The sequence below is a fragment of the Shewanella colwelliana ATCC 39565 genome, assembly GCF_000518705.1.
In the GTDB taxonomy this organism is placed as follows: Bacteria; Pseudomonadota; Gammaproteobacteria; order Enterobacterales; family Shewanellaceae; genus Shewanella; species Shewanella colwelliana.
This window is the reverse complement of the sequence record NZ_JAEC01000004.1, coordinates 323,924-415,872: the sequence shown is the minus strand read 5'-3', so window position 1 is coordinate 415,872 and position 91,949 is coordinate 323,924. Positions and strand designations below refer to the sequence as shown.

The 91,949-nt window shown below is 45.4% G+C and carries 86 protein-coding genes, 1 rRNA gene and 1 pseudogene (1 of these 88 cut by a window edge); 61 read left to right on the top strand and 27 right to left on the bottom strand.

What is annotated here, in order from left to right; genetic code table 11:
* Positions 1-226 precede the first annotated feature (226 nt).
* Positions 227-342 (top strand): 5S ribosomal RNA (gene rrf / locus L876_RS0101935).
* A gap of 745 nt (positions 343-1,087) precedes the next feature.
* Here the strand turns inward: rrf and L876_RS0101930 are convergent.
* Positions 1,088-1,747: a YccT family protein gene (locus L876_RS0101930; protein WP_037427732.1), complete on the bottom strand. Its 660-nt coding sequence runs from the start codon at positions 1,745-1,747 to the stop codon at positions 1,088-1,090.
* A gap of 178 nt (positions 1,748-1,925) precedes the next feature.
* On the opposite strand from L876_RS0101930, the gene L876_RS0101925 reads away from it, so the two are divergent.
* Positions 1,926-2,291 carry a hypothetical protein gene (locus tag L876_RS0101925; RefSeq protein WP_028762248.1) on the top strand — a complete coding sequence of 122 codons (366 nt, stop codon included), beginning with the start codon at positions 1,926-1,928 and terminating at the stop codon, positions 2,289-2,291.
* A gap of 218 nt (positions 2,292-2,509) precedes the next feature.
* Entirely contained in the window at positions 2,510-3,457 is a 948-nt protein-coding gene (gene corA / locus L876_RS0101920; RefSeq protein ID WP_028762247.1) for a magnesium/cobalt transporter CorA, read from the top strand.
* Positions 3,458-3,506: 49 nt separating this feature from the next.
* On the opposite strand, the gene L876_RS0101915 is transcribed toward corA, so the two are convergent.
* The gene (locus tag L876_RS0101915; RefSeq protein WP_028762246.1) at positions 3,507-4,769 is read right to left on the bottom strand and encodes a cyclic di-GMP phosphodiesterase; all 1,263 of its coding nucleotides are present in this window, start codon (positions 4,767-4,769) and stop codon (positions 3,507-3,509) included.
* A gap of 119 nt (positions 4,770-4,888) precedes the next feature.
* Here L876_RS0101915 and L876_RS0101910 point away from each other — a divergent pair, with 119 nt between their 5' ends.
* Positions 4,889-5,584 (top strand): 2OG-Fe(II) oxygenase, encoded by a 696-nt coding sequence (locus tag L876_RS0101910; protein ID WP_028762245.1) that lies wholly within the window; start codon positions 4,889-4,891, stop codon positions 5,582-5,584.
* 2 nt (positions 5,585-5,586) lie between these two features.
* Here the strand turns inward: L876_RS0101910 and L876_RS0101905 are convergent, their stop codons facing one another.
* Together L876_RS0101905 and L876_RS0101900 are read right to left on the bottom strand one after the other, a co-directional pair.
* The gene (locus L876_RS0101905) at positions 5,587-6,936 is read right to left on the bottom strand and encodes an ATP-binding protein (protein ID WP_028762244.1); all 1,350 of its coding nucleotides are present in this window, start codon (positions 6,934-6,936) and stop codon (positions 5,587-5,589) included.
* The gene (locus L876_RS0101900; protein WP_028762243.1) at positions 6,927-7,601 is read right to left on the bottom strand and encodes a response regulator; all 675 of its coding nucleotides are present in this window, start codon (positions 7,599-7,601) and stop codon (positions 6,927-6,929) included. Before L876_RS0101900 ends, L876_RS0101905 begins: the two co-directional genes overlap by 10 nt.
* A gap of 235 nt (positions 7,602-7,836) precedes the next feature.
* Here L876_RS0101900 and L876_RS0101895 point away from each other — a divergent pair, with 235 nt between their 5' ends.
* From L876_RS0101895 to L876_RS0101885, 3 genes are all read left to right on the top strand, one after another.
* On the top strand, positions 7,837-8,691 hold the full coding sequence (locus tag L876_RS0101895) for a putative selenate ABC transporter substrate-binding protein (RefSeq protein WP_028762242.1): 855 nt from the start codon (positions 7,837-7,839) through the stop codon (positions 8,689-8,691).
* A gap of 65 nt (positions 8,692-8,756) precedes the next feature.
* Positions 8,757-9,374, top strand: coding sequence for an ATP-binding cassette domain-containing protein (locus L876_RS0101890; protein WP_245687025.1), 618 nt, complete (start codon positions 8,757-8,759; stop codon positions 9,372-9,374).
* Between the two features lies 1 nt (position 9,375).
* On the top strand, positions 9,376-10,884 hold the full coding sequence (locus tag L876_RS0101885; protein WP_345939958.1) for a PhnE/PtxC family ABC transporter permease: 1,509 nt from the start codon (positions 9,376-9,378) through the stop codon (positions 10,882-10,884).
* A gap of 47 nt (positions 10,885-10,931) precedes the next feature.
* Here the strand turns inward: L876_RS0101885 and L876_RS0101880 are convergent, their stop codons facing one another.
* Complete coding sequence (locus tag L876_RS0101880) at positions 10,932-11,267, bottom strand: hypothetical protein (RefSeq protein ID WP_028762239.1); 336 nt, start codon at positions 11,265-11,267, stop codon at positions 10,932-10,934.
* A 114-nt stretch (positions 11,268-11,381) separates the two neighbouring features.
* Positions 11,382-12,263, bottom strand: coding sequence for a hypothetical protein (locus L876_RS0101875; protein ID WP_028762238.1), 882 nt, complete (start codon positions 12,261-12,263; stop codon positions 11,382-11,384).
* A gap of 344 nt (positions 12,264-12,607) precedes the next feature.
* On the opposite strand from L876_RS0101875, the gene L876_RS0101870 reads away from it, so the two are divergent.
* Both L876_RS0101870 and L876_RS0101865 read left to right on the top strand, forming a co-directional pair.
* Positions 12,608-14,209 carry a sensor histidine kinase gene (locus tag L876_RS0101870; RefSeq protein ID WP_028762237.1) on the top strand — a complete coding sequence of 534 codons (1,602 nt, stop codon included), beginning with the start codon at positions 12,608-12,610 and terminating at the stop codon, positions 14,207-14,209.
* 54 nt (positions 14,210-14,263) lie between these two features.
* Entirely contained in the window at positions 14,264-15,616 is a 1,353-nt protein-coding gene (locus tag L876_RS0101865; protein ID WP_028762236.1) for a sigma-54-dependent transcriptional regulator, read from the top strand.
* Here L876_RS0101865 and L876_RS0101860 read toward each other — a convergent pair.
* Positions 15,613-16,143 carry a protein disulfide oxidoreductase gene (locus tag L876_RS0101860; RefSeq protein WP_248674438.1) on the bottom strand — a complete coding sequence of 177 codons (531 nt, stop codon included), beginning with the start codon at positions 16,141-16,143 and terminating at the stop codon, positions 15,613-15,615. The genes L876_RS0101865 and L876_RS0101860 overlap by 4 nt on opposite strands.
* 10 nt (positions 16,144-16,153) lie before the next feature.
* Complete coding sequence (locus L876_RS0101855) at positions 16,154-16,747, bottom strand: acyl carrier protein phosphodiesterase (RefSeq protein ID WP_028762234.1); 594 nt, start codon at positions 16,745-16,747, stop codon at positions 16,154-16,156.
* 178 nt (positions 16,748-16,925) lie between these two features.
* Here L876_RS0101855 and L876_RS22655 point away from each other — a divergent pair, with 178 nt between their 5' ends.
* The 9 genes from L876_RS22655 to L876_RS0101810 all read left to right on the top strand — a co-directional run bounded on the left by L876_RS22655 (position 16,926) and on the right by L876_RS0101810 (position 24,935).
* Entirely contained in the window at positions 16,926-17,087 is a 162-nt protein-coding gene (locus L876_RS22655) for a hypothetical protein (protein ID WP_156029356.1), read from the top strand.
* Between the two features lie 71 nt (positions 17,088-17,158).
* Positions 17,159-18,196 carry a tRNA preQ1(34) S-adenosylmethionine ribosyltransferase-isomerase QueA gene (gene queA / locus L876_RS0101845; protein WP_028762233.1) on the top strand — a complete coding sequence of 346 codons (1,038 nt, stop codon included), beginning with the start codon at positions 17,159-17,161 and terminating at the stop codon, positions 18,194-18,196.
* 167 nt (positions 18,197-18,363) lie between these two features.
* Complete coding sequence (gene tgt / locus L876_RS0101840) at positions 18,364-19,488, top strand: tRNA guanosine(34) transglycosylase Tgt (protein WP_028762232.1); 1,125 nt, start codon at positions 18,364-18,366, stop codon at positions 19,486-19,488.
* A 26-nt stretch (positions 19,489-19,514) separates the two neighbouring features.
* Positions 19,515-19,847 (top strand): preprotein translocase subunit YajC, encoded by a 333-nt coding sequence (yajC, locus tag L876_RS0101835; RefSeq protein ID WP_028762231.1) that lies wholly within the window; start codon positions 19,515-19,517, stop codon positions 19,845-19,847.
* Between the two features lie 39 nt (positions 19,848-19,886).
* Complete coding sequence (secD, locus tag L876_RS0101830) at positions 19,887-21,737, top strand: protein translocase subunit SecD (RefSeq protein ID WP_028762230.1); 1,851 nt, start codon at positions 19,887-19,889, stop codon at positions 21,735-21,737.
* Positions 21,738-21,750: 13 nt separating this feature from the next.
* The gene (secF, locus tag L876_RS0101825; RefSeq protein WP_028762229.1) at positions 21,751-22,698 is read left to right on the top strand and encodes a protein translocase subunit SecF; all 948 of its coding nucleotides are present in this window, start codon (positions 21,751-21,753) and stop codon (positions 22,696-22,698) included.
* Positions 22,699-22,963: 265 nt separating this feature from the next.
* Positions 22,964-23,281, top strand: coding sequence for a putative signal transducing protein (locus L876_RS0101820; RefSeq protein ID WP_028762228.1), 318 nt, complete (start codon positions 22,964-22,966; stop codon positions 23,279-23,281).
* 115 nt (positions 23,282-23,396) lie between these two features.
* The gene (locus L876_RS0101815) at positions 23,397-24,308 is read left to right on the top strand and encodes a precorrin-2 dehydrogenase/sirohydrochlorin ferrochelatase family protein (protein WP_028762227.1); all 912 of its coding nucleotides are present in this window, start codon (positions 23,397-23,399) and stop codon (positions 24,306-24,308) included.
* A gap of 87 nt (positions 24,309-24,395) precedes the next feature.
* Complete coding sequence (locus L876_RS0101810) at positions 24,396-24,935, top strand: YaeQ family protein (protein WP_028762226.1); 540 nt, start codon at positions 24,396-24,398, stop codon at positions 24,933-24,935.
* Between the two features lie 61 nt (positions 24,936-24,996).
* Here L876_RS0101810 and L876_RS0101805 read toward each other — a convergent pair whose 3' ends face one another.
* From L876_RS0101805 to L876_RS0101795, 3 genes are all read right to left on the bottom strand, one after another.
* Positions 24,997-26,433: a carbon starvation CstA family protein gene (locus L876_RS0101805; RefSeq protein ID WP_028762225.1), complete on the bottom strand. Its 1,437-nt coding sequence runs from the start codon at positions 26,431-26,433 to the stop codon at positions 24,997-24,999.
* 121 nt (positions 26,434-26,554) lie between these two features.
* Positions 26,555-27,265 carry a two-component system response regulator BtsR gene (gene btsR, locus L876_RS0101800; protein WP_028762224.1) on the bottom strand — a complete coding sequence of 237 codons (711 nt, stop codon included), beginning with the start codon at positions 27,263-27,265 and terminating at the stop codon, positions 26,555-26,557.
* The gene (locus L876_RS0101795; RefSeq protein ID WP_028762223.1) at positions 27,262-28,959 is read right to left on the bottom strand and encodes a sensor histidine kinase; all 1,698 of its coding nucleotides are present in this window, start codon (positions 28,957-28,959) and stop codon (positions 27,262-27,264) included. The genes btsR and L876_RS0101795 overlap by 4 nt, the downstream gene beginning before the upstream one ends.
* 160 nt (positions 28,960-29,119) lie before the next feature.
* Between L876_RS0101795 and L876_RS0101790 the strand changes: the two genes are divergently transcribed.
* Entirely contained in the window at positions 29,120-29,362 is a 243-nt protein-coding gene (locus L876_RS0101790; protein ID WP_028762222.1) for a YecH family metal-binding protein, read from the top strand.
* A 25-nt stretch (positions 29,363-29,387) separates the two neighbouring features.
* Here L876_RS0101790 and L876_RS0101785 read toward each other — a convergent pair whose 3' ends face one another.
* The 6 genes from L876_RS0101785 to suhB all read right to left on the bottom strand — a co-directional run bounded on the left by L876_RS0101785 (position 29,388) and on the right by suhB (position 33,570).
* On the bottom strand, positions 29,388-29,732 hold the full coding sequence (locus tag L876_RS0101785) for a hypothetical protein (protein ID WP_028762221.1): 345 nt from the start codon (positions 29,730-29,732) through the stop codon (positions 29,388-29,390).
* Complete coding sequence (locus L876_RS0101780; protein WP_028762220.1) at positions 29,719-30,387, bottom strand: AAA family ATPase; 669 nt, start codon at positions 30,385-30,387, stop codon at positions 29,719-29,721. Before L876_RS0101780 ends, L876_RS0101785 begins: the two co-directional genes overlap by 14 nt.
* A gap of 111 nt (positions 30,388-30,498) precedes the next feature.
* On the bottom strand, positions 30,499-30,801 hold the full coding sequence (locus tag L876_RS0101775) for a PilZ domain-containing protein (RefSeq protein WP_028762219.1): 303 nt from the start codon (positions 30,799-30,801) through the stop codon (positions 30,499-30,501).
* A gap of 128 nt (positions 30,802-30,929) precedes the next feature.
* The gene (locus L876_RS0101770; RefSeq protein ID WP_028762218.1) at positions 30,930-31,334 is read right to left on the bottom strand and encodes a phosphate-starvation-inducible protein PsiE; all 405 of its coding nucleotides are present in this window, start codon (positions 31,332-31,334) and stop codon (positions 30,930-30,932) included.
* Positions 31,335-31,444: 110 nt separating this feature from the next.
* Complete coding sequence (locus L876_RS0101765; protein ID WP_028762217.1) at positions 31,445-32,617, bottom strand: NnrS family protein; 1,173 nt, start codon at positions 32,615-32,617, stop codon at positions 31,445-31,447.
* A 149-nt stretch (positions 32,618-32,766) separates the two neighbouring features.
* Complete coding sequence (gene suhB / locus L876_RS0101760; RefSeq protein WP_028762216.1) at positions 32,767-33,570, bottom strand: inositol-1-monophosphatase; 804 nt, start codon at positions 33,568-33,570, stop codon at positions 32,767-32,769.
* 156 nt (positions 33,571-33,726) lie between these two features.
* Between suhB and trmJ the strand changes: the two genes are divergently transcribed.
* The 21 genes from trmJ to L876_RS0101655 all read left to right on the top strand — a co-directional run bounded on the left by trmJ (position 33,727) and on the right by L876_RS0101655 (position 55,424).
* Positions 33,727-34,491: a tRNA (cytosine(32)/uridine(32)-2'-O)-methyltransferase TrmJ gene (gene trmJ / locus L876_RS0101755; RefSeq protein ID WP_028762215.1), complete on the top strand. Its 765-nt coding sequence runs from the start codon at positions 33,727-33,729 to the stop codon at positions 34,489-34,491.
* A 3-nt stretch (positions 34,492-34,494) separates the two neighbouring features.
* Positions 34,495-35,316 (top strand): serine O-acetyltransferase, encoded by an 822-nt coding sequence (gene cysE, locus L876_RS0101750; RefSeq protein ID WP_028762214.1) that lies wholly within the window; start codon positions 34,495-34,497, stop codon positions 35,314-35,316.
* Between the two features lie 194 nt (positions 35,317-35,510).
* Positions 35,511-35,972 (top strand): Fe-S cluster assembly transcriptional regulator IscR, encoded by a 462-nt coding sequence (gene iscR / locus L876_RS0101745; RefSeq protein ID WP_028762213.1) that lies wholly within the window; start codon positions 35,511-35,513, stop codon positions 35,970-35,972.
* 82 nt (positions 35,973-36,054) lie between these two features.
* Positions 36,055-37,269 (top strand): IscS subfamily cysteine desulfurase, encoded by a 1,215-nt coding sequence (locus L876_RS0101740; protein WP_028762212.1) that lies wholly within the window; start codon positions 36,055-36,057, stop codon positions 37,267-37,269.
* 38 nt (positions 37,270-37,307) lie between these two features.
* Positions 37,308-37,691, top strand: coding sequence for a Fe-S cluster assembly scaffold IscU (iscU, locus tag L876_RS0101735; RefSeq protein WP_028762211.1), 384 nt, complete (start codon positions 37,308-37,310; stop codon positions 37,689-37,691).
* A 14-nt stretch (positions 37,692-37,705) separates the two neighbouring features.
* Positions 37,706-38,029 carry an iron-sulfur cluster assembly protein IscA gene (iscA, locus tag L876_RS0101730; RefSeq protein WP_028762210.1) on the top strand — a complete coding sequence of 108 codons (324 nt, stop codon included), beginning with the start codon at positions 37,706-37,708 and terminating at the stop codon, positions 38,027-38,029.
* 17 nt (positions 38,030-38,046) lie between these two features.
* On the top strand, positions 38,047-38,568 hold the full coding sequence (gene hscB, locus L876_RS0101725; RefSeq protein WP_028762209.1) for a co-chaperone HscB: 522 nt from the start codon (positions 38,047-38,049) through the stop codon (positions 38,566-38,568).
* Between the two features lie 62 nt (positions 38,569-38,630).
* A complete protein-coding gene (hscA, locus tag L876_RS0101720) occupies positions 38,631-40,493 on the top strand; it encodes a Fe-S protein assembly chaperone HscA (protein ID WP_028762208.1) in 1,863 nt (620 codons plus the stop codon).
* 8 nt (positions 40,494-40,501) lie between these two features.
* Positions 40,502-40,837 carry an ISC system 2Fe-2S type ferredoxin gene (fdx, locus tag L876_RS0101715; protein ID WP_028762207.1) on the top strand — a complete coding sequence of 112 codons (336 nt, stop codon included), beginning with the start codon at positions 40,502-40,504 and terminating at the stop codon, positions 40,835-40,837.
* 104 nt (positions 40,838-40,941) lie between these two features.
* Positions 40,942-41,133 (top strand): Fe-S cluster assembly protein IscX, encoded by a 192-nt coding sequence (gene iscX, locus L876_RS0101710; protein ID WP_028762206.1) that lies wholly within the window; start codon positions 40,942-40,944, stop codon positions 41,131-41,133.
* A 178-nt stretch (positions 41,134-41,311) separates the two neighbouring features.
* Complete coding sequence (ndk, locus tag L876_RS0101705) at positions 41,312-41,743, top strand: nucleoside-diphosphate kinase (RefSeq protein ID WP_028762205.1); 432 nt, start codon at positions 41,312-41,314, stop codon at positions 41,741-41,743.
* Between the two features lie 111 nt (positions 41,744-41,854).
* A complete protein-coding gene (locus L876_RS0101700; RefSeq protein ID WP_028762204.1) occupies positions 41,855-42,985 on the top strand; it encodes a 4-phosphoerythronate dehydrogenase in 1,131 nt (376 codons plus the stop codon).
* A gap of 2 nt (positions 42,986-42,987) precedes the next feature.
* On the top strand, positions 42,988-44,004 hold the full coding sequence (locus L876_RS0101695; protein WP_028762203.1) for an aspartate-semialdehyde dehydrogenase: 1,017 nt from the start codon (positions 42,988-42,990) through the stop codon (positions 44,002-44,004).
* A gap of 190 nt (positions 44,005-44,194) precedes the next feature.
* The gene (locus L876_RS0101690) at positions 44,195-47,047 is read left to right on the top strand and encodes a FimV/HubP family polar landmark protein (protein WP_028762202.1); all 2,853 of its coding nucleotides are present in this window, start codon (positions 44,195-44,197) and stop codon (positions 47,045-47,047) included.
* Positions 47,048-47,208: 161 nt separating this feature from the next.
* Entirely contained in the window at positions 47,209-47,994 is a 786-nt protein-coding gene (gene truA, locus L876_RS0101685) for a tRNA pseudouridine(38-40) synthase TruA (RefSeq protein WP_028762201.1), read from the top strand.
* A gap of 104 nt (positions 47,995-48,098) precedes the next feature.
* A complete protein-coding gene (gene folC, locus L876_RS0101680; protein ID WP_028762200.1) occupies positions 48,099-49,349 on the top strand; it encodes a bifunctional tetrahydrofolate synthase/dihydrofolate synthase in 1,251 nt (416 codons plus the stop codon).
* A 32-nt stretch (positions 49,350-49,381) separates the two neighbouring features.
* Positions 49,382-49,960 (top strand): SPOR domain-containing protein, encoded by a 579-nt coding sequence (locus L876_RS0101675; protein WP_028762199.1) that lies wholly within the window; start codon positions 49,382-49,384, stop codon positions 49,958-49,960.
* 263 nt (positions 49,961-50,223) lie between these two features.
* A complete protein-coding gene (locus tag L876_RS0101670) occupies positions 50,224-50,712 on the top strand; it encodes a CvpA family protein (RefSeq protein ID WP_028762198.1) in 489 nt (162 codons plus the stop codon).
* 100 nt (positions 50,713-50,812) lie between these two features.
* The gene (gene purF, locus L876_RS0101665) at positions 50,813-52,327 is read left to right on the top strand and encodes an amidophosphoribosyltransferase (protein ID WP_028762197.1); all 1,515 of its coding nucleotides are present in this window, start codon (positions 50,813-50,815) and stop codon (positions 52,325-52,327) included.
* A 356-nt stretch (positions 52,328-52,683) separates the two neighbouring features.
* Positions 52,684-54,801, top strand: a complete 2,118-nt coding sequence (locus L876_RS0101660) for a methyl-accepting chemotaxis protein (RefSeq protein ID WP_028762196.1) — start codon at positions 52,684-52,686, stop codon at positions 54,799-54,801.
* A 437-nt stretch (positions 54,802-55,238) separates the two neighbouring features.
* Entirely contained in the window at positions 55,239-55,424 is a 186-nt protein-coding gene (locus L876_RS0101655; RefSeq protein WP_028762195.1) for a hypothetical protein, read from the top strand.
* Positions 55,425-55,442: 18 nt separating this feature from the next.
* Here L876_RS0101655 and L876_RS0101650 read toward each other — a convergent pair whose 3' ends face one another.
* Positions 55,443-55,706 (bottom strand): hypothetical protein, encoded by a 264-nt coding sequence (locus tag L876_RS0101650; protein WP_156029355.1) that lies wholly within the window; start codon positions 55,704-55,706, stop codon positions 55,443-55,445.
* Positions 55,707-55,974: 268 nt separating this feature from the next.
* On the opposite strand from L876_RS0101650, the gene L876_RS0101645 reads away from it, so the two are divergent.
* Complete coding sequence (locus L876_RS0101645; protein ID WP_028762193.1) at positions 55,975-57,966, top strand: DNA topoisomerase III; 1,992 nt, start codon at positions 55,975-55,977, stop codon at positions 57,964-57,966.
* A 24-nt stretch (positions 57,967-57,990) separates the two neighbouring features.
* Here the strand turns inward: L876_RS0101645 and L876_RS0101640 are convergent, their stop codons facing one another.
* The 4 genes from L876_RS0101640 to L876_RS0101625 all read right to left on the bottom strand — a co-directional run bounded on the left by L876_RS0101640 (position 57,991) and on the right by L876_RS0101625 (position 60,272).
* Positions 57,991-58,185, bottom strand: coding sequence for a DUF4250 domain-containing protein (locus L876_RS0101640; protein ID WP_028762192.1), 195 nt, complete (start codon positions 58,183-58,185; stop codon positions 57,991-57,993).
* Between the two features lie 88 nt (positions 58,186-58,273).
* Positions 58,274-59,023 carry a ribonuclease H family protein gene (locus L876_RS0101635; RefSeq protein ID WP_028762191.1) on the bottom strand — a complete coding sequence of 250 codons (750 nt, stop codon included), beginning with the start codon at positions 59,021-59,023 and terminating at the stop codon, positions 58,274-58,276.
* Positions 59,024-59,083: 60 nt separating this feature from the next.
* Positions 59,084-59,653 carry a DUF1415 domain-containing protein gene (locus tag L876_RS0101630; protein WP_028762190.1) on the bottom strand — a complete coding sequence of 190 codons (570 nt, stop codon included), beginning with the start codon at positions 59,651-59,653 and terminating at the stop codon, positions 59,084-59,086.
* A gap of 22 nt (positions 59,654-59,675) precedes the next feature.
* Complete coding sequence (locus L876_RS0101625) at positions 59,676-60,272, bottom strand: LysE family translocator (protein ID WP_028762189.1); 597 nt, start codon at positions 60,270-60,272, stop codon at positions 59,676-59,678.
* 348 nt (positions 60,273-60,620) lie between these two features.
* Here L876_RS0101625 and L876_RS0101620 point away from each other — a divergent pair, with 348 nt between their 5' ends.
* Together L876_RS0101620 and L876_RS0101615 are read left to right on the top strand one after the other, a co-directional pair.
* Positions 60,621-63,581, top strand: coding sequence for a M9 family metallopeptidase (locus L876_RS0101620; protein WP_028762188.1), 2,961 nt, complete (start codon positions 60,621-60,623; stop codon positions 63,579-63,581).
* 313 nt (positions 63,582-63,894) lie between these two features.
* Positions 63,895-64,464: a DUF4136 domain-containing protein gene (locus L876_RS0101615; RefSeq protein ID WP_028762187.1), complete on the top strand. Its 570-nt coding sequence runs from the start codon at positions 63,895-63,897 to the stop codon at positions 64,462-64,464.
* 170 nt (positions 64,465-64,634) lie between these two features.
* Here the strand turns inward: L876_RS0101615 and L876_RS0101610 are convergent, their stop codons facing one another.
* Positions 64,635-65,477: a DUF2797 domain-containing protein gene (locus L876_RS0101610; RefSeq protein ID WP_028762186.1), complete on the bottom strand. Its 843-nt coding sequence runs from the start codon at positions 65,475-65,477 to the stop codon at positions 64,635-64,637.
* A gap of 166 nt (positions 65,478-65,643) precedes the next feature.
* Positions 65,644-66,138, bottom strand: coding sequence for a glycine cleavage system transcriptional repressor (locus tag L876_RS0101605; RefSeq protein WP_028762185.1), 495 nt, complete (start codon positions 66,136-66,138; stop codon positions 65,644-65,646).
* A gap of 184 nt (positions 66,139-66,322) precedes the next feature.
* Between L876_RS0101605 and L876_RS0101600 the strand changes: the two genes are divergently transcribed.
* The 6 genes from L876_RS0101600 to L876_RS0101575 all read left to right on the top strand — a co-directional run bounded on the left by L876_RS0101600 (position 66,323) and on the right by L876_RS0101575 (position 74,672).
* Positions 66,323-68,581, top strand: coding sequence for an ABC transporter permease subunit (locus L876_RS0101600; protein ID WP_028762184.1), 2,259 nt, complete (start codon positions 66,323-66,325; stop codon positions 68,579-68,581).
* Positions 68,582-68,641: 60 nt separating this feature from the next.
* Entirely contained in the window at positions 68,642-70,294 is a 1,653-nt protein-coding gene (gene pstA, locus L876_RS0101595; protein ID WP_028762183.1) for a phosphate ABC transporter permease PstA, read from the top strand.
* 72 nt (positions 70,295-70,366) lie between these two features.
* The gene (gene pstB, locus L876_RS0101590) at positions 70,367-71,185 is read left to right on the top strand and encodes a phosphate ABC transporter ATP-binding protein PstB (RefSeq protein WP_028762182.1); all 819 of its coding nucleotides are present in this window, start codon (positions 70,367-70,369) and stop codon (positions 71,183-71,185) included.
* Positions 71,186-71,225: 40 nt separating this feature from the next.
* The gene (gene phoU / locus L876_RS0101585; RefSeq protein WP_028762181.1) at positions 71,226-71,927 is read left to right on the top strand and encodes a phosphate signaling complex protein PhoU; all 702 of its coding nucleotides are present in this window, start codon (positions 71,226-71,228) and stop codon (positions 71,925-71,927) included.
* Positions 71,928-72,215: 288 nt separating this feature from the next.
* Positions 72,216-74,192, top strand: coding sequence for a BCCT family transporter (locus tag L876_RS0101580; protein ID WP_028762180.1), 1,977 nt, complete (start codon positions 72,216-72,218; stop codon positions 74,190-74,192).
* A 114-nt stretch (positions 74,193-74,306) separates the two neighbouring features.
* A complete protein-coding gene (locus L876_RS0101575; RefSeq protein ID WP_028762179.1) occupies positions 74,307-74,672 on the top strand; it encodes a YajD family HNH nuclease in 366 nt (121 codons plus the stop codon).
* A 4-nt stretch (positions 74,673-74,676) separates the two neighbouring features.
* Here the strand turns inward: L876_RS0101575 and L876_RS0101570 are convergent, their stop codons facing one another.
* Positions 74,677-74,913, bottom strand: a complete 237-nt coding sequence (locus tag L876_RS0101570; protein ID WP_028762178.1) for a DUF1289 domain-containing protein — start codon at positions 74,911-74,913, stop codon at positions 74,677-74,679.
* A gap of 183 nt (positions 74,914-75,096) precedes the next feature.
* Between L876_RS0101570 and L876_RS0101565 the strand changes: the two genes are divergently transcribed.
* The 7 genes and pseudogenes from L876_RS0101565 (at position 75,097) to L876_RS20860 (ending at position 83,219) form a co-directional block, all read left to right on the top strand.
* The gene (locus tag L876_RS0101565; protein ID WP_051412837.1) at positions 75,097-76,293 is read left to right on the top strand and encodes a hypothetical protein; all 1,197 of its coding nucleotides are present in this window, start codon (positions 75,097-75,099) and stop codon (positions 76,291-76,293) included.
* Between the two features lie 69 nt (positions 76,294-76,362).
* Positions 76,363-77,625 carry a methyltransferase gene (locus L876_RS0101560; protein ID WP_028762176.1) on the top strand — a complete coding sequence of 421 codons (1,263 nt, stop codon included), beginning with the start codon at positions 76,363-76,365 and terminating at the stop codon, positions 77,623-77,625.
* Positions 77,626-77,852: 227 nt separating this feature from the next.
* A complete protein-coding gene (locus tag L876_RS0101555; RefSeq protein WP_028762175.1) occupies positions 77,853-78,902 on the top strand; it encodes a 3-oxoacyl-ACP synthase III in 1,050 nt (349 codons plus the stop codon).
* A 91-nt stretch (positions 78,903-78,993) separates the two neighbouring features.
* Positions 78,994-79,866 carry an alpha/beta fold hydrolase gene (locus L876_RS0101550; RefSeq protein ID WP_028762174.1) on the top strand — a complete coding sequence of 291 codons (873 nt, stop codon included), beginning with the start codon at positions 78,994-78,996 and terminating at the stop codon, positions 79,864-79,866.
* 23 nt (positions 79,867-79,889) lie between these two features.
* A pseudogene (gene oleC, locus L876_RS20865) lies at positions 79,890-81,586 on the top strand (olefin beta-lactone synthetase).
* Between the two features lie 12 nt (positions 81,587-81,598).
* Positions 81,599-82,720, top strand: a complete 1,122-nt coding sequence (oleD, locus tag L876_RS0101540) for a 2-alkyl-3-oxoalkanoate reductase (RefSeq protein ID WP_028762173.1) — start codon at positions 81,599-81,601, stop codon at positions 82,718-82,720.
* A 52-nt stretch (positions 82,721-82,772) separates the two neighbouring features.
* A complete protein-coding gene (locus L876_RS20860) occupies positions 82,773-83,219 on the top strand; it encodes a hypothetical protein (protein WP_051412836.1) in 447 nt (148 codons plus the stop codon).
* A 16-nt stretch (positions 83,220-83,235) separates the two neighbouring features.
* On the opposite strand, the gene L876_RS0101530 is transcribed toward L876_RS20860, so the two are convergent.
* Entirely contained in the window at positions 83,236-83,652 is a 417-nt protein-coding gene (locus L876_RS0101530; RefSeq protein WP_028762172.1) for a globin domain-containing protein, read from the bottom strand.
* A gap of 254 nt (positions 83,653-83,906) precedes the next feature.
* Here L876_RS0101530 and L876_RS0101525 point away from each other — a divergent pair, with 254 nt between their 5' ends.
* The 3 genes from L876_RS0101525 (at position 83,907) to L876_RS0101515 (ending at position 88,964) form a co-directional block, all read left to right on the top strand.
* Positions 83,907-87,200, top strand: a complete 3,294-nt coding sequence (locus L876_RS0101525) for an nSTAND1 domain-containing NTPase (protein ID WP_028762171.1) — start codon at positions 83,907-83,909, stop codon at positions 87,198-87,200.
* Positions 87,200-87,565 (top strand): DP-EP family protein, encoded by a 366-nt coding sequence (locus L876_RS0101520; RefSeq protein WP_028762170.1) that lies wholly within the window; start codon positions 87,200-87,202, stop codon positions 87,563-87,565. The genes L876_RS0101525 and L876_RS0101520 overlap by 1 nt, the downstream gene beginning before the upstream one ends.
* 313 nt (positions 87,566-87,878) lie before the next feature.
* A complete protein-coding gene (locus tag L876_RS0101515; RefSeq protein WP_248674435.1) occupies positions 87,879-88,964 on the top strand; it encodes a sensor domain-containing diguanylate cyclase in 1,086 nt (361 codons plus the stop codon).
* A gap of 33 nt (positions 88,965-88,997) precedes the next feature.
* Here L876_RS0101515 and bioA read toward each other — a convergent pair whose 3' ends face one another.
* Complete coding sequence (gene bioA, locus L876_RS0101510) at positions 88,998-90,332, bottom strand: adenosylmethionine--8-amino-7-oxononanoate transaminase (RefSeq protein ID WP_028762168.1); 1,335 nt, start codon at positions 90,330-90,332, stop codon at positions 88,998-89,000.
* A 152-nt stretch (positions 90,333-90,484) separates the two neighbouring features.
* On the opposite strand from bioA, the gene bioB reads away from it, so the two are divergent.
* Together bioB and L876_RS0101500 are read left to right on the top strand one after the other, a co-directional pair.
* A complete protein-coding gene (gene bioB, locus L876_RS0101505; protein ID WP_028762167.1) occupies positions 90,485-91,537 on the top strand; it encodes a biotin synthase BioB in 1,053 nt (350 codons plus the stop codon).
* A 28-nt stretch (positions 91,538-91,565) separates the two neighbouring features.
* Positions 91,566-91,949, top strand: partial view of an 8-amino-7-oxononanoate synthase gene (locus L876_RS0101500; protein WP_028762166.1) — the 5' end (the start) only. 768 nt of this gene lie beyond the right edge of the window; only the first 384 of its 1,152 coding nucleotides appear in the window; it begins with the start codon at positions 91,566-91,568; the stop codon falls past the right edge of the window.

Here is a 91,949-nt window from a genome sequence, read left to right as displayed (position 1 = left end):
AAAAGGGTTTCAGTTAATGGTTAACTTTAGCGAAAGAATACAGACACTTGATTTAGTGTGACTCAATTTTAAAACAGCTTTCTAAATTTATAATTTTGGTTAATTACGCAGGTAATTGTTTGGCTGAGAAAGCCGTAACGAGCGAAGCGCGGAGTGTACTTTAGTACATGAGCACTGTAGCGAGGAAACAATGCCATCAGACGGACAATTAACCAGTAAGAATTTGTCTGGAAACCATAGCATTGTGGCCCCACCTGATCCCATCCCGAACTCAGAAGTGAAACGCAATCGCGCCGATGGTAGTGTGGGGTCTCCCCATGTGAGAGTAGGTCATTTCCAGGCGCCAAATACACGAAAAGCCCTAGCACAAACGCTAGGGCTTTTTCGTATATGCGCTTCGCGAAACCACATGCCCCCGACGTCACCCCGCCGCTAAGCGGGCTCTCCAGCTTCGTAACAAGTTACTTGCGCGACTTAGCTCCTGAATGCGTTGCATTCATAGCGGAGCTTCTTCGCCCCCATGTGTTCGCTGCGCGAACTACAAGAGTAGGTCATTTCCAGGCGCCTAATACACGAAAAGCCTTAGCACAAAACGCTAGGGCTTTTTTCGTATATACGCTCACCTAAATTGAACCAGCTAATTTATGTGACTTCCAATATTCGTGTCGGTCGCGTGAAGGATGACTTCATGTGCAGCCCTAAGCTGCTAACGAAGTGTGGCCCTTCAGTTCGGCGACAATGTCACCTTTCGCGACAAAGTATCTGAATGCTCCGCATTCAAGACTGCCCCTATTGACGTTTGGGTGAAGCATCCGTGTTTATCAAGCGCAGCTTGATGCTGGAGCTGGTAAAAATTGTCCTGACTTTGGCATTTTTTAATAATAGATTATTAGTGCAAGCTAGCCCGCGAGGAGGACTGGCGGCTTATTGACTTAAGCAAGTGTGCGCAATGTTGCCTCGATGTCTTCTGCTATGTCGTCTCGTTACAGAGCTTGGCCAGAAATGGGACCCATGCGTTTCAGGCATTCGCCCCTGTGCCTAACTCCCCCGGTTTAGTGACACATTGGTTTTTGTTTAATGTTTATGTCTACTGGTTAATTTTCTCTTTAAATGCTTTTCTTGTCGCCTCGTCTGCTTGGCTGTACCAGAAATCTAGCATTTGGCCTATATTAATTTGATCCGGTTGAGGAGGCTCTGCTGATAGCGGTTTTTCAGTCTTTTCTATATGTGCTTGCTGGTTGTCGAATGTCATGATTTTGGGCTGTTGTTTTAACGGGGGGAGAAGTGCGATAGCTGCAATGCCATTGTTGGTATTGTAAGTCTCTAATTCTCCAGTATAGTCTCGTCCAATCTGTAAGCCCTCTTTAACGAGAATATCAATTTTGTAGTCAACGAGGTCACCACTGGCATTTTTTATGGTGAGCCAAGGTTGTTGATTGAATTTGTCGGCGTCTCTTTGTGAGTTTATTGGTGGCATTTCGATTTGATAACGACTGTCTTTGCCCTCAAAGGTCAGAATGGTGGCTTGAGAGGTGAATCGTACCTGCTGGCCTTGGGATCTGTAGTTAGCGTTATATTTAAACAATAACTGCACAGTACCATTTTCTATCGATAACTCACGTTCATCGGTAGCTTTACCATTAATGGCTAAACTTTCAGTGCTGTTGGGGAGGATAAGCTCGATTTTTGCTAACGCAGGATTGACAAAAAGGACTGTGGTAAGCGCGAGCAATTTTATTAGGTTCATAACATTACCGTTATAGGATCTAGATTAAATTTATTATAGAGTTTTATAACATTCTCGTTGAGGTTTGAACAATGCTCGATAGGGTTAGGTGGTGTTTTTCCGCTAGCTGGGCGCTTTGTAACAGTAATCATTGATTTTTGGAGATATAATTTCATTAATATCTATTGTGGAGAATAGTGTGCTAACAAAAATACTCGTCACTCTATTAGTGATTGCGGGAGCACTTTTTTATATTCGTAAGCCATCGGCTACTCGTGAAAAAGAAACGGCAGCGCAACTGGGTCAACGTATGATTATGCGTTATGTGCTTTTTGGGTTGGTGTCTGTCTCATTGCTTGCAAGTGCCGGTTATTGGTATTGGTCTTGGCAAGATGGCGCTAAGATTGTTGAGGTTACAATTGTCTCCCCAATCGCAGAAAGTAGCGCTGTCTATCAGGTTTATAAACGGGACATTAAAGCAGATGAAATCACTACGGTAGATGGAATTAATATTCGCTTATCCAACCAAGAGCGCGTAATAATTGCCTCGGTGCCAATAAGGTAGTGTATTTATTTGGGGCTGTTGCGAACTTGCTATTGGATTATTGACGCTTAGCCCACAGATGTATAAAAAAGGTCATCATTGCTTATTGCTAAATGATTAATTGATATTTGTAAGGAGTTTCTGTTTTTCAACTGATTGTTATAGGTTAGAATTAGCCGTTTTTTGCCCTGCGCTTTGATGTGTTGTCATTTCATCTCAGTGTTTTTTCAGGAGGTCTTATGATCACTGCTTATGTCTACCAAGATAGTAAGTTGTCTATTGTCGAGTTGGGAATTCAAGATACCGTGCCTATGGGGACGTTATGGCTTGACCTTTTTAAACCTGAAGATGATGAACGAGAGTGGTTGAGGGGGTACTCTTCAGAAGAGTTACCTGAAGAGGAAGATATCAATGAGATTGAGGCTTCTGCACGTTTTTATCAAAATAGAGATGGTTTACATATTAACTCGTTGTTTCCGCAACGTGTTGGACAAGACGTCAAGGGCGTAAACATCTCTTTTAACTTAAGGCAGCAGTTTCTAGTGACCTTAAGAGAGGATGACGTTGGGCTAATTCGTTTGCTAAGAAACTATCTGCGTTTAGGTCGGATTCAAGTATCGACACCTCAAGCACTGTTTTTGGAACTGTTTAATCTTAAAGTGGATTACCTATCTGATTTAATTGAGGATGTGTACTCAGTTCTTGATAATGTTGGTGAACAGGTCTTTGACAATGATGAGCTTGATGATGTGTTTAAGCTGATCACGTTACAGGAAGATTCCAACGGTAAAATCCGATTAAGTTTGCTCGATACCCAACGTTCGCTGCGTTATATGCAACGATACTACCGAGGTAAACTAACTGATGACGATCTGAAAGATCTTCGAGAGATGTTGTCAGATATCGAGTCTTTGATGCCTCATAGTCAGTTTATTTTCGATAAGTTGAACTTCTTGCTTGATGCAGCGATGGGCTTCAGTGGGCTGCAGCAAAATAAGATCATTAAGATATTTTCGGTCGCCGCAGTAATATTCTTACCCCCAACGGTGATAGCGAGTGCCTATGGGATGAACTTTACGAATATGCCTGAGCTGGAGTGGCAGTGGGGTTATCCCATGGCGATATTGATGATGATTGGTAGCGCCGCATCAACCTATCTGTTTTTCAAACGCAAAGGCTGGCTATAGTGTTTTGTCGGGGATTTATCAATTGTTCAGTGAAAGGCTTAGCAGACTGCTAAGCCTTTTGGTTTCCACCAAAGAAGTAACTGACTCGTTCTCGCGGGCTTAGGTATTTAAAGATTTTCTCTGGTAAGGCTGCAGGTGAAATGCAGCGAACAATCGTCAGACCTTCAGTTTCTAAATCAACAATCGGCGCTTGCTCTTTTGGCACCAACGCATCGTAAACTAAGATCCGTGGTAATAAGATTTTATCTAAATTGACGGCCATCACCATGGCAAATTGGCCACTAGAAAGCTCGACGACACTGCCCGGTGGGTAGATGCCAAGCATTTTTATTAGCTTGCCTATTGCCTCATTATTGAGTTTGTCTTTAAAGTTCTTATACAGGTAACCCAACGCTGCATAGGGAGTTCGAGCTTTTTCGGCTCCTTCGGGGTGGCAGAGCTTATCGTAGAGATTTACCGCTGCAACCAGTTGTGCTGGAACACTTATGGCGTCGCCTTTTAGCCCTTTGGGATAACCGCTGCCATCAAGGTATTCATGGTGGTCTCTGACGATGGAGATTGCATCTGTTGGAAAGTTATCGGCTAGTTTCAGTAGATCTACGCCCATTGTAGGGTGCTGCTTAATAAAATTTGCTTCAGGCGGGGTTAAGGGCGTTTTTTTTCGCATTAGCTGCGTAGGGATTTTAAGCTTTCCAGTATCGTGGAATAGCGCTCCAAGACCCACGGCTTCAATACCGTCGCGCTCCCATCCAAGTTCTTTGGCCACTAACATAGACAATACCGCTACGTTTAGTGAGTGGTAATAGATCCCTTCGCTGTCTTTAGCATCCCCCATTAAATGCAGCACCAAATTTTCAGAATTAAGCAGTTGGTCGGTAATGTTATGGATCAGCTCTTTCGCATCGTTTATCGCATTGAGTGGTCGATTACGCAGTTTAGTGATTAGGCTGCGCATCATAGCGATGGAGCGGTCGAACTGCTGTTCAGTTTTCTGAAGATCGCGACGTAATTTTTTAAGATGTTCGATACGTTCGAGCTTGTCTTTATTCATCTCGACAGTTAATGCGGTTAAGTCTGCACCTTTTTGGGTTGGCGTTTCGCTCACTGCGTCTTTGGCTAATGGTGGGGTACTGCTTTTTTCCAGATCAACAAATACGAACTCGATACCTAAGTTTTTAATGAGTTCAATTTGTGCCTCTTGTTTGATGCGAAAAGAGTTAAATAGAAAGGGGTGATCTTTCCATGAAACGGGCAATCTAACAAAGTTACCGATTTGGAGTTGTGTGACCCGAATCTTACAGCTTTTGCTCATGTGAACTTATGTTTACCTATATGTGACGACTATTTTATATGAACTCGGCGGCTTTACAATTACTTAAGCTGTGTGTCAGCATAGATGCATTAAAAAATAGTCAAATTAGAGAGCTATGTATGGATTTTATCGAAGTTTACCCTAATGCTATACCTGATGAATTGTGTGACCGTTTAATCGCAATGTTTAATTCTCATCAAGGTGTTATTGACGGGCAAACAGGCCATGGCGTTGATCGAGAAAAGAAAATCAGCCGTGACATTACGATGGATAATTTTCCGGAGCTTGCGCCGCTTAAAAACGAGCTTCTTAATTATACGCTAAAACAGAGCGCGCGTTATTTTGAGAAATATTCTATGGGTGTGATGGGAGCTGTGGCGGTCACCCTTGCCGATGACGAGGGTCAACCTAAAACACTAACGCCTGATAACTTTGATTCTTTAGGGCGACATCGTGTAGCGCCATTGGTGCAGTATCTTTATCGTAGTGGTTCGATCAATATTCAACAATATGAACAAGGTAAGGGCGGTTATCCTCATTGGCATTCAGAGCAGTTTCCACAACTTGGGCATAATGAAGCTTTGCATCGCGTAGTCTTGTATATGTATTACCTCAATGATGTCGAAGAGGGCGGAGAGACGGAATTTTTTTACCAGCAGCGCAAAGTGAAGCCCCAAAAAGGCACAATGGTAATAGCGCCTGCTGGATTTACGCACAGTCATCGGGGAAACACCCCCATTAGTGGTGATAAATATATCGCCACGTCATGGGTGATGTTTAATCGAGCTGAAAAGCTTTATGCTCCGGTAGGTTGACCTTATATTGGGATGCGGATAATGAATTTAGCGCCTTCAAGCTCGGAGGTTTCTATCAATAATTGTCCGCCATAACTGATAACAATCTCGTTGCAGACGGCCAGGCCGATACCTTGTCCTGCTTTTTGTGTGTCGGCTCGAACGCCCCGCTCTATAATCCGCTGACGAATATTTTGTGCAACGCCAGGGCCATCATCCTCCACAATCAGGACAAATTCACTGTTGTCGTTATAGTAGGCGCTAACGGCGACTTGGCTGATACACATTTTGAAAGCATTTTCCATTAAGTTACCGCATAACTCCATTAGATCGCCTTGATCGCCAGGGAATACATGGGCAGTTGGGATGTCTGCGGAAAAGTTTACCTGTTTATCTCGATAAACTTTAAACAGCATCTGTGACAACTGTTCAATTAGCGGTGCTACAGGAGTTTGCTCTTGTTTAAGTCCTTTTCTACCTAACATGGCTCGCTTAAGTTGATATTTTACCAACTGGTCCATTTGGCTCACTTGATCCATGATTTTCTCGCTGGCACTATGCTTGGTTAAACTCGCGTCATCTGTGATGGCGTGCACGGCCGCTAGACGAGTTTTTAGGCTATGGGCTAGGTCATTCATTGCGTTTTGATATCGCTCTTGCTGCGCACCTGACTGAACTAATAGTTGGTTAAGGGCCTGAGTCACACCTTCTAGTTCTACCGGATAATCTTCAGAAAGTGATTTAGCCTTGCCACTGCTTACTTGTTCTAGTTCATTGCGCATACGCACTAAGGGACGCATTCCCCAATAGGCGGCACTGACAAGCAGTACAAAGGCCAACGCGAGAACTCCAGAGAGTCGCCAGTAGGTTCTGCGGCTGAACTTATTCAGCTCTTGTTCCAGCTTATCGGCATCTTTCATGACGAGTAAGTTGTATTTGTTGTGAGCAATTTCGACGGCTAAAAGGTAGACGAAATAGTTTTTACTATCGGCAAGAGTGAGGTGGTAGGGCGGTGTATCATGTCTAATGTCATTAAAACGTTCACAGGTATCAAACAGACCTCTTTCGACTGCCATTGATGATGTCCACACTTGAGAGAAGGTCTCATTGCAACTGGCAATAATATATCGCTCTGGGGTGTTATTTTCATCCAACCACTCACTGGTATCGGGAATTAGATTGTGTTCTTTTAGTTCTGCTGCGACGCTAGGGATTTCGGCAATGAGCTTAGCGGTTTCCTCGTTGTAGCTATTCTGTGCATATAGCACGTTGACTAGCCAAGCTAATCCAATACCCACTAAGGCGATAATGGATAGCGAGGTGATAAACATCCGCATGAGCAGACGTTTTTTGGGTTTAAAATTTAGCTGCATGGCAAATTGAACTTGTAACCTTGGCCGCGAATGGTGGCGATTGAATTATCTAATCCCCCTTTAGAGAGTTTTTTACGCAGTCTGCTGACCATGACTTCAATGGTGTTTGGGTCACCCTCTTTATCACCGTATATCACATCAAGCAGCCTTTGTTTGGCGACGACTTCGTGACAGTGGCGCATCAGGTACTCTAAAATTAGATACTCGAAAGCAGTGACTTCCATGGGTTCACTGTTCAAAGAAACTTGTTTGGCGGCAAGATCGATCTCTAGTGGCCCACTTGTTATCTGTGGTTTAACAAAGCCAGCGCTGCGCCTAACTAATGCATCAAGACGTGCAACTAACTCCTCTTTTTGAAACGGCTTTACCAAATAGTCATCGGCTCCGGCGTTTAAGCCTTCGACCTTATCTTGCCAATTTACGCGTGCAGTAAGAATGAGAATGGGGGCTTTAAGCTCGGCTTTTCTGAGGTTTTGGATCAGTGTCATACCATCTTGATCTGGCAGACCTAAGTCGACAATGGCAACGTCGATGGGATAGTTAGTGGCTTGATAAAATCCCTCTTTTGCGGTCAGAGCAACTTGGACTTGATTGCCCAATTCCGACAATTGAACTTGTAGGTGATGTGACAGAATGGGATCGTCTTCTACAACTAAAATTCTCATTACAGTTTGCCTTCTAAATGATTTTACTCAGTTTAACCAGTTATAGTATCTGTGCCAACTAAGTGATGCTGCGATAAAGAACTTAGTTTATATCAAGTTAGCTTAATGAGTGCTGACTTATGTTTAAGCCTATTGAATCCCTTCATTATCAACTTGGTTTTCTTAGCCGTTTCGCCTATGAATTTAGTGCACTAAAGGTTAAAATCGCGTTAATTTTAAATATCGGATTTACAAAATGTTATTTAGCCGTATTAGCTTGTTGCTGTTGTCTTTTATACTTGTGCCGACAGTCTGTGCACAAACCTTTACTTTTACTGCCATTCCCGATGAGAATGAAAGCCAATTGCAGACACGGTTTAATAAGGTTGCGCGCTACTTAGAGCAGGAGTTGGGCGTTGACGTTAAGTATGTCCCGGTTAAGTCCTATGCTGCAGCAGTCACAGCATTTCGTAATAATCAAGTGCAGCTGGCTTGGTTTGGCGGTTTATCAGGCGTGCAAGCAAGACGATTGGTGCCAGGCTCTGATGCCATTGCTCAAGGTTATGAAGACCAATTTTTCAAAAGCTTTTTTATCGCCCACCATTCGGTGGAATTGGTGGCGTCGAGTAATTTCCCTAACCTAAATGGCTACACTTTTACCTTCGGCTCTAAAGGCTCAACCTCTGGGCGTTTGATGCCGCAGTTTTTTATTGAACGCAACATCGGAAAACAAGCAAAAGAGATATTCTCTCGTATTGGTTTTTCGGGCGATCATAGCCGCACAATTGCTCAAGTCGAAGCTGGCGCTTATCAAATTGGGGCTGTGAATTATAAGGTGTGGGAAAGTGCCGTTGAAAAAGGGTTAGTTGATACCAGCAAAGTAAGGGTTATCTGGGAAACGCCAGCTTATCCGGACTATCAGTGGACAGTTCGTCATGGTGTTGAACAGACATTTGGCTCAGGATTTGAAGCTAAGTTGAAAGCCGCCTTATTGAATATGAAAGACCCAGAATTACTCGCCAGCTTTCCTCGTCTCTCTTTTGTTGAGGCGGAAAACCAAGATTATGAACCGATTGAATCGGTGGCCATTGCTATTGGCTTACTCGATTAATCGTGCTGAGATTAGAAGCTTTAACACTCAGTTACGGCGATAGGAAGGTCATTAAAGACCTTTCATTGAGCATTGAGCAAGGTGAAAAAGTTGCGATTGTCGGCGCGTCGGGTGTAGGTAAGTCTACGCTACTAGCCCATATCTATACTCAGCTTAACTCTCAGGCTGCTTATTGTGCACAATCTCAAGGATTAGTTGATGCGTTAAGCGTCTTCCATAACGTCTATATGGGTGCGCTTGCCCGTCACCACTTTGGCTACAATCTGCTAAACCTCATTAGGCCACAAACCCATCGCATCAATGAGGTGAGTGAACTTTGCAGCGCATTGCTGCTCGATGTCGCCCTGAATAAAACAGTTAGCGAACTCTCTGGCGGACAGCGGCAGCGGGTTGCGCTTGCGCGGGCATTGTATCAACAACAATCAACTTTTATTGGTGACGAGTCATTTTCATCACTTGATCCTGTGATGGCGCAGCAGTTGATTGCTCAAGTGCTTAGCCGACATCCAACAGTGATTATGGTGCTACATGATTGCCAAATGGCATTGAACTATTTCGACCGTATTGTCGGGTTGCAAGATGGCGAAATTGCACTGGATGCCCCATCACAAATACTTCAGCCTGAACATTTAATCGCATTTTTTGACCGTAAGGTTGGCTCAGTTTCCGATAATGGGGGATAAAGTGCGTTTCTTTGGGCCCTGGCAGCGATTGACTGCACAACTGTGGCTATTGGCGTTAGTCGCCCTGCTGTTTGCCGATATTGAAGTCATCAGTGTCGATCCGTGGGCGGAACTAAGCCGATTGGCACTAGGGGTTATTTCTCCAGACTTCTTCGCCACTGAATTTTTACTTTCAGCCCTCTGGCAAACCGTTAACTTTGCCTTATTGGGTGTGGCTTTTGGCATCGTGCTCGGTGGCCCATTAGCCTTGGTTTATCAACATCCGTTTGTCGCCGCTAGTTGTGCTATGGTTCGAGGAGTTCATGAACTCTTTTGGGCCTTGTTGTTTCTACAAATTTTTGGCTTATCACCGTTAACTGGAATATTAGCGATTGGATTACCCTACGGCGCAACCTTTGCAAGGGTGTTTCATGATATTTTGGCTCAATCGCCGTCCACGACTGAACGGGGGCTGCCCTTTAATACCGACCCCCTCAGCCGTTACGTTTATGGCCGACTGGGTCACGTTTACCCGTTAATGCTGGCTTACATTCGGTATCGATTTGAGTGCGCACTCCGCAGCAGCGCCGTACTTGGCTTTATCGGTATGCCAACCTTGGGCTTTTATCTCGAGACAGCATTTCGCCAAGGGCAGTATAGTGAAGGTGCTGCGCTATTGATGTTGTTCATATTACTCATCGGCACGATTAGCTTATGGGCTAAAAAAAACCTGATTCCAGTGTATCTATTGGCGGCGCTATGGACTATTCCTGATATTGGCATTATAGATGGCGGCTTACTGTGGCGGTTTGTCTTCTATGATCTGCTGCCGCCAGGTATACAAGGGGTTATTTATACTCAAATGGAACTTAGTGATGGGCTGAATCAATTTTATCAATGGTTGGCTTCTATCACTATTAATCAAGCGTTACCCGGGGTGTTCGCCACTGTGATATTAGCGTTGTCGGCACTAGGTTTGAGTCATCTTGTCGCGCTAATTGCCCATCTTGTAGCGAGTCAGCATAGTGGTAGTAAATATCGCGCTGTCGCCGGGCAATTGGGATTACTCGTATTGCGTTCAATTCCCGAATATATTTTAGCTTTTGTATTGATGTTATTGATTGGGCCATCGATGTTGCCGGCCATCATTGCATTGGCCTTGCACAATGGTGCATTGATCGCATTTTTGTTGGTTAAACAAGAGCAGGGGATCACTCCGAGTGCAACCTATAAAAAACGGGCTGATTTTTTTGCCTATGAAATTTTAACTCGGGTATACCCTAATTTGATGGGATTACTGTTTTATCGCTTTGAGGTGATGCTAAGGGAAACGGCAATATTTGGCATTCTAGGTGTAGCAACTATTGGATTTTATATCGACAGTGCCTTTGCTGAAATTCGCTACAGCAATGCCCTTTACCTATTAGCGGTAACGGCTTTGCTTAATGTGGTTATTGATTTTTCGGCGAGAAAATTAGTGGCTCGTCAAGTCGAGGATAGTATCGCCCATGGGCGCTCGTGTATTACTTAAATTGTCATCATAAAACCAGGCCTAACCACCTAGTTTAATTTGAGTCATTAGTTTTGCTGTGCACGGCGCTTTTGTATGCCATGGCAACATATCGATGCGCCGATGGTGAACATTGTCACGGCTGACATGATGAGGCTCAGTCTAAGCCAAGGCGCATCCATGGCAATACGTATCTGCACATAATCATATCCGCTGAGTCCCCAAACAAATACTGCACTAAGAAGCAGAACCATTTGAAGAAAGTGTGCGACAAATCTATGTCTAAAGATGAGCAAAATGGGGGCAACAACAAAGAGTGCACATAGGAGGGTTTGTCCATACCTTAAAAAGTGCGCCCCGAGCAAAGCAAAGGCCAAGAAAATAGTGAGAATGCGCCACCACATAGGGTATCTCCAAATAGATTATTGATCTGGAGAGTACACTTTGCTTAAGGCGCATTCTATCGGCGTGTTCACACTTTTTGTGACTACATCATCAAAGCGTAATATTTCTTCTGCTTATTTTGACGATGGTTTACTTAGTAATGTTTCAATACGAAGCTTATCATCATCACTTAACTCTGCTGATTTAATGAGTTCGATGATCTGTTCTGTACTGTAGGTGTTCGAGTCTTGGTTGACAACGATAAAGTGGTTGCCGCGAGCGTCATTAACGTCGACGTCAATATCCAGACCAAGCGCCCCCATCTCAAGTTCAACAATTTCATTGGCTAATGCAGTGATATCGTCAGTGATGAGCGTGATGTTTTCATCAAAATTATTACCATGGGTCTCGAAGTGGATTTCGATTTCGGCAGCCTTAGCTTCCATATCATGTGCGACTTTTGCCAATAGCATCTCTTTACTGTGCAATCTAGCTAGCTTTTCCTGCGTCTCTTTGCTGTGTGTGTTTTCGAGAATTTCGGCGGCTTTCATCTGTATTTCTGTGCTTTTAGCCGCTAGATCAGCACTTTTAGCTTTCATCTCCTTGGCGACAACGGCTAGCTGAATCTCTTTATGCTGCATCTGCTCACGCAGTTTAGTGAGCTTTTCTTGCATTTCGGCACTGAATGCATTTTTACTCAGGGTCCTTACATCACCATGATTTAGGTCGAGTCGACTAAGCAGTTTGGCTAACCTTTGCTGCTGTGCGGCTGGCAATTGACTCAGATGTTGATTGATGACTTCTGGATCGTTGAGTTCGTCAGGGGTAAACGTAAATTCCTGTTGTTCACCGTCTATCATCACTGTTACTTGGGTGAGCTCATTTTCATCGCGACTGACTTTAGTGACACCTTGGGGTTCATTGAGCTCAATTTGGTGCACCATAATTGGTGCAGCCAATAGTGAATATGAGAGCAGTCCGGTACAGATTAGTGTCGACATAGGCAAAATTTTCATAGCGCTTCCTTTGTTTTCTCATTTCTCCATTTAACTGCGGATCAGTCAAGCGGATGGAATGTGGATGTATATGGATAGAGCGAGAATTGTGCCAATTATTTAAAATACTGTTTTTATTAATCTTTTTTAGTTTTTATTGGGATTACTTCTATTCGCATTTAACCGCAAATGAGGAGTGAATTCCCCATTTAAGGAAATCTATAAAAACTGTGCTAACGTAAGTGGTTGAATCAATGGAATTACAACTTGGTACTAATCTTGTAGTGATATTTCACAGTGACTCGCGGGTTTGATACTCGAGTGAGTAAACCTAGTGAGTGTGTGCAACAGTTTTTGGGGATTGTATGTCGATTAAACGTTATCTATTTCTACTTTTTGGTGCTTTGATTATTTTGCTCGGGCTTATGCAGCTTATGATCTCTCAAGGAATAAAAGAGGAGCTGCAAAGCGAATTAAGTCAGAGCTCTAAGACGTTATCGCAAAACCTAGTTAAAGTGTTGATTGAGAACGTTGGCAATGAACAGGATTTCGTTGTTGAGTTTGAGCACGACACTATACACGATGCTGTGGATGATGTTGAAGAGTTTGGGCATGGTTTTAACAATGAAATTGGCGAAATAACCCAAGCGATCAGCGAACTCAGCCAAGAAGTGATGCTGCTTGAAACACAAGACGGTGACAGTTTGAGTGGGCAGGCACGACAAAAGTTACATCAAGCTTTGCAGGTTAAGGAGAAGGAGCTAAAGGCTCAGCTTAACGAGATGGCACAGAAGGAGCGCGTTTTTGAGCAACAACAACGTGCCAGTATCGTAGAAGCTCGGCGTGAGGCTGCAATGGCTTATCAGCAACGGTTGAATGAGGCGGTGAGTCAAATACAGATTGACAGTAATCGTTGGTTGGAAGATGGCAACATTGCCATCATTGAGGCACCAAGCGCACCAGCGTTAGGCAAACTGTCTTTCAGTGTGATTAAAGACCTTAAGTTACCAAGTACTGGAGCTAATGAGCAGCTTGAGGAGTTCAACGAGTCTATGCTCGCTTTGATTTTAATCACTTCTTTAGTGGCACTGATCCTGACGTACTTGCTTAGTCACTATATCAGTGCGCCGCTGAGTAAACTGGCACAGGGCCATCAAAAACTAGGGAGCGGAGAGTTGGGCTTTCAAGTGGAGGAGAAAGGCGTTAAAGAGCTAAAGGCGATTTTTTCGGGTTTTAATAAGATGAGCCGACAGCTTGAACAGCTGAGTGAAAAAGAGAGCATGATGGCTCAACAACAACAGCTTGCAGAATTGGGAGAGGTGACGCGGGGGATTGCCCACAGCTTACGTAACCCGCTGCATACGGTGGGCTTATTGTCAGAAGCCGCAACCCATGCTCAATCAAGCGAGGAGTTGCAGCGTATGCTTAGTCAAATACAGCAAAAAATTGTAATGATGGACAAAAGCATTCAATCATTACTAACACTCTCAAGTACTCAAGTGGACAGAACACATCAAGTGCCATTGAATGCCATCATTCAAGATATCTTGTTAGAGCTATCAATTAATGGCAGTAAACCTGTGATTTCTTTCGTTATGCCAAATGTTAAACCGGGAGAGAACTTGGTGGTGGCAGGTGCAGAGTCTGAAATCCGCAGTATCGTCCATGCTGTGCTGATTAACGCTGTTGAAGCGACTCCTGATTCAGGCACCATTGATGTCACCTTGACTCAAGAAGATGATCAACATGTGATTGTGGTGAGGGATACGGGCAAGGGGATCCCTGATGAGTTAAAACATAAATTGATGCAACCTCATGTGACTACCAAAACGGAGGGAACCGGGATGGGGATCTATATTGCGGAGCGATTGATCAAGGGCCATTATCGCGGGGATATCCAGTTTGATGATAATCCGAAAGGTGGCACCGTTGTCACGCTAACATTTGCCCGAGATAAACAGGGTTAACCCAGAATAAGAGCAATGCTGGTGGGTGCCATTAGCCAGATAAATGAGGCCTAGATGAGTGAAGCAAAATTGAAAATATTGGTTGTTGAGGATGAGCCCGATCAGCGTAACCTAATTGTCTCGATGTTAGCAGCCAATGATTATCAAGTGACTAGCGCCGAGAGTGTAGAGGCGGCAATAGTTTTAATCAAGCAAGATGAACCCGATCTGGTATTTTCTGACTGGAAATTGGGACAGTTAACCGGCATGGACTTACTCAACTATGTGCGCCGAGAACTGCCTGACATGGGGTTTATTATCGCGACAGCGTACGGCACCATAACCCATGCAGTGGATGCGATGCACGCTGGTGCAGATGACTATTTAGCCAAGCCTTATCAACGTCAAACTTTACTGCTGGCTATCGATAAAGTTGCCAAGTCTATTGCGCTAAAAAAGCAAAATCGTCGTTTAGCGTCTGAGCTGTCCCAGCAACAAGAACTCGTTGGCTTAGTGGGTAAATCAGCCATGATGCAGAAGGTGTATCAACGGGTACAGCGGGTCAGCGCTACTGATGCCACAGTGCTTATCGGTGGTGAAAGTGGCACAGGTAAAGAGTTGGCCGCGAGGGCGTTATACCAGCTCTCCAATCGTAAGCATAAACCTTTTATTGCGATTAATTGCGGTGCGATTCCTGAGTCATTGGCCGAAGCTGAACTGTTTGGTGCAGAGAAAGGAGCATACACTGGCGCCAACAGTTTAAAAATAGGCAAGCTTGAAGCGGCCGATGGTGGCACTGTGTTTCTCGATGAGATCGGAGAATTACCATTACTGCAACAGACTAATTTACTGCGCTTTTTACAGGAAGGCGTTATTTCTCGTTTGGGGCAAAATGGTGAGCTAAAATTAGATGTTCGCGTTATCGCGGCAACCCATAGGGATCTGCAGCTTGAAGTGGCTGAAGGGCGCTTTAGAGAAGATCTCTATTACCGCTTAAATGTGGTGCCTATTCATATGCCTGCTTTACGAGAGCGCCCGGAAGATGTGGGCCAGCTGGTGGAACATTTTTTGAAGATCCACTGCCGCCAATATGGAATGCCTACCGCCAAGTTGTCCAGTCAAACCTTAAAATGCCTGTTGGATCACCCGTGGCCCGGTAATGTGCGTGAGCTAGCCAATCGGATTGAGCGTTTCGTGCTGCTTGGTGATGAGCAAGAGATGGTCAATGAGTTAACGTTAGCGCCGCAAATGTTAGATACCAATGGCTTCATCCTGCCTGAAACCGGTATTGAGTGGGATCTATTTGAGAAAGACTGCTTACAACAAGCGATGACAAAACACGAGGGGAATCGCACTAAAGCGGCTAAGTTTTTAGGCATGAGTTATAAGGCGTTTTTGTATCGACTGGAGAAGTACCAACTGGTTTAAAGATTGGTGGCGAGCCATAAGCGGGCTCGTAGTCCCCAAGTTGTGGTGACACCTGATGTGACATATCTTATTTGCCCTGTTTGGTCGACAACATAGATTGCAGGATAGGCCAATGCCCCCCATTGTATATGCATACCTTCGGTATCATTGATGACGGGGAATTGATAATCATGTTCCGTAAGATATTGATTAATATCATCATTCCCCCCAGAAGCGACTGCGACAGTAATAACGGCATAATCGTCATTGATCGCATTGACCATGGGCGAGGTGATGCGGCATACCGGACACCAAGAACCCCAAAAATAAACCAGCGTGGGCGCATCTTTCGCCATTGACACGACTGTGTTTTGGGTTGTGAGTGCCATGATGTCAGGTGCTTGTTCCCTCGCCATATTACGCTGTTGATAGCTGAGAACGGCAAAGAGGATAAGGCCAAAAATAGCTAGGTCGCGTAACCCTTTTAGCCACGACGATTGAGGCGTTAACGCCTGATGGATCGCTTTGACGCGCTGATATAATTTCACGTTTAGGCGGCTATAGATATTCAGCCGGAGTTTGTCGCGTCCAGATGCGGCTATAGGCCATCAATTGCGGGTAGAAGGTCCGAAATGCGATCTCAATCTCTATATCCATCTTCTCAACTGTCTTTACTGCACCGTTAAAAATCTCTGGTTTAGATACTCGCTTAGCAACCGACTCAATGGTTTGATTGAGTCCGCTGCGTCCCTCATAGGCAAGCAACCAGTTTTGTTGACGCATGTTCGGAATAATATCAATTAGCTGCTTTGGAAGTTCTGCAGTGTTGTCTAGTGCGTCATAGGCTGTTTGGGCAAAATCGGCTAAGGTTTGATTATGATATTCATCCCAATACTTCGCCAATATATGATCGAAAGCCAAATCGATTAAAATGGGTGCCGCACGTTGTAAATTGGCTGGAAAGGCTTGGCGCAGCTCTTTGGTGAGTTCGTGACTATCTGTTAATGCATCAATCTGTCGATGCAGCCAAATACCTTGCTGTAGCCTCTTAGGATGATCAGAGATATTACCTTTGGCGAAATCGCCAGCCAGATTAGCTGCAAGGGAAGTGTTACTGTTATCAGCGAGGTGAAGATGGGCCAAAAAGTTCATTAGATAAAGTTTATTTTCTTTGTTAAACCACTGTTTTCACGTTATCATGACCGCTAGTGCTAAGAAACCTTTATTTCATGACCTCGGTAAGTTAATTGTCGCTCAGAGTGGAAGGGTTCTTAACGGATGTGCACGACAATAACTCTCTTTCATTACAATATCGGTTTAAGGATCATGGATGATGTGGAACTGGTTTTCAAAATTCATAGGCAAGAAACGGCAAACTCAACGTAAGCGGGTTCAGGTAGATATTCCGTTTGAGCAGCACAGTTATCGTAAAGCAGATTTTGACCTTCAGAAAAGCGAACCGCTGTCTGATGAGGATAAAAGCACTAACTAGCCTAATCATCTTGATCTTATCTACGTCAGCCAATAGACTAGCGGCCGATTTATGCTAAGTAGAGATAGACTATGCGTGTAGCTGATTTTTCCTTCGAATTGCCTGATGAGTTGATCGCAAGATACCCAATGCCAGAACGTACAGCATCACGACTGCTGACGTTAGATGGCCCCTCTGGTAGGGTTGCTGATAAACAGTTCACAGATATTCTCGATATGGTCAACCCTGGTGACCTGATGGTATTTAACAATACTCGGGTGATCCCTGCGCGCCTATTTGGGCAAAAGCAAACGGGCGGTAAACTTGAGATCCTTGTTGAGCGTATGCTTGACGATAAACGTATCCTTGCTCATGTTCGCAGCTCAAAATCCCCTAAGCCAAATAGTATCGTCTGCCTTGATGGTGGTTATGAAATGACCATGCTAGCGCGCCATGACACGCTATTTGAGCTGGGTTTAAACAGTGACAAAAGCATTTTAGAAGTCTTAGAGGAAGTGGGTCATATGCCATTGCCTCCCTATATAGATAGACCTGATGATGATGCCGATAAAGAGCGCTATCAAACGGTTTACAATCAAAAGCCTGGTGCGGTAGCTGCGCCCACGGCAGGTTTACATTTCGACGACACACTGCTGAGTGCATTGAAAGAGAAAGGCGTGAATACCGCTTTTGTTACCTTGCATGTGGGGGCGGGCACCTTTCAACCAGTACGTGTTGACAATATCTTAGAGCATAAGATGCATTCGGAGTGGGCTGAAGTGCCGCAAACCGTGGTTGATCAGATAAAGGTGACCAAAGCTGCCGGTAATCGTGTTATTGCTGTTGGTACCACATCCGTACGTTCTCTTGAAAGTGCCGCAAAGGCAAGTGAGGGGGAACTGCAAGCATACAGCAGTGATACAGATATCTTTATTTATCCGGGTTATGAGTTCCAAATTGTTGATGCGATGGTGACCAATTTTCATCTGCCGGAGTCAACACTCATTATGCTTATCAGCGCATTTGCTGGTTTCGATGCGGTAAAAGAAGCTTACCAGCATGCGATTGCTGAAAAATACCGCTTTTTTAGCTATGGCGATGCCATGTTTGTGACTAAAAAACCGAATTAAGCTTTCATTTTGTTTTAAAATACCCACCCACTCTCAAAGGTGGGTATTTTTATTTTTACGTTTAAGGGTTGATACTGACAGGTTTGCCCTTATCTCTATCTGTTAATAGTCGTTGAAGATGTTTCAGCGAGGAATATAGTCAGACTGTTTCTCTGGCGAGGTGATTTATGAAATTTGAATTAGATACTACTGATGGTCGTGCGCGTCGCGGTCGATTAGTGTTTGAACGCGGCACGGTAGAGACACCCGCATTCATGCCGGTTGGTACCTACGGCACGGTGAAAGGTATGACGCCTGAAGAAGTGCGCGCTACGGGTGCGGATATCTTATTAGGTAATACTTTCCACCTTTGGTTACATCCAGGCGAAGAGATCATGCGCAAGCATGGTGACTTGCATGATTTTATGAATTGGCAGCGTCCAATTTTGACTGACTCAGGTGGATTCCAAGTTTTCAGTTTAGGCGATATTCGTAAAATCACCGAAGAGGGCGTCCATTTCCGTTCGCCAATCAATGGCGAAAAAATCTTCCTTGATCCTGAAAAGTCTATGCAAATCCAAGACTCTTTAGGTTCAGACGTGGTGATGATTTTTGACGAATGTACTCCGTATCCGGCAACCGAAGATGAAGCGCGTAAGTCTATGCAGATGTCACTGCGTTGGGCACAACGTTCGCGTGATGAGTTTAACCGATTAGAAAATCCTAACTCGCTTTTTGGCATCATCCAAGGTGGTGTGTATGAAGATCTGCGTGATGAGAGTTTAGAGGGATTGGTTAATATTGGATTCGATGGCTATGCCATCGGTGGTTTGGCAGTGGGTGAGCCTAAAGAAGATATGCACCGCATTTTGGAGCATGTTTGTCCGAAAATCCCAACTGAAAAACCACGTTACTTGATGGGGGTCGGTAAACCAGAGGACTTAGTTGAAGGCGTACGTCGTGGTGTTGACATGTTTGATTGTGTTATGCCAACTCGTAATGCTCGCAACGGTCACCTGTTTACTAGTGAAGGTGTTATCAAGATCCGTAATGCACGTCATCGTGATGATACGTCACCACTCGATACTAAGTGTGATTGTTATACCTGTAAGAACTACTCACGGGCTTACCTTTACCATTTAGATCGTTGCAATGAAATATTAGGTGCGCGTTTAAACACCATCCACAACTTACGTTATTACCAAATGTTGATGGAAGGTTTGCGCGGCGCAATCGAGACAGGTACATTAGACGCCTTTGTTGAGGAGTTCTATACCAGTCAAGGTCGTGAAGTTCCTAAGTTAATCGATTAATTTTTAGCTAATAAGAAGAGAGAACTATGTTCATTTCAAACGCATATGCAGCCGATGCACCTGTTTCTGGCGCTGGTGGAACAATGGAATTGGTATTCATGTTGGTCATCTTTGGCCTGATTTTTTACTTCATGATTTTCCGTCCTCAGTCAAAGCGTGTTAAAGAGCACAAGAACCTAATGAGCTCGCTGAGCAAAGGTGATGAAGTGTTAACTAGCGGCGGTATTCTTGGCAAAATTGCTAAGATCAGCGACGAAAATGATTACGTATTGTTGACCATCAATGAAACGAGCGAAATCACAATTAAGAAGGATTACATTGCGGCTGTTTTGCCTAAAGGGTCTATTAAGTCACTTTAAGTTGTAAATTAAGTCACTTTAAGCCAAGAGGGCGATGGTGTGTTAAATAAATACCCAATGTGGAAGAACCTAATGGTGATGATCATCATCGCTGTGGGTGCCTTCTACGCAATACCAAATTTATTTGGTGAAGACCATGCTGTACAAGTTGTGGCCACTCGTGGTGCTGAAGTCAATGTTTCAACTCAGACGCAAGTCAATGAAATATTGTCGACTAAAGGCATCGCGGTAAAACGCTCAGAACTTGAGGATGGTCAACTGTTAGTGAGAGTGGCCAATGCCGACCAGCAATTGCTAGCGAAAGAAGCGATTGCTGAATCACTTGGCGATAAGTTTATCGTTGCATTGAACTTAGCACCGGCAACGCCACAGTGGTTAGAGTCCTTGGGCGGTAGCCCAATGAAATTGGGTCTCGATCTACGTGGTGGTGTGCATTTCCTTATGGAAGTGGACATGAGCGAAGCAATTCGTAAGATGACCGAAGCTAAGATCGCTGATTTCAGAACCGACCTTCGCAGCGAGAAGATCCGTTATTCGGGTATTCGCCAGTCTGCAAAAGGTATTGAGGTTCAGTTCCGCGACGCAGAAAACTTGGCCAAAGCTGAGCGCTTCCTAAAGACACGCAGTAACGATATGGTCTTTAGCGATATCTCTTCAGGTGACAATTACCTGTTGCTTGCCAACATGAGTGAAGTCTACCTTAAGCAGATTAAGGAAGAGGCTCTACAGCAAAACATCACTACATTGCGTAATCGTGTAAACGAATTGGGTGTTGCTGAGCCTGTGGTACAACGCCAGGGCGCAGAACGTATCATCGTCGAATTACCAGGTGTTCAAGACACGGCACGTGCTAAAGATATTTTAGGCGCGACGGCATCGATTGAATTCCATATGGTTGATGAAAAAGCTGACGCTGCCGCTATAGCGAGTGGTCGTATTGCTGCCAGTTCTCAAATTTATGAGCGTCGTCAAGGCGGTCAAGTTGCCTTACAAAAAGCGGTGATGTTGACCGGTGACCATATTCAAGGCGCACAGCCAAGTTTCGATGAGTATAGTCGTCCACAGGTATCGATTAATCTCGATGCTAAGGGGGGCTCTATCTTCTCAAATGTGACCAAAGACAATATCGGTAAGCCGATGGCGACCTTGTTCATTGAGTATAAAGATAACGGTGCTAAGAATCCTGACGGTAGTGTCAAGATGGACAAAATTGAGGAAGTGATCTCAGTGGCGACCATTCAGGCTCGTCTAGGGCGTAACTTCGTCATTACTGGACTTGATCATTCTGAAGCGCAAAATCTTGCCTTGCTATTACGTGCTGGTGCTTTGATTGCACCTGTTTCTATTGTTGAAGAACGCACAATTGGTCCAAGTTTAGGTGCTGAAAACATTGAAAACGGTGTGCAGGCGATGATCTGGGGTATGGCAGTCGTGCTTATCTTCATGTTGGTCTACTACCGTGGTTTTGGTCTGATAGCTAACCTTGCATTAACAGCCAACCTTGTGATGGTAGTTGGTGTGATGTCGATGATCCCTGGCGCAGTTCTTACCCTACCAGGTATTGCCGGTATGGTACTGACTGTGGGTATGGCTGTTGACGGTAACGTACTAATTTACGAGCGTATTCGTGAAGAGTTGCGGGCAGGCCGAAGCGTGCAACAAGCGATACACGAAGGGTATGGCAATGCATTCTCAACGATTGCGGATGCTAACATCACCACCTTTATGACAGCGTTAATTCTATTTGCTGTGGGTACCGGTGCCGTTAAAGGCTTCGCGGTAACACTGATGATAGGTATTGCCACGTCAATGTTTACTGCCATCGTCGGTACTCGCTCAATCGTGAATGCGATGTGGGGTGGTAAGCGCGTGAAGAAACTGTCTATTTAAGGGGAAGTTGACCATGTTCCAGATTTTATCAATTAAAGGCTCGATCAACTTCTTACGTCATGCAGTGCCGATCAGTATCTTGTCACTTATTTTAGTGCTTGGTTCTTTAGGATCGTTGGCGACAAAAGGAATTAACTGGGGATTAGATTTCACCGGCGGTACAGTCGTTGAAATGGAGTTTTCCAGCGCGGTTGATTTAAACAAGTTACGTAACACCTTAACCTCAGAAGAAACAGATGGTGCAGTGGTGCAGAACTTCGGTTCAAGTCGTGATGTATTGGTTCGCCTACCAGTAAAAGAAGACGTCAAGAGCGACATTCAAGTTGCTCATGTGATGGAAGCCGCATCGGGTATCGACCAAAATGTGACGCAAAAGCGCGTTGAGTTTGTTGGACCGCAAGTCGGTAAAGAACTTGCTGAGCAGGGCGGTTTAGCGGTATTGGTTGCCTTAATCTGTATCCTAATTTACGTATCTTTCCGTTTTGAATGGCGCTTAGCACTTGGTGCTGTCGCGGCATTGGCTCATGACGTGATTATTACGCTTGGGGTATTCTCGCTATTTCAGTTGGAGTTTGATTTGACTGTTTTGGCTGGTGTTCTGACGGTTGTAGGTTACTCGCTTAACGATACCATTGTTGTATTTGACCGTATTCGTGAGAATTTTCTCAAGATGCGTAAAAGCACACCAGTTGAGATTGTTAACAACTCAATTACGCAAACCATGAGCCGTACAATTATCACCACAGGAACCACGCTTGTGGTGGTTGTGGCGCTATTCTTAAAAGGTGGCACCATGATCCATGGCTTCGCAACAGCCTTGCTGATGGGGATTTTTGTGGGTACGTTCTCGTCAATCTATGTAGCAAGTTTCCTTGCAGTTAAACTGGGTATTAATCGTGAACACATGATGCCAGTTGAGATTGAAAAAGAGGGTGCGGATCAAGATGCGTTAATGCCTTAATCATTTGCGTGAGAAAAAAGCCACTCAAAGTGGCTTTTTTTATGCGCTAAAATCCTACGATTGGCCATATTCCTTCTCGACATACGGACTGCTTTGGGGATAGGATGTTTGGCAGTTATGCCATTGCAGAATTTTAAACCGTTTCCTAAGCGGCTTGATAAGTTGTAGCAGTGCTATAATTTTATGGTTCGAAGAATTGGCATTGATACTGATTGTATAACCTTAATAATTTGCCGGAAGAGCAATAGTCGTAGAGGATAACAACATGGAAGAGCGCAGTAGATTGGTCGCAGGTGGCAACCTATTACAGGCACACAGTTGGAAAGGGATGCTTGAAGCCTGCGGTATAGGTGTCGAGCTTAGAGGTGAAGCTTTATTAGGCGGGATTGGTGAATTACCCGTGGATTTGCAAGATGTAGAGCTATGGGTCGCCGAATCCCAATATGAGCTAGCACGAAAACAGCTTGAGTCACTCAACAGCGAAAGCCCTAAATGGCAATGTGTGAAGTGTCATGAAATGAATGAAGGCAATTTTGAGTTGTGTTGGCAGTGCAGCGCAGAGCGCAGTGAGCTGCTTAGTTAGTTTAAATTCGTTGAATTTCCGCAGAGTTAAACCGTTAAAGATTGGCCTACATTTGGTATGTTATGGGTCGATTCGCTTTTGCTAGTTTCCGCAATAATTAAAGAGAAGCCATATCATGCAGTATTTTCCGCTGTTTGTTGACACCCAATCGTTACACGTGTTGATTGTGGGGGCTGGTGAGGTTGCCAGTAGAAAACTCGATCTGTTGGCAAGGACTGAAGCAAACATTAAGGTTATTGCACCAGTAGTATGCGATGAAGTACGCCAATACGCCCAACGCGGTCGCATAACGCTAATTGAGCGTCAAGTGATGGTTGAAGATCTGGATAAGCTTGACCTACTGTATATGGCGACAGCGGACGATGAACTTAACCGCACCATGGCGATTCATGCCAAAGCACACGGAATATGGGTCAATGTGGTTGATGCACCAAGTCTATGCCGCTTTATTACGCCATCAATTGTCGACAGAGGCCGGTTACAGGTTGCGATTAGCACCGCAGGGGCTGCTCCAGTGTTTGCCAGAGAGTTGCGTTCACGCCTAGAAACCTGGCTTGCACCTTCACTCAGTGAGTTATTTGATTTTATTGCTGAGCGTAGAGTCGATGTGCAGCAACGATTACCTATTTTTAGTCAACGTAAGCTATTTTGGGAGCAGTTTTTTAATGCCAATGGCGATCGTTATGACGCAGAGACACAGTTTCATTATGACAATAGCTTTAACAACTTATGCAGTACGGGCGAAATCATACTGATTGATAATGAGACTCCTGTGCAGCTGCTACCTATTGCGGCGATGCCGCTGTTACAACGTTTGGATCTATTGTGTAGTGAGACGCCATTGCCAACATCCTTGTTAGAGCTTGTTAGACGCGATGCCTCTCGCAGTGAAGGATTACCTTTAAGTCAAATCACCGAGCACTATCAGCAGGGCGATCGCCTATTGATTTATGGATCACCAGAACAGGTAAAGCAGCTTGTCGCTCATTTCCCTATGGCTAAACATATCAAAGCAGGTTCCTTGTAGTTGAATTTGTTTCTGCTTAAAACCTGTGAACCTGTTGTGGCTAAATTAGGGTAGACTAGGCGCAACATTTATCAGGTAGTTGAAAACATGGCACCTAAAGCAACCGTTTATAAAGTGCAACTGCAGATAGCCGATATGGATAGAGGCTATTATCAAGATCATGGGCTGACAATCGCCCAACATCCCTCTGAAACCGATTCTCGTATGATGGTTCGTCTATTGGCCTTTGCGATGAATGCTAGTGAATCATTGCAATTTAGTAAGGGATTGTGTGTCGAGGATGAGCCTGAGCTATGGCAGAAGTCGCTAAGTGATGAGATCGAATTATGGATTGAGTTTGGTCAGAGCGACGAGAAATGGGTGCGAAAAGCCTGTGGACGTTCAAAGCAAGTGCAGCTGTTCGCCTATGGCGGACGCAGTGTGCCAATTTGGTGGCAACAAAACCAACAAGCGTTTACCCGTTATAACAATCTCAAAGTGTGGAACATTCCTGAAGACGCAGTTAAGGCGATGGGAGAACTCGTTACCCGCAGTATGATCCTACAATTTAACATCAGCGAAGGTGAGGTGTGGTTGTCGAGTGATTTAGGCAGTGTGCACATTATTCCAGAGCGATTAAAAGAGTGATCGGCATTTAAAGCAAAAGCCAGTCATTTGACTGGCTTTTTTGTTCTATGGGTTAAGAGAATTAAGCCTCTTCAGGCAAAACGTCTTCACCTTTTCCTTTAGTCTTCACGACGACAAGAGCTGTTATGACTAATGTGGCGACAATGCCTGCGACTGTAGAGAGTGTCATTGGTAAACCTGCGCCTAGTTTTTCTGAGCTAAGTAGGAAGCTAATCACAACCGTAGTCATAAACATCGCTGGTATCGTACAGATCCAGTGGAATTTATTGTGACGTAGTAGGTAGGCCGATGCTGTCCACAACATCATTACAGCGGTTGTTTGATTAGCAACACCGAAGTAACGCCAAATCACACCAAAATCAACTTGAGTTAAGATGGCTCCCATGATGAATAGTGGAATAGCGAGCATCAAACGCTTAGGTAGCGCCGTTTGTGGCATTTTGAAGAACTCGGCTAAAATTAGGCGCGCTGAACGGAATGCTGTGTCCCCAGAAGTGATAGGCAGAACAATCACACCTAAGATTGCCATGAATCCACCTACAGCGCCTAGAAGACCAGTAGAAGCTTCATAAACCACGTTAGCAGGGTTACCCGCCATGCCTTCATTAAGCCCTGCTACACCGCCGAAGAATGAAAGTGCGATAGCACACCAGATTAGCGCGATAACACCTTCACCTATCATGGCACCGTAGAAGACAAAGCGACCATTTGATTCGTTTTCTACACAACGCGCCATCAACGGAGATTGGGTTGCATGGAAGCCCGACACGGCGCCACACGCGATGGTGATAAACAATGCAGGCCATAGTGGCATATCATTCGGGTTTAGGTTAGTTAAGAAATCGCCAGCGCTAAATCCAGGTAGTAAGGTGTGCTCGCTTGATACGATAAGTGCAATAGTTAACCCCACAGACATAAACAGCAGTAAGGCGCCAAAGAATGGATACAGGCGGCCAATGATTTTATCGACTGGCACTATGGTGGCGATGAGGTAGTAAGCGAAGATAAAACCAAGGAAGATACTGACATCCCAGCCTGTCAACTTACCTAATAAGCCTGCTGGCGCAGAGATAAATACCACACCGACGAGTAGGAGTAGAATAATGGCAAAAACATTCATGAAATGTTTCGCGCTCTTACCTAAGTATTTACCGGCAAGGTTAGGAACTGATTGGCCGTTGTTACGTACAGAGAGCATACCAGAGAAGTAGTCGTGGACGGCGCCTGCAAAAATACAACCAAATACGATCCATAACATGGCCGCAGGGCCATAAAGAGCACCAAGAATTGGGCCAAAAATAGGACCAACACCCGCGATGTTGAGTAGTTGGATGAGGTAGACTTTGCCTTTAGACATGGGTACAAAGTCTACGCCGTCAGTTTTAGTAAAAGCAGGGGTTTGGCGGGCTTCATTAATGCCAAACACTTTTTCGACAAATTTGCCGTAGATAAAGTAGCCACCTAACAGTAGGCCAATACACATTAAAAACCACATCATAATCTTTACTCCCCAATAAAAGTTAACATGAGTGTAACGAATCAGGATTTTATGAAAACTGACAATTAACTGAGTGGTCGAATATGGGGATTAAGCGGTTATATAGCGTAGTTAACAGTGTTTAGTGAAAACCAAAGAGTTGCTTAAGTGGTTTAAGAAAACGTCTTGATACTGGCACTCGCTTACCTGAATGGGTAAGCACTTCAGCGCCATTTTCCTGGACTAATATTTCGCTAATGGCGTTAGGGGCAACCAGATATTGCTTATGGCAACGCACTAAATGCGTTTTTTCTTCTAAGACTTTTAAGGTTAAATGGGTATGCACTTGCTCGAGACAAGTGGTGACATGAATACCACTAAGATCACTGAATGCAAACTCTACCTCATCAACATTGATCACTTTCAACCGATTGCCGCAATAGCAAGGGACATGCTCTAGCTGCTTGGGTAAAATCAATTCAAGGGAACGTGGCGCAAGATCTTTCTTTACGCGATGAATCGTGGTCTGTAATCGCTTTTCATCAACGGGTTTTAACAGATAGTCAAATGCATAGTTTTCAAATGCTTTAATGGCATATTCATCGTAAGCTGTGACAAATACCACCCTTGGCATGGTGTCTGGATCGAGCATAGCAACCATCTCTAAGCCAGTGATCTTTGGCATCTGTATATCGACAAAAATCAGTTGAGGTTTGAGCTTGGTGATCAATTGCATCGCTTCAATAGCATTACTGCATTGGCCGATAACGGCTAACTCGGTGTGTTGAGCTAACTGATCGCACAGTGCGTCACGGGCAAAAGGTTCGTCGTCAATGATCAGGCAAGTTATCACGATAATGTGTCCGGTTGAGAAGCTGTGATGAGTGGCAGTTTAATAATTATTTTTGTAAAGCGGTCTCTTTCGCACGCGATATCGACCCCGTATTCATTACCAAATAAGTTTTGAATTCGTTTATGGACGATAGACATCCCCAAGCCTGAATTATCATCATCTTGGTTATCAGGGTAGAGGCCCGCATTGTCAGTGACTTCTAATATTAATAAATCTTCTTCTATTGCGCCACTCACGCTGATCTCTCCTGTCTCAAAAAGATGAGAAGTACCATGTTTGACAGCATTTTCTATTAATGGCTGAAGAGTAAATGCAGGTAACTTATATTGGTTTAGTGCTGGCGGAATCTTGATGTCGACATTTAATTTATCGAAAAACCGCGCTTTCTCAATCATTAAGTATGCATCAATATGTTCCAACTCATCGGCTAGAGTGACCAGGCCTGTTGTGCGCTTAAGGTTAATACGTAAGAACTGGGCTAGATGTTGGATCAGTTGCCGAGCCATGATGGGATCTCGACCAATAATCGCCGCGACCGTATTAAGCGCATTAAAGAGAAAGTGTGGATTGACTTGTGCTTGTAACAGTTTTAATTCCGCTTGAGTCAGCAAGTTTTGCTGTTGCTCATATCGACCGAAGAGGATCTGATTTGACATCAACCTCGCAATGCCTTCACCTAGTGTCCGATTGATGTTGAGAAACAGCTTATTCTTTGGTTCATAGAGTTTGATGGTGCCAATAACCTCTGATTCGCACCTTAGTGGAATAACCAGGCTGGAGCCTAGGCGGCAGTGGCTGGAAATGGAGCAGGCGTAACGAGTTTCAACGCCATCAGCAAACATGACACAATTTTGATCAATAGCATCTTGGGTTATTTGTGACGAGATTGGGGTCCCTGGAATATGGTGGTCATCGCCAATGCCGATAAATGCAAGGAGCTTTTCCCTGTCGGTAATGGCTACCGCTCCTACTTGAGTCTCTTCAATTATAATCTGGGCAACCTTAGTGCTACTCTCTTGATCGAATCCTCTGGATAGTATTCCCACGCTGCGCTCGGCAATTTTGAGTGCCTTGGTGGAAAATGCTGATGATAATTTGTCAAACATGGTTTTTTGATCTCGTACCATGCTCATGAACAGTGCAGCCCCTACAGAATTGACAAGCAGCATAGGTAAGGCAATCTGTTTAACTAAATCCAATGAGTCACTGTAAGGCTTGGCCACTGCCAAAATGACCCCCATCTGCATCATTTCTGCTGAAAACGTCACGAGAAACACTAGCATCGGAGTGTAAACCAGTTCACTTTTATCGATTTTTCTTAGGTAGAGACCCACCATTCCAGCTGAAAGACCCTCTAGGGTGGTTGAGATAGCGCATGCGATATCGGTAAACCCGCCCATGCTGTAGCGATGCAATCCGCCCGTTAACCCCACAAGAAAACCTGTGACTGGACCGCCGAGCAGTCCACCAAGCACCGCCCCCATTGCACGGGTGTTGGCGATTGCATCGTTGGTCTGCTCGCCAAAATAGGTTGCCATAACGCAAAAGCCAGAGAAGATAAAATAGATGTATACCTTATGAGGCAGACGCGTTGCCGTTTCTGCAAAGAGTTTAAATAAAGGGGTTTTACTCAACAGATAAACGATAACCAAATACAAACACATCTGTTGAGTCAATAAGAGAATTAACTGCATAGTTACCTTAGGTTGCCGACGGGGTTGGCGAGCTGATAGGTTTGAGCATAGCATTGGCTGTGAATAGTAAACAACAGTTTAGCTTTGCGGAACAGATCAAGGTTTAAGTATTAATAATAGGATATAAAGTTACATATAATTTATATCTTTTAGAGGTTGTATGTCTGATTCAATTCATGGTCATCAAGTGATGGAGTTGATGTTGTCGCTCGGTCGAGCGGTAACTAAGCAAGAGTTAGAAAAGATTATGGCGCAACGTTTTGGTGAGCAAGCAAGGTACCACACTTGCTCTGCAAGTGAGATGGATGCGCAAGCACTGATCCAATTTTTGGAGGCAAAGGGGAAATTTACCGCATCTGAAGAGGGGATTGAAACGGCTGCAGAGCGGATCTGCAACCACTAGCTACCTCCAACGCCGCTAGAGGTGGCTAATCTTGACTGTTTTCGATGATACTGGCTAGCTCATTTTTATCTTTAGTAGCGAAATCGGTGATCATCATGCGGATCAGTCTAGATTTAGCCACATTAGCGGTTTTAGCTAACTCATTTAACTGTTCAATACTTTGCTCGGTAAGTGTGAACGTCGCGTGCCGATAAATCTTGGTCGACTGTTTTTTTAATTCCATCGACTCATTAGTCGGCTTTTTTTTGCGTGTTTTCTTCGCAAGGCTCGGCTGACCAAATGCATAGTTATTGGCATCTTCAATAAACTCTTCCACGGAAAGCTTTTTTCGTGGTTTGGGTTTACGCCGTTTTAAATCAGTTAAGCTCATAGGAATTTTCTGGCGGTATGGCAAATAGTTCGTCGGCTATAGCACGTATTTCAATAGCGGCTTTACCTTCGGGCTCTATTTCAATCACTGAAGAGCCTTGCTCTTCGCTATCGTCGTAAATATTACGGCTGAATGTGACAGCATTTAATACCCTTAATCCAAATGACTCAACCACCTCTTTTGCTTCGAGAATGCGTTTATATTGACTTGGCAGTGAAGGGCATTGGGTCATTACTATGGTGGCGACCATTTTAGGGTTGACCATTTTACAGGTACTAAGCATATCTTCCATATGGGGCAAGGTTTTCAAGTCACGACGTTTTGGCCTAAGTGGGAGCACAACATAGGTCGCTACCGACATGGCTGCACGCATGGCTAAGTTATCTTGACCACCACAATCGACAATGACATAGTCAAATCGCTCATCAAGCCCAAGTAAATCATTGCGTATCTTGCCGTAGAGTTGAATACAGTTAATGGCTGGCAGGCTTGGATCCTCATTACGTGCCTGGATCCAGTCTGAGGTTGTACGCTGAGGGTCACAATCGACCATTAAAACATTGGCATTATGCTTTTGTGTAATATGAACTGCGATGTTCTGAGCTAGACAACTTTTGCCTGCGCCGCCTTTTTCACCACCGACCAGCAGAATCATACCTCTTCCCCCTCAAACGTTGTACTAACAGTAAAGTCTGTAAAGTGTTTTCAGTATAGAACAGAGTTTTAGAAACTGCGCTAACTGGCATCGATTAGTTAGCTGATATCACTAAATAATTTGTAAAGCGATATGGTAACTTTGATCGTGGCATTGGTTACAGCGACAAACTTGACCCCTGATTTGATTTTGTTTGTCACTATCCGGGTTAAAGGTAATTGCGACTAAGTCACCAACATTAAAAGCTTGTTTATACTCAATCAATACCCCGCGGCGAGCGAGATCGATACAGATTCCATCGTCAGTCAGAGGCTCGCCATTACTGTCAGTCCATGAAACCAGCACTCTTTCTGCTTCCATATCTACACGTAACGATTTACGACGTTCATCAAACTCTTCGTGGGTTGCTTCCATCAGATTATTCCTTTCTGTTAATGGACGATGCACATTATGCTTTAAACGTAGCACAGTTTTAATAAGAAATAGTAGTCAAAACTGGGGGGTAAAGTGCGCCCGATGAATATAGAGCGCAGCAGGTGTTATTATCGCTCTTCTTCATTTCTTGGGTAGGGGAGCTTGAGCTGGCCCCAACGAATGACGATTACTGTGCCGGCAAGTATTAACGTTGATACCGATATAGCAAGGATACGCCAATCGTCCATGGCTTTCATATCGAGTATGAGATAACGCGCGAGCGCAACAATAGCGATATACAAAGGCATACGCACCGGCAACTTACCCGACTCGGCGTAATTAGCTACCATAGCTAACACTTCGAGATAGATAAATAGCAGCAGCAAGTCAGCCAGTGTGACTTCACCCATCTTTACAACGTGTACAATCTCTTGTCCAATGGCGATGATGGTCGCAATAGCGATGATAATTAATACAAAATGTTCAACCGCTTTTAAGCTTTTTGACCCATATCGGCTATATAGCTTTCCCATAATAACTCTCGTTAGTGTTTTTATAGATGGTAACAACTATTGCTCGCTACGCTAGCCGATGTTTGTGATTTCATTCACATATTGGCGTTAATTATCCTTGTCGCCTAGCACTAACCGGGTCTGCCGTCGATACGTGGCTTTACCAAAATTGGCATATAGCAGATAAAAAAGCTAGCAAAGGCCAATATCCAACTTAGTATCGCAATCGCTAGCCATAAACTAAATTGTTGGGGGAGGAGCGCGGCCAGCACTCGCGAGGTTGCTGCGATTAAGATGAGTCCAAACCCGAGGACCATAGTTTTTGGCGGCACAAGGTTACGCCCGGTGTGACCTAATGACACCCGCGCCATCATCGCGAGAATCATGCCACCTAGGCCTCCAACCGTCATGGCATGTAAGCCTGCCGAGAAATTTAGTCCGGTAGCCATCAAGAGCAAGCCGACAGGAATAAATAGGTAGCTAAGGTGCAATGACCATAATAGAGGGACACGCAGCGTTGACTGAACTCCCCAGCGAGACCATCTAAATAGCAAGGTAGTACCAGCAATCATTGCCATAATTTGGATAGCGAGGGCATTGCCGATGATGTTGGCAGCAAATAGTAAGATAAGGCTGATAAATGTGAGCTTTTCTAGCCATGCAAGACTCTCTACTCGCTGCCAGGTCGTCGCTCTATCTGTGAAAAAAGGGACTACTCGACCACCAATCAGTGCCACAATTGTCACCATTAAGATCGACGCACCGTGAAACGCTTGGGTGACCAATGCTAGGTCGCGAGTGAGAACGCCGTAATAGCTTAGAGCGTTAGCAATACTGAGTAGTAGAAAAATTGGAATGAAGGCAAAGTTGCGCCACTGCTTTACGACAATGACCTGTTTGCCCAATATCCATGCGACTGATGGAGCAAATAAAAGATCAATCGCGGCAACCAGTTCAAATGGAAACCATTGACGTTGAATAAGCAACACACGCGGGATAAGCCAAAGCAGCACCAAAAGGCCTAAGGCTTTTCCTTTTATGCTTGGTTGTCCTGTCCAGGTTTGTGAGGCCGTTAGAATAAATCCAGCAACGATTGCCATAACAAAGCCATATATCATCTCATGACCATGCCACCAAAGCGGATTGCCATGTGGTGTAAAGCTCATCTGCCCAAGGAAAAAGCTTCCCCAAAGACCCATAGCAACAATGCTGAACAAGGTGCCCAAGAGAAAGAATGGACGAAAGCCTAAACGCAGAAATGGCCAGTTGGGTTGACGGTCTGACGGTTCATCTATATTGAGCATATGTGGACTTTAATAACTGAGTAAAAGTGTCGGGTATTATAAGGTGTAAAAATAATACATGTAAATGGTTGGCTAACGTATTTTTTCAGATATAAAAAAACCGCCACATAAATGTGACGGTTTTTTTACGGTTTCCTGTTGGCGCAATATTAACGCTTAAGTGCTTCGCTCAACAGTGGACGGAAGTTCTTTACTAGTGAAACGGTCGCTTTTGGTGTGCCAGCGATGATATTGCCTGAACTCATATAGCTATGGTTGCCAGTGAAATCGGTGACAGTACCACCTGCTTCACGGACAATAAGCTCACCTGCAGCGATATCCCAAGGCTTAAGGCCGATTTCAAAAAATGCGTCCATACGACCTGCAGCAACATAAGCAAGGTCAAGTGCCGCAGAGCCTGCACGTCTAACGTCAGCACATTGGGCAAACGTCGATGCAAATAGCTTCATGTAGGTTTCAGTATGTTGTTTTGCTTTGAAAGGAAAGCCTGTAGCAACAAGTGCTTCATCTAAATCATTTGCTTTGCTGACACGAATACGGAAATCGTTAAGTTTTGCACCTTTACCGCGCACAGCAGTAAACAATTCGTCACGAATAGGATCGTAAACGACGGCAACTTCAGTTTTGCCTTTGTATTGGACTGCGATAGATACGGAGAAGTGGGGAATGCCTCTAACAAAGTTGTTAGTGCCATCCAAGGGATCAACAATCCACATGTAATCTTTATTATCACCCTGACTTTCACCACCTTCTTCAGCGACGATAGTGTGGTCTGGGTAAGACTTGCGAATTTGATATGTAATGGCAGCTTCAGCTTCTTTATCTACGTTTGTTACGTAGTCATTGATACCTTTATTGCTAACTTCTACACGGTCAAGCTCAGTGTAGGCGCGCAAAATTGTTTGGCCGGCGGCGCGAGCGGCGCGCACAGCAATAGTCTGCATCGGATGCATTACAATCCCCTGGATGTTAAAGAACAGATATAAATAATCGGCGCGTATTATACGATATTTTATGGTTATATCAAATAGAGATTTTTATTTAAGGGATCTTTGTGTGCTGTGATACCATCAAGCACATTGTTCTATAGAAAGAAATTAAGTAATTTCATGCTCAGCAATATTCGTGTAGTGCTTGTAGGCACCTCTCATCCTGGAAATATAGGTTCAACCGCCCGTGCAATGAAGACGATGGGGTTATCGACCCTCTATCTTGCCGAGCCTAAAGTGGCGCCAGACGGCCACTCTGTTGCCTTGGCTGCAGGTGCATCTGATATCTTAAAACATGCTGTTACCGTTAACTCCTTAGCCGATGCTATCGCAGATTGTAGTCTTGTGATAGCGACCAGTGCGCGTAGCCGCACGCTAGATTGGCCAATGCTTGATCCGCGTCAAGCGGGTGAGAAATTGGTTGGCTCAGCCATTAAGGGTCCTGTCGCGATTGTATTTGGCCGAGAAAATAACGGACTGACGAACGAAGAGCTGCAAAAGTGTAATTACCATGTAGCGATTCCTGCTAACCCTGAATATACGTCGCTCAACTTAGCACAAGCCGTGCAGATTATCTGTTACGAAGCGCGCGTAGCTCACCTTAATCAGACGCCAGAGATGGTTGAAGAGGTGGAGTATCCGCTAGCGAAAGAGCAAGAGAACTTTTTTAATCATCTAGAGCAAACCTTGTTGTCAACAAGCTTTATTGTTAAACAACATCCTGGCCAGGTGATGACCAAGCTACGCCGTTTATTTAGTCGCGCACGAATCGAGAGCCAAGAGATGAATATCTTGCGGGGTATCTTGACCTCAGTTGATAAGAAAGTCGCAATAGCTAATAAACCAGCTAACGATGAGCAAGAAGCGCTAACAAAGGAAAAGTAGTTCATGGGCGTAATCTCCAGAATCAAAGATGACATCGAATCCATCTATCACAGAGATCCTGCGGCAAATGGCACGCTAGAGATATTGCTTAATTACCCCGGTATGCAAGCAATATGGATACATAGGGTCAGTCATAAACTCTGGAAGCGCAAATGGTGCTTAACTGCGCGAGTGATATCAACTTTTTCACGCTGGTTAACTGGGGTGGAGATCCACCCTGGAGCAACCATTGGTGATCGCTTTTTTATCGACCATGGAATGGGTGTGGTGATTGGTGAAACTGCTGAGATCGGTAATGATTGTACTCTATATCACGGTGTAACGTTAGGCGGCACCACGTGGCAGGCTGGCAAACGGCATCCGACGTTAGGCAATAATGTTGTGGTGGGGGCTGGCGCTCAAATCTTGGGACCTATCACTATGCATGATGGTGCTCGAGTCGGCTCCAATTCGGTGGTAGTTAAAGAAGTTCCCAAAGACACCACGGTTGTGGGGATCCCTGCTCGCGTAGTGGCGAAACCCAGTGAACAGTCTAAAGAACATGCTCAGCGCCGCACTGAAATGGCAAAGAAGTATGGCTTCGATGCTTATGCGGTATCACCAGATAACCCTGATCCCGTTGCCAATGCTATTGGTCAGATGTTAGATCATATGCACCTAATGGACTCGAAGGTACAAGAGGTTTGCCAAGCAGTCCAAAGCATGGGCGGCAGTGTGTGCACCGAACGTTTACCAGAGCTTGAAGTCGACGAGTTTAGCGATGTAGAACAAGCCGCCGCTGAAAAGCGTCAACATGCAATAGATGAGTTCGATCCCATTATTTAATAAATAGTGAGATTAATTGCGCTTTGACATTGAATCTTGCCAGTGAAACAGGTTAAATACCCCACCAAAGAAACAGGGTATTTACTGTTTCGCAATCACCATTAATACCTGACTAAATTGCTTGGTTTTATACTTGACTAAATTACTCAAGTATGGTCCAATTGGCTTAAGCATTTTTGAGAGCAGTGGTAGCTATGAAACTTACTTCTAAAGGTCGGTATGCAGTAACAGCAATGTTAGATGTTGCAATGCATTCTACATCTGGCCCAGTCCCCTTAGCTGACATCTCCGAGCGTCAGGGAATCTCTCTTTCCTATCTTGAACAACTTTTTGCTAAATTAAGAAAACATGGATTAGTCTCTAGTGTCAGAGGTCCTGGTGGTGGATATCGCCTTGGATATGATGCGGGTGAGATCTCTGTAGGCATGGTTGTTAGAGCCGTTGATGAGTCAGTTGATGCGACGCGCTGTCAAGGTTTAGGTAATTGCCAGAGTGGAACGCGTTGTTTAACGCATTCATTATGGGGCGATTTGAGTAAACAAATTTCAGATTTTTTAAATGGCATTAGTCTAGCGGGATTGATGAATAAACGTGATGTGCAGTTTATTTCAGTTAAGCAAGATAAAATGCAACAGGAACAAAGAGTAACAGCATAAGTTAACTTTGTTATTAAACTAATTTTTAATATTTGTACGTGGTAAGCAGTCAATCCTAGGACTGCTAAGTACGGAGTGTGAGATGAAGCTTCCTATTTATTTAGATTATGCTGCAACAACGCCAGTCGATCCTCGTGTTGCAGAGAAAATGATGCAATGTATGACAATGGACGGGATTTTTGGTAATCCAGCATCGCGTTCGCACCGTTACGGTTGGCAAGCTGAAGAGGCTGTTGACATCGCTCGTAATCAAGTTGCTGAGCTGATTAATGCCGATCCTCGAGAGATTGTGTTCACCTCAGGTGCGACCGAATCAGATAACCTAGCAATTAAAGGTGTTGCCCATTTTTACCATAAAAAGGGTAAGCACATCATCACCAGTAAAACTGAGCACAAGGCAGTACTTGATACGTGCCGTCAACTTGAGCGCGAAGGTTACGAAGTTACCTATCTTGTGCCTGGTGCTAACGGCATTATCCCGCTGGCAGATATTGAAGCGGCAATGCGTGAAGACACTATTTTGTTGAGCTTAATGCATGTTAACAATGAAATTGGTGTGATCCACGATATCGATGCCATCGGCGAGTTATGCCGAGCAAAGAAAGTGATTTTCCATGTTGATGCGGCGCAAAGTGTTGGTAAGTTGCCTGTCGATGTTCAGCAGACAAAAGTCGATTTGATGTCTATCTCTGCTCATAAGATGTACGGCCCTAAGGGGATTGGCGCACTGTATGTTAGTCGTAAGCCACGTATTCGCTTAGAAGCGACAATGCACGGTGGTGGACATGAGCGGGGAATGCGCAGTGGTACCTTAGCAACTCATCAAATTGTGGGTATGGGTGAAGCGGCTGCTATTGCTAAAACCGATATGGAAATCGATAACGCTCGTATTCGTCGTCTACGTGACAGATTATGGGATGGTATCAAGCATATTGAAGAAACCTACATTAATGGTGATGCAGAGCAAAGATATTGCGGTAGCCTTAATGTGAGCTTTAACTTTGTTGAAGGTGAATCCTTGATGATGGCACTAAAAGATCTTGCCGTATCATCAGGTTCTGCATGTACGTCGGCGAGTTTAGAGCCTAGTTATGTACTGCGAGCGTTAGGATTGAATGATGAGATGGCACACAGTTCCATTCGATTCTCGATCGGCCGCTTTACCACAGAAGAAGAAATTGATCATGCGATAGAGACCATTACTAAGTCTATTGGTCACTTAAGGGAGATGTCTCCATTATGGGAGATGTTTAAAGATGGCGTTGACCTTTCTAAGGTTCAATGGGCACATCATTAATCCGGCTAATAAACGAATAGAGCGATTGGAGCAGAATCATGGCTTACAGTGAAAAAGTAATAGATCATTATGAGAACCCGCGTAACGTAGGTTCATTTGACAAGAACGACTCATCAGTTGTGACCGGAATGGTTGGTGCGCCAGCTTGTGGTGACGTGATGAAGCTACAACTAAAAATTGATGCAAATGGTATCATTGAAGATGCAAAGTTCAAGACTTACGGCTGTGGCAGTGCGATTGCATCAAGCTCTTTAGTTACAGAGTGGGTTAAAGGCAAGACCATCGAAGAAGCACAAGCGATTAAGAATACGGATATTGCGGAAGAACTTGCTTTACCGCCTGTTAAAATCCACTGCTCTATTTTGGCAGAAGATGCGATTAAAGCAGCGTTAGAAGACTACAAGTCAAAGCACGACAAGTAATATTCGGAGTTAATATGGCAATAACGATGACTCCAGCGGCTGCCGAGCGAGTAAAAAGCTTTTTGGTTAGCCGCGGGAAGGGTATTGGATTACGTTTAGGGTTAAGAACCTCTGGCTGTTCAGGCATGGCTTACGTGCTAGAATTTGTCGATGATCTGAATGCCGATGATGAAGTCTTTGATATCGAAGATGTGAAAATCATCATTGATGCTAAGAGCTTCGTATATCTTCAGGGAATTGAGTTAGATTTTATTAAAGAAGGTCTTAACGAAGGTTTCCAGTTCAATAACCCTAACGCAAAAGGGGAGTGTGGCTGCGGCGAAAGCTTTACAGTCTAACTACCGAATCTAAATACATGAACTATTTTGAGTTGTTTAGTTTTTTGCCTGAATATGATCTTGATACCGCCTTGTTGGCAGAGCGCTACCGCGATCTGCAGCGGGCGGTGCATCCTGATAAATTTGCCAACGCGAGTGAGCAAGATAAACGCATAGCGGTTCAGCGCGCGGCTCAGGTTAATGATGGATATAACACCTTAAAACATCCCATTCTACGTGCTGAACATATCTTGAGCCTCAAAGGCTTTGATTTGAGTCATGAATCCACAACGGTTAAAGACACCCAGTTTTTAATGCAGCAGATGGAATGGCGAGAATCGCTTGAGGATATCACTGACAGCGATGCTCCTGAGGAGCATATCGAACAGTTACACCACTCTTTTTCAGACTACACGGCTCAAATAAAATCGCAGATGAGTAAACTCATCGACAGCGATAGTGAGCAAGATCTGCTAAACGTTGCGGATATGATACGTAAACTGAAATTTATGGCAAAATTACAAGATGAACTCGCTAGGGCAGAAGACGCTCTTTTTTAGAGGCAATCAATTGTTGACTGGCTCAATCTTGATTGGGCCTTTATTTTTTAAGTTGGATAGATATGGCACTTTTGCAAATTGCTGAACCCGGACAAAGCGCGGCTCCTCATCAACATCGATTAGCGGTGGGTATCGATTTAGGGACCACCAATTCATTAGTGGCTGCTGTACGAAGTGGCGTTGCTGACACCTTACCCAACGAAAATGCAGTCCATGCCATTCCCTCGGTTGTTCGCTACAGCGAGCAGTTGGTGCAGGTAGGTGTGGATGCTGAGCATTTTTCAGCTCAAGATCCGCTTAATACTATCGTTTCGGTCAAGCGATTTATGGGCAGAAGCCTAACCGATATTCAGGCTAAAGAGCAGTCATTACCGTATCATTTCTCTGCCAGTGAAAACGGGTTGCCACTGTTTAACACAGCTGGTGGTCAAGTTAATCCTATCCAGGTCTCGGCAGAAATATTAAAGCCACTTGTAGAACGCGCCGAAAAAACATTAGGTGGGTCACTCGAGGGCGTAGTGATCACGGTTCCTGCTTATTTTGATGACGCACAGCGCCAAGGTACAAAAGATGCTGCTGGCTTGTTGGGCATTAAAGTCTTGCGTTTACTTAACGAGCCGACGGCGGCAGCAATTGCTTATGGTTTAGACTCTGGACAAGAGGGGATTATTGCCATCTACGATTTAGGTGGTGGAACCTTTGATATCTCAATATTACGCTTGAATAAAGGCGTGTTTGAGGTGATGGCCACTGGTGGTGACTCCGCACTTGGTGGAGATGACTTTGATCATGTGTTGGCAGAGTATTTACAAAGCGCTTGGCATTTAAGCGACTTAACGGCTCAAGAACAGCGCGCATTATTGATTGAGTCACGCCGGGTAAAAGAAGCATTAACTGATGACACAGCGGTTACAGCCTCATTGGTGTTAACCAACGGGCAAACGTTTGAGTGCAGTGTCGATAAAGATAAATTCGACGAGATCATCACGCCGTTAGTGAAAAAAACGATGGCGAGTTGCCGCCGAGCGCTACGTGATGCAGGTATAGCCGCCGATGAAGTTCTAGAAACCGTTATGGTGGGTGGTTCTACTCGCGTACCACTTGTACGCGATAGCGTGGCTAAACTCTTTGGTCGTACGCCATTGACGTCGATTGATCCCGATCGTGTTGTTGCGATTGGTGCAGCGATTCAAGCTGATATTTTAGTGGGGAATAAGCCCGAGTCCGATCTGCTGCTTCTTGATGTTATTCCGCTCTCTTTAGGTATTGAAACCATGGGGGGCTTGATAGAAAAGGTGGTTTCACGTAACACCACTATTCCCGTTGCCCGCGCTCAAGAGTTTACGACCTTTAAAGATGGGCAAACCGCGATGGCTTTTCATGTTGTGCAAGGCGAACGAGAGTTGGTCTCCGATTGCCGCTCATTGGCGCGCTTTACATTAAAAGGTATCCCTCCCATGGCAGCTGGTGCTGCGCATATTCGAGTCACTTTTCAGGTTGATGCTGACGGATTATTGAGTGTGACAGCGATGGAGAAGTCATCTGGCGTGCAGGCGACGATTCAAGTTAAACCGTCGTTTGGTTTAACCGATCAAGAGATCGGCACTATGCTAAAAGACTCCATGGCGAATGCCAAAGAAGATATTGAACGACGTATGCTCGCAGAGCAACAGGTTGAAGCCGCACGGGTATTAGAATCATTGTCAGCCGCATTAGGTAAAGACAGTGAGTTACTGTCCCAAAAAGAAGCTGCATTGATTGAACAGGGAATGGCGCATCTTGCTCAAACCGCTGCACAAAATGATGTCAGCGCAATCGAGAAAGCCATAGAGGCGCTTGATGAGGCGAGTCAATCCTTTGCTGCGAAACGTATGGATAACTCTATTAGGTTGGCCTTTAAAGGTCAGTCTGTTGATAATATATAGGTAACGATATGCCACAAATAGTTTTTTTACCCCATGAAGAGTTGTGTCCAGATGGGGCTGTCGTGGAAGCTCAGCAAGGCGAAACGGTATTAGACGTTGCGCTACGAAGTGGTATCCATATTGAACATGCTTGTGAAAAGTCATGTGCTTGTACCACATGCCATGTGATCATCCGTGAAGGGTTTGATGAGCTTGAACCCAGTGATGAGCTAGAAGATGATATGCTTGATAAAGCTTGGGGCTTAGAGCCTGAAAGTCGCTTATCGTGTCAATCTCGTGTACCAGATTGTGACTTAGTGGTCGATATTCCGAAATATACCATCAATATGGTCAGCGAAGGTTAATTCAACCTTGCCGATAAAAAGCCAGTCTTTATGACTGGCTTTTTTGTGTGTTTTACAGCGCTAACAACTATGCTCATGGGTATCAAATTAACCCTGAGGTTGTTATGAAATGGATTGATTCGCTCGATATCGCATTATGTTTGCTAGAAACGTTTCCTGATGTAGATCCCCAGCAGGTTCTTTTTACCGATCTGTTTGATTGGGTCATTGCATTAGAGGGGTTTGACGATGATCCTGAACATTGTAATGAGCGTATTTTAGAGGCAATCCAAAGCCATTGGATTGAAGAGTATTAGGCCAATTTTAGTGATAGGGCTGGCTGTGGGTGATGATTGTTCGTGCAAGATCCCATATCGCCAACAGTGTAATGAGAGGAAAGTCTCATTCATCTTTCTATAAAGGTAGGTTTTTGCCGTTAAATTTCGTATAATCCGCGCGAATTTTTTTAAACCTGTTTATTAAAGGAAGCTAGACATGGCTATCGAACGTACTTTTTCTATCATCAAGCCTGATGCAGTTGCTAAAAACAACATTGGCGCTATCTATAACCGTTTTGAAACAGCTGGCCTTAAAATCATCGCTTCTAAAATGGTTCACTTAAGCCAAGAGCAAGCTGAAGGTTTCTACGCTGAGCATAGCGAGCGTCCTTTCTTCGGTGCACTTGTTGCTTTCATGACTTCAGGTCCTATCATGGTTCAAGTTCTAGAAGGCGAAAACGCTGTTCTAGCTCACCGTGATATTCTTGGTGCAACTAACCCAGCTGAAGCTGCTCCTGGTACTATCCGTGCAGATTTCGCAGAAAGCATCGATGAGAATGCGGCACACGGTTCAGATTCTGTTGCTTCTGCTGAACGTGAAGTTGCTTACTTCTTCAGCACTGAAGAGCTTTGCCCACGTACTCGTTAATTTGAGTATGTTGCATAGCACATCAAAAGGAGCCGTTAGGCTCCTTTTTTGTGTCTATAGATTAAGGTAAAGTCACATCATTGTTTATTTTGTCTAGAGTAAAATCACCCAATGAAAATCGTTGCCGATGAAAACATGCCGTATGTCGATGCCCTGTTTGGGGATCTCGGAGAGATTATTCGCGTCGATGGTCGTAGTCTTCAAGCACAGCAACTGAGTGATATTGATGTGTTGTTGGTGCGGTCAGTCACCAAAGTAAACGCCGGTTTGTTAGCCAGTTGCAAAAACCTTCAGTTTGTTGGGACGGCGACCATTGGTATGGATCATATCGATACCCAGTACCTTGATAGCCGTGAAATTGGTTACGCCAATGCACCTGGTTGCAATGCAACGGCCGTGGGAGAATATGCGTTTATCGCCATGTTAGAGCTAGCTCGGCGTTTTTCTGAGCCATTAAAGGACAAAGTTGTAGGCATTGTTGGCGCAGGAAATACGGGCAGTGCTGTGCAAAAGTGCCTCGAAGCTTATGGTGTCAAAACCTTGTTGCATGACCCTTTTGTTGCGCAATCTGCCGATCCACGAGCCTTTGTTAGCCTTGATAGGTTAGTTGAGCTATGTGATGTGATCTCATTACATGTGCCATTAACAAAAACAGGCACGCATCCTACCTGGTACCTGTTCGACGAAAAGCGCCTGGCTTCATTAAAGTCAGGTACATGGCTGCTTAATTGCTGCCGCGGAGAGGTGATAGATAATCGCGCTTTGATTGCACTAAAGCGTCAGAGAGAGGATATTAAGCTAGTGCTCGACGTGTGGGAAGGTGAACCCCATCCCATGCCAGAACTTGTCCCGCTCACAGAGATCGCCACGCCCCATATTGCTGGTTACAGTTTAGAGGGCAAAGCGAGAGGGACATTTATGCTTTATCAGGCACTAATGGCGCGGTTGGATAAAAGTGGCGATAAGTCAATGGATAGCTTGTTGCCAGCGCTTTGGAGTCATGCCGTTACCTTGAATGAACAACCAGAGGAAAAAGGGTTATTGACCTTGTCACGGTTGGTTTATGATCTGCGTGATGACGATGAATTATTTAGGCAAAGATTCCTAAATAACAATGGGTTTGATCTTATGAGAAAAAATCACAAGCACAGGCGTGAATTTAGCGCCTTAACGCTAGCCAACAATGCGTGTTCTGATGTAGATTGGTTGTCCAATATAGGTTTTTCAGGAGTCGGTCTGTAATTATGTCGCAGGAATATAACGTAGTCGTATTAGGTGCATCGGGTGCCGTGGGTCAAACTATGATTGAGATCCTTGAAGAGCGCAATTTCCCGGTAGCGAATTTGTACCCATTAGCCAGCAGTCGCAGTGCAGGAGATACGGTCACATTCCACGGTAAACAGGTTGAGATCCTTGATGTTGATACGTTTGATTGGTCACAAGCCCAAATCGGCTTTTTCTCTGCAGGTGGTGATGTATCGGCTAAATGGGCACCTATTGCAGCAGAGCACGGCTGTGTGGTGATCGATAATACTTCACACTTTAGGTATGACATTGACGTGCCACTAGTCGTTCCAGAGGTAAACCCTCAGGCGATTGCGGATTTCAGAAACCGCAATATAATCGCTAATCCAAACTGCTCAACTATTCAGATGCTTGTTGCTCTGAAACCAATTTATGATGCCTTTGGTATTTCACGTATCAATGTGGCGACTTATCAGTCGGTATCAGGTTCAGGTAAACAAGCGATTGAAGAACTCGCGAACCAATGTTCTAAGCTACTGCAAGGCTTACCCGTTGAGCCTAAAGCGTATTCTAAGCAGATTGCGTTTAACGTGTTGCCACAAATCGATGTGTTTATGGAGAACGGCTACACTAAAGAAGAGATGAAGATGGTATGGGAAACCCAAAAAATATTTGGCGATGACCAAATTGTGGTTAATCCGACGGCGGTACGTGTACCTGTTTTTTATGGGCATTCAGAGGCTGTACATCTAGAAACGATTCAGCCGGCTGATGCTGAGGATGTGAAGGCGGTGTTACGTGACGCGCCGGGCATTGAACTGTTTGAGTCTGATGAAGAATATCCAACAGCCGTCACCGATTCGGCGGGTAGCGATCCTGTTTATGTGGGACGTGTGCGTAAAGATATCTCTCATGACAATGGCATTAACTTATGGGTTGTCTCTGATAACATTAGAAAAGGTGCAGCGCTTAATAGTGTGCAAATCGCTGAAGTTTTAATTAGAGATTATTATTAACGCCAGTCGCTATAATGTTAATTCGTTGAAAAAGCCTGCTTAATGCAGGCTTTTTTTGTTTTATCAGTTGTTTTTGAATTGTGAATAGTAGCAGGGCACCCATTTCTGGTTTATAGTAATCTCAATAAATACAATTGCCTAAAGCATGCTGTAAAAACACGGCATTACATCGCTTGAAAGGGAAGAAAGGATGAACTTTCGTACATCGCATCTTGTTGGAATTATTGCCAGCGCATTAGTCATTTTAACCTCAACGACGGGCTTATTGTCTGCCGCTGAGCCATTGAAAATCACAGGGCCTGATGGTGAGAGCCGTCAGGTCTTGCGCCAATATGGCCCGACAACTGCCGCGGACACCTTTTGGAGCATAGCTCAAAAAACGCGTCCAGATGCCAGTGTCTCCATTTATCAAGTGATGGCCGCTATTTATGATGCTAACCCTCATGCGTTTTCAAGCGACAACTATAACAGCTTAGAGCGTGGCATGATTTTGTTGATCCCTGCTAAAGAGGTGATGCAAGCAATTCCCAATAGTTTGGCTAAGCAGCAAGCTCAGCAGAGTGACAAAGGTTGGAAGCAAACAGCCAAAAGCCCGGTGGCAAAAGCGGATAATGCCAAGCCTATTCCGGTACCTGAAGCAGTAGTCAATACTCCAGCTTTACCTACGGTCAGTGTTCAAATGCAGCAGCAGGTTGAAGAACTGACGGCCAAGCTTGAAGCGGAACAAGCAAAAAGCTTATCGTTGACCGATGAATTAGCCCGTGCACAAGATAAATTAGACCTTAATAATAATGACGCCAATCAGCTTCAAGGGCGTATTGATGAGTTAACGGCTAAGGTGGCCGAGTTAGAAGAAGCATTACTGATTCAAAAAGAGCAAAAGGCAGTATTGACGTCAGAGTTCGAGGCGTTACGTCAAGAAAAAACCATGGCTCAGGAAGTTGTGGAGCCGCCAAGTGATGATTGGCAAACCATGATGAGCAACCCGCTCTATTTAGCTGTTGCTGCTGCAATCCCGGCATTTTTACTACTAATGGGTATTTGGTTTGCGCTGAGACGTCGAAGTGATAAGCAGGCAAATCAAGCGGGTGAAACAGAGAAGCCGATTGCAGAACCGGCACCTATCAGTGAGGCCAACGAACAGCCTGTTGATGAAGCGTCTGCGATGGCCGTTCACCTTGATACTGAGGATGAATCAGACTCTTTGGATTCATTGATGAGTGTTGATGCCAGTCAATTGGCACCTGAAGCCGACTTAACCGATGACTCTGACCAACTTGATATGGCCCAAGATATGGTCATTGAAGCCGATGAGCCTGCCGAGGATGTTGCTGATGAGGAAGGTCAATCTCTCGATGATCTTTGGGCTGAGGCGATGGGTGAGCAAGAGGAGGATGAGCTTAACGCCAACCAAGAAGATGATTTAGATTCATTATTAGCCGATCTTGATACGCCAGCCGAAGCGGTCGACTCGTCAGCTGAACAAGAAGATGATCTCGACTCGCTATTGGCAGACCTTGATACTCCTGCCGAAAAGCCGAGTACAGCTGCTGAGTCTGAAGATGATTTAGATTCATTATTGGCAGATTTTGACAGCCAGGATACACCTGAAGCCACTGATGACACGGATCTTGATGCGCTGTTGAATGATTTAGACAGGCCCCAAGATAGCAGTGAAGAAACGGCTGTAGAGAGTGAAGCACAAGAGGAAGATTTGGATGCGTTGCTGGCTGAATTTGATCTCCCTAAAATGTCTGAAGCGGCCGCCGATGAGCAAACGGATGAAGATTTAAGTGAGTCGATTGCGGCAGAACTTGATGACCAATCAGAGACATCAGATGAACAGGCTGATCTCGACAGCTTATTGGCTGAGTTTGAAAGTACCGAGATCCCTGCGAGCGACGATAAATCGGCGCTAAGTAGTGATACAGATAATGAAGATCTGAGTGAACAAATTGCCGCTGAATTAGATGCACAACCGAGTGTGTCAGACAGTGATGCCGTCGAGGATCTTGATCAGCTTTTGGCAGAGTTTGAAACGCCAACTGAATCAGAAAGTCACCCGCCTGAAGCAGACAGTGAAGATATTAGCGAGTTAATCGCCGCTGAACTTGATGCTGAAATCGAAGCTGATGTTGTATCGGATGACGATCTGGATAGTTTACTCGCTGATCTGGAACAACCAGCCACTGAACCTGCCACCGAAGCTGATGATACCAGTGAAGTCGTTGAAGCCGACGTAAGTGAAATATCCTCAGATGAAGCTGCTAGCGATGATGAGCTTGATACCTTGTTGGCCGACCTTGACAAGGTTGATACGCCACAGAGCAGCGAAGCCGAGTCTGACGCGCCACTTGAGGCTGATGATGTTGTAGAAGTGGATCTTGCGGGCAGCTCTGATGATGTAGCGTTAGATGCACTATTAGCCGACTTAGAATCTGCAGATGGCGGTGCAGACAAATCCGCGCGTGACTCTGGATTCTTTAACGACTTAAAAGGCAGTAAGCGTGCAGATGAAAATGTGCTTGAGTGGGACAGTGCTGCAATGGGCGATTTGGCACTCGACACGGATACCAAAGCGGTTAGCCATGCGGATGCTGATGACGCAGATGATGAACTATCGCTAAATATAGAAGATGATGACAACCTAACTGTTGATCAAGCTCTGGCCGCGTTAGATGCTCAGGAGCTGAAGAAGCAGCCTGCGCGCGCCGTTAATGAACATGACTTAACTGCCTTTCAACAGGATAATGGCTTTATCGATATCGATAGGTTACTCAACGACGCCGATGAAGATGTGGCTGATGTAGATCAGTATAAAGAGCTCGATGTCGACATGGGAGAACTCGATGACCTAATGGGAAGCGCATCGATGGTGGATGTGGACGACGAGGAGAATTCGGTGAATGCCAAATTAGATCTCGCACGTGCTTACATTGAAATTGATGACGTTGACAGCGCAAAAGCGCTACTAAAAGAGGTCGAACTTGATGGTAATGACCGCCAACAGGAAGAGGCTCAAGGGCTATTGAAGGAGCTTTGAGTCGAGGTTTCTCAAAAAAACGGCGCTAAGGCGCCGTTTTTTATGCGCTAACCGAGGTGGATTTACCTAGAGTTATGCGCCTTTTACTATCCAGTTTGGCGTGTTCGTATGCTAGAATCCCGCGCCTACTACACTACTTTTATGATAAGGGATGGCATTTCATGCGCGTCGCATTAGGTATCGAATATGATGGCAGTCGTTATTTTGGCTGGCAACGTCAAGCTGAAGTTGATTCGGTGCAGCAGCAATTAGAGAAGGCGTTATCAATTGTTGCCAATGAACCTATCGCTATTCAATGTGCTGGCCGCACGGATGCGGGCGTTCACGCGACCGGACAGGTTGTGCATTTTGATACAGACGCCATTCGTAAAGAGAGTGCTTGGACCTTAGGGGTTAATGTTAATCTGCCTGATGATATCGCCGTGCGTTGGGCAAAAGAGGTTGATGACGAGTTCCATGCGCGATTTACCGCAACAGCAAGGCGTTATCGTTACATGATTTACAATCATCAACTTCGCCCAGGCATTCTTCGCTCTGGGGTGAGTCACTACCCAGGTGTGATTGACGAGAACAAGATGCACCAAGCAGCGCAACACCTGCTCGGAGAGCAAGACTTTACCAGTTTTCGTGCGATTCAATGTCAGTCGAATACTCCGTTTCGCTGTGTACATGAGGTCAATGTTACCCGCCAAGGCATGTATATCTGTGTGGATATCAAGGCCAATGCCTTTTTACACCATATGGTACGAAACATTGTCGGTTCATTGTTAGAGATAGGCTATGGCCGTCAAGATATTAGCTGGATTAAGCAGTTATTGGCGCTTAAAGACCGTACGCAAGCAGCGGCAACGGCAAAACCTAATGGTCTGTATCTCGTCGACGTAACCTATCCCGAGCTCCACCAATTACCTAAGCTTGCGCTGGGCCCACTGTTTATGTTGGACTAATTTACCGTTTTCACATTGACAGATAATTAGCGCTTGGTTGTTAGCGGTTTATAACTTTTGGCGACAGTTAATCTTGTCTTATTTGGTCTTTTATAGAGTATTTTATGCATTCACTAAATCATCACTCTAGTCTAGATGCTTGGTTAGCGCATCTAATGTCAATTCACCCCTCTGAAATTGACATGGGACTCACGCGGGTCACTGCTGTCGCAAAAATCTTGGGGTTAACAACATTGACCAACACCAAAATAGTGACGGTAGCGGGAACAAATGGCAAGGGCACCACTTGTGCCATGATAGAACAAGTCATGGCGAAAGCGGGTTGGCGTGTCGGCGTTTATAGCTCGCCCCACCTAATGAAATACAACGAGCGGGTGCGTGTCGAAGGAATCGATGCGAGTGATGAGGCCTTGATTGAGGCCTTTTGTGCCATAGATAAGGCTAGAGGTGATATTTCACTGACATTTTTTGAATACGCGACCTTAGCTGGTTTATATGTTTTTAAGGCCGCAAAGTTAGATTTAGTCCTGTTAGAAGTTGGTTTAGGCGGACGCCTTGATGCCACCAACCTCATCGATGCCGATATCAGCGTCATCACGGCTATCGATATTGACCATCAAGAGTATCTTGGTGATACGCGAGAACTGGTGGGCCGAGAGAAAGCTGGCGTCTTTCGCACATGTCGTCCAGCAATTGTGGGCGACCCAAATATGCCTCAGTCGGTTGTCGACTATGCTAACGAAATTGAAGCAAACCTCAGCGCAGTTGGTTGTGGTTTTACTTATCAGCAGAAAACATCCGATTGGCAATTCTCTGGTCAATCATTATCAATTGATCGCTTACCACTGCCGCAATTGCCCCTGCCCAATGCCGTTACTGCTCTGGCCGTTGTTGAGCAGTTGTTGCCGACGGTTGACCATGACACTGTAAGAGCTAGCCTACAGCAGGCGCGCCTAACCGGCCGTTTTGAAACCTATAGTGAACATCCGTTGATTTTACTTGATGTCGCCCATAACCCTCATGCAGCCGCTTATTTGGCGTCTCGTTTAGCGGCACATAAAGGCCGTCGTATTCTGGCGCTTTGTGGCATGTTAAAAGACAAAGATTGCCAAGCGGTTATCACGACACTTAAAGACTGTGTCGATGCTTGGTATTTCACAGATCTTAACTGTGACCGAAGTGCCAATGCCATTGAACTGGGCAGTTATCTAAGTGGCGACACGCCATCGAACCATTTTGGTTCAATGAATCAGGCATGGCAGGCATTAAATCAAGATATGTTAAGTGACGATGTGGTAATTGTGTTTGGCTCCTTTTACACTGTTGCAGAGTTTAAGAATTTAGATCAAGAGTGAGTGTGAATGTGACCGAAGAAAAACAGAGTCGATTGTCTAGTCAATTCCAAAACCGTCTTGTGGGCGTCATTGTGCTGGTGGCGCTAGGTGTTATCTTTTTGCCTGATATCCTAGATGGCAAGAAGCAGCTTCAAGAGGAGCAGTTTGCCGAAATTCCACTGCGCCCAGAGATAGTGCAAAGTGATGATTTACCGCAACCAATAGAGCTGATTGATTTATCTGAACAAACCGCTCAGTTCGTTGAAGGGGAGCCAACTGAACAAGAAACGGTTGAAACAACGCCTATCGATACAGCAACTGTGTCGGAAAACGCTGAGAAGTCGAGTCCAAGCGAGGCTAAAAAAAACACAGTCAATAATGATGCTAGCCCAGCGTATACATTGCAGTTAGGTAGCTTCAAAAATGCGACCAACGTGAAAGCCTTAGTTAGCCAATTAAGAAAAAAAGGGTTTAGAGCTTATACCATTCCAGTGAAGCCGGTTGATGGTCAATTAACTAAAGTCTTTGTGGGGCCTGATATCTCTAAGACCAAACTGCTTAACTTACAAAAAGAGGTTGATAAGGCCGCAGGGGTGAAGTCGGCTATTGTTGCCTATAACCCAGTGCAGTGAGTCGGTAAACACGCGCGATTGCCTTGGTATTTAAAGCCAACAAATTGTGGGCGTTTCTACACCAAGCCTAGTGATATTGCTAGGCTTTTTTATGTGTCATTTCGCTGCTTTACAGAAAAGTGTTTTTCACTTGTCTGGTAAAATCGTTTCACAAAGATCTGTTTATGTTTTACGGCATTTAAATTGTGTTTTGGGGGTGAGAATGTCTTCAGTCTCTGGTAAGATCGCGCCGTCTTAATGCTAATGCTGGATCACATTATTCAATGGTTTGGATCGATTATGCCATTATCGCTGTCATCGGAGTGTCGACTGTAATTAGTCTACTTCGTGGTTTTGTTAAAGAAGCTATGTCACTTGTGGTATGGTTTGCAGCGTTTTTCGTCGCGAGTCAGTTTTATCAAGACCTCGCCATTTACCTTACCCAGATCCTCGATGAGATGTTAAGGAACGGGGTAGCCATCGCTATTCTCTTTGTTTCGACACTCATTATTGGTGCACTCGTTAATTATCTTATTGGTCAGCTCGTCGCTAAAACAGGCTTGTCTGGTACCGACCGTGTACTTGGACTCTGTTTTGGCGCATTGCGCGGTGCCTTAGTCGTTAGCGCGATACTCTTTTTTATGGATGCTTTTACCGGAGCACCCAATACCGATTGGTGGCGCAGCTCGCAGCTGGTCCCCGAATTTGGAGTGGTTATCCAATGGTTTTTTGACTACGTGGAAAACACCTCTAGCTTTGTACCCAAAATATAAAAATGCTAAAGCATTACTGAAATAGGTCAACCTTTCTAAGAGGTGGCCAACTTTCAATCATAATAATTATCAGAACATCTTAAAATGAGGAAACCTACCCATGTGTGGTATCGTCGGAATAGTTGGCCGGACATCGGTTAATCAGACAATCTATGATGCATTAACTGTACTGCAGCACCGCGGGCAAGATGCGGCTGGAATCGTTACAGTGGATGGTCACGCATTTAGATTGCGTAAGGCAAATGGTCTGGTAAAAGACGTATTTGAACCAAAACATATGCAACGCCTGCAGGGCAACGCGGGTATTGGTCATGTTCGCTACCCAACAGCCGGTAGTTCTAGTGCATCTGAAGCTCAGCCTTTTTACGTTAATTCTCCTTTTGGGATCTCGCTGGCACATAACGGTAATTTGACCAACACCGTGGAACTGCACGAGCGTCTTATTAAGCAGCGTCGTCATGTTAATACCACGTCAGACTCAGAGGTCTTACTGAATTTACTTGCCGATGAATTGCAAACCACTGAAAGCCAGTTTTTAACCGCTGATGAAGTGTTTAATGCCATTACAAACGTACATAAGATCACCCGTGGTGCCTACGCTGTTACCGCAATGATTGTTGGACAAGGTCTGGTTGCATTTAGAGATCCGTTTGGTATTCGTCCTCTGGTATTGGGTAAACATGAAACCGAGCATGGCACCGAATATATGGTGGCATCGGAAAGTGTGGCACTTGATGCTGTAGGTTTCGAAACCATGCGTGATGTTGCGCCGGGTGAGGCAATCTATATCTCACTTGATGGGCAGCTGTATACACGCCAATGTGCCGAGTCACCAAGCTATTCTCCTTGTATCTTTGAGTATGTTTATTTTGCTCGTCCAGACTCTACCATCGACAAAGTGTCGGTATACGGCAGTCGTGTGAATATGGGAACCATGCTAGGAGAGAAGATTAAGAAGCAGTGGGAAGATCATGACATCGATGTGGTAATCCCTATTCCTGAAACATCATGCGATATTGCGCTTGAGATTGCTCGTAATATGGATCTTCCGTACCGCCAAGGCTTTGTGAAGAACCGTTATATTGGCCGTACGTTTATTATGCCTGGTCAGCAGGAGCGTAAAAAGTCAGTGCGTCGTAAACTTAATGCAATCAATGCAGAGTTTAAAGGCAAAAACGTATTATTGGTGGATGACTCCATCGTACGTGGTACTACGTCTGAACAGATCATAGAGATGGCACGAGAAGCCGGTGCAAAGAAAGTTTACTTTGCGTCAGCTGCGCCAGAAATTCGATTCCCTAATGTCTACGGTATTGATATGCCAACCACAAGCGAACTGATCGCTCATGGCCGTGATGCTGAAGAGATCAATAAGCTTATTGGGGCCGATGGCATTATTTTCCAAGACTTAGAGGATCTTATCGAGGCCGTACGTCAGCAAAACCCAGAGATAAAACGTTTTGAAACCTCAGTGTTTGACGGACGTTACATTACCAATGATGTTGACCAAGCTTATTTAGATCATCTTACGCAACTACGTAATGATGACGCTAAAGCTAACCGTAGCAAAGATATCGGCACTAATTTAGAACTACATAACGTGTGTCACCCATAAGGGACAAGGTATACGTATTCTTGAATTAATGTGCTGCTGATGAAAGCACTTGAAAAATCGACTCCTTACCGAGTCGATTTTTTTATGGGGGTCGTATTATCTCTGTTGCGCTGGCCACCGATAAACCAGTACGTGGACAAAATGGATAATTACCGCAAATTTTTATTTTTAAATTATCGATGATGATTTTTTAGTTTTAACGCTAGTTCTCTCATTCTGGTCAACCACTTGTCATAAGAATGACTGGGCCAAGTATGATAAATAAGTCGCTTATCTATTTGTTTATTTTGAAACAAATGCTACGTTTATTGATGTGGTTGCAGCCTGTAACACTTTCAATTCCTCTGGAGCGTTAAATGAAGCATTTGTCTATCAGTACTAAGTTACTTTGGATAACATCAATGCTGTTTCTGGTCATCGTAGCGATATTATCATTTAGCTTATGGTGGTCACTCAGCGACAAAAATGCCCAGCTTGCGGATCAAGTTGAAACTGCATTACATCAAGAGACTCAGCAACGTTTAAGTGCTCGTGCGGGAGAGTATGGTGAACGAGTGGCTGGGTTTATCAATGAAGCTTACCGGATCCCATTTTCATTTGCGGGCATGATGGAGCAAACTGCTGAAACCAAGCCACTATCACGAGAAGGTGTGCTTGAAGCTACCGCAGGGATATTAAAACAGAATGATCAACTGTCCTCTCTGTATGCGCAATTTGAGGTCAATGGCTACGATGGCTTAGACAGTGATAACACCTCAGACCAATCGCATAGTGTCCCTGATGTGGGGACGCTAGAGATCTATTTTACCCGTAACGATGACGGCAGTGTCGAGCATCACCAAGTGGATGATGCGGCAGAAAAGTACATTGAAACCCTCAATGAGTTTGGCATCAGAGAAGCCGAGTGGTATCTGTGTGCTAAGGACAAGAAAAAACCTTGTTTAATGGAGCCCTATCTTTATGAGATCACACCGGGTAATAACGAGTTGATGACATCATTGACCGTACCTGTCGTGGTCAATAATCAATTTATAGGACTGGTGGGGGCCGATTTAAACCTACCTATTTTTCAAAAAATGATCGACGAGCTTTCCAATAGCTTATATCAAGGCAAAGCTAAGGTGACACTATTAAGCCAAAAAGGCTTGATTGTTGCCGCAAGTCATTATACTAAAAAAGCACGACCGCTAGCAGAGTCGATACCCGCGTCTCAGGCGACCCAGTACCAATCACTACATAAAAATGGTGGATACCTCGACAGTGGCGATAATATAGTTGTTGCCTATCCTATCGCTATTCCCGTTGCGGGGGCTGAGTGGTCTTTAATTGTCGAAGTGTCGAAAGAGGATGCATATAAAGCTGCCATGGCGATGGATATCGCGATGCAAGAGATGGCTGCCTCCTTAGGGAGTTTATTGCTCATCGTTGGTAGTATTGTGTCTGTGATTGCGGTGGTGACCATCAGCATAGTGATCCGCAGTATTATTGCGCCGCTCAAGGTGATTCAAAGTCGGGTTGAAAACTTGGCGAGTGCCGAAGGTGATTTAACTCAGACCATTACGGTTGAGTCTCACGCTGAACTCATTGCCTTAGGCAGCGGTATTAATGGTTTTATTACCAAGCTAAGGTTGCTTATCGCGGAGCTTAAAGAACTTGCTGAGCGCTCTCAAGGAGAGAGTCAAACCGCAGCGGGTATTGCCGAGCAAACTCGTGAGAGTGTGAATAGACAATACAGTGAAATAGAGAGTGTTGTTACCGCGGTTAATGAGATGAGCGCAACAGCGCTCGAAGTTGCTAAGGCTTCTGAGCAGACTGCGATGGAAACCGAAGCGATGACCGCGAATGTCAAAAGTGGCGAAGAGAGCTTAAGTCAGGCGATGAGTTATGTGACACATATGTCGCAAGAGTCATTGCTTGCTAAAGAGGCGGTCAGTAAGGTTGCAGAAAGCAGCACAAACATTAGTAAGATTCTTGAAGTAATTAGTGCGATAGCAGAGCAAACAAACTTACTAGCGCTGAATGCGGCGATTGAAGCCGCTCGTGCGGGTGAGCAAGGGCGTGGCTTTGCTGTGGTGGCCGATGAGGTTCGGGCATTAGCTTCCAAAACTCAAAGCTCTACCGATGAGATCAGTAAGCTGATTGATTCGCTGCAGCGGGAAGTCAACAGCGCGTCTAATATCATAGACCAAGGCGTTAATGGGGCACAACGGGCGGTAGAACAGACTGAGATGGCGTTAAGCTCACTCAATACGATAGTTTCTCAAATTGAGGAGGTCTCGTCCCAAGTCACTCATATCGCGACGGCAGCCGAGGAGCAAAGTGCTGTCACCGAGGAAGTTAATCGTAATATAACTGGTATTTCAGACTCTGCATCGGAATTGGCGCGTCTTGCTGATGAAGCGCAAGCTAGCAGCGTCAGTTTGGCCGATCTCGTCGCGCAGCAGCATCAGCAACTTGGTAAGCTCAAGACATAATTGTGATTGAATACACAGACGATTAACCCTTTAGTCGACAAGTAAAGCCCATGCTCATGATTGAGCATGGGCTTTACTGTTTATGGTTTTCAAAAGATGGCATGCTCGTCTTATCAACGAAAACCCGTATCCCATCATTGGGTCTTTGTGTTGTTAAAGGCATCCGCAGATAACGCAAACTGTCAACGGTAAATATCTAATAAAGCGTTGGTTTTACACTGTTGTCTACCCTTGCAGTGTTTTGGGCTGGTAAAAAACTGTGCTGGCAGAAAGCACAGCACAAATTAAGCAGATGCTCACTTCACTGCAATAGTCGATGTCGCGGTAACCACATCGGTTACATAAAGCGTCGCGATCAGCCAAGAGACGGTAAGCCTATCAATGAAAATGACCGATACGCTTAAAAATATTCGACATCAGCTGTCAAATCATCCTTGATGAGCCATCAGATTTCTGAGGTGGTTGAGTTAGCCGCAGGAGAAGGTGCTGAACGACGTATTGTGGCCATTTCTGAAATGGCTGAAAACAGCAGTTTAGTGTCACAACGCGCCCATAATGCAAGTGATGAAATTCATTTATTGACCCAATATTTAGGCGTTGCAACGGCAAAATTCTTTATATAGCTTAGCTGTGTTAGCGAGTTAGACAAGATGTACTCCCCATACGAGTAACCAAATTGAAAACAGTAGGGTAATGGTGCAGCGATTGATACTTTGCTTGATAAAAATGCCGATTAAGGTCGCTAGGGTCGTCATAGGAATGACTAGCGTCACCAGCAGTGACTGAGTCCAAGGGCTAGTATCAATTAGCGGTACAACAAGCATAAGCAAACCACACGTGGCGAGGAACTGATAGATCACCAATTGGTCCAACCGGGGTTGATCAGTTAGTACAGGGGTTAGCATGGTCATGTCCGTTAAGTCGCTTTAAGAGATGCCTACCATACCTGCAAATGATAATGGTTCTCAACTGTATTTACATTGTCAGATAAATATCTTTGCTAATGTAATCATCGCAAGCAGGGTTTTACCAAAGAGCATATAGCATAGATCACTCTGACAGGGACTCGTCTTATTATGGTGCTAAGACGCTAATTAGCGCGAGCTTGTGTTTGCAGTCTCACAATTCCTAGGTTAAAGTTACTGGTAATTTATACAGTGATTGTGCCAATTTATGATCTTATACATTGCCGAGAAACCCAGTCTAGGGCGAGCCATTGCCGAAGTGTTACCAAAACCCCATAAAAAAGGGGACGGGTTTATCACCGCCGCAAACGGTGATTGTGTTTCTTGGTGTATTGGTCACCTACTTGAGCAAGCTGAACCTGATAGTTACGACCCGGCGTTTAAATCCTGGAAGTTCGAACATCTACCTATTATTCCTCAGCAATGGAAAATGAAGCCAAAGGCTAAAACCAGAGGCCAGATAACGGTATTACGAGGCTTGGTTAAACAGGCGAGTGTCTTGGTTAATGCAGGTGATCCTGATCGCGAGGGACAGCTACTGGTTGATGAGGTGATTGCCCACTTAGGGGTTAAAGGTGACAAACTCAACCAAACCAAACGCCTACTTATTAGCGACCTTAACCCACAAGCGGTAAAGCGTGCCTTGGGTCAGCTACGTAGTAATCGAGAGTTCATTCCATTATCAACCTCTGCATTAGCCCGCGCCCGTGCTGATTGGCTCTATGGCATGAATATGACTCGCGCCTATACCATTCAGGGGCGTAAAGTGGGTTATCAAGGGGTGTTATCCGTTGGGCGGGTGCAAACACCTCTGCTCGGGTTAGTCGTTCGCCGTGATGAGGAGATTGCCAATTTTGTTAGCAAACCTTTTTATGAAGTACTGGCCAATTTAACGACCGATAGGGGCGAGGCATTTCAGGCCAAATGGCAGCCAAGTGAAGCATGTCAGCCCTATATGGATGAAGATGGTCGGGTGCTATCTAAGAAGTTAGCTGAAAATGTTGTCAATCGCATTAGCCAGCAACAGGCCGTGGTGATGGATCTGCAAAGCAAAGATAAGCAGCAAAATCAGCCACTGCCGTACAGTTTGTCAGCGCTGCAGATAGATGCCGCAAAACGCTTTGGCATGAGCGCTAAAACAGTATTGGATACCTGTCAGTCCCTTTATGAAAAACATAAACTCATTACCTATCCTCGTTCAGATAGCCGTTACCTGCCTAAAGAGCAGTTCTCTTTAGCGTCAAAAGTGGTCGATGCTGTACTTAAGGGGGCCAGTGAATTAGTACAAGGCGTTGATGCACCCAATTGCAGCATCAAGTCCAAAGCCTGGGATGATAAAAAGGTTGATGCTCATCATGCGATAGTTCCAACTGAAAAAGTGGCCAATCTGTCTAGCCTGACTCAAGGTGAAAAACAGATCTATTTGCAGGTCGCACGTCAGTATTTAGCACAATTTTATGGACCATATCAGTACCATGAAACACAGGTCGTTGTGGATGTTGCTAATGGTCGATTTACCACCAAAGCTAAACAAGACAAAGCGTTAGGTTGGAAAAAGCTGTTTCCACAAAGAGGTAATGGTCAGTCAAAAACTGATGATGACACTGAGTCGCTGCAACAACTGCCACCGTTAATTACAGGGCAATTGCTTCAATCTGGTCAAGGCGAATTAGTAGAAAAAAATACCCAAGCACCGAAAGCTTTTAGCGATGCGACTTTGTTAGCCGCAATGACAGGGATTAGCCGCTATGTGACAGATCTTGAGATTCGAAAGATATTAAAAGAGACTGACGGCTTAGGCACTGACGCCACCAGAGCAGGTATTATTGAGTTGTTGTTTAAACGGGGTTTTTTGCAGCGACAGGGGAAATCAATTGTCGCAACAGAGGTGGGTAAGGGATTGATAAACAGTTTGCCACTTTCTGCGAGCACCCCAGATATGACCGCACTTTGGGAAAGTCATCTTAATGCAATTAGCCGTAAAGAATCAAAGTATCAAAGCTTTATGACCCCATTAGTCACCTCGCTTACGCAGCTCATTGAGCAAGCCGGCGCGCAACTGCCGACATCATTACAGGGGGTAAAGAGCACGGCTGCACCGTTTAAAAAGCGTCGTTATAGTGGAAAAAACTCAGCGGCTAAATCTGGTGGACAAAGCTATACTAACGCCACAAAAGGACGGCGAAAAAGGCCTGCTTAAGGTTGCTGGCAATCGTCTTATCCGTTAGCCAGTACCTTTAAATTGATTGCTAATAGGGTCGTAACTAAAGCCTGCTTCACTTAATTTTTGCTCTAATAGTTCACTCGCAATATCAAGCTCATAGTAAAGTGCTTCTCTGTCGTGGCAGTGCAAACGTAATTGCTCGTTGACGATGCCTAACAGCACATCGCCACTAAGCTGAGACAATTGATAGTCCATTGTGGCGGCTCGCTATCTAGTTGGCTGTTGTTTAGGTGTAGCCCAGTAGGTAGCGGGATGCCAATATCTTTAGCGATTTTGTTGCAGATTATCCTGCACGCAAACTTAATATATCTGCCAAAGCAATTGGTTCCGGGTACTGGCGAAACCCAGTATCTTGTTGATCAATGGCATAGATTGACATCCTATCAGCCAGCTCATTACCCTCAATGCCAACATGTGCGGCTACGTGAGAGATTTTCAGTTGTGACTTGATGTCATCATAAAGCGCATGGGCGGTTTGAATAATCGCGAGATTGGCGATGTCGCCAGCGGTTTTTCTTTTCCAACCTTTGGCTTTCCAGCCATAAGCCCAATTGGTGATACAGTTTAACGAATATTGCGAATCACTATGGATATGAACGCTATTTCCTATATTCAGTTCAGTCTTGGCCATCAGTAACGCTTGATGCAGGGCGTTGAGCTCAGCGGTATTGTTGGTACCGTTAGCGTTATATAACCCATACCACAGCTCTGCCAGCACTCCGCGTCGGTATAGCGCTAGGCCTGAGCCAGCTTTGCCTGGGTTGGGCTCACATCCGCCATCAGTATAAATGTCAACATCACTGTCCGGTAGAGCACTGCTATTCGGTTGTGAAGCTTTTTTTGATGAGACCTTACTCTTTGAATTAGTGCTTAAATTCGCCCCTTTACTAAAGGCAGCTTTTGCTTCAGCTTCTGTGCTAAATGATTTATAACGTGCGCCTGCAAAACCGTCGACTAAGGCTTTAGTTTGCGGCCAGCTGGTGAAAATGCCTGTTTCACGTCCGGCCCAGACTACATAATATTTGCTTGCCATCTTATCCTCTGATTATGGATGTCGTACGCTAAGTTGTCTTGCCGCAATGGGATCGGCGATTTAGCGTTTACAGTGCTGAAGCAGCTTGATAAAAAACTCACTGCCTTTTCGCTCAGCAAAAGTGATATTGCGCTCGGGAATAGACTCAGGGTCATCAAAGCTGGCTAATGCTTTTTCCATGCTCACTTCTCGAATGATATGCAGCGTCGGGTAGGGGGCACGATTGGTAAAGTTCGCTGCGCTGTCTTGTGGTTCGCCATCGAAGCAGTAGTCTGGATGAAAGCTGGCGAGTTGGTAAACGCCTTCGTAATCTTGCTCCTGCAGCAGATCCGTCGCTATATCTACTAAGTCGAGGTAGTCATAAAAACCTTCAAAGCCTGTAGGTAATACAAATAGCGTGGTTTCAACTTCTGGATGGCTATCCAAAAACTGACATTCAACGATGAGAGCTTCTAATACCTCTGTGAGCTTACGTTTATCAATGACGGCATAACGTATGGTTTGACGTTCCACTTCTTGGCGAGCAAAAGGGCGGATGTTGTATTTCATTATTACATCTTTAACCCAATTTTTAGTGTGTTGGGCTGCCATTTCCAATTCTTTTTGGGTATCGCTATCGGGAGCCGTCATCGATTGTCCTACTAAAATCCCGTTAATTTGAACCGATCATAGGGATGATAGAGAGGACAAGCAAGAGCGCCATGGAAATGTTGAAGATCTTTTGCTGGCGTTGATTCTTTAATAGGCGTTTTAATGCCACGCCAAATCCCAACCAGATTATAGCGCAAGGAAATGCCACGCTGAGAAAAACCGTGGCAATAAGTAGCACTTGGTCCAGCAGTGGTTGATCCAACGAGGTGAAGGTTGCCACTGCACCGACAGCCATTATCCAGCCTTTCGGATTAACCCATTGAAATGCTGCTGCTTGGAAAAAATTCAAGGGTTTGGCAGTTTGTTTACCATCCATCTTGCTACTGCTATTGGCGATGAGCCAAGCTAAATAAAGTAGATAACCGATACCGACATATTTAATGATGAGATGCAAAATAGGATAACTGTGAAACAGTGCGCTGAGGCCTAACCCGATGGCCAGTACCATACAGGGAAAACCAATACAGATCCCGCTTAGGTGAGGCAAGCTTGGTCGAATGCCAAAATTGACGCCTGATGTCATTAACATGATGTTATTAGGCCCAGGGGTGATCCCCGATGAAAAGGCAAACAAGGCGATAGCAAAAATGAGTTCTATGGACAAGTGCTTCACTTTCTATTGAAATTAAAGTGACATCATCGCTGACATTTTTTCAACAGACCAGAAAAAAATACTCATCATAAATATTTATCTGTAAACCCTTGATAAATATATAAACTTAATGGCAGTAATCGTTGCCATCTTGGCAATCTTCCATGATTCTCCCGTCAATAAAGCTTGCAATGGGATACTGTATAAAATATAACTTGAGCGTAACATCTTGTTAACCTATCTCGGCGGCAGGGTGTGGAACACCGCAATGCACATGCACAGAGAACGCGTGGCATTAGTTAAAAACTGAGTAATGGCAAAGCCCAAATAGGCGTTGTCGGTCAGGAGACCAAGATGAAAATAGTCAAATCTAGAATCACAAACCGTCATCGATTTCGACAGTCAATAATTGCCATGGCATGTTCTGTAGCAATTATGCCTTCTATGGCTGCACTGGCGAGTGAACACAGTTCGCTTACAGCACCGACCCAACAGATTAACCCCAAAGAGCAAACGGTTACCAGCAGTCAAGCACGCTTTAATAAAGAGGCGCGTAAACCCAAAGGATCGAGCCGTTTAGCTCACCATGTGCCAACACTTGAGAGTAAAAGTAAAACGGTTACTGGTCTGCCTGGTATGGTTGGCGCTATGGGCGTTGGAGGCCCTGAAGCAGAAGTTGACCCCTGTAATGGCTATAGCCAATTTGATGGGCTAACAGGGCAAGCGTTATATGATTTTGTCCGCCAAGCTGAGTTCTCTTGTATATCAGAGCTTTATTCTAAAAACGATGCCACATCGATTGCCGCTTACCAAGCGCAAAATGTCATTGATGTAGCTAACCTTGCTAAAGCCAATGCGGCCACCTATGACAGCACTAGCGGCAGTGAAATGCTTAACCTGTTTTATTTCCTTCGCGGTGCGTTCTACATTGAGTACTACAATGACGGGCTGACTTATAACGACACACTGCCTGCCGATGCGTTACGTGACCTGCTAATCGAGTACTCTAAGAATCCAGCAATGTCAGATACTGGCGCCATGCAAGGTAATACTCTGCAAGAGTTCTTTATCTCTTGGGACAGCGCTGATAGTTTTTACGAAGCGGTTCCTGCAATCACTGCCTATCTCAACGGATTCAGTGAATCCCACTTGGCGGAAAGCCAGCACCGCTCGGCATTAACAAAGGCGTTAACTACCCTCTATAATGGCAATTGGGATGCGACATACACTAAAGCGTCAATGGAATATGATGCGTTGCGTGCAGCATTGCTAAAGGTCGCGACCTCTGATTACATTATTAACTCGGCCTATAACTGGGAGTCCACTGACGCCTTTCATGAGTTCGGTCGTTTCTACGAATATCAAGAGTATTGGGCTTTACCTGCGAGCTTGAAAACTGATTTAAACAGCGGTGTTCAAACCTACATGAACAAGTTTGAACGTCTCTCTAAAGAGTGGGCTGATGCTGCCGGCTACCTTGACTATTACAATCCAGGGCAGTGTGAGGCCTTTGGTATCTGTGGTTGGGCCGATGAACTTGAAAATACTGTGCTGTCTATACAGTACAGTTGCAGCGACACCATCAATATTCGTGCGCAAGAGATGAGCAATGCTGAGTTGCAGCAATCGTGCGATCTCATGGGTGGTGAAGAGATACTATTTCACGACATCTTAGCCACGGGGAATCAACCGGTCGCAGATGATCTGAACACCAATCTCGAAGTTAATATTTTCAACAGCTATGATGACTATGATCAATATGCGGGCACTATTTTTGGTATTAGTATCGATAATGGTGGTATGTATCTTGAGGGCACGCCATCACAAGTGGGCAACCAAGCAAGGTTTATTGCACACGAAGCCACGTGGACCGATGAGGTGTTGGTTTGGAACTTACGCCACGAGTACGTGCACTATCTTGATGGACGTTTTAATCAATATGGTGCATTCAATTACTTCGACATTGATACGGGGAAATCAGTTTGGTGGTCTGAGGGGTTAGCGGAATATATCTCTCACCAAAATCGCTACGATGAGGCGGTGACTATTGGCCGCAGCCAAGCATTTACCTTAAGTGAAATCTTGTCAAATACCTACAACAGCGGTACTGACAGAGTGTATCGTTGGGGCTATCTTGCTGTGCGCTTCTTGTTTGAGAACCATCGTGCCGATGTAGATGCGTTACTCGTGCATGCTCGGGGCGGGGAGGCAAGCGAGTGGCTGAACTACATTAATGACACCATAGGAACTCAATATGACAGTGAGTGGAACGCATGGTTACTGACTGTTAGCAGCAACGATACCCCGCTTGATGGCGGTGTCGTGGTGCCGCCGCTCGATAGCGATGGTGACGGCGTTGCCGACAGCGATGATGCTTTTCCATTTGATCCAACAGAAACCCTAGACAGTGATAGCGATGGGGTTGGTGATAACCGCGACGCATTTCCACTAGATAGTAGCGAAACCATTGACAGCGACGGTGATGGTTACGGTGATAACAGCGATGCTTTCCCATTAGATGCAACAGAGTGGGCCGATGAAAATGGTAATGGTATCGGTGACAATGCTGACGCCAACAATGGTGGCGGGACAGAACCGGTTGAGCATTGTGGTGCGACAACGCTCAACGATGGCAACCTAAACCAAGAGCAGGTCGAGTGTGTGTCAGGGGCGGGGACTAACTACTTCTACACATACGTCGCTGCCGATAATACTCAGTTGTACATTTCAACTGCGGGCGGTAATGGTGATGTAGACCTCTATTTCAGCCAAGATACTTGGGCTGGGGCAAATAGCTTTACGGCTAAGTCAGTGACCTCAGGTAATAACGAGTTGATTGATGTGGTGGCTAACCGTGGCTGGGTCTATGTATCCACCTCTACAGCGCAAGCGTTCGATGGTGTTAGCTTAAAAGTTAGTTTGACAGCGCCAGCTACAGGTGGTGGCAACAACGGTGGCACAACGCCTACAATCGTCAGCGATGCCTGTGTAACCTTGAGTCCATATAGTTACGGTGGATTAGCGTTTGGTGAAGCCATCTGTATTGCCGACGGTCACTCAAGTTATTACTTTTATGTGCCAAGCGATACGGCGTCTATTTCGATTGACTCCGCGCATGGAACGGGCGATGTGAACCTCTATGCCAATGGTTCAACATGGGCAAGCCCTACGAGCTTTGACGCTAAATCGGAGAACAGTGGTAATGTAGAATCGATCACAGTCACCTCACCGAATGAAGGTTGGTATTACATTAGCGCAGACGGTGCCCCATCGAGCAGCGGTGCTAGCTTAGTGGTTAATGTCACACCTCAATAATCGCTAAAGTTGTGTAACAAAAAACACCGACATCATTGTCGGTGTTTTTATTGGGTGCATGCTTCTTGGCCAGCTTTTAGATGAGCCTTTTGGTGTTGAATAACTGCACAAGCGAGCATTTCATTATTCATTTGTCTTGAATTCGTACTCAGAACGCTCTAGGCCAATCATTTGCTTATATCCTTCGATATAAATAGCGACCAAGCAGCCATGAAAGCGCAACCGCTGAGAAATAGAGATTGCATCTCAGTCAGGATAGGTTAATTTTGAGTGAGCTAAACTGTGCCAAACAGACAAGAGGGAAGCTTTATCTATGGTGAACAAGATATTAATGATGGTCGTAGCACTGCTATTGACAGCCTGTGTAACGCAGGATGATGAGCTTATGCCTCAATCTGATCGCACCACAACCGTTGCGACAGGTGATTTAAGTTTTATCAGCGCCAACACAAAGCGATTTGCGTTACACCCCAGTGTTGCCACCGTTAAAGTCGACGAGCGTGTAGACAGCGATAAGTTAAATGTCGCGATGCAAAGTGCATTAATAAAGGTGATGCAAGATAAGGGCTATCAGCAAGTTACGGCTCAAGATTCGCCTGATCTCTTGTTGGGGTTTGGTGTGGCACTTGGCTCTGAGATGAGTGACAAAGAGATCCTTAAAAGAGCGGGGTTAGTCGCGGGCTTGTCGGAGCAGGGCGTCGACATGAGCCAGTATGAGAAGGGATCTGTGATGTTGGTGATGTTTCAGCCTTATCAAGCGATGCCTGCATGGCGTGTATTAACTCAAGGCTTTACTGATTTAGCCCATCAAGATGGCAAGCGTCAACCGCGTTTAGAATCATTAGTCAATGCGATGTTGAAGTCGGTACCAAATCAAGATTAAGAGTCACAGATTGCGAAAGGCTGTCGATTAGCGCGAAAAAAGCAGGGGTTGTTCAGTGTGCTAAATAGGTAAATTTGAGGGTTAAAATCAGTATAAACAATCCCTAAACCGGTTAATTTAGGCAAGCGCTAACGGCGAGTGATGCTGTTAACGCTTGTTATAATTAAAGACTATGAGGCTTGGCTTTCGACCGAGATCTCATAAGCGGTGAACTTTCTCAAATTGATCACCCCTGTATCAAAAATCAAGTACTGCCCCTTAATCCCCTCTAATTTACCGGTAACTACCGGTTCCTTATCAAAGTTGTACGAAGCTATTTTGGTCGGAAATTGCGTGACAGGATAGTCAATTTCCTGAATGTCGCCTTTGAGTATCTCAATCGCATACTCACCATGCAGCATAGCTAGCTCATGGATTTTACTTTCAATTTGCGGCAATAACTCGGCTGCCTGGGCAACAAGATCCATTGGGTCAGCATTACCTTTTAACATAGTGCGCCAATTGGTTTTATCGTTGATCATCTTAGCGAGTTCAACTTCTACTAACCCAGATAGTTGTCTGCTAGAGACCTTTAAAATGGCCAGCCCTTGTGTAGCTCCCTGGTCGATCCAGCGGGTAGGTAATTGAGTATGACGTGTGATACCCACTTTTAAGCCCGAAGTGTTTGACAAGTAAACATAATGCGGCACAAAACAGTTTTCTTCTCCCCATTGTGGCTCGCGGCATGTGCCTTCGGCGAAATGGCAAGTTTCCGGTTTCATGATGCACATGTCGCAGCTGGCGAGTTTGCGCATGCAGTTAAAGCAGTGTCCCTGAGAAAAGCTCTTTTTGGTTTTTTTATTGCAGTTGCAGCAATAGATATTGCCGCTGTGGGTGAGAGTGACCTGTTGTCCGATCAATGGGTTCATCTCGATAAGCTGTTCGCCGAGCGGTAGCTGATACTGGACTTGATTGTTGTTATCTAGGCTAGCGCGCATTTTCTTTATTGTGCCGATGAGCGGGGAGTTGTGCATGTTTGGAGTCCAAATAGGTATAGAGCAGGTGAAGCTTTATTTTCAACACCTTATAAACAATAATGCAGAGTATATCAGATTGTTGTTGTTAACTTTGATAGATTTAACCGATTGCAAGGGCAGAATAATGAATCGTTCTGTCCTTGCCATAAGGTGTAACAGTCGATTAGATGATATCAAGCACGACATCATCGCCGAGTTCATACAGTGCCTGAGTCAGTTGCTGCTGCGCGGCATCGTCAAGTTGGTTTAGACTAAAGGTGGCTCTAAATAGGGCTACTCCGGTATGACTTGCGCTCTCATAGCAGGTCGATAGTCGTTCGATATTGATACCTAAGTCACTAATCTTATTTGATATTTGGTGAACTAACCCGGGCCTGTCATAGGCCACCAATGAGTAGTTTTGGTAGGTCTGTGGGGCAATCGCTTTGGTCGTCTTAGCATAGGTAAGCGTTAACCCCTCTATACACTCCAAATTTTCTAACAGGGTTTCCCAATTCGCAGCGGGGACTTCGAGTAGTAGTATGGCAGCGAAGAGACCATCGATATGACGTAGCTCTGAGTCTAACCAATTCCCGCCATGGCGACTGATAACATGGGCTATCTGTTCCACTAATCCTGATTTATCGGCGACTTGCAGTGTCACTAAATATCTTAACATTTCGCTAAAGCTCCATAAGTTGTTTAATATCGATGACATTTATGCGTTGTAACAATAGTGTCATCTTTGCGTCATATAATCCCAAAGGTCAGATAAAGGGGTGTTTTGTTTCACTATAGTTAACATAGCCGAAACGACAATCCCAGTGAAAAACTCCACTGAACAATAATTAACGAGGTTTTTAATGGAAACTCAGGTAACCCAACCTGGTTCTGCTGCATCACAGTTGTTGATGGGGAAAGGCTCAAGTCGCAGAGCATTTAAAGATAAGTTGACTCAAGCCGGTGTCACGTTGGGCGGCACTATGGTTTTTGTCGCATTGTTGTTGATCTTTTTCTATCTGCTCTATGTAGTTAAGCCTATTTTTGATGGTGCAGATGTCCAGCCGATAATGAGCGTCGAGTTACAAAATAACGATGTCGCCGCGTTAATGGTGGGAAGTGATGAGCAAAATGAGATTATTTATCGTGTAGCCGAAAATGGCAAAGTGGCTTTTTATCAATCGGCGACTGCTCAGCTATTGATGGAAGCAGAAGTTGAACTGCCTGCCAATGCCCAAGTGGTTAGCAGCGCTACATCAATGCCTAGTGAGCAACGATTTGCATTTGGCCTATCGAATGGCCAAGTGGTGATAGCTGGTATCAATTTCTCTGTTACTTACCCAGATAATAAGCGGGTGATCACGCCAAGTCTTAGGTATCCACTGGGCGTGACACCTCTGAGTGTTGACGGTTCAGGCCATAGTTTAAACCAACTCGCCTTCTCTTCGAGTTCTGACATGATGAGCTTTGCGTATCAAGACGATAATAAGCGCTGGCATCTTACGCGTCATGAAGGTGAAGAGAACATGATGACAGAAGAGGTTGAGTGGGTGGCAACCTCAAGTGTGATTGACGATGCGCCGCAACAGGTCAATCAACAATTGATGACTCCCGACCAACGTCAGCTATTGCTTCGCGCAGGGGATCGTCTCTTTGTTTACGATATTCGTGATGCTGACGCAGTAACCTTGGCGCAAGTGATTGAGTTAGATCGTGCCAAGACCCGAGTAAGTGATGTGGCATTGCTGGCCGGAGCGAGTTCAATCCTAGTCAGTTGTGACAATGGTGTTGTTGTACAGTACTTTCAAGTCAATGGTGATACAGGTCGTCAATATCAAGCCATTAGGGACTTTAAAAACTCTGCTGGCGTAAAAAGTATCGCCAGTGAGTTTTATCGTAAGAGCTTTGCAACCATAAGTGAAAGTGGCGAGTTAAACTTGCTCTACACCACTAGCCAACGCAAGTTGTTTACTGAAACGTTTGATATCAAAGCACCACAGCAGATGGGATTTAGCCCTCGCTCAAATGCTTTAGTAGTAGAAGCGGGGGGACGTTTACACCTGCTTTCGGTTGAGAACAGTCATCCGGAGGTTTCGTGGAGTGCCATGTGGAGCAAGGTATGGTACGAAGGGTACCCAGAGCCGCAATATGTATGGCAGTCCACGTCAGGTTCTGATGATTTTGAAGCCAAGCTGAGCTTAATGCCATTAGCATTTGGCACCATGAAGGCGGCGCTTTATGCGATGTTGTTTGCGACACCTTTGGCGATTGCCGGGGCTATCTATACCGCCTATTTTATGTCTCCCAAAGTGCGCGCCGTCGTCAAACCTACTATTGAGATCATGGAAGCCTTACCCACCGTCATCTTGGGTTTCTTGGCGGGTCTTTGGTTAGCTCCGCTTATTGAAGACAACCTGCCCGGGATTCTCGTGCTGCTGTTTATGCTGCCAATAAGTATCTTAACGTCTGCATTTGCGTGGCATAAGCTACCTGGTCGTTGGAAACAGCGTTTACCAGAGGTTTACCAGGAGTTGATGTTACTGCCTGTTATTATCTTTGTTGGCTGGTTCTCTTTCTATATCAGTCCGACATTGGAACTGGCCTTATTCGGTGGTGATTCACGCATGTTCATTACCAATGAATTGGGCATCACGTTCGATCAACGAAATGCGCTAGTGGTTGGTATCGCTATGGGCTTTGCGGTCATTCCAACTATTTTCTCGATTGCCGAAGATGCTGTGTTCTCCGTACCGCGTCACTTATCCAATGGTAGCTTGGCCTTAGGGGCGACGGATTGGCAAACCCTGACAAGGGTGGTGTTACTCACTGCGAGTCCTGGTATTTTCTCTGCAGTAATGATGGGGTTAGGTCGTGCGGTGGGTGAAACCATGATTGTGCTGATGGCAACCGGTAATACCGCCATTATGGAGTGGAGTGTGTTTGAAGGGATGCGGACACTTGCGGCGAATATCGCAGTAGAAATGCCTGAATCGGCGATTGGTAGTTCACACTATCGGGTGCTTTTCCTAGCAGCATTTGTACTGTTTATCTTTACCTTCTTCTTTAACACCATTGCTGAAGTGGTACGACAGCGTCTACGTGAACGCTACAGCTCACTGTAATGGAGGCCAGTATGATAACAATTTCAAGTATTTCGCCTGTGACCTTAAGAGGCTTATGTAATGGGTAATTGGTTTAAATCGGGTTCCCCCTGGATCTGGATGACAGGCGGTGCTGTCAGTATTAGTTTGATTGCCGTATTGGGTCTGCTGCTGTTAATTGCGTGGCGCGGTTTAAGTTACTTTTGGCCAGCCGAGATCTACCAGTGGGAGCTGGTGGACCAACAAGGTGTCTCATCAACCATCATAGGTGAGATTTATGATCGAGAAGAGGTGCCGACAGAGCGACTTATCTCTGCAGGTCACAAGTTTAAACAAGACCCTGGCGAGATGGTCACCCGTTACCTGATTAAAACGGGTAACCGTGAGTTTGTTGGTTTAGATTTTCGCTGGGTATTAGCCACTGATATCGTTTCTCGCTCTAAGCCTGAGGATGTGGCTAAGATGGAGCGAACTAAAAATGGCGATTTCTATGGTTATCCATTGGCGATTATCGAAGATGGTAAGCGTTTAGCATTAGATGATGTAGAGGCGTCGTTTGAGGAACATATCGAGCGCGCGGTTGAACTAAATGATCGTGCCGTTGAACTGCAAAAACGTGAGATTGGTGCCATCAATTATCAGCTTGAAAATCTGCGCCTTAAAGAGCGTCGCTACGAGTTAGATAATGCCTTAACTGACAGTCGAAAACTTTCGCTGCAAGCAGAACGCGACAAGCTGCAAGCCGATTACCAGCTGCTAGAAGATGAATTCTTTGCCCTGCGCCAAGAAGCGGCTCGTGACTCGGTGATCATTCGAGATATGCGCGGTGAAGAGGTGACCTTAAGACTCGACAGTATTCTTGATGTGACCTATTCAAATCATCTTGGCATTTTAGGCAAGGTGGGCCACTGGTTCGCAGGCATCGGCAATTTTGTTAGTGCCGATCCTCGTGAAGCGAATACCGAAGGTGGGGTGTTCCCTGCGATATTCGGTACCGTCTTTATGGTGATGTTGATGGCCGTTATCGTGACGCCATTTGGGGTGATTGCCGCCATTTATCTGCATGAGTATGCCAAAAAAGGTCCTATCACTAAAATGATCCGCATTGCGGTGATTAACTTAGCGGGTGTGCCATCAATTGTTTACGGTGTATTTGGCCTTGGCTTCTTTGTATATATGCTCGGTGGCTCACTCGATCAGTTGTTTTACCCAGAAGCCTTGCCAACACCAACATTTGGCTCGCCAGGGGTTATCTGGTCGGCGTTAACTTTAGCCATCTTAACCTTGCCGGTAGTGATAGTCTCTACTGAAGAGGGATTAAGCCGTATTCCAAGCTCTGTGCGTCAAGGCAGTTTAGCGTTGGGGGCAACGAAGGCTGAGACGTTATGGCGAATCATTTTGCCTATGGCGAGCCCTGCCATTATGACCGGCCTCATTTTAGCAGTTGCCCGTGCGGCAGGTGAAGTCGCCCCGTTAATGTTGGTCGGTGTGGTAAAACTTGCCCCGACACTGCCTATTGATATGAATTTCCCATTTGTGCATTTGGAACGTAAGTTTATGCACTTAGGTTTCCATATCTATGATGTTGGCTTTCAAAGCCCGAACGTAGAAGCGGCTCGTCCGCTGGTGTATGCCACCTCATTCTTATTGGTGTCAGTGATTGTCAGTTTAAATTTAACGGCCATTGCTGTTCGTAACCACCTGCGTGAGAAGTATCGCTCGTTAGAACATTAACCCTATATTTAATACGCCTGAGCATGGCTCAGGCGTTAATAAACAGATATCCTGAAGTGATTAGGAAACGTTATGATTTCGATAGATAAGTCGGTAATGAAAACAGAGACTTTAGATTTAGACAACTTAAGCCCTGAGCAAACGGCGTTAGAGATCCGTAATCTGGATCTTAAGTATGGCGATAAACAGGCACTGTTCGACGTGTCGATGAAGATACCTCAGAATAAGGTGACTGCTTTTATTGGCCCAAGTGGCTGTGGTAAGTCGACCTTACTGCGTTGCATTAACCGTATGAATGACTTAGTGGATAATTGCAACATTGGTGGCGAAATTCTGCTCCATGGGCAAAACATCTATGACAAGAAGGTTGATGTCGCATCACTGCGCCGCAATGTTGGTATGGTATTTCAGCGTCCTAATCCTTTTCCTAAGTCAATTTATGAGAATGTGGTTTATGGTTTACGTCTGCAGGGGATCAACAATCGCCGTGAATTAGACGATGCCGCCGAACGTTCATTACGTGGCGCTGCGATTTGGGATGAAGTGAAAGATCGTTTGCACGACAATGCATTTGGCCTCTCTGGTGGTCAGCAGCAGCGTTTAGTGATAGCACGGGCGATAGCGATTGAGCCGGAAGTCTTGTTGCTCGATGAGCCAACATCAGCGCTGGATCCTATCTCTACACTGACGATTGAAGAGCTGATCACTGAGCTAAAGTCAAAGTATACCGTAGTGATCGTGACTCATAACATGCAACAAGCTGCACGTGTGTCAGACCAAACTGCATTCATGTATATGGGCGAACTGGTCGAATACGCAGACACCAATACCATCTTCACCACGCCTAAAAAGCGTAAAACTGAAGATTACATTACTGGTCGTTATGGCTAATCACCCGACACTAAATTTGAATTGATAAGGTTAATTTTTAATGGAAAACATGAATTTAAATAAGCATATCTCTGGTCAGTTCAATGCTGAGTTGGATGATATTCGTAACCGCGTGTTGGCGATGGGTGGTTTGGTTGAACGTCAGTTAGAGCAGTCTCTCGACGCTCTGGGCAAGCTGGATGCCGATTTGGCACAAAAGGTCATTGATGGCGACCATACAGTTAACGGTATGGAAGTGGCTATTAATGAAGAGTGCACACGCATCATTGCTAAACGTCAGCCTGCGGCAAGTGATTTACGTTTGATCATCGCTATCTCGAAAACCATTGCCGATTTAGAACGTATCGGTGATGCCTGCGTTAAAATTGCCAACGCGGCTCTTGATAAGCGCTTGAAAAACCAGCAGCCGCTGCTAGTGAGTATCGAAAATATGGGTCGCCATGCGACTCGTACCTTGCACGCTACACTGGATGCCTTGGCGCGTATGGATGCCGAAGTGGCGATGGAACTGCATAAAGAGGATGCGAAACTCGATAGTGAGTATGAGGGGATCATTCGTCAGTTGATGACCTATATGATGGAAGATCCTCGCTCTATCCCTGAGGTATTAGATGTGCTGTGGGCGGCGCGTGCGGTCGAACGTGTGGGCGATAGATGTCAGAACATCTGTGAATACATCATCTATTACGTTAAGGGTAAAGATGTACGTCATACCTCTTATGAAGAGATGAAAAAGATCTAAGCTGTTCACTATTGAGCAAGTATTAAAAGCAGCACTTTGTGCTGCTTTTTTAGGTTTACGCTCTGGAGAATCTGGTCGTACTTGATGATATTTCAGGTAAAGATAATTTTATATAATTTGTTGTCTTGTCGCAGTTCCTTGCGAAAAGTCATTATAAAATCCGCCGCGACGTTCACATAGTTAATAACTAAATTATCCCACCTCAACAATTGAGTGTGGAGAGTGAAGAGCGTCAAGTTGGGCCTAGTCTAATCGTGGACTAGGCCTGTTTTCGTTATGCGAGGCGTTATGGCGATAAAATCGAGTATCAATCCACCGGTTTTCTATTCATCGGTATTTCTTATTTTTTGTATGGTGTTTGTTGGGGCTGTGTGGCCAACGCAAGCACAAGTTATATTTAAGTCCGTTCAACTATGGCTAGAGGTGAAGACTGGCTGGCTATATATCTTAGGTGTTGCAATATTTCTAATATTTATCATTTTTGTGATGATTAGCCGATTTGGTGATATCAAATTGGGTCCTGACCATGCTGAGCCCGATTACAGTTACAAAAGCTGGATTGCCATGCTGTTCTCTGCCGGCATGGGTATAGGCTTAATGTTTTTCGGCGTCGCAGAGCCTGTCATGCACTTCTTGGCCCCGCCTGATGCAACACCTGAAACTATTCAGGCAGCAAAAGACGCAATGAAGATCACTTTCTTCCACTGGGGCATACACGCTTGGGCGATCTATGCTGTCGTAGCCTTAAGCTTGGCGTATTTCTCTTATCGCCATAAATTACCCTTACTTCCTCGAAGTGCATTATTTCCGCTGATTGGCGATCGTATTTATGGGCCAATCGGTCACATTGTTGATACGTTTGCCGTATTAGGCACTATGTTTGGTGTGGCAACGTCATTAGGCTTTGGGGTGCTTCAGGTTAACTCAGGCTTGCATTATCTATTGGGGTTACCTATCTCGACTAGCGTTCAGGTGGTGTTGATTATTTGCATCACCTTAATAGCAACGGTATCTGTATTCTCAGGCCTTGATAAAGGTGTTAAGCGATTAAGTGAATTAAACCTTGGGCTGGCGGTGCTGTTGTTAGTCTTTGTATTGGCTTTCGGTCCCACCGTCGCATTGCTGCAGGCATTCGTGCAGAACACCGGGGCCTATTTAAGTGACATTGTCGGTAAGACCTTTAATTTGTACGCCTACGAGCAGAAAAATGACTGGATTGGTGGCTGGACACTACTTTATTGGGGGTGGTGGATCTCATGGTCACCATTTGTCGGAACGTTTATTGCTCGGGTGTCTCGTGGCCGTACTATTCGCGAGTTTCTGATTGGGGTGTTATTTGTTCCCTCGGCATTTACCTTTTTATGGATGACAGTATTTGGTAATACGGCAATCGACGCAATCATGAACCATGGTGCGGCCTATTTGGCCGATGCGGTGTCATCTGACGTGTCAGTAGCCCTGTTTAAGTTTTTTAAACATATGCCAGCATCGACACTTTTGTCGACGATTGCCCTATGTTTAGTGGTGACCTTTTTTGTCACCTCATCGAATTCAGGCTCATTAGTGATTGATAACCTCACCTCTGGTGGTGATGCCAATGCGCCGGTATGGCAGCGTATTTTTTGGGCGTTGTTGCAAGGGCTCGTGGCGTCGGTGTTGTTAATTGCGGGTGGCCTACAGGCGCTCCAAACGGTCGCTATCGCGAGTGCGATGCCCTTTTTATTGGTGATGATGTTGATGTGTTTTGGTTTGTTTAAAGCATTACAGGATGACTGGTTAAAAGTGAACAGTGTTCAATCCCACAACACCAGCGTCCAATATGCAAAAACGAATGTGAGTTGGGAGGAACGCATTGATGTATTGCTATCACACCCCAGCCATGAACAAGCACAACAGTATTTAGAAGCGGTCGCAGGGCCCGCCTTAGCTAAAGCGGAAATGCGCTTCGTGGAAAAAAATATCCGCGCCCAAGTGCTTGATATTGAAGACCGGGTTCGCTTAATTATTAATGAAGATGAGCAGCATGACTTTGTCTATGGTCTGCGGGTACGTGCTTATACTATTCCAAATCCTATTGAAGCTGAAATAGAAACGGGAGACACCAATTATTTTCGGGTAGAGGTGTTTCTTGAGCATGGTGGACAACATTATGATGTAATGGGGTACACCGAAGAGCAATTGCTAGCTGACGTCGTGACTCAATATGAGCGTTATCTTCATTACCTGCACTTGTCGAGTTCAGAGTATTTAAGGTCCGAAAGTTAGGTATTTCACTGTTAAAAAACGCCCCGTCGCTGAGATTGGGCGTTTTTTGTTTGCGCTGCCAAGCAACTGTTATTATGCTTGCGGGCATTGATGATGTTTTTAGAGAAATTATGTATGTCTGTAAATCAAGGTCAGAGTAAGTTAGATAGAGTGCTTGCAGAGGCTCGTGAGTATAAAGCTAAGCGGGAAACGGGTTATCGTGAACAAGCATTAAAGCTATACCCCTGGGTGTGCGGGCGCTGCACCAGAGAGTTTACGCACTCTAATTTACGTGAGCTGACGGTACATCATCGGGATCATAATCACGACAACAATCCCTCAGATGGTACAAATTGGGAGCTACTTTGTCTCTACTGTCATGATAATGAGCATGCAAAATATGAAGAGCTTATTCAGTATGGTGCGACGACAGAAACCAAAGTGGAGGCGGCCACTTATAACCCTTTTGCTGACTTAAAAGGGATGATGAATAAAAAGTAGTCGTTTAGCTGTTAGCGCCGTTTAGGCGCTTTTCAGCGGCTAACCATTTTGCTCGGCTGATGATCTGGCTATTTTCGCTCTTCGCCACAACCGCTTTGCGCTGTATAGCGTTGTCACAAATTTGCTGTTGTTCCAGTTCACTGGCTTGGCTCCAGCCAACGATCTCATCGATTAATCTAAAACAACCCATACAGATGTCATCATCATTAAGGCCGCAGCGCGCTACACAGGGGGATTGCATCTTTTGTGATACTCTTTCAAAGGTGAAACGGCATTTTACGTTAGCCCCCTGTTTGATTCAATACTGTGTTAAACACAGGTTCACTCCTTTGCGTGATAGAATTTTTTGCCGACAGTTGCTAAAATGCAAATAGTATTTTATTTATTTATTTCAATGGATTGTGAATAAATTTGAGGTGATGTTATGGGGTTGAATCGAAAGCTGGTGTTAACGTTAATGATGTTAGCTGCGTTATCTGGCTGCTCACTGCTTGAGGTTAAATTAGAGAGTGGCATTGAGCCACTGCCTAAGGCGCAGTTAAATATGCGCGTATTTAGCCGAGATTTTAGTCAAACATTTTATAGCGAAGTTGAGCGCAGTGCCGATCAGATTGCACAGTTGACGACAGGGGCAGAGCAAGTGCCTATGTCGTCTGCGGCTATCTCACTTAAGTCCAACACTTTGATGTGGAAAATTAACAGTGAACAAGCATTGCAGCGCACGATTTTTCAAGCATCACCAGTGGCTGCAATGGTGGATACTTGGGTGCTTAATGCGCAGATGACAGAGTATTTCAGTACAGGCGCAGGTAAGGCGCTTTTTGGCCTGCAGCAATCCATTGCTATCGACGCGAGTCAAAGATTGCTGCATAACTTCGAACGCACCATTCAGGGATTTGTTACCCCAGAGGAATTCAAAAAATATCAAGCTTTTATCCAGCAGCATGTAACTGAAAACCCACTGACTGATATCAGTTTTTCTCGACGTTCGGCATTCAACGATTGGTTGGCGTTTAGAAACATTAATGAGTTTGAAGCGGTCACAACATTCGGCACCGTGCCTGAGGTGATGAGTGATATTTCCGATCGCATGGCAATGATTGCAGAGCAGATGCCTAAAATACTCGGCTGGAAAGCTGAACTCTATGCGCTGCACTCAAATATTAATGCCGATGAGATCCAAAAAACACTTTCGAGCATCAGTGATACCTCCGCACGCTTTCAACAGCTTATGGCAGAAAGCCCAGAGCTAATGGCAACACTGGCGGTTGATTTACGTCAAGAGTTGAGCCCGTTGCTGACGCAGTTAAGTGAATCGACTGACGATAAGTTGGCCCAGTTATCTATTGAACGTCAAGCGTTGGAAGTGATGGTTAAAAATGAACGTCTAGCCCTTGAAGATATGGTGGCGCGCGAACGTGTTGCCGCGGCCGCTAATTTAGATGAAATATCTAAAAATACCGTTGAAGTGGTATTTCAGGAGCTAACTAAGACGCTAAAAAGTTTGATTTTGTATTTTGTGTTGTTTCTCACCCTGGTGTTTTTTGCGCCGTTGGGACTCGGGGTTTGGTTAGGTAAACGAATGGCGTTAAAGAAGGCTAATAAGGCTGTGATGAGTTAGCCTTGATGGGGTGAATACGTTTAAACTAGTAGGGCGCTTTTTAGCGCCTTATTTTTTTGGGGTAAAGCAGTGTCTTATAGTGAACAATTTCAACGAATCGATGGCTTACTGATGGCGAGTCGCGCATTGTGGCAGGTTAAAGCATTTGAGTGTATCGATCTGCCTTGGCGAGCGGCGTTCCCCGAGTTAGCTAGACAGGTTTGGGCGATTGAAGATGATTTGCTTGACGATATTGATGCCGACCCACAGCAGTTAATGGTTCACTTACTGCCAGCTCTTCAGCGCGATTTAACTGCGACTAGACAGTGTTGGCCGCTCGATATGCTGACAGCAAAAAAGCCTCAACAACATGATGTTGATGAGCTGCTAGTGCCAGGCTTATCTGCAGCTGAACAGCCCCATTTTAGTGCCCATATTAAAGGGCGTAAATGGCAACAGATTGTGTCATTTTGCAATGGGTTAAAGCATAGCAATACCGAGGTGCTAGAGTGGTGTGCGGGTAAGGGCCATCTAGGGCGCTTAATCGCTAAAGCGCAACATAGAGCGGTCACCAGCATTGAGTGGCAGCAAACCTTGTGTGATAAGGGCACGGCGTTTGCCAAGCAATGGCAGCTCCCACAACGATTTGTCTGCGCCGATGCATTTTCGCCGCAAAGTGGTGCGTTACTCAAAGTCGACCAACAAGCAGTGGCCTTGCATGCCTGCGGTGATCTGCATGTGGCGCTGCTGCAACATGCGGCAAACGTGGGGACAAAAAGTGTGGTGATCTCCCCATGTTGTTACCATCTCATACGCGCAAAGACCTATCAGCCGCTGTCGCAGCAAGCTAAGGCTAGTCAGCTGACTCTCAGTAAGCACGACCTACAACTGCCATTGCAACACAGCACTATTGCTAATGACAAAGCGCGCAGCCTGCGATTGCAAGAGGTGGCTTGGCGACTGGGTTTCGATGCATTGCAGCGCGATGTGACCCAATCAGGCTGCTATTTGCCGATACCGGCGATTAAACAGAGTCAACTCAGTGGCTCTTTTGAGCAGTTTTGTCAATGGGCTGCGGCGCAAAAGCAGCTTGTATTGCCACCAACTTGGTCTGCAAGTCACTATCAGACGATAGGATTGACTCGGCAGCGATTAACCCGCCGTATCGATCTAGTCGCACACTTATTTCGAGCGCACTTGGAGCGCTGGTTGATCCTCGATAGATGTTGCTTTATGCAGGAGTCGGGCTATCAAGTGAGTCTCAGTGAGTTTTGCGCACCGCATATCAGTCCCAGAAATACGTTGATCTCGGCCACTTGTTTAAATAGTGAACGAAATGGTGCGGTTGAGTAAGTAACAAACTGTTTAGAAAGCATTAAAACTTAGTTTGCAAGGTAACCTAAGGGTAAACAGCTTAAGGATTAGATACTGTTTTGTGGCTTTATGTCGAAAAAAGCCGTCATATCGAGGTTTTCTATTGAATCATGAGCGGTTTCTTGCTCAAATGTCGGGTTAACAGTGAATAATAATAATTGTCGGCGCGTTCGGTGCTGACTAATTGAGCGAAATAAAACGGTTTCATGAAATATTCTCGCGTTTTTATAAATAGTCTGGCCTATGAGCTGGCACCTGAAGTGGTTTCCACTTCAGAGTTAGAATCCCGATTAGCCCCTTTGTATCAAAAGTTTAGGATCCCTATGGGGCAACTAGCTGCATTGACGGGTATCCACGAGCGTCGCTGGTGGCCAAAAGGACACCGTCTATCCGATGGCGCCTTGGCGGCCGCACATAAGTCGATAGAAGAGACGGGTATACAAGTGAGTGATCTTGGTGCAGTGGTGTATACCGGTGTTTGTCGAGATCAACATGAGCCAGCAACGGCTTGCCGCATTGCTGCAGAGCTTGGGGTATCTAAGGATACCGCTATCTATGATATCAGTAACGCCTGCCTAGGTGTGTTATCGGGTATATTAGATATTGCCAATCGTATTGAGCTTGGCCAAATTAAGGCTGGTCTTGTGGTCTCTTGTGAATCAGCACGCCATATCGTTGATATCACTATCGACAACATGCTTGCCGAACCCACCATGCAAAATTACGCGCAATCCCTAGCGACGCTGACAGGCGGTTCTGGTGCGGTGGCCGTGTTATTGACTGATGGTAGTTTACCCTTGAAGGGTGAGCGTCAGCATCAACTGCTGGGAGCCAGTCACCTTTCTGCGCCACAACATCATAATTTGTGCCAGTGGGGTCTGCAAGAAGCGGGTCCTCAACTCTATCGCGAGTTTATGCGCACCGATGGCGTGGCACTGCTTAAAGAAGGCGTTGAGCTTGCTCGTCATACTTGGAGCCACTTTTTAACCCAACGTAATTGGTTGGTGGAGCAGGTCGACAAAGTGATCTGTCACCAAGTGGGCGCATCGAATCGTAAACAAGTGTTAAACGCGCTTAATATCCCGCAAGAGAAAGAGTTTCCTACTTATCAGTTGCTAGGCAATATGGGCACGGTTTCACTGCCTGTAACAGCCGCTATGGCCCATGATCAAGGCTTTCTGCGTAAGGGCGATCAGGTCAGCTTTCTCGGTATTGGCAGTGGTTTGAACTGCATGATGTTAGGACTTAAGTGGTAATTCACCACCCTTGTTAATCTCGAACGGATTTTCCCCTCAGTGAGCGCATTAACGGCGCTCATTGAGCATAATAATGTAAATAGGAAAGGTCATGCTGGATACGCTATTTCCCTGTACGCGTCATTTTTTCGATAGAAATGGTCACAAACTGCAATATGTGAACGAAGGTGAGGGTGAGCCTGTTGTCATGGTGCATGGCAACCCAAGTTGGTCTTTCTATTATCGTAATGTGGTGGCGGCATTAAGTGCGACCCACCAGTGTATCGTGCCTGACCATATTGGTTGTGGGTTATCGGATAAACCCGATGATAGCGGTTATGACTACACCTTAAAAAACCGTATTGACGATCTTGAAGCCTTACTGGATCACTTAGATGTTAAGCAAAACATCACCTTAATCGTTCATGATTGGGGCGGTATGATAGGTATGGGGTTTGCGGCGCGTCATCCTGAGCGGATTAAAAAATTAGTGATCCTCAACACGGGGGCATTTCATCTTCCTCAAAGTAAGCCGTTTCCATGGGCATTGTCTATCTGTCGCAATACCTTGTTAGGGACAGCGTTGGTAAGAGGCTTCAACGCGTTCTCATCCATTGCATCCTATGTTGGCGTCAAACGTCAGCCTATGCCTGCTGAAGTGCGTAAAGCTTATGTCGCACCTTTTAACTCGTGGGCTAATCGCATCTCAACGCTGCGATTTGTACAGGATATCCCGCTTAAACCGGGAGACAGAAATTATCAACTGGTATCGGATATCGCCGACAGTTTGGCACAGTTTAAAAACGTGCCTATGATGATCTGCTGGGGATTACAAGATTTTGTGTTTGATAAACATTTTCTTGATGAGTGGAAGTTACGTTTTCCGCAGGCACAAGTGCATGAGTTTGCAGATTGTGGACACTATATTCTTGAGGATGCCAGCGAGGAAGTGGTCGGTCATATTAAACAATTCATGACCCAATAACATAATGGCGAGGTTGACGCTCCATGTCTGATTATCACATCAAGGGCGCCAATCTTTGTCGCCACCTTAAATCTGCTGCGCTCAATAGTCCTGACAAGCTGGCTGTTGCAGTGCAGCAGGCTAAAGGGCTGCCGCTGTTACAAAAAAAACTGACTTATCAAGAACTCTCCTTTGCCGAGCTGGATAGGCAAAGTGATGTATTGGCACAAGCGCTCAATGGATATGGTATCCATCGTGGTATGAAAGCCGTGTTGATGGTCACACCCAGTATTGAGTTTTTTGCACTCACTTTTGCGCTATTCAAAGCGGGAATCATTCCTATCCTAGTTGACCCAGGTATGGGCGTTAACAACCTTAAACAGTGTTTCGAAGAAGCGGCGCCAGATGCCTTTATTGGTATTCCTAAGGCCCATCTTGCAAGACGTTTATTTGGCTGGGGCAAGGCGTCGGTTAAAAAGTTACTGACAGTGAATGGCAATGCTTTTTGGGGCGGTGTAAATCTCACTGAGTTAGTGGCTCAACATACTGCGCACGCAACCTATGATATGGCGGAGTTAGACCCGGATGAGATGTGCGCGATTTTGTTTACCAGCGGTAGCACCGGCACACCTAAAGGTGTGGTGTATTCCCACCGCATGTTTGAAGCGCAGATCCAAGCATTACGCCATGATTATCAGATAAAAGATGGCGAACGTGATCTCGCTACTTTTCCGCTGTTTTCACTCTTTGGTCCAGCATTAGGCATGGCATCAATCGTACCAGATATGGACGCCAGTAAGCCTATTACCGCTAACCCCGATCACATCTTTGCGGCGGTTGAGAAGTACCAGTGCACCAATATGTTTGTTAACCCTGCATTGATCGAGCGGTTAGGTCAAGCAGGCACTATGGCCAATAGTGTGCACTCGTTGCCCAGCTTACAGCGGGTTATCTCGGCAGGAGCACCTGCAACCATTCCATCGATTCAGCGCTTTAGCCGAATGTTGGCCGATGGGGTTGATGTACTTAACTCCTACGGTGCCACTGAATCTCTACCTTTGAGTAAAATAGCGAGTGAAGAGCTGTTCAGTACCACGGCCGTGACCGACAACGGTGGTGGGATCTGTGTTGGGCGCGCCATCGATGGTGTTGATATTGCGGTGATAGCTATTACTGAGCAGGTGATCACCGAGTGGGATGATGCGCTAAGGCTCCCTGAGGGCGAAATTGGCGAGATTGTCGTTAAAGGGCCAATGGTCAGCCGCAGTTATTACCATAGAGACGGGGCAACCAAGCAGGCTAAAGTGCCGGGTAAGGGGGGGGTATTTATCACCGTATGGGCGACTTAGGTTATCTGGATCCGCAGGGCCGTTTATGGATGTGTGGCCGTAAGGCGCATCGTGTTGATGCTCAAATAAACACTCGGAAGCAGCGATACTTCTCTATACCTTGCGAGTGGATATTTAACACCCATCCCATTATTAAGCGGTCTGCACTCGTGGGAATAACCGTTAAAGGTCAGCCCACTCCGCTGGTGTGTATTGAGCTTAAACAGGGAGTGAACTGCAATGAAAGCGCCAAACTATACGCCGAATTAACGGCACTGGCCGAGCGTTACCCTCAAACGCAGGGGATTAGTCGTTTTCTTATTCATCCGGATTTTCCGGTAGATATTCGCCATAACGCTAAGATTTTTAGAGAAAAGCTCGCTGTATGGGCACAGAAAACCCATAAAGAATAGGAGTTTAAGATAATGACAACGACATCGCCAACAGTGTCACCGCTATCGGATAATCTAGATGATGCATTATTGCAATTTCACCCTTTAGAACGGCAAGCTCTGGCCACCTTGGCAAGCCAGGTATCGAGAGTGTTTGTGACCGGTGCAGGCGGGTTTTTGGGTAAAGCTATCTGCCAACGTCTGGTCGCTGCGGGTATTGCCGTAACGGGCTTTGCTCGGGGAGATTATCCTCAACTTAGGGCGATGGGCGTTGATATGGTATCCGGCGATATTGCCGATGCAAGTGCAGTGAAGGCGGCGATGACAGGCTGCGATCTGGTGTTTCATGTAGCCTCCAAAGCCGGTGTTTGGGGCAGTAAAGCCAGTTATTATTTGCCCAATGTTGACGGCTGTCGTCACATTATTGATGGCTGTAAAGCCCATCACATTGCTTCGTTGGTGTATACCAGTACCCCAAGTGTCACCTTTGCTGGTGAAGACGAAGCGGGCATTGATGAAAGTGCTCCTTATGCCTCTCATTATCTGAACTATTATGGTGAATCCAAAGCGATAGCAGAGCAGATGGTGGTAGCCGCTAATGGTAACACCTTAGCCAATGAGGCCAGGCTGAAAACGGTTTCTTTGCGCCCACATCTTATTTGGGGGCCTGAAGACCCGCATCTGGTACCCAGAGTGATTGAGCGTGCTAAAGCGAAACGTTTAAAGCTCGTCGGCAGTGAAGATAAGTTAGTCGATACCATTTATGTCGGTAACGCCGCCTACGCCCATATTTTAGCGGCGCTGTCTTTGTTACAAGAGAACAGCTTGGCGGCAGGTAAGTGTTATTTTTTGAGTAACGACCAACCAATCACTATGGCTGAAATGCTTAACAAAATCTTGGCCTGTGCGTCGCTGCCGCCTGTGAGTAAAAGAGTGCCGTCAAATCTTGCCTATGGTGTAGGCGCACTGCTTGAGCATGTCTATCGACTATTGGGTAAGTCGAATGAACCCATTATGACGCGCTTTGTCGCTAAACAGCTTTCAACCTGTCATTATTTCGATATTTCGGCGGCAAAACAGGATTTAGGTTATCAACCCATAGTGTCAATTGATGAAGGGATGCAAGCGCTAGCCGGTTGGCTTGCCGCTCACTAAGCCCTATATTAGGGGCTGGGTCTTGTTGAGAGCAAGGTTACGGAGAACGACTATGCGTTTTTACTACTCATCAATTTTACTCCTGTCAGTACTGACAGTACTGACGGTGTCTAGTGCTATAGCACACGGGCGTGTTGAGACGCTTGATGGGGCATGGTCGCTGCAGTCGGGTAAATATTTAGATGAAAATCAACAGTGGGTGGATTACCAAAGCCGCGGGTTAACTGCGATTAAAGTGATTGCAGGGGAGTATTTTAGCTTTACGACTATGCAGCAAAGTGAAGCTGCCGCGCCCACCTTCTGGGCTGCGGCAAGTGGTCGCCTTGTCTATGATGGCACGACATATACTGAATACCCAACGCTTAACTCATTCGACGCATCAGCATCATTTACCTTTGAGTATCAGTTAGAAGTGCTCGAAAATGGTCAAATAGCGTGGCATACCAAGCGTATTGAGAATGGTGAGCTGAAAGAGCTTGAGGTGTGGTTAAAGCGTTAGTCGATTACCGCTTTCGTTATTCGGTTTCTAAACCACGGATCATCACAGCGGCAATACAGTCGTAATAGTGGGACCAAGCTTGCTCTATCTCCTCGTTACACTGCTGCTTAAGTGTATATTGGATTGACAATAGTAAGGCATTTTTTACCACTTTAAACTGGCCGATATTGACCCCAAAATTTCGGTGTATTCTACCAAGTTGCAATAAAGATTCTTCTATTGTTTCAAAATCATTAACTTTATCCACTGCAGTGGCAATAATTTCATTAAAGTGCTGCTCAAACACATTACGTTCATTGACGAACATAGGGCGAATCAAGGGGGCTAGCTCGAACAGGCAATCATAGAAGATGGCCGCAAAGTTGCTGGTCGCTGACGTGATCTGGGTGTAAGACTGTTTGATCAGTTGTTTTTCATTGTTGGTCAGGCTCATATCTCTCCTCAATCCTTGTGAGACGGTAACAATCAGTTACTCGTGGAATTATAGACCTACTTCCATGTTTTTATTAAATATATGCATTAGCAATACTGCAACCACGTATTGAATCAGTTAAGCTAGCATGATTTAGTATGATAATGATACTCATCATTGACTTGCGCCACACGCGAACATAAGGTCACAGTGGTGCTTAATGACGCAGCCAATCGTGGCGGTTTAAGGGGTAATGTTGGCTAGGCAAACATTCAATGGATGAAACTTATTTCTTTTTTGGTGAATGGCAGATAACGCCATCGGCTAATTCATTGCGGCGTGGCGATATCCTTAAGCAGCTCGAGCCTAAGGCGATGGATGTGCTGCAGCTTCTGTGTCGTCACGATGGTGAAGTGCTCAGTAGCGATGAGATTGTTAGTCAGTGTTGGCCCGCATCTGAGGTGGGCGACAATCCCCTACATAAGATCATCAACCAACTACGCCGTGCCTTTGGCGATAACGCCACCAATCCCAGTTATATCGAAACCATCCGTAAGCGCGGTTATCGTACTTTAGCCAAAGTCACGTTTCCCGTTGGCACAGAACAAGCCGTCAGCGAGCAGAGCTGGCATGCTGGTTCGCCTTTTCCAGGGCTACAAGCTTATGGTCCTGAGCATGCAGCCGTATTTTTTGGTCGTAGCGATCAGGTAACGACCTTGCTAGACCGTATAGCGCAGCAGATCCAGTTTGGGCGCGGGTTTTGTCTGGTACTGGGGCCTAGTGGTAGCGGTAAATCATCTTTAGTTAACGCAGGCATCATGCCCAATTTGATGGCCCAACAGGGCTACAATGGTCTGAAGGCAGTCTCTTACGCTTGTTTTGATTTAGCTGATGCTTCAAGTGAACAACTGCTGCTCAGTCTTGCCAGTGTTATGCTTGACTGGGAACTGGCCGATACCCCGGTATTTGATGGACTCAGCAGTGACACTTTAGCGCAGTTATTGCGCTCAAATCCGCAATCTGTTGTTGATTGTTGCCAGGCTGCACTAAGGGAAAATGCTGATCACTTATCGGTTTTGGCCCTGTTTATTGACAGGTTAGAGGTGCTGCTATCGTCACCACTATTTACGGAGGTTGAAAGGCACCTGTTTATTGAGTTAATTGAACTGTTTGCCAGTTCCGGCTGTGTATTGGTTATTAGTGCTTGCCGTAACGACTTTTATCCTCTGCTGGTGGAATACCCCAGCTTAATGGCGGGTAAATCTCGAGGTGCACATTTTGACTTGGCGCCACCGAGTCGCCATGAGTTGTTGCAGATGGTGCGTTTACCTGCCATTGCGGCAAATCTAAATTGGGAGTTTGACCCTCTTAGCGCCACGCCGCTGGATGAGCTGTTATGTGCCGAGGCGGCGGGTAATCCGGACACCTTGCCCATGTTGCAATATATGCTGCAAGCCTTGTATTTACAGCGTAGTGACGATGACCAGTTAAAAGCTAGTGTTTATCATCAGTTAGGCGGGATTGAAGGGGCCATTGGGAAAAATGCCGAAGAGGCGATAGCAGCGCTGAACCCTAAGCAACAAGCATGCTTACCCAAAGTGTTATCCCTATTGGTGACTTTAAGAGAAGATGAAAAGTCGATCACCAGTCGCAGCGCGCGCTGGGCGGAGCTCGCCAATGAGTCGGAGAAACGTTTAGTACAGGCGATGGTCGACAGTCGTTTATTTGTCTCTCACCTTCAACATGGTGAGGCCTGTTTTAGTATTGCGCATGAAGCGTTATTGCGCTGCTGGCCGCGTGTCACCGCATGGATAGAGGCCCATCATGACAGCCTTAGCATTAAAAGCCGTTTGTTCCACCTGTCCCAGCGCTGGTTAAGCGAAGATAAACAAAGCGCCTATTTATTGGCGGATGGCAAGCCACTTCATGAGGCCGATGCATTGCGGCTCAACCCCTTTTTTAGTTTAGATCAACGAGAGCTTGAGTTTATTGCCGCTTCCAAGCGTCGTGCGGCAATTCGGCGTTGGACGGGCAGAGTCACGATTGCACTACTGTGCAGTTTGACGTTTATATCGATTTTAATGAGCGTCAAAAGCTTTAATGCTGAGCAAGAGGCAACACAGAAGCGGCTTGCCGCAGAAAATTTACTGGGTTTTATGGTGGGTGATTTTGCCGATAAACTGCGCAGTATTGGCCGAATGGACTTGCTCGACGGGATCAGTAACAAGGCGTTAGAGTATTTTGCTGGGGCATCATTGCTTGAAACTGATAGTCATCTTAGTTTCGAAGCAAAATTTCAGCATGCACAAACATTAGAAGCGATAGGTGAAGTAGCCTATTCAAGGGATAATATTACCGAGGCGACAGAAGCGCTATTAGCAGCACGAGACAGTTTGCTAAAACTATTACGAGTTGATGACAGCAATCTTGAGCTATTAAAAACCCTAGGTGCCAATAGCTTTTGGCTTGGACAGATACAATACGACGCTAAAAATTGGCAGGCGGCTGAGCCTTATTTTCAAGCTTATCGTGCCTATAGCGACACCATGTTGTTAAAGGCACCGCAAGATCAAGAAGCCTTAATGGAGCTATCGTATGCCTTGAACTCTTTGGGGTCGATAGCGATGAACCTCAAACAGTTCAGTATAGCCAGACAACATTTTGAGCGCTCTTTGGTATTAAAACAGCAAGCTGTTGCTAAAAATCCGTCTAATATCTCTTTACTTGCCGATGTTGCCGATACCCGCTCTTGGCTTGCTAGTGCGGCATTGTCAAATGGCGAGTTGCAGCTCAGCATTAACGAGCATCAGTCTATTCAAGCTGAGTTTGCCAGCATGCCGTTAGAGATTAAAACAGATGCCTACCTGGCGGAAATCTTAGCCTTGAGTTATCACAGTATCTCCTTACAGTATCAATATCGTGGTCATTATCATCTTGCTTGGAATAGTGCGGTTGAGAGCCATGAGCTGATTCAAACGCTGTTAGGCGTTGATGCTGAAAACCAAGTTTGGGCTAGACGTATGTTTATGATAAAACTGCATTTACTTGGTTTAAAACTCGATTATCCTCAGAGTGATGAGTTAGACCTGTTTAATGTAGAGCAACTGATTGAACAGATGGCTAGCGCTGAACAGTCTTTCTCTGACGGTATAAAAACCCAGCGACTTCGCTACGGATTTTATGCTTTTCTAGTTAGGTACGCTTTGAAAAGTAATGATATTGAAGCGTCTAAGCGCTGGTTAGCCAAAGCGAAACACATTAGTTTTCAATTATTAGGTAGCGATGCTGATGAGGCTGAGTACAAGCTTTCTGCTGCAAGGGTTGAGTTATTGGCAGCGTCGATTGCTTTGGCTGAAAACCCGTTCTCAGATGTTACAGTTGCCTGCATGGCAGCGAAGGCCTATTTATCGGATATCGTTGAAGTTGATAAAGATCCAAAATATGTTGTGGCCTATGTGGATGCACTAAGATGTCTAGAACAATTAGATGACGATAAAGAGATTAGTGACTTGATCGTTAATGAAAGAATCGTTGAAACAATGTTTGTCCAACCAAAGGGAAGTGAATAATGTCTAGTGAAAAAATAACCGTTACTGTCGATGTAAAAGAGGGGCCTGCTGGTCCAGTATTTTCGTTTGACGTAAACCCGGTGATTGTAAAAACAAATGTGGCTAAGATAACGTATAAAATTAATGACGAACAAAACTTAGGTTATCTATTTGCGGGCGCGGTATTTCCAAAGAAAGACCAGTCTCCAGCGTCAGTGCTTGCCGATATCAGTTCTTTTAAAGTTAAGGCTGCTGGTAGCTTACTTGTGTTAAAAGATGTCAATGTTGTTAATGGAACTATCGGGTTAAAATTATTGCTTGCTGATGCTGCAGGTAATATATATGAGACGCAGGATCCGCAAGTTAAGAATGACCCAACCGATTAGGTATGTACGCTATATGTCGCTGTGGCTTGAAACGATTTTCGAGCCATTTTTAACTATCACAAAGCCGTTTTTTTTCTGTGCTGCAGGGACTGTAAACGGCTAAACCTTGATTTTCCTTTCTCTTATTTTTCATTTCTACCTATATCCCGTTGGATAAATAATATTTAATATCAAAGGCATACGCGGGAAGGTTGCCAGAAGGTTGTTTGCTGATTTTTTGTTTAATCTGTTAGTCATCGGAGTAACACCACTTAACTAGTTGGGGTGTTGCTCTCAGTTACTGACTACGAATACTGGCAAGAGGGAACGCAAAATGTCATCAGCATCAGTGAAAAAAGTGGTTGTCGACACCATGAACCAGGACCTGGCAAAACGACTTGAGCGCATGGGAATATCCCAGGATATTACCTGCAGCCAGCCACCAAAAGATAACCTCGACAGAGCAAAAAAACAGTTAGATTTCGCTGATGAGCTTATTGCTGGAACGGTAAAAAATGACTTTCTGAACGCCCTTGGTACGGTTATCAACTACATGTCAGAAGCGATTTTTGTGGTCAATGGCAACGGTGTATTTGAGATGATAAATCCGTTGGCCGCGCAGCTATTTGGTGCCCCACGCGAAGCGCTGATTGGCCAGCAATGGTGTGATTTCCTCGGCCATCAACATAAAGATGAGTATCTGTCACTGTTCGTTAGTTGGAAAAAGTGTCACGAACTGCCCAGCAATCATGGTCCAAAAGAGGTGGTGATTCATCGCGCCGACAGCTTATTACTTGATGTGGACTTATCCCTCTCTTGTTTACCTGCCAGCCAAACAGGCAGCGAAAACCTATTCATAGGGGTGATGCACAACCTCACCACCCATAAAGCCGAATACCATGAACTGAAACGCCAAGCCCGTACGGACAGACTGACTGGACTGGCAAACCGCCATGAGTTTGATGAAATGCTCCAAACAAGTTGGAATGACAGCATTAATGGACATCAACCGCTCAGTTTAGTGATAATCGATGTGGACTATTTTAAGTTGTTCAATGATAGATATGGTCACGTCAATGGCGATCGTTGCTTGCAAAAAATAGCGCAGGTGGTTGAGAAGGCGCTACCCAGTAGGCAATGCTTGGCAGCGCGTTATGGGGGAGAGGAATTTGCGTTGATCTTACCTAACTGCAACGCCAGAACTGCAGAGCTGACGGCTAAACGAGTGCAAGCCGCCATCAATCAGCTCTCTTTTACCGATTTGGGCTTGCATCCTTCAGTGCGGGTGAGCGTGAGCCAAGGAATCGCCGTCGAAGTCTTAGGGCAATATCGTACCCCGACTGCTTTAGTATGCGCCGCTGACACGGCGCTTTATCGAGCAAAGTCTGATGGTCGCAATCGGATTAATTTGAGCCTATAACATTAACTCAAAAGATGTGGGTGGTTAAATGGGTTAGCCATGACTAATAAACTGGGTGTCAGTTTTAGCAGTAGTTTGCTGACCAACAGATTTAGCCACCGTTTTCATTGCCTGGGTGAGTGTTGTTAATTGACTCTGGCTGATGCAGTAGGGCGGCATGATGTAGATTAAATTGGAAAATGGACGGATCCATACCCCTAGATCGACAAATTGCTGCTGAAGTGCGGCGGTATTCAACTGTCTATTCATCTCAATTACGCCGACCGCGCCTAATACTCGTACATCCTTGACGCCGTCAAAGTGGCTGGCCTCGGCAAGCTCCTGGCACATCTGGGTTTCGATTTGCGACACCTGGGCTTGCCACTCATTATTTGCAATCAGCGATAGGCTAGCACTGGCCGCAGCGCAGGCTAACGGGTTGCCCATGAAAGTGGGGCCATGCATAAACACACCAGATGGTGAGTCACTAATGCCTTGGGCGACTTCGTCACTACACAAGGTTGCCGCCAGCGAAATATAACCGCCTGTGAGCGCTTTACCTACACAAAGGATGTCGGCTTCAATATCGGCATGCTCATAGGCAAACAGTTTACCTGTGCGGCCAAATCCTGTGGCAATTTCATCTAAGATCAGTAGCACATTGAACTCATCACATAATGCCCGCAATGCTTTAAGATAATCAGCGCTGTAAAAACGCATTCCCCCAGCACCTTGCATAATTGGCTCTATGATCACGGCGGCGACGGACTCATGCTGGTTGGTTAACATCAGATGCATGGCGGTCAGATCATCGGCTAGTAGCGTTGCACCAAAAGGGGTTTGCGGCGCATCGACAAACAGCTGTTGGGTAACAGCATTGCCAAACATTGTGTGCATACCGCCCTCGGGATCACACACACTCATGGCGGCAAACGTGTCACCGTGATAGCCATTTTTAACTGTTAATATGCGCTGTTTTTTGGGTTGCTGACGCCCCTGCCAGTATTGCAGTGCCATCTTCATGGCAACTTCGACCGCGATGGAGCCAGAATCGGCCAAAAACACTTTAGTTAAGTTATCACTGGTCATGGCTACCAGTTGCTTACTCACCTCAATAGCGCTGTGATGGGTGATGCCGCCAAACATGACGTGACTTAAGGTGTGGAGTTGTGCGTTCATGGCGGCAAGGATCTGCGGGTGTCCGTAGCCATGGACACAGGCCCACCAAGAACTGGTACCATCGATCAGCGCTTTACCATTGTCTAACACTAACTCGCAACCGTTAGCTGCTACCACCCCAAATGTTGGTAGGGCGTGAGTCATAGAAGTATAAGGGTGCCATATATGTTGCTGATCGAAGTCGTAGTCAATGGTGGGGTATGAAGACATAATGGTTTCCTTGGTTAAAAATTAACCGTTAGTAAACTTGGTAAACTGGTTGGCGTTGACAGATTAAGACCTAACGGTATGCTAATCAACATAAATGTCGTGGTTAAACCCAGTGCCGCGGTAATAATAGATTAGAGTAAGGGCTGGTATCAATGTCTCAAGTTCAACTTCGCCATGATTGGCAGCGCGATGAAATAGAAGCGCTTTTTTCACTTCCTATGAACGATCTATTGTTCAAGGCCCATAGCATACATCGTGAAAACTTCGATCCCAATGAGATTCAGATAAGCCGACTTTTGTCGATTAAAACGGGTGCATGCCCAGAAGATTGCAAATATTGTCCGCAAAGTGCTCGCTATGATACCGGGCTTGAGAAAGAACGTCTGATAGAAATTGATAAGGTACTAACCGAAGCACGTGCCGCGAAAGCCGCCGGCGCATCACGTTTTTGTATGGGAGCCGCTTGGCGTAATCCTCATCAAAGAGATATGCCATACCTTAAAGATATGGTGAGTGAAGTGAAGGCGATGGGGATGGAAACGTGCATGACACTCGGCATGCTTTCTCCTTCGCAAGCGAGTGAACTGGCTGATGCGGGCTTGGATTATTACAACCACAACCTTGATACTTCTCCTGAGTATTATGGCGACATTATTACCACGCGTACCTACCAAGAGCGGCTTGATACCCTATCAAATGTTCGTGCCGCAGGCATGAAAGTCTGTTCTGGGGGCATTGTTGGTATGGGCGAGCAGGCAACGGATAGAGCTGGATTGTTGCAACAGCTTGCCAACATGGAAAAGCACCCAGATTCAGTACCGATCAATATGTTGGTGAAGGTTGCCGGAACACCATTTGAAAACTTGGATGATCTTGATCCGCTTGAGTTTGTCCGCACCATCGCCGTTGCGCGTATTGTTATGCCTTTATCGCGGGTGCGTTTGTCAGCAGGGCGCGAGAAGATGAGTGATGAATTGCAGTCGATGTGTTTCTTTGCTGGCGCTAACTCTATTTTTTATGGCTGCAAGTTGCTTACGACTAGTAACCCTGAAGAAAATGACGATATGGCTTTACTTAAACGCCTAGGACTGCACCCTGAACAGGGGAAGGCTGCTATGGTGGAAGATGATAAAGCCGTGTTTGCTAAAGCACAGGCACTAAAAGACAAACAGAGTCAGGCATTTTATGATGCGGGCGCACTGTAAATGAGCCTTGCGCGGGTGAGTCTCTAGTATGACAGGGCTGTCGGCGAAAATTGCTCAGGCAAAAGTCGCGGCGCAAGCTGCGGGGCTATTACGGGCTCGGGTACAACTGACACAAACGGCAAGCTCCCCTAACCAGTTTTCCTGTGAGGCGCAGCATTACCTTAACTTCAGTAGCAATGATTATTTGGGCTTGAGTGTGTCGCCTCAATTGATCGATGCGTTGGTTGAAGGCGCAAGACGCTATGGTGTTGGCAGCGGCGCCTCGCCATTAGTGACGGGGTACGGCGATGCCCATGCAGAGCTAGAATCTAGCCTTTGCAAGGCGACAGGTCATGAGGCAGCCTTGCTATTTTGCTCTGGCTTTAGCGCCAATAGTGCGTTAATGAAAACCTTGTTTGGCACGGGTGATACG

What these genes read in the sequence shown, in the direction of transcription:
- L876_RS0101580 (WP_028762180.1), top strand. Translation starts at nt 72,216, where the DNA reads ATGGCGATAAAATCGAGTATCAATCCACCGGTTTTCTATTCATCGGTA.
- bioA (WP_028762168.1), bottom strand. Translation starts at nt 90,332, where the DNA reads ATGTCTTCATACCCCACCATTGACTACGACTTCGATCAGCAACATATA.
- L876_RS0101900 (WP_028762243.1), bottom strand. Translation starts at nt 7,601, where the DNA reads ATGAGAATTTTAGTTGTAGAAGACGATCCCATTCTGTCACATCACCTA.
- suhB (WP_028762216.1), bottom strand. Translation starts at nt 33,570, where the DNA reads ATGCATCCGATGCAGACTATTGCTGTGCGCGCCGCTCGCGCCGCCGGC.
- L876_RS20860 (WP_051412836.1), top strand. Translation starts at nt 82,773, where the DNA reads ATGCGTTTTTACTACTCATCAATTTTACTCCTGTCAGTACTGACAGTA.
- L876_RS0101645 (WP_028762193.1), top strand. Translation starts at nt 55,975, where the DNA reads ATGATCTTATACATTGCCGAGAAACCCAGTCTAGGGCGAGCCATTGCC.
- L876_RS0101620 (WP_028762188.1), top strand. Translation starts at nt 60,621, where the DNA reads ATGAAAATAGTCAAATCTAGAATCACAAACCGTCATCGATTTCGACAG.
- iscU (WP_028762211.1), top strand. Translation starts at nt 37,308, where the DNA reads ATGGCTTACAGTGAAAAAGTAATAGATCATTATGAGAACCCGCGTAAC.
- L876_RS0101865 (WP_028762236.1), top strand. Translation starts at nt 14,264, where the DNA reads ATGAGTGAAGCAAAATTGAAAATATTGGTTGTTGAGGATGAGCCCGAT.
- L876_RS0101630 (WP_028762190.1), bottom strand. Translation starts at nt 59,653, where the DNA reads ATGACGGCTCCCGATAGCGATACCCAAAAAGAATTGGAAATGGCAGCC.
- L876_RS0101695 (WP_028762203.1), top strand. Translation starts at nt 42,988, where the DNA reads ATGTCGCAGGAATATAACGTAGTCGTATTAGGTGCATCGGGTGCCGTG.
- L876_RS0101690 (WP_028762202.1), top strand. Translation starts at nt 44,195, where the DNA reads ATGAACTTTCGTACATCGCATCTTGTTGGAATTATTGCCAGCGCATTA.
- L876_RS0101805 (WP_028762225.1), bottom strand. Translation starts at nt 26,433, where the DNA reads ATGATGTGGTTTTTAATGTGTATTGGCCTACTGTTAGGTGGCTACTTT.
- L876_RS0101570 (WP_028762178.1), bottom strand. Translation starts at nt 74,913, where the DNA reads ATGCAATCCCCCTGTGTAGCGCGCTGCGGCCTTAATGATGATGACATC.
- L876_RS0101655 (WP_028762195.1), top strand. Translation starts at nt 55,239, where the DNA reads ATGAGCCATCAGATTTCTGAGGTGGTTGAGTTAGCCGCAGGAGAAGGT.
- purF (WP_028762197.1), top strand. Translation starts at nt 50,813, where the DNA reads ATGTGTGGTATCGTCGGAATAGTTGGCCGGACATCGGTTAATCAGACA.
- L876_RS0101870 (WP_028762237.1), top strand. Translation starts at nt 12,608, where the DNA reads ATGTCGATTAAACGTTATCTATTTCTACTTTTTGGTGCTTTGATTATT.
- L876_RS0101820 (WP_028762228.1), top strand. Translation starts at nt 22,964, where the DNA reads ATGGAAGAGCGCAGTAGATTGGTCGCAGGTGGCAACCTATTACAGGCA.
- L876_RS0101650 (WP_156029355.1), bottom strand. Translation starts at nt 55,706, where the DNA reads ATGCTAACCCCTGTACTAACTGATCAACCCCGGTTGGACCAATTGGTG.
- L876_RS0101855 (WP_028762234.1), bottom strand. Translation starts at nt 16,747, where the DNA reads ATGAACTTTTTGGCCCATCTTCACCTCGCTGATAACAGTAACACTTCC.
- L876_RS0101520 (WP_028762170.1), top strand. Translation starts at nt 87,200, where the DNA reads ATGTCTAGTGAAAAAATAACCGTTACTGTCGATGTAAAAGAGGGGCCT.
- L876_RS0101670 (WP_028762198.1), top strand. Translation starts at nt 50,224, where the DNA reads ATGGTTTGGATCGATTATGCCATTATCGCTGTCATCGGAGTGTCGACT.
- iscR (WP_028762213.1), top strand. Translation starts at nt 35,511, where the DNA reads ATGAAACTTACTTCTAAAGGTCGGTATGCAGTAACAGCAATGTTAGAT.
- pstA (WP_028762183.1), top strand. Translation starts at nt 68,642, where the DNA reads ATGGGTAATTGGTTTAAATCGGGTTCCCCCTGGATCTGGATGACAGGC.
- pstB (WP_028762182.1), top strand. Translation starts at nt 70,367, where the DNA reads ATGATTTCGATAGATAAGTCGGTAATGAAAACAGAGACTTTAGATTTA.
- L876_RS0101615 (WP_028762187.1), top strand. Translation starts at nt 63,895, where the DNA reads ATGGTGAACAAGATATTAATGATGGTCGTAGCACTGCTATTGACAGCC.
- L876_RS0101915 (WP_028762246.1), bottom strand. Translation starts at nt 4,769, where the DNA reads ATGAGCAAAAGCTGTAAGATTCGGGTCACACAACTCCAAATCGGTAAC.
- L876_RS0101880 (WP_028762239.1), bottom strand. Translation starts at nt 11,267, where the DNA reads ATGTGGTGGCGCATTCTCACTATTTTCTTGGCCTTTGCTTTGCTCGGG.
- fdx (WP_028762207.1), top strand. Translation starts at nt 40,502, where the DNA reads ATGCCACAAATAGTTTTTTTACCCCATGAAGAGTTGTGTCCAGATGGG.
- L876_RS0101770 (WP_028762218.1), bottom strand. Translation starts at nt 31,334, where the DNA reads ATGGGAAAGCTATATAGCCGATATGGGTCAAAAAGCTTAAAAGCGGTT.
- L876_RS0101550 (WP_028762174.1), top strand. Translation starts at nt 78,994, where the DNA reads ATGCTGGATACGCTATTTCCCTGTACGCGTCATTTTTTCGATAGAAAT.
- L876_RS0101875 (WP_028762238.1), bottom strand. Translation starts at nt 12,263, where the DNA reads ATGAAAATTTTGCCTATGTCGACACTAATCTGTACCGGACTGCTCTCA.
- L876_RS0101815 (WP_028762227.1), top strand. Translation starts at nt 23,397, where the DNA reads ATGCAGTATTTTCCGCTGTTTGTTGACACCCAATCGTTACACGTGTTG.
- ndk (WP_028762205.1), top strand. Translation starts at nt 41,312, where the DNA reads ATGGCTATCGAACGTACTTTTTCTATCATCAAGCCTGATGCAGTTGCT.
- secF (WP_028762229.1), top strand. Translation starts at nt 21,751, where the DNA reads ATGTTCCAGATTTTATCAATTAAAGGCTCGATCAACTTCTTACGTCAT.
- L876_RS0101780 (WP_028762220.1), bottom strand. Translation starts at nt 30,387, where the DNA reads ATGATTCTGCTGGTCGGTGGTGAAAAAGGCGGCGCAGGCAAAAGTTGT.
- yajC (WP_028762231.1), top strand. Translation starts at nt 19,515, where the DNA reads ATGTTCATTTCAAACGCATATGCAGCCGATGCACCTGTTTCTGGCGCT.
- L876_RS0101640 (WP_028762192.1), bottom strand. Translation starts at nt 58,185, where the DNA reads ATGGACTATCAATTGTCTCAGCTTAGTGGCGATGTGCTGTTAGGCATC.
- L876_RS0101565 (WP_051412837.1), top strand. Translation starts at nt 75,097, where the DNA reads ATGGGGTTGAATCGAAAGCTGGTGTTAACGTTAATGATGTTAGCTGCG.
- L876_RS0101930 (WP_037427732.1), bottom strand. Translation starts at nt 1,747, where the DNA reads ATGAACCTAATAAAATTGCTCGCGCTTACCACAGTCCTTTTTGTCAAT.
- L876_RS0101775 (WP_028762219.1), bottom strand. Translation starts at nt 30,801, where the DNA reads ATGGAAGCAACCCACGAAGAGTTTGATGAACGTCGTAAATCGTTACGT.
- L876_RS0101555 (WP_028762175.1), top strand. Translation starts at nt 77,853, where the DNA reads ATGAAATATTCTCGCGTTTTTATAAATAGTCTGGCCTATGAGCTGGCA.
- L876_RS0101740 (WP_028762212.1), top strand. Translation starts at nt 36,055, where the DNA reads ATGAAGCTTCCTATTTATTTAGATTATGCTGCAACAACGCCAGTCGAT.
- trmJ (WP_028762215.1), top strand. Translation starts at nt 33,727, where the DNA reads ATGCTCAGCAATATTCGTGTAGTGCTTGTAGGCACCTCTCATCCTGGA.
- L876_RS0101795 (WP_028762223.1), bottom strand. Translation starts at nt 28,959, where the DNA reads ATGCAGTTAATTCTCTTATTGACTCAACAGATGTGTTTGTATTTGGTT.
- corA (WP_028762247.1), top strand. Translation starts at nt 2,510, where the DNA reads ATGATCACTGCTTATGTCTACCAAGATAGTAAGTTGTCTATTGTCGAG.
- L876_RS0101515 (WP_248674435.1), top strand. Translation starts at nt 87,879, where the DNA reads ATGTCATCAGCATCAGTGAAAAAAGTGGTTGTCGACACCATGAACCAG.
- L876_RS0101700 (WP_028762204.1), top strand. Translation starts at nt 41,855, where the DNA reads ATGAAAATCGTTGCCGATGAAAACATGCCGTATGTCGATGCCCTGTTT.
- L876_RS0101600 (WP_028762184.1), top strand. Translation starts at nt 66,323, where the DNA reads ATGGAAACTCAGGTAACCCAACCTGGTTCTGCTGCATCACAGTTGTTG.
- hscB (WP_028762209.1), top strand. Translation starts at nt 38,047, where the DNA reads ATGAACTATTTTGAGTTGTTTAGTTTTTTGCCTGAATATGATCTTGAT.
- L876_RS0101785 (WP_028762221.1), bottom strand. Translation starts at nt 29,732, where the DNA reads ATGAGCTTAACTGATTTAAAACGGCGTAAACCCAAACCACGAAAAAAG.
- L876_RS0101810 (WP_028762226.1), top strand. Translation starts at nt 24,396, where the DNA reads ATGGCACCTAAAGCAACCGTTTATAAAGTGCAACTGCAGATAGCCGAT.
- L876_RS0101530 (WP_028762172.1), bottom strand. Translation starts at nt 83,652, where the DNA reads ATGAGCCTGACCAACAATGAAAAACAACTGATCAAACAGTCTTACACC.
- cysE (WP_028762214.1), top strand. Translation starts at nt 34,495, where the DNA reads ATGGGCGTAATCTCCAGAATCAAAGATGACATCGAATCCATCTATCAC.
- L876_RS0101765 (WP_028762217.1), bottom strand. Translation starts at nt 32,617, where the DNA reads ATGCTCAATATAGATGAACCGTCAGACCGTCAACCCAACTGGCCATTT.
- L876_RS0101605 (WP_028762185.1), bottom strand. Translation starts at nt 66,138, where the DNA reads ATGTTAAGATATTTAGTGACACTGCAAGTCGCCGATAAATCAGGATTA.
- L876_RS22655 (WP_156029356.1), top strand. Translation starts at nt 16,926, where the DNA reads ATGATGTGGAACTGGTTTTCAAAATTCATAGGCAAGAAACGGCAAACT.
- L876_RS0101895 (WP_028762242.1), top strand. Translation starts at nt 7,837, where the DNA reads ATGTTATTTAGCCGTATTAGCTTGTTGCTGTTGTCTTTTATACTTGTG.
- iscX (WP_028762206.1), top strand. Translation starts at nt 40,942, where the DNA reads ATGAAATGGATTGATTCGCTCGATATCGCATTATGTTTGCTAGAAACG.
- hscA (WP_028762208.1), top strand. Translation starts at nt 38,631, where the DNA reads ATGGCACTTTTGCAAATTGCTGAACCCGGACAAAGCGCGGCTCCTCAT.
- phoU (WP_028762181.1), top strand. Translation starts at nt 71,226, where the DNA reads ATGGAAAACATGAATTTAAATAAGCATATCTCTGGTCAGTTCAATGCT.
- L876_RS0101790 (WP_028762222.1), top strand. Translation starts at nt 29,120, where the DNA reads ATGTCTGATTCAATTCATGGTCATCAAGTGATGGAGTTGATGTTGTCG.
- tgt (WP_028762232.1), top strand. Translation starts at nt 18,364, where the DNA reads ATGAAATTTGAATTAGATACTACTGATGGTCGTGCGCGTCGCGGTCGA.
- truA (WP_028762201.1), top strand. Translation starts at nt 47,209, where the DNA reads ATGCGCGTCGCATTAGGTATCGAATATGATGGCAGTCGTTATTTTGGC.
- queA (WP_028762233.1), top strand. Translation starts at nt 17,159, where the DNA reads ATGCGTGTAGCTGATTTTTCCTTCGAATTGCCTGATGAGTTGATCGCA.
- L876_RS0101610 (WP_028762186.1), bottom strand. Translation starts at nt 65,477, where the DNA reads ATGCACAACTCCCCGCTCATCGGCACAATAAAGAAAATGCGCGCTAGC.
- L876_RS0101660 (WP_028762196.1), top strand. Translation starts at nt 52,684, where the DNA reads ATGAAGCATTTGTCTATCAGTACTAAGTTACTTTGGATAACATCAATG.
- L876_RS0101905 (WP_028762244.1), bottom strand. Translation starts at nt 6,936, where the DNA reads ATGCAGCTAAATTTTAAACCCAAAAAACGTCTGCTCATGCGGATGTTT.
- bioB (WP_028762167.1), top strand. Translation starts at nt 90,485, where the DNA reads ATGTCTCAAGTTCAACTTCGCCATGATTGGCAGCGCGATGAAATAGAA.
- L876_RS0101525 (WP_028762171.1), top strand. Translation starts at nt 83,907, where the DNA reads ATGGATGAAACTTATTTCTTTTTTGGTGAATGGCAGATAACGCCATCG.
- iscA (WP_028762210.1), top strand. Translation starts at nt 37,706, where the DNA reads ATGGCAATAACGATGACTCCAGCGGCTGCCGAGCGAGTAAAAAGCTTT.
- L876_RS0101635 (WP_028762191.1), bottom strand. Translation starts at nt 59,023, where the DNA reads ATGGCAAGCAAATATTATGTAGTCTGGGCCGGACGTGAAACAGGCATT.
- oleD (WP_028762173.1), top strand. Translation starts at nt 81,599, where the DNA reads ATGACAACGACATCGCCAACAGTGTCACCGCTATCGGATAATCTAGAT.
- L876_RS0101910 (WP_028762245.1), top strand. Translation starts at nt 4,889, where the DNA reads ATGGATTTTATCGAAGTTTACCCTAATGCTATACCTGATGAATTGTGT.
- L876_RS0101575 (WP_028762179.1), top strand. Translation starts at nt 74,307, where the DNA reads ATGTCTGTAAATCAAGGTCAGAGTAAGTTAGATAGAGTGCTTGCAGAG.
- folC (WP_028762200.1), top strand. Translation starts at nt 48,099, where the DNA reads ATGCATTCACTAAATCATCACTCTAGTCTAGATGCTTGGTTAGCGCAT.